Annotated in this window: 91 protein-coding genes and 5 tRNA genes; 36 read left to right on the top strand and 60 right to left on the bottom strand. The window is 68.1% G+C overall.

The annotated features are described in order from the left end of the window. A partial coding sequence (locus BLQ39_RS10580) for an HNH endonuclease (protein WP_092323844.1) occupies nt 1-988 on the top strand: 988 nt, incomplete at its 5' end. Between the two features lie 12 nt (nt 989-1000). Here the strand turns inward: BLQ39_RS10580 and BLQ39_RS10575 are convergent. The 12 genes from BLQ39_RS10575 to rplU all read right to left on the bottom strand — a co-directional run bounded on the left by BLQ39_RS10575 (nt 1001) and on the right by rplU (nt 9094). Further along, entirely contained in the window at nt 1001-1405 is a 405-nt protein-coding gene (locus BLQ39_RS10575) for a YchJ family protein (RefSeq protein ID WP_241986938.1), read from the bottom strand. A 135-nt stretch (nt 1406-1540) separates the two neighbouring features. Next, a tRNA-Ala gene (locus BLQ39_RS10570) sits at nt 1541-1613 on the bottom strand. A gap of 72 nt (nt 1614-1685) precedes the next feature. Next, the gene (gene rsfS, locus BLQ39_RS10565; RefSeq protein ID WP_092323841.1) at nt 1686-2063 is read right to left on the bottom strand and encodes a ribosome silencing factor; all 378 of its coding nucleotides are present in this window, start codon (nt 2061-2063) and stop codon (nt 1686-1688) included. A 40-nt stretch (nt 2064-2103) separates the two neighbouring features. Then, nucleotides 2104-3018: a hypothetical protein gene (locus tag BLQ39_RS10560; RefSeq protein ID WP_135109312.1), complete on the bottom strand. Its 915-nt coding sequence runs from the start codon at nt 3016-3018 to the stop codon at nt 2104-2106. After that, a complete protein-coding gene (gene nadD, locus BLQ39_RS10555; RefSeq protein WP_256332741.1) occupies nt 3015-3608 on the bottom strand; it encodes a nicotinate-nucleotide adenylyltransferase in 594 nt (197 codons plus the stop codon). Before nadD ends, BLQ39_RS10560 begins: the two co-directional genes overlap by 4 nt. Nucleotides 3609-3623: 15 nt before the next feature. Next, nucleotides 3624-3830, bottom strand: a complete 207-nt coding sequence (locus BLQ39_RS10550) for a hypothetical protein (RefSeq protein ID WP_092323856.1) — start codon at nt 3828-3830, stop codon at nt 3624-3626. Between the two features lie 61 nt (nt 3831-3891). Next, on the bottom strand, nt 3892-5160 hold the full coding sequence (locus BLQ39_RS10545) for a glutamate-5-semialdehyde dehydrogenase (protein ID WP_092323837.1): 1269 nt from the start codon (nt 5158-5160) through the stop codon (nt 3892-3894). 43 nt (nt 5161-5203) lie between these two features. After that, a complete protein-coding gene (gene proB / locus BLQ39_RS10540) occupies nt 5204-6010 on the bottom strand; it encodes a glutamate 5-kinase (protein ID WP_092323835.1) in 807 nt (268 codons plus the stop codon). A gap of 56 nt (nt 6011-6066) precedes the next feature. Next, complete coding sequence (proB, locus tag BLQ39_RS10535) at nt 6067-6873, bottom strand: glutamate 5-kinase (RefSeq protein ID WP_092323834.1); 807 nt, start codon at nt 6871-6873, stop codon at nt 6067-6069. After that, entirely contained in the window at nt 6870-8432 is a 1563-nt protein-coding gene (gene obgE / locus BLQ39_RS10530) for a GTPase ObgE (RefSeq protein ID WP_092323832.1), read from the bottom strand. The genes proB (BLQ39_RS10535) and obgE overlap by 4 nt, the downstream gene beginning before the upstream one ends. Nucleotides 8433-8508: 76 nt before the next feature. Further along, entirely contained in the window at nt 8509-8766 is a 258-nt protein-coding gene (rpmA, locus tag BLQ39_RS10525; protein WP_092323831.1) for a 50S ribosomal protein L27, read from the bottom strand. Nucleotides 8767-8785: 19 nt separating this feature from the next. Next, nucleotides 8786-9094: a 50S ribosomal protein L21 gene (gene rplU / locus BLQ39_RS10520; protein ID WP_092323829.1), complete on the bottom strand. Its 309-nt coding sequence runs from the start codon at nt 9092-9094 to the stop codon at nt 8786-8788. 214 nt (nt 9095-9308) lie between these two features. On the opposite strand from rplU, the gene BLQ39_RS10515 reads away from it, so the two are divergent. Further along, complete coding sequence (locus BLQ39_RS10515; RefSeq protein ID WP_092323827.1) at nt 9309-9608, top strand: DUF4031 domain-containing protein; 300 nt, start codon at nt 9309-9311, stop codon at nt 9606-9608. A 51-nt stretch (nt 9609-9659) separates the two neighbouring features. Here BLQ39_RS10515 and BLQ39_RS10510 read toward each other — a convergent pair whose 3' ends face one another. After that, the gene (locus BLQ39_RS10510; protein ID WP_092323826.1) at nt 9660-12353 is read right to left on the bottom strand and encodes an Rne/Rng family ribonuclease; all 2694 of its coding nucleotides are present in this window, start codon (nt 12351-12353) and stop codon (nt 9660-9662) included. Between the two features lie 279 nt (nt 12354-12632). Between BLQ39_RS10510 and BLQ39_RS10505 the strand changes: the two genes are divergently transcribed. Further along, nucleotides 12633-13232 carry a vitamin K epoxide reductase family protein gene (locus BLQ39_RS10505; RefSeq protein ID WP_092323824.1) on the top strand — a complete coding sequence of 200 codons (600 nt, stop codon included), beginning with the start codon at nt 12633-12635 and terminating at the stop codon, nt 13230-13232. A gap of 139 nt (nt 13233-13371) precedes the next feature. Here the strand turns inward: BLQ39_RS10505 and ndk are convergent, their stop codons facing one another. The 5 genes from ndk to BLQ39_RS10480 form a co-directional block, all read right to left on the bottom strand. Beyond that, complete coding sequence (gene ndk, locus BLQ39_RS10500) at nt 13372-13794, bottom strand: nucleoside-diphosphate kinase (RefSeq protein ID WP_092323823.1); 423 nt, start codon at nt 13792-13794, stop codon at nt 13372-13374. Continuing rightward, entirely contained in the window at nt 13791-14165 is a 375-nt protein-coding gene (locus BLQ39_RS10495; protein ID WP_241986939.1) for a DUF4233 domain-containing protein, read from the bottom strand. The genes ndk and BLQ39_RS10495 overlap by 4 nt, the downstream gene beginning before the upstream one ends. Beyond that, on the bottom strand, nt 14162-15550 hold the full coding sequence (locus BLQ39_RS10490) for a bifunctional folylpolyglutamate synthase/dihydrofolate synthase (RefSeq protein WP_092323819.1): 1389 nt from the start codon (nt 15548-15550) through the stop codon (nt 14162-14164). Before BLQ39_RS10490 ends, BLQ39_RS10495 begins: the two co-directional genes overlap by 4 nt. Then, nucleotides 15543-19022 (bottom strand): isoleucine--tRNA ligase, encoded by a 3480-nt coding sequence (gene ileS, locus BLQ39_RS10485; protein ID WP_092323818.1) that lies wholly within the window; start codon nt 19020-19022, stop codon nt 15543-15545. The genes BLQ39_RS10490 and ileS overlap by 8 nt, the downstream gene beginning before the upstream one ends. A 242-nt stretch (nt 19023-19264) precedes the next feature. After that, the gene (locus BLQ39_RS10480; protein ID WP_092323816.1) at nt 19265-19936 is read right to left on the bottom strand and encodes a TetR family transcriptional regulator; all 672 of its coding nucleotides are present in this window, start codon (nt 19934-19936) and stop codon (nt 19265-19267) included. 105 nt (nt 19937-20041) lie between these two features. On the opposite strand from BLQ39_RS10480, the gene BLQ39_RS10475 reads away from it, so the two are divergent. From BLQ39_RS10475 to BLQ39_RS10445, 7 genes are all read left to right on the top strand, one after another. After that, nucleotides 20042-21694, top strand: a complete 1653-nt coding sequence (locus BLQ39_RS10475) for an ABC transporter substrate-binding protein (protein ID WP_092323814.1) — start codon at nt 20042-20044, stop codon at nt 21692-21694. Beyond that, the gene (locus BLQ39_RS10470) at nt 21679-22632 is read left to right on the top strand and encodes an ABC transporter permease (RefSeq protein ID WP_092323813.1); all 954 of its coding nucleotides are present in this window, start codon (nt 21679-21681) and stop codon (nt 22630-22632) included. Before BLQ39_RS10475 ends, BLQ39_RS10470 begins: the two co-directional genes overlap by 16 nt. Next, nucleotides 22629-23498, top strand: coding sequence for an ABC transporter permease (locus tag BLQ39_RS10465; RefSeq protein ID WP_422386365.1), 870 nt, complete (start codon nt 22629-22631; stop codon nt 23496-23498). The genes BLQ39_RS10470 and BLQ39_RS10465 overlap by 4 nt, the downstream gene beginning before the upstream one ends. Further along, on the top strand, nt 23495-25273 hold the full coding sequence (locus BLQ39_RS10460; RefSeq protein WP_092323811.1) for a dipeptide ABC transporter ATP-binding protein: 1779 nt from the start codon (nt 23495-23497) through the stop codon (nt 25271-25273). Before BLQ39_RS10465 ends, BLQ39_RS10460 begins: the two co-directional genes overlap by 4 nt. Nucleotides 25274-25439: 166 nt before the next feature. Continuing rightward, nucleotides 25440-28022, top strand: a complete 2583-nt coding sequence (gene valS / locus BLQ39_RS10455) for a valine--tRNA ligase (protein ID WP_092323810.1) — start codon at nt 25440-25442, stop codon at nt 28020-28022. A 10-nt stretch (nt 28023-28032) separates the two neighbouring features. Beyond that, nucleotides 28033-28479: a GNAT family N-acetyltransferase gene (locus tag BLQ39_RS10450; RefSeq protein WP_092323808.1), complete on the top strand. Its 447-nt coding sequence runs from the start codon at nt 28033-28035 to the stop codon at nt 28477-28479. A gap of 8 nt (nt 28480-28487) precedes the next feature. Continuing rightward, nucleotides 28488-28754 carry a hypothetical protein gene (locus BLQ39_RS10445; protein ID WP_092323807.1) on the top strand — a complete coding sequence of 89 codons (267 nt, stop codon included), beginning with the start codon at nt 28488-28490 and terminating at the stop codon, nt 28752-28754. 113 nt (nt 28755-28867) lie between these two features. On the opposite strand, the gene BLQ39_RS10440 is transcribed toward BLQ39_RS10445, so the two are convergent. From BLQ39_RS10440 to BLQ39_RS10430, 3 genes are read right to left on the bottom strand one after another with little or no spacing between them, the layout of a single operon-like run. Then, nucleotides 28868-30223, bottom strand: coding sequence for a thiolase family protein (locus tag BLQ39_RS10440; RefSeq protein WP_241986940.1), 1356 nt, complete (start codon nt 30221-30223; stop codon nt 28868-28870). Continuing rightward, a complete protein-coding gene (locus BLQ39_RS10435; protein WP_092323805.1) occupies nt 30204-31643 on the bottom strand; it encodes a class I adenylate-forming enzyme family protein in 1440 nt (479 codons plus the stop codon). Before BLQ39_RS10435 ends, BLQ39_RS10440 begins: the two co-directional genes overlap by 20 nt. A gap of 8 nt (nt 31644-31651) precedes the next feature. Beyond that, a complete protein-coding gene (locus BLQ39_RS10430) occupies nt 31652-32485 on the bottom strand; it encodes a class I SAM-dependent methyltransferase (RefSeq protein ID WP_092323804.1) in 834 nt (277 codons plus the stop codon). 42 nt (nt 32486-32527) lie between these two features. Here BLQ39_RS10430 and BLQ39_RS10425 point away from each other — a divergent pair, with 42 nt between their 5' ends. Continuing rightward, entirely contained in the window at nt 32528-34594 is a 2067-nt protein-coding gene (locus tag BLQ39_RS10425; protein ID WP_092323802.1) for a M3 family metallopeptidase, read from the top strand. Between the two features lie 23 nt (nt 34595-34617). Here the strand turns inward: BLQ39_RS10425 and BLQ39_RS10420 are convergent, their stop codons facing one another. From BLQ39_RS10420 to BLQ39_RS10395, 6 genes are all read right to left on the bottom strand, one after another. Next, on the bottom strand, nt 34618-35028 hold the full coding sequence (locus tag BLQ39_RS10420) for a glycoside hydrolase family 31 family protein (protein WP_338419114.1): 411 nt from the start codon (nt 35026-35028) through the stop codon (nt 34618-34620). A gap of 98 nt (nt 35029-35126) precedes the next feature. Further along, a complete protein-coding gene (gene clpX, locus BLQ39_RS10415; protein ID WP_092323799.1) occupies nt 35127-36407 on the bottom strand; it encodes an ATP-dependent Clp protease ATP-binding subunit ClpX in 1281 nt (426 codons plus the stop codon). Between the two features lie 134 nt (nt 36408-36541). Beyond that, complete coding sequence (locus BLQ39_RS10410) at nt 36542-37225, bottom strand: ATP-dependent Clp protease proteolytic subunit (RefSeq protein WP_277870630.1); 684 nt, start codon at nt 37223-37225, stop codon at nt 36542-36544. A gap of 27 nt (nt 37226-37252) precedes the next feature. Then, nucleotides 37253-37852 carry an ATP-dependent Clp protease proteolytic subunit gene (locus BLQ39_RS10405; RefSeq protein WP_092323798.1) on the bottom strand — a complete coding sequence of 200 codons (600 nt, stop codon included), beginning with the start codon at nt 37850-37852 and terminating at the stop codon, nt 37253-37255. A gap of 218 nt (nt 37853-38070) precedes the next feature. Further along, a complete protein-coding gene (gene tig, locus BLQ39_RS10400; protein WP_166784427.1) occupies nt 38071-39459 on the bottom strand; it encodes a trigger factor in 1389 nt (462 codons plus the stop codon). Nucleotides 39460-39505: 46 nt separating this feature from the next. Continuing rightward, nucleotides 39506-39582 (bottom strand) — tRNA-Pro (locus tag BLQ39_RS10395). A 173-nt stretch (nt 39583-39755) separates the two neighbouring features. Here BLQ39_RS10395 and BLQ39_RS10390 point away from each other — a divergent pair. Both BLQ39_RS10390 and BLQ39_RS10385 read left to right on the top strand, forming a co-directional pair. After that, a tRNA-Gly gene (locus BLQ39_RS10390) sits at nt 39756-39826 on the top strand. A 139-nt stretch (nt 39827-39965) separates the two neighbouring features. Continuing rightward, nucleotides 39966-40676, top strand: a complete 711-nt coding sequence (locus BLQ39_RS10385; protein WP_174775350.1) for a DUF2511 domain-containing protein — start codon at nt 39966-39968, stop codon at nt 40674-40676. A gap of 17 nt (nt 40677-40693) precedes the next feature. Here the strand turns inward: BLQ39_RS10385 and BLQ39_RS10380 are convergent, their stop codons facing one another. The 14 genes from BLQ39_RS10380 to BLQ39_RS15625 all read right to left on the bottom strand — a co-directional run bounded on the left by BLQ39_RS10380 (nt 40694) and on the right by BLQ39_RS15625 (nt 49697). Next, on the bottom strand, nt 40694-41839 hold the full coding sequence (locus BLQ39_RS10380) for a tyrosine-type recombinase/integrase (RefSeq protein WP_092323793.1): 1146 nt from the start codon (nt 41837-41839) through the stop codon (nt 40694-40696). Continuing rightward, nucleotides 41839-42123, bottom strand: a complete 285-nt coding sequence (locus tag BLQ39_RS10375; protein WP_092323792.1) for a hypothetical protein — start codon at nt 42121-42123, stop codon at nt 41839-41841. The genes BLQ39_RS10380 and BLQ39_RS10375 overlap by 1 nt, the downstream gene beginning before the upstream one ends. Next, nucleotides 42120-42785 (bottom strand): recombinase family protein, encoded by a 666-nt coding sequence (locus BLQ39_RS10370; RefSeq protein ID WP_092323790.1) that lies wholly within the window; start codon nt 42783-42785, stop codon nt 42120-42122. Before BLQ39_RS10370 ends, BLQ39_RS10375 begins: the two co-directional genes overlap by 4 nt. After that, on the bottom strand, nt 42785-43075 hold the full coding sequence (locus BLQ39_RS10365; protein WP_092323789.1) for a hypothetical protein: 291 nt from the start codon (nt 43073-43075) through the stop codon (nt 42785-42787). The genes BLQ39_RS10370 and BLQ39_RS10365 overlap by 1 nt, the downstream gene beginning before the upstream one ends. Beyond that, the gene (locus tag BLQ39_RS10360) at nt 43072-43326 is read right to left on the bottom strand and encodes a DUF4314 domain-containing protein (protein WP_092323787.1); all 255 of its coding nucleotides are present in this window, start codon (nt 43324-43326) and stop codon (nt 43072-43074) included. Before BLQ39_RS10360 ends, BLQ39_RS10365 begins: the two co-directional genes overlap by 4 nt. Further along, complete coding sequence (locus tag BLQ39_RS10355) at nt 43323-43727, bottom strand: hypothetical protein (RefSeq protein WP_092323786.1); 405 nt, start codon at nt 43725-43727, stop codon at nt 43323-43325. Before BLQ39_RS10355 ends, BLQ39_RS10360 begins: the two co-directional genes overlap by 4 nt. 343 nt (nt 43728-44070) lie before the next feature. Then, a complete protein-coding gene (locus tag BLQ39_RS10345; RefSeq protein WP_092323782.1) occupies nt 44071-44685 on the bottom strand; it encodes a hypothetical protein in 615 nt (204 codons plus the stop codon). A 253-nt stretch (nt 44686-44938) separates the two neighbouring features. Beyond that, entirely contained in the window at nt 44939-45283 is a 345-nt protein-coding gene (locus tag BLQ39_RS10340; RefSeq protein WP_092323781.1) for a hypothetical protein, read from the bottom strand. Between the two features lies 1 nt (nt 45284). After that, entirely contained in the window at nt 45285-47360 is a 2076-nt protein-coding gene (locus BLQ39_RS10335; RefSeq protein WP_135109314.1) for a bifunctional DNA primase/helicase, read from the bottom strand. 33 nt (nt 47361-47393) lie between these two features. Beyond that, on the bottom strand, nt 47394-47606 hold the full coding sequence (locus tag BLQ39_RS10330; protein ID WP_092323778.1) for a helix-turn-helix domain-containing protein: 213 nt from the start codon (nt 47604-47606) through the stop codon (nt 47394-47396). Nucleotides 47607-47993: 387 nt separating this feature from the next. Further along, on the bottom strand, nt 47994-48491 hold the full coding sequence (locus tag BLQ39_RS10325) for a hypothetical protein (RefSeq protein ID WP_135109316.1): 498 nt from the start codon (nt 48489-48491) through the stop codon (nt 47994-47996). Between the two features lie 89 nt (nt 48492-48580). Then, complete coding sequence (locus BLQ39_RS10320) at nt 48581-49129, bottom strand: hypothetical protein (RefSeq protein ID WP_092323775.1); 549 nt, start codon at nt 49127-49129, stop codon at nt 48581-48583. 16 nt (nt 49130-49145) lie between these two features. After that, entirely contained in the window at nt 49146-49424 is a 279-nt protein-coding gene (locus BLQ39_RS10315; protein ID WP_092323773.1) for a hypothetical protein, read from the bottom strand. Between the two features lie 36 nt (nt 49425-49460). After that, entirely contained in the window at nt 49461-49697 is a 237-nt protein-coding gene (locus BLQ39_RS15625; RefSeq protein ID WP_135109318.1) for a hypothetical protein, read from the bottom strand. A gap of 179 nt (nt 49698-49876) precedes the next feature. Here BLQ39_RS15625 and BLQ39_RS10310 point away from each other — a divergent pair, with 179 nt between their 5' ends. Together BLQ39_RS10310 and BLQ39_RS10305 are read left to right on the top strand one after the other, a co-directional pair. Continuing rightward, nucleotides 49877-50119: a hypothetical protein gene (locus BLQ39_RS10310; protein ID WP_092323772.1), complete on the top strand. Its 243-nt coding sequence runs from the start codon at nt 49877-49879 to the stop codon at nt 50117-50119. A gap of 1300 nt (nt 50120-51419) precedes the next feature. Further along, a complete protein-coding gene (locus BLQ39_RS10305; RefSeq protein ID WP_135109320.1) occupies nt 51420-52952 on the top strand; it encodes a hypothetical protein in 1533 nt (510 codons plus the stop codon). Nucleotides 52953-53105: 153 nt separating this feature from the next. Here the strand turns inward: BLQ39_RS10305 and BLQ39_RS10300 are convergent, their stop codons facing one another. The 5 genes from BLQ39_RS10300 to BLQ39_RS10280 are packed head-to-tail and all read right to left on the bottom strand — an operon-like array spanning nt 53106 to nt 57426. Further along, on the bottom strand, nt 53106-54584 hold the full coding sequence (locus tag BLQ39_RS10300; protein WP_092323769.1) for an amidohydrolase: 1479 nt from the start codon (nt 54582-54584) through the stop codon (nt 53106-53108). After that, nucleotides 54581-55216 (bottom strand): FMN-binding negative transcriptional regulator, encoded by a 636-nt coding sequence (locus tag BLQ39_RS10295; RefSeq protein WP_092323767.1) that lies wholly within the window; start codon nt 55214-55216, stop codon nt 54581-54583. The genes BLQ39_RS10300 and BLQ39_RS10295 overlap by 4 nt, the downstream gene beginning before the upstream one ends. Continuing rightward, on the bottom strand, nt 55213-56250 hold the full coding sequence (locus tag BLQ39_RS10290) for an Fpg/Nei family DNA glycosylase (RefSeq protein WP_092323766.1): 1038 nt from the start codon (nt 56248-56250) through the stop codon (nt 55213-55215). The genes BLQ39_RS10295 and BLQ39_RS10290 overlap by 4 nt, the downstream gene beginning before the upstream one ends. A 2-nt stretch (nt 56251-56252) precedes the next feature. Continuing rightward, a complete protein-coding gene (locus tag BLQ39_RS10285; RefSeq protein ID WP_092323765.1) occupies nt 56253-56741 on the bottom strand; it encodes a ribose-5-phosphate isomerase in 489 nt (162 codons plus the stop codon). A gap of 13 nt (nt 56742-56754) precedes the next feature. After that, on the bottom strand, nt 56755-57426 hold the full coding sequence (locus BLQ39_RS10280; protein ID WP_134575012.1) for a mycothiol-dependent nitroreductase Rv2466c family protein: 672 nt from the start codon (nt 57424-57426) through the stop codon (nt 56755-56757). A gap of 176 nt (nt 57427-57602) precedes the next feature. On the opposite strand from BLQ39_RS10280, the gene BLQ39_RS10275 reads away from it, so the two are divergent. Together BLQ39_RS10275 and BLQ39_RS10270 are read left to right on the top strand one after the other, a co-directional pair. Continuing rightward, nucleotides 57603-59183 carry an MFS transporter gene (locus BLQ39_RS10275; protein ID WP_241986941.1) on the top strand — a complete coding sequence of 527 codons (1581 nt, stop codon included), beginning with the start codon at nt 57603-57605 and terminating at the stop codon, nt 59181-59183. Nucleotides 59184-59333: 150 nt separating this feature from the next. Continuing rightward, a complete protein-coding gene (locus tag BLQ39_RS10270) occupies nt 59334-60893 on the top strand; it encodes an SDR family NAD(P)-dependent oxidoreductase (RefSeq protein WP_092323762.1) in 1560 nt (519 codons plus the stop codon). Between the two features lie 111 nt (nt 60894-61004). On the opposite strand, the gene BLQ39_RS10265 is transcribed toward BLQ39_RS10270, so the two are convergent. After that, the gene (locus tag BLQ39_RS10265; protein ID WP_092323760.1) at nt 61005-61331 is read right to left on the bottom strand and encodes a hypothetical protein; all 327 of its coding nucleotides are present in this window, start codon (nt 61329-61331) and stop codon (nt 61005-61007) included. Between the two features lie 95 nt (nt 61332-61426). Here BLQ39_RS10265 and BLQ39_RS10260 point away from each other — a divergent pair, with 95 nt between their 5' ends. Continuing rightward, nucleotides 61427-62248 carry a putative protein N(5)-glutamine methyltransferase gene (locus BLQ39_RS10260; RefSeq protein ID WP_092323759.1) on the top strand — a complete coding sequence of 274 codons (822 nt, stop codon included), beginning with the start codon at nt 61427-61429 and terminating at the stop codon, nt 62246-62248. Here the strand turns inward: BLQ39_RS10260 and BLQ39_RS10255 are convergent. Beyond that, complete coding sequence (locus BLQ39_RS10255) at nt 62181-63011, bottom strand: DUF4111 domain-containing protein (RefSeq protein WP_135109324.1); 831 nt, start codon at nt 63009-63011, stop codon at nt 62181-62183. The genes BLQ39_RS10260 and BLQ39_RS10255 overlap by 68 nt on opposite strands. Nucleotides 63012-63100: 89 nt before the next feature. Between BLQ39_RS10255 and BLQ39_RS10250 the strand changes: the two genes are divergently transcribed. The 3 genes from BLQ39_RS10250 (at nt 63101) to BLQ39_RS10240 (ending at nt 64684) form a co-directional block, all read left to right on the top strand. Beyond that, complete coding sequence (locus BLQ39_RS10250; protein WP_092323756.1) at nt 63101-63547, top strand: SRPBCC family protein; 447 nt, start codon at nt 63101-63103, stop codon at nt 63545-63547. 133 nt (nt 63548-63680) lie between these two features. Further along, nucleotides 63681-64199 (top strand): GNAT family N-acetyltransferase, encoded by a 519-nt coding sequence (locus BLQ39_RS10245; protein WP_241986942.1) that lies wholly within the window; start codon nt 63681-63683, stop codon nt 64197-64199. Continuing rightward, nucleotides 64196-64684 carry a GNAT family N-acetyltransferase gene (locus BLQ39_RS10240; RefSeq protein WP_092323754.1) on the top strand — a complete coding sequence of 163 codons (489 nt, stop codon included), beginning with the start codon at nt 64196-64198 and terminating at the stop codon, nt 64682-64684. Before BLQ39_RS10245 ends, BLQ39_RS10240 begins: the two co-directional genes overlap by 4 nt. A gap of 136 nt (nt 64685-64820) precedes the next feature. Here the strand turns inward: BLQ39_RS10240 and BLQ39_RS10235 are convergent, their stop codons facing one another. Beyond that, a complete protein-coding gene (locus BLQ39_RS10235; protein ID WP_092323753.1) occupies nt 64821-65816 on the bottom strand; it encodes a DUF2332 domain-containing protein in 996 nt (331 codons plus the stop codon). A 98-nt stretch (nt 65817-65914) separates the two neighbouring features. Between BLQ39_RS10235 and pepN the strand changes: the two genes are divergently transcribed. The 4 genes from pepN to BLQ39_RS10215 all read left to right on the top strand — a co-directional run bounded on the left by pepN (nt 65915) and on the right by BLQ39_RS10215 (nt 71840). After that, nucleotides 65915-68476, top strand: a complete 2562-nt coding sequence (gene pepN / locus BLQ39_RS10230) for an aminopeptidase N (RefSeq protein ID WP_092323849.1) — start codon at nt 65915-65917, stop codon at nt 68474-68476. A gap of 66 nt (nt 68477-68542) precedes the next feature. Beyond that, nucleotides 68543-69697 carry a mechanosensitive ion channel family protein gene (locus tag BLQ39_RS10225; RefSeq protein WP_092323751.1) on the top strand — a complete coding sequence of 385 codons (1155 nt, stop codon included), beginning with the start codon at nt 68543-68545 and terminating at the stop codon, nt 69695-69697. After that, on the top strand, nt 69687-70136 hold the full coding sequence (locus tag BLQ39_RS10220) for a globin (RefSeq protein ID WP_092323750.1): 450 nt from the start codon (nt 69687-69689) through the stop codon (nt 70134-70136). Before BLQ39_RS10225 ends, BLQ39_RS10220 begins: the two co-directional genes overlap by 11 nt. A gap of 42 nt (nt 70137-70178) precedes the next feature. Beyond that, nucleotides 70179-71840: an FAD-binding dehydrogenase gene (locus BLQ39_RS10215; RefSeq protein WP_092323748.1), complete on the top strand. Its 1662-nt coding sequence runs from the start codon at nt 70179-70181 to the stop codon at nt 71838-71840. 82 nt (nt 71841-71922) lie between these two features. Here the strand turns inward: BLQ39_RS10215 and BLQ39_RS10210 are convergent, their stop codons facing one another. Beyond that, nucleotides 71923-72600 (bottom strand): DUF8185 domain-containing protein, encoded by a 678-nt coding sequence (locus BLQ39_RS10210; protein WP_092323747.1) that lies wholly within the window; start codon nt 72598-72600, stop codon nt 71923-71925. Between the two features lie 103 nt (nt 72601-72703). Between BLQ39_RS10210 and BLQ39_RS10205 the strand changes: the two genes are divergently transcribed. After that, nucleotides 72704-73579, top strand: coding sequence for an acyl-CoA thioesterase (locus tag BLQ39_RS10205; RefSeq protein WP_241982856.1), 876 nt, complete (start codon nt 72704-72706; stop codon nt 73577-73579). A gap of 80 nt (nt 73580-73659) precedes the next feature. Next, nucleotides 73660-74079: a QcrA and Rieske domain-containing protein gene (locus BLQ39_RS10200; RefSeq protein ID WP_092323846.1), complete on the top strand. Its 420-nt coding sequence runs from the start codon at nt 73660-73662 to the stop codon at nt 74077-74079. Between the two features lie 35 nt (nt 74080-74114). On the opposite strand, the gene BLQ39_RS10195 is transcribed toward BLQ39_RS10200, so the two are convergent. The 5 genes from BLQ39_RS10195 to msrA all read right to left on the bottom strand — a co-directional run bounded on the left by BLQ39_RS10195 (nt 74115) and on the right by msrA (nt 78150). Further along, complete coding sequence (locus BLQ39_RS10195) at nt 74115-74591, bottom strand: acyl-CoA thioesterase (RefSeq protein ID WP_092323745.1); 477 nt, start codon at nt 74589-74591, stop codon at nt 74115-74117. Nucleotides 74592-74601: 10 nt separating this feature from the next. Next, complete coding sequence (gene ettA, locus BLQ39_RS10190; protein ID WP_092323744.1) at nt 74602-76284, bottom strand: energy-dependent translational throttle protein EttA; 1683 nt, start codon at nt 76282-76284, stop codon at nt 74602-74604. Between the two features lie 2 nt (nt 76285-76286). Beyond that, the gene (locus BLQ39_RS10185; RefSeq protein ID WP_092323743.1) at nt 76287-76820 is read right to left on the bottom strand and encodes a DUF6993 domain-containing protein; all 534 of its coding nucleotides are present in this window, start codon (nt 76818-76820) and stop codon (nt 76287-76289) included. A 34-nt stretch (nt 76821-76854) separates the two neighbouring features. Next, the gene (locus BLQ39_RS10180; protein ID WP_092323741.1) at nt 76855-77385 is read right to left on the bottom strand and encodes a single-stranded DNA-binding protein; all 531 of its coding nucleotides are present in this window, start codon (nt 77383-77385) and stop codon (nt 76855-76857) included. 240 nt (nt 77386-77625) lie between these two features. Continuing rightward, entirely contained in the window at nt 77626-78150 is a 525-nt protein-coding gene (gene msrA / locus BLQ39_RS10175; protein ID WP_092323740.1) for a peptide-methionine (S)-S-oxide reductase MsrA, read from the bottom strand. Nucleotides 78151-78167: 17 nt separating this feature from the next. Here msrA and mgrA point away from each other — a divergent pair, with 17 nt between their 5' ends. The 4 genes from mgrA to BLQ39_RS10155 all read left to right on the top strand — a co-directional run bounded on the left by mgrA (nt 78168) and on the right by BLQ39_RS10155 (nt 81474). Beyond that, a complete protein-coding gene (gene mgrA / locus BLQ39_RS10170) occupies nt 78168-79175 on the top strand; it encodes an L-glyceraldehyde 3-phosphate reductase (RefSeq protein WP_092323738.1) in 1008 nt (335 codons plus the stop codon). 4 nt (nt 79176-79179) lie between these two features. Next, on the top strand, nt 79180-80136 hold the full coding sequence (locus BLQ39_RS10165; protein WP_092323737.1) for a DMT family transporter: 957 nt from the start codon (nt 79180-79182) through the stop codon (nt 80134-80136). 75 nt (nt 80137-80211) lie between these two features. Next, the gene (locus BLQ39_RS10160) at nt 80212-80430 is read left to right on the top strand and encodes a hypothetical protein (RefSeq protein ID WP_092323735.1); all 219 of its coding nucleotides are present in this window, start codon (nt 80212-80214) and stop codon (nt 80428-80430) included. Between the two features lie 81 nt (nt 80431-80511). Beyond that, nucleotides 80512-81474, top strand: coding sequence for a hypothetical protein (locus BLQ39_RS10155; protein ID WP_092323734.1), 963 nt, complete (start codon nt 80512-80514; stop codon nt 81472-81474). Nucleotides 81475-81484: 10 nt separating this feature from the next. On the opposite strand, the gene nadE is transcribed toward BLQ39_RS10155, so the two are convergent. The 5 genes from nadE to BLQ39_RS10130 form a co-directional block, all read right to left on the bottom strand. After that, nucleotides 81485-82306, bottom strand: a complete 822-nt coding sequence (gene nadE, locus BLQ39_RS10150; protein ID WP_092323732.1) for an NAD(+) synthase — start codon at nt 82304-82306, stop codon at nt 81485-81487. Between the two features lie 53 nt (nt 82307-82359). After that, nucleotides 82360-82920, bottom strand: coding sequence for a GNAT family N-acetyltransferase (locus BLQ39_RS10145; RefSeq protein ID WP_092323731.1), 561 nt, complete (start codon nt 82918-82920; stop codon nt 82360-82362). Between the two features lie 28 nt (nt 82921-82948). After that, a tRNA-Arg gene (locus BLQ39_RS10140) sits at nt 82949-83024 on the bottom strand. A 95-nt stretch (nt 83025-83119) separates the two neighbouring features. Continuing rightward, nucleotides 83120-83380: a YbbN family protein gene (locus BLQ39_RS10135; protein ID WP_092323729.1), complete on the bottom strand. Its 261-nt coding sequence runs from the start codon at nt 83378-83380 to the stop codon at nt 83120-83122. 6 nt (nt 83381-83386) lie between these two features. Beyond that, nucleotides 83387-83605 carry an SCO4848 family membrane protein gene (locus tag BLQ39_RS10130; RefSeq protein ID WP_092323728.1) on the bottom strand — a complete coding sequence of 73 codons (219 nt, stop codon included), beginning with the start codon at nt 83603-83605 and terminating at the stop codon, nt 83387-83389. A 94-nt stretch (nt 83606-83699) separates the two neighbouring features. Here BLQ39_RS10130 and orn point away from each other — a divergent pair, with 94 nt between their 5' ends. From orn to BLQ39_RS10105, 5 genes are all read left to right on the top strand, one after another. Next, entirely contained in the window at nt 83700-84320 is a 621-nt protein-coding gene (gene orn / locus BLQ39_RS10125; RefSeq protein WP_092323726.1) for an oligoribonuclease, read from the top strand. A 46-nt stretch (nt 84321-84366) separates the two neighbouring features. Further along, nucleotides 84367-84442, top strand: a tRNA-His gene (locus tag BLQ39_RS10120). 70 nt (nt 84443-84512) lie between these two features. Further along, nucleotides 84513-85679: an RtcB family protein gene (locus BLQ39_RS10115; RefSeq protein ID WP_092323725.1), complete on the top strand. Its 1167-nt coding sequence runs from the start codon at nt 84513-84515 to the stop codon at nt 85677-85679. A 23-nt stretch (nt 85680-85702) separates the two neighbouring features. After that, on the top strand, nt 85703-86053 hold the full coding sequence (locus tag BLQ39_RS10110) for a metallopeptidase family protein (RefSeq protein WP_092323723.1): 351 nt from the start codon (nt 85703-85705) through the stop codon (nt 86051-86053). A gap of 24 nt (nt 86054-86077) precedes the next feature. Continuing rightward, nucleotides 86078-87355, top strand: a complete 1278-nt coding sequence (locus BLQ39_RS10105; RefSeq protein WP_092323722.1) for a D-alanyl-D-alanine carboxypeptidase family protein — start codon at nt 86078-86080, stop codon at nt 87353-87355. Nucleotides 87356-87400: the final 45 nt, after the last annotated feature.

Below are 87400 nucleotides of genomic sequence, written 5' to 3'. Positions count from 1 at the left end.
GGGCAGCGCGGAACGGCTCCTGGTCGAGAGCGAGTCCCTCGTGCACGACCTCGCGGCCACCCGCACGGCCCTGCAGCAGGGCGAGATCAGCTACCGGCACGCGAAAGCACTCATGGACCACGTCTGGTCCCTGCCCGAAGACGCCCGGGCCGGGTTCGAATCGGCTCTGCTGCCCGATGCCCGGAAACTCACCGTCGCGAAGTTCGACGGCACCGCCCGCAGAGCAAGGGAGAAGGCTCACCCCGACACGATCACCACCCGGCACGCGAAGTGCATCACCGACCGGCAGGTGCAGCTCGTGCCGGCCCGGGACGGCATGGCCTGGTTGAACGCGTACCTCTCCGCGGCCGACGCGAACTCGGTGTACGAGCGGATCAGCGGCGCCGCACAGAGCCTGCAGGGCGCCGACGAGCCGCGCACGCTGACCCAGTTGCGGGCGGACGCGTTCCTCGACCTCCTCATCGACGGGGTCGCACCCTCCGGGCTGGGCCGGGGCATCCGGGCCACCGTGAATGTCACGGTCCCGGTGATGACCCTCCTCGGCCACAGCGAGGAACCCGGCCACCTCGAGGGGTACGGGCCGATCGATCCGGACACGGCCCGGCGTCTCGCCGGCCACGCACCGAGTTTCACCCGCATCCTCGTCCACCCCGAGACCGGCGCGGTGCTCTCGGTCGGCCGGAACCGGTACAAGGTGCCCAAGGACCTCCGCCGGTGGCTGCGGGTGCGCGACGAAACCTGCCGGTTCCCCGGCTGCAACCGCAGCGTGGCCCGGTCCGACCTCGACCACGGCAAGGAATGGCACGAGGGCGGCCGAACCAAACACGACAACCTCGCCCACCTCTGCGGGCCACACCACAAACTGAAAACCGAGGCCGCCTGGGCCGTGACCCACGCCAGGGACGGCACGCTCACCTGGACCTCGCCCGCCGGCCGGGAGTACACGACCGAACCGGCCACCCGGATCGACCCGCCACCCCCGTTCTGACGCCCGCGCCGCTCAGCCCAGGGAGTCGAGGTAGAACCAGCGGCGGTCGACCTTCAGGAATCGGCTGGTCTCGTGCTGCTGGGCTCGCTGTCCGTCCAGCCGGTAGTGTGCCGCGAACTCCACCACCCCGTCGGTATCCAGCGGTCCGCCACGGACCGTCCTCGAGATGTCGAGCCGCACCCACTGCATGTCGGCATCGAGTTCGAGGGATTCGGGGCGAGTGGCGGGGTGCCAGGTCGCCAACAGGTACTCGGTGTCGCCCACGGCGAACGCCGAGTAGCGGGAGCGCATCAGGCGTTCGGCTGTCGGCGCGGATCCCTGCCCGGCATGGAGAGGTCCACAGCACTCGGCGTAGGTCAGCCCGCTCAGGCAGGGGCACCGCCGGGGCAGCGTGGAAGAAACCTGGGGCGAGGGCACAGGCCCAATTATCGACCGTCGACCCCGGGGAAAGAAACCGAAAGTAATCCGAAAAGAATGTGAACCGAAACCACAACGGATGCCGGTGGAACGAAAAAAGCCCCAACCAAAGTTGGGGCTTTTCGTTGTGCTCGGTGGATCCGAGGGGATTCGAACCCCTGACCCCCTGCATGCCATGCAGGTGCGCTACCAGCTGCGCCACGGACCCGGATTGTGTTTCGGACTGCTCCGAAACAACTTGTCTAGGCTACTACACGCGAGAGCCTCTCGCGAACCAGCGCTACTCGGCGGACTCGCGAGTGGGGAGCTCGATCGGGATGACCGGGCAGTCCTTCCACAGGCGTTCGAGGGAGTAGTACTGGCGTTCTTCCTCGTGGAAGACGTGCACCACGAGGTCGCCGAAGTCAACGAGGATCCACCGGCCCTCGGCGCGTCCTTCACGACGCAGCGGCTTGAAGCCGGCCTCGATGAGCTTGTCTTCGATCTCTCCGGCGATCGCAACGACGTTGCGCTCCGAACGACCGGTGACGATGAGGAAGATATCGGTCAGCGGCAGGGGGCTGGAGACGTCGATAGCGACGATGTCCTCCCCGGCCTTCGAGTCGGCGGCGGCTGCGGCCACCTTGAGGAGCTCGAGAGCGTGGGCAGAAGCGGTCATCGAATGAGTCCCTGGGTGTGTGAAGTCGACATGGTTGGCATTAGAAAATGTTGAAGACGTAGCCGAGCACGAAGAGCGCGAGCACGCCGACGGCCAGTACGGCCGCGGTGATCGCGAGCACGGTCGGGAGGGAGTTGCCGCTCTTCTGCGGCGGGGCCACGAGGCCGCGGTTCGACGCGTGCGTACTGACGGCCCTGCTGGCACTCACGGGCGCAACGGTGGAGTTGTAGCCGCCCGCGTCGTCGTGATCGTCGGACTGATCCATGTCCGAGGAATCGAAGTTGCCGGGGTGGTGACCGGTCGAGCCGAGGCTGCGGGGAAGGTCGTACGAACCGGTGATGAGGATCTCACCCGTGCTCGTGAGTGGCCCGGAACTCGAACCCTGCAACGGGATCGACGGCAGGATGAGCGCGCTCGTCGTGGTCGGGCTGCCGCTTCCGCCGGTTCCTCGGGACATGAACTGGTCGAATGTCTGGCCCTCGTCGACGGTGGGTGTGTGGTCGTCACCGCGGTCGAGCGACCAGTGGCCGACGGGCGGGTTGAGCCCTCCCGTCGTGTGGGTCTCCGCGTCGGGGGAAACGTCCTCGCCGTCCGTGGCTTCCGGCTCGCCGGACTCGGCGGCCTTGATGGCACGCAACTGGCGTCGGGTGAGGGTGCGCTCGGGAGCCTGGCGCTTGGTGGACGTCATCGCCTTCTCGGCGGGAACCTTTTCTGCGCCCCGGGGAGCGAAGGCCGACACGGGAACGGATTCCGCGACGACGTCCGGCTTGACGGCCGCGGGCTTGACGTCGGCAGCCTTGACGTCGGCAGGCTTGACGTCGGACTCGACGTCGGGAGCCGGGTCGCCGGCCGAAAGCCGAAGGTCGTCCTCGGTCGACAGCAACCCCTGCTGGCGCGCTAATTCGCGTTCCTGGCGGCGGGTCAGCGGAGGCTGGGGACTGTTACCCAACGTCATGCCACACTCCGATACAGATGATGCTTTGAGATGTACTGGACAACCCCGTCGGGGACCAGATACCAGACCGGGAAGCCCCGATTCACGCGTTCCCGGCAGTCAGTGGACGAGATGGCCAGAGCCGGAACCTCCAGCAAGCTTACGTCCTGGTCCGGCAATCCTGAAATGCTCAGTTCATGTCCCGGTCGACTCACAGCCACGAAGTGAGCCAGATTCCAGAGTTCCCGCACGTCTTTCCAGCCGAGGATCTGCTGGATCGCGTCGGCACCGGTGATGAAGAACAGTTCGGCATCCGGCCGTTCGGCGTGGATATCCCGCAGGGTGTCGATCGTGTAGGTGGGCCCCGAGCGGTCGATGTCGACGCGGCTCACGGTGAATCGAGGATTCGACGCCGTGGCGATCACCGTCATCAGGTACCGGTGCTCGGACTTGGACACGTCGTGCTTCTGCCACGGCTGGCCGGTGGGCACGAAAATGACTTCGTCGAGGTCGAAGCTCTGGGCGACCTCGCTGGCCGCGACCAGGTGCCCGTGGTGGATCGGGTCGAAGGTTCCGCCCATCACGCCGATGCGGGGGCGACGCGAAGCCACGGGGTGGTCGATGGGTCAGTGACCGTCGTGGCTGCGAGCTCCGCCGTGCGCGGCGGCATAGGCATCCGCCTTCGTCTGGTGGCGGTTGGCGACGTCGCGGTAGGTCCACACGAGGAAGCCGAGAGCGAAGAACACGACGAGGGCGATGGCGCCGTACATCAGGGTCGGCATGGGCAGGGCGACGTGCTCGATCTCGGCCAGCACTGCGGTCACAAACGACATGAGGTTCTCCATTCAAGGCACAACGGCGGGGCCCCCGCCGTCGCACTCATTCTAGTGGGGCCTACGCCCGCACCTGGCCTGTGCCGCGCACAATCCACTTCGTACTGGTGAGCTCCGGCAGTCCCATCGGACCGCGCGCGTGCAGCTTCTGGGTCGAGATGCCCACCTCGGCCCCGAAGCCGAATTCCCCGCCGTCGGTGAAGCGGGTGGATGTGTTGACCATCACCGCGGCGGAGTCGACCTCGTTCAGGAACCGCTCGGCGTTGACCACGTCGTTCGTGACGATCGATTCGGTGTGCCCCGTCGAGTAGCGGCGAATGTGGTCGATGGCCGCGTCGAGGGAGTCGACCACCTTCACCGCGATGTCGAGGCTCATGTACTCGGCCGACCAGTCGTCCTCCGTCGCAGGCACGGAATCCGGGTACAGCTCCCGCGTGCGGGCATCTCCGTGGATCGTCACACCGGATGCCGTCAGCCGGGCCAGCACGTCCGGCAGCAGCCGCTCGGCGGCGTTCTTGTGCACCAGGAGGGTCTCGAGGGCGTTGCACACGCTCGGGCGGTGGACCTTGGAATTGTGCACAATGTCGATCGCCCACTGCGCGTCGGCGCTCTCGTCCAGGAACACGTGCACGACGCCGGCTCCGGTCTCGATCACGGGCACCTTCGACTGGGTGACGACGGCGTTGATCAGGCTCGCGCTCCCCCGCGGGATGAGCACGTCCACGTAGCCGCGGGCCTGCATCAGTTCCGTGGCGCCGGCCCGGCCGAACGGGTCGATGGTCTGCACCGACTCGGCGGGCAGGCCGGCGGACGCAATCGCCGCCTGGATCAGCCCGACGAGCACCCGGTTGCTGTTCTCCGCCGCCGATCCACCGCGCAGGACGACCGCGTTGCCGCTCTTGATCGCCAGCGCGGCGAGATCAACGGTGACGTTGGGACGCGCTTCGTAGATGACTCCGACGACGCCGAACGGCACGCGTACCTGGCTGATCTTGATGCCGTTGGGCAGGCTGCTGCCGCGCACGACCTCGCCGACCGGGTCGGTCAGGCTGACGATCTGCAGCACGGCCTGGGCCAGGGTTTCGATCCGGGCGGCGTCGAGGGCGAGCCGGTCCAGCAGACCCGAGGTCAGTCCGTTGTCCGCACCGGCGGCCAGGTCACGTCGGTTGGCTGCGATGATCTCGTCAACGCTCCCCCGCAGCGCCGCGGCAATCGCACCGAGTGCGCGGTTCTTCACCTCGGACGGTGCGGATGCGAGCGCGAGCGACGCGCTCCGGGCCGCTTCAAGCGTGGGCGTGAGGGGTGCGACGGGCTGCTGCGACTGGGGCATCCCCCCAGTTTACGGGAGCGTGCGGCGTACGCGAGCGGGCCGTTTACGGGAGCGGGTGCCCGCTCGGAGAGGCCGCCGGCTCGAACCAGGTGCCGACATGGTCGCCGCGGAGCGCCTCGGCGACGAGCCCGGTCGCCGTCACGAGCACCGCCGTCCCGGCATCCGCCGCGATCCGGGCCGCCGACACCTTGGTGCTCGCGCCCCCTGTTCCGACCCCCGAACCCGTGGCCGTCCCGAATTCCATTCCCGCCAGCGCCTCGCCGGCGGCGATGTGGTCGATCCGCTCGGCTCCGGGCAGGTGCGGCGGTTTCGTGTACAGCGCGTCGACATCGCTGAGCAGCACGAGCAGGTCCGCCTGGATCAGCGTCGCCACCATCGCCGCAAGACGGTCGTTGTCGCCGAACCGGATCTCGTGGGTGGCGACCGTGTCGTTCTCGTTCACGATCGGCAGGATGCGCAGGGCGAGCAGGCGGTCCATGGCACGCCGCGCGTTGCTGCGGTGAGCGGGGTTTTCGAGGTCGCCCGCCGTCAGGAGTACCTGGCCGGCGACGATGTCGTACCGGTCGAGGCTGTCCTGGTAGCGGAAGATGAGCAGGTTCTGGCCGACGGATGCCGCCGCCTGCTGGGTGGCGAGGTCAGTGGGCCGCTCATCGAGGTGCAGGTAGGGCATCCCGATCGCGATGGCGCCGGAGGACACGAGCACGACCTCGGTGCCGCGGCCGTGCGCTTCCGCGATGGCGTCCACGAGCGGTGCGATCTGCCCGGCGTTTGCGCCACTGATCGACGACGAGCCGACCTTCACCACGATCCGTGCCGCGGATGAGATGTCGCCGCGCGCAAGCCTGTTCACGTGACCGAGCCTTCCCTGCGGGCCCACCGGGTGCGGTCCGCGTCGCCAAAACGAGCCTATAGGAGCGAGTAGCCGTGCGGCCTCACGGCAGCTTCGAACCAGGTTCCCACGGGCTCGCCGCGAAGTGCCTCCGCGGCCAGTTCGGTGGAGGTCACCAGGACGGCTGTTCCGGCCTTCGTCGCGATCCGCGCCGCCACCACCTTGGTGCTCGCGCCTCCCGTGCCGACCCCGCTGGGGCCGCCGGCTCCGAATTCGAAGCCGTCGAGCGGGTCATCCGCCGAGATGAAGACGAGCTTCTCCGCACCCGGAAGGTGCGGCGGCTTCGTGTAGAGCGCGTCGACGTCGCTCAGCATGATCAGCAGATCGGCATGGATCAGCGTCGCGACGAGGGCCGCGAGGCGATCGTTGCTCCCGAAGCGCAGGCCGTAGACGGCCACCGTGTCGTTTTCGTTGACGATGGGCAGGATGCGCAGGTCGAGCAGGCGGTCCAGGGCGCGACGGGTGTTGCTTTTGTGCGGCTCGGTGAGCACATCGCCCTCCGTCAGCAGCACCGTGCCGGCCGCGATCCCGTACCGGTCCAGGCTTTCCTGGAAGCGGTAGATGAGCACATTCTGGCCCACGGATGCCGCGGCCTGCTGGGTGGCCACATCCGCGGGCCGCTCCTCGAGCTCCAGGAACGGCATCCCCGCGGCGACCGCGCCGGAGGAGATGAGCACGACCTCGGTGCCGCGCCCGTGCGCCTCCGCCAGGGCGTCCACGAGCCGGTTGATCTGGTCGGCGTTGTCGCCGGTGATGGACGAGGAGCCGACCTTCAAGACGATGCGCTTGGCGACAGCGGCCTGGTCGCGCGATAAGACGGTCATTCAGTTTCCGTCTTCTGTTCGGCGGAAGCGGAATCCGAGGGACCGTTGAATTCCTCCTCGCCGGTGGACCACATGCCGGCTTCGCGTTCGCGGATGAGCTCGGCCCTGGCCGCGGCCTTGGCGTCCATGCGCCCGAAGTACTCTTCACGGCGCTCGTTGCTTGTGCGTCGCTTGCTGTCGTCGAGGCGCGTGTCCGTGCCACGCGGGGCGGTGATGAGCTCGGCGGTCGAGGTGAGCGTGGGCTCCCAGTCGAAGACGACACCGTTACCGGGGCCGATGATGACGGTCGACCCGGCGACGGCGCCGGCCTTAAACAGTTCGTTCTCGATGCCCAGCTTGGCCAGCCGGTCGGCGAGGAAGCCGATGGCCTCGTCGTTCTTGAAGTCGGTCTGCTGCACCCAACGCTCTGGCTTGGTGCCCAGGATGCGGTAGATATTGCCGAAGGATCCACCCTCGACGCGCACGACGAAGCCGCTGTCGTCCACGGTCTTCGGACGGATGACGATGCGCGGCTTTTTCGCCTCGATTGCGGCGCGTGCAACACGGCCGGCTTCGACCGTTTCGGCCAGGGCGTAGTTGAGCTGACGGAGGCCCTCGTGGGTGACCGTGGAGATCTCGAAGACGCGGTAGCCGCGGGCTTCCAGGTCGGCGCGCACGAACTCGGCCAGCTCGCGGGCCTCCGGCACGTCGATCTTGTTGAGGGCCACCAGCTGGGGACGGTCGAGCAGGGGCAGCTGGCCGTCGGGAACCGGGTAGGCCGCGAGTTCGCCGAGAATGATGTCGAGGTCGCTCAGCGGGTCGCGGCCCGGGTCGAGCGTGGCGCAGTCGAGCACGTGCAGCAGCGCGGTGCAACGCTCGACGTGGCGCAGGAACTCGAGGCCGAGGCCCTTTCCCTCGCTGGCGCCTTCGATCAGGCCGGGGACGTCGGCGACGGTGTAGCGCACCTCGCCGGCGTCGACGACGCCGAGGTTCGGGTGCAGGGTGGTGAAGGGGTAGTCGGCGATCTTGGGGCGCGCGGCCGAGATGGCCGCAATCAGGCTCGACTTGCCGGCCGACGGGTAGCCGACGAGCGCGACATCCGCCACGGTCTTGAGCACAAGCTGGACGTCGCCCTCCCAGCCGAGTGTGCCGAGGAGCGCGAAGCCGGGGGCCTTGCGCTTGGTGGAGGCGAGGGCAGCGTTGCCCAGCCCGCCCTGGCCGCCAGGGGCCACGACGAGACGCATCCCGGGTTCGGTCATGTCGGCGAGTTCGTTGCCCTCCATGTCCTTGACCACGGTGCCGAGCGGCACGGCGAGCTCGCGCAGCTCACCGGCGTGGCCGTTGCGGTGGTCGCCCATGCCGGGGCCACCGTTGTCAGACGAGCGGTGGGGCGAGCGGTGGTAGCCGAGCAGGGTCGTCACGTTCGGGTCGGCGACGAGCACGAGGTCGCCGCCGCTGCCGCCGTTGCCTCCGTCGGGCCCGGCGAGGGGCTTGAACTTCTCCCGCTTGACGGAAACACAGCCGTGTCCTCCGTGGCCAGCTCGCAAATGCAGCGTGACGTGGTCGACGAATGTAGCCATGGAAAACCTTTCAAGTGGGGCTGAAACACGTAAGGGCGAGCCGAAGCCCGCCCTCACGTTCAAAAATTGTGGATGCCTACTCGGCAGCCACCACGATGTTGACGACCTTGCGGCCACCCTTTGCCCCGAACTGGACGGAGCCGGCTTCGAGGGCGAAGAGAGTGTCGTCTCCGCCGCGGCCGACGTTGACGCCGGGGTGGAAGTGCGTGCCGCGCTGGCGAACGATGATCTCGCCCGCGCTGACAACCTGACCTCCGAAGCGCTTCACGCCGAGGCGCTGAGCGTTGGAATCGCGACCGTTGCGAGTGGAACTCGCACCCTTTTTATGTGCCATCTGTTCTTCTCCTCAGGCCTTAGGCGATGCCGGTGACCTGGACGCGCGTGAGCTCCTGACGGTGCCCCTGACGCTTCTTGTACCCGGTCTTGTTCTTGAACTTCTGGATGACGATCTTCGGGCCGCGGAGGTCGTTGAGGACCTCGGCAGTGACCTTGACCTTGGCCAGCGACGTCGAGTCAGAGGTGATCTTGTCGCCGTCGACGAGAAGCACGGCGGCCAGCTCGACGTTGCCGTCCTTGTCAGCCTTGATTCGGTCCATCGTGACGATGGTCCCGACCTCTACCTTCTCCTGCCGCCCTCCGGCGCGCACAACTGCGTAAACCACTTTACGTACCTATCTCTGGGGAGCCGTGAGGCCCAATTTCCTATGATGGAAAGTTACTGGGGGCGAACCGGCCAAATCGGCCGCTCACCACCAGAAAACCTTGGCAATCGCGCGGGCTCAGGCCCATCGCACACCAACGGTCAACTTTAGCTGATCCTCCACCCCCGGTCAAACCGGGATGGGGCCTGTTCACTCGGTTCCGTACACTTTGGGAATGACCGTGTTGATCGACCAGCCGGCGTGGCCGGCACACGGCATGCTCTGGTCCCACCTGGTGAGCGACAGCTCGCTGGCGGAACTGCATGCGTTCGCGGCCGCCAATGCCATCCCCCGCCGCGGATTCGACCTGGACCACTACGACGTCCCGGCCGCGCGCTACGACGACCTGGTGGCCGCCGGCGCCCTCCCGGTGGGCAATCGTGAGCTCGTCACCCGGCTCCACGCGAGCGGACTTCGGGTGAGCGGCCGCGACCGGGCGGCGAAGAAGGCGCGGCAGAAGCGGGCAGACGAATAGGCAGCGTGCCCGGCCGGGGCGCGCTGCCTATTCGCTTGGGTGTTGCCTGTGTTACTTGCCGGAGTCGGGAACGACTATCGGCTGCGCGGCCGACGTTGATCCCCCGGCGGTCGTCACCCGGCGGCTGCGCGAACGCCCCTGGCCGGGCTGCTTGGGCTCGGGAAGGGATTCGAGCACGGAGTCCAGCATCTGGTCGGTGACCTGCTTGCTCACCGTGCGCCGGGTGCGCGTCGTCTTCTTGACCGGGATGTCGAGAATGGCGACCGCTTCGCTGGCCTGTGGCTCCGCCTCGGCCGCTGCCGCTGTCGGGGCCGCTGTCGGGGCGGACGTTCCTCGGGACGAGGAGCGACGCGACCGGCGCGGCGCCGACTCGGCCGCAGGAACAGCCTCGGGCGCCTGGGCCTCGGGCAGAGCGGCGCCCTTCGGAGCAGCATCCGTCACGGCAGCAGTCGTCACAGCAGCATCCGTCGACGCCGCAGCCTCGGGCGTCTCGGTGATGACCGGGATGGACTCCGTGACCGGGCGGGCGATGGTGCGCGCGGCGATCAGGGCGAGGGCGTGCTTGGCGTCCTCGGTGATTCCGTGGGTGCCGTTGCCGGCCTTGGCCGTGTCGGACTGCTGTGAACCTCCGCCGTTGCCGCCACGGTTGTCGCGGTGGCTGTCGCGGCCGCCGTTGTCCCGGCCGCCATTGTCGCGGCCGCCCCCGTCGCCATTGCCGCCGGACTTGCTGCGCGGGCGGCGCTCCTGGGCGGGCTGCGCGGTCTGGCGGTGCTTCACGACGGGATCGTGGTGCACGATGATCCCGCGTCCGGCGCAGGCTTCACAGTTCTCGCTGAACGATTCCAGGAGGCCGAGGCCGAGCTTCTTGCGCGTCATCTGCACCAGGCCGAGCGAGGTGACCTCGGCGACCTGGTGCTTGGTGCGGTCGCGGCTGAGGCATTCGACCATGCGACGCAGCACGAGGTCGCGGTTGGTCTCGAGCACCATGTCGATGAAGTCGACGACGATGATGCCGCCGATGTCGCGCAGCCGGAGCTGGCGAACGATTTCTTCGGCCGCTTCGAGGTTGTTCTTGGTGACGGTCTCTTCGAGGTTTCCGCCCGAGCCGACGAACTTGCCGGTGTTGACGTCGACGACGGTCATGGCCTCGGTGCGGTCGATCACGAGCGAACCGCCGGACGGCAGCCAGACCTTGCGGTCGAGCGCCTTCTCGATCTGCTCCGAGATGCGGTATTCGTCGAACACATCGACGTCACCCTCGTACTTCTGCACGCGCTCGACCAGGTCGGGAGCAACCTGGCGGAGGTAGGCCTCGATGGTCTCGCGGGAGTCCTCGCCGGCGATGACCATCTTGTGGAAGTCCTCGTTGAAGACATCCCGGACGATCTTGATCAGCAGGTCCGGCTCGCTGTGCAGCAGGGCCGGGGCCTGGACCGAGTCGACCTGCTTGGCGATGGATGCCCACTGCGAGGTGAGCCGGTTGACGTCGAGCGTGAGCTGTTCGTCGGTGGCGCCCTCGGCCGCGGTGCGCACGATGACACCCACGTTGTCGGGGAGAACTTCCTTGAGGATCTTCTTCAGCCGGGCGCGCTCGGTGTCCGGCAGCTTGCGGCTGATCCCGTTCATCGAGCCGTTGGGCACGTAGACGAGGTAACGGCCCGGCAGCGAAACCTGGCTGGTCAGGCGTGCGCCCTTGTGGCCGATCGGGTCCTTGGTCACCTGCACGAGCACCTTGTCGCCGGGCTTGAGCGCGAGCTCGATCCGCCGCGCCTGGCCGCTGTTTCCGGAGTTCTCTGCGGCGGCTTCCCAGTCGACCTCACCGGAGTAGAGCACGGCGTTCCGGCCGCGTCCGATGTCGACGAAGGCGGCCTCCATGCTCGGAAGCACGTTCTGCACCTTGCCGAGGTACACGTTGCCGATCAGCGAGGCGTCCTGGTTCTTGGCGACGTAGTGCTCCACGAGCACGCCGTCTTCGAGCACGCCGATCTGGATCTTGTTGTGCTTGGCGCGCACGACCATGGCGCGGTCGACGGATTCGCGGCGCGCGAGGAACTCGGCCTCGGTGATCACGGGACGGCGGCGACCGGCATCCCGGCCGTCACGGCGGCGCTGCTTCTTCGCTTCCAGCCGGGTCGAGCCCTTGATGCGCTGCGGCTCGGTGATCAGCTCCGGCTCACGCGGGACGCGAACTTTGACGACGGTGTTCGCGGGGTCATTGGAACCGGAGCGACCTTCGTCGCCCGAACGACGGCGGGCGCGTCGGCGAACCGTCGAGGTCTCTTCGTCTTCGTCCTCATCCTGGCGCGTACCGGTGCGGTCGTCCTGGCGGGTGTCCTGTCGGGACGGCGTGCGGGCCGGCAGCGGCACGATCTCCGGCGCCTGGAACAGGAGCGAGAGCGACGGCCGACGCCCGATCGGCTCCACTGCGAGCATGGCCTTCTCGGCCGGGGCGGCCCCGGACGTTTCCTCGGCCGTGGGCGCTTCCGTTGCTGTTACCGGGGCCTGGCCGTCTTCGGCGGAGGTCGATGTCTTCGTCACTGGCTTTCGCTCCGTCACAGGCTTCTGCGTCGCGTCGGTGCGCGCTTCGTCGATCGGGGCGTCGGTAGGCGTTGCCACCGGTGCGTCCGTGGGGGTGCTCGGACCATCCGGCTGGGCGGCAGGAGTCACAGCCGACGAGGCCCTGCGGGACGTTTTGCGAGTGCCGAAGAGGCCCTTGCGCTTCTTGATTTCTTTGTCTTCCACCATTACTGGTGCGCTCCTTGACCGATCCGGGCGACCGCGCCACCCATCCGGTTTGCTCTCTCGGCGAGGGCTGCGCCTGCGCGAAACCCCCGCGAATCCTTGTTGTTCCGCAGCCGGCCCGTGGCTCTGGCTGCTAATACCTTTGGTCGTGGGACCAATGAATCTGGGCGTTTACCGCCCATTAAGCTTCTGTGCGTCTGTCCGAGCGCGGCTCGAGCGACTCGTTCGATTATCGCATGCATTCTTCAGATCGCGTGCAGAGCCACGTGACATAATCCGAGGATGCCCCGCCTCGAGTCTCCCGCCCGCCCCACGGGGCTCGCCGTCTTCCTTATTCTTGCCGGGGTGATCGGCCTCGCGGCGGCGTTCACCCTGACCCTGGACAAGCTCCATCTCCTGGCCGACCCGAACGCGCAGCTGAGCTGCAGCTTCAGCGTGCTGATCGGCTGCGCCACAAACCTCTCCTCGCCGCAGGGCAACATCTTCGGCTTCCCGAACTCGCTCATCGGGGTCATGGGCTGGAGCGTCGTGATCACGATTGGCGCAGCCATCCTCGCCGGCGCCCGCCTGGCCCGGTGGTTCTGGATCGGGCTGAACGTGGGGATGACCGGCGCGATCGCCCTGGTGATCTGGCTGATCGCGCAGAGCATCTTCGTGCTCGACATCCTGTGCCCGTGGTGCATGGTCACCTGGGCCGTCACCATCCCGGCGTTCCTCGCGGTGACGTTCTACAACCTGAAGACGGGGAGCATCCCGGCCCCGGAATCCGTGCGCCGGGTCGCATCCGTCGCCTACGCCTGGGTCCCCCTGATCACCCTCGGCTGCTTCATCGCGGTCGCCATCATCGCCCAGCTCCAGATGGACGTCCTCAACCGCCTCTAAGAGCGCCGGGACCCCGCCCTCGAACACGCCCACAAACTCCGCCGAACTGTGAGTTTGGCACCTTCCCGGGCTCCGGGAAGGTGCCAAACTCACAGTTCGGCGAGGGGGGTGAGGCGAAGATGTGCTCGTCGAAGTGCGGCTAGTCGAACCAGAGGGCCAGTTCGGCGGTGGCGGACTCGGGCGAGTCGGAACCGTGCACGAGGTTCTGCTGCACCTTGACTCCCCAGTCGCGGCCGAGGTCGCCGCGGATCGTCCCCGGCGCGGCGGTCGTGGGATCCGTCGTACCGGCCAGGGCGCGGAAGCCCTCGATCACCCGGTTGCCGGCGATGCGGAAGGCGACGATGGGGCCGCTCTCCATGAACTCGATCAGCGGCTCGTAGAACGGCTTGCCCTCGTGCTCGGCGTAGTGCTCGGCGAGCAGGCTGCGCTCGGCCTGCACCAGCTTCATGTCGACGAGCGAGTAGCCCTTCGCCTCGATCCGGCGCAGGATCTCGCCGGTGAGGTTGCGGGCAACGCCGTCCGGCTTGATCAATACGAGGGTTTCTTCGACCTGGGTGCTCATGCGATCTCCTTCTGGTGATCTAGTTTGGTGCCGATGATCATGCAGTAGGCCCACATGGCGGCGAACATTGCTCCGACAAAGAACATTGCCGGGTTGAGGAATCCGGTGGCGACGAGGCCGGCCTGGAGCACCCAGCCGAGCGGGTAGGCCCAGCTGTAACGCAGCAGGGCGATCAGGGCGACCATCGCGAGGCAGAGTGCCGCTCCCCCGCCCAGCGCGACGGCCGGCGGCAGCTGGCCCAGGCCGAACATGACGAGCGCGGCGAGGCCGACGACGAAAACTTCGAAACCCAGCACGATCGAGGCCAGGGTGCGCTTGACCGACCGGGGCCCGGCCTCTCGGGCCGAGCGGGCGGCGCGGGCCGCGCTCACTGTTTCATCCATTCCCGGGCGTCCGCGAGGGCGAGGGCCTCGCCGACGAGGGTGATCGAACCGGTCACGATGACGGCGCGGCGCGGCGCCTCCCCGGCCCACTCCCGGGCGCCGTCGAGCGCCGAGGTGAGGTCGTCGAACCGGAAGGTGACGTCGTCGCCCGCCCAGTCGGCGACCTTGTCGGCGAGGTCGTCCACGCCCACGGCGCGCTCCGAATGCGAGCGGGTCACGTGGAAGCGGGCCACCTGGGGGCGCAGGGCTTCGATGATGCCGTGCGCGTCCTTGTCGGCCAGGATGCCGACCACGGCAACAATCTCGTCGAAGTCGAAGTAGGCCTCGAGCGCAGCGGCGAGCGCCGTCGCGCCGTGCGGGTTGTGCGCCGCGTCGACCAGGACGGTGGGCTCGACGCCCGCCAGCTGCAGCCGGCCGGGCGACGTGGCCGTGGCCAGCCCCTCGGCCACGAGGTCGTTCACGAGCGGCCGCGTGCCCGCCCCGAGGAACGATTCGACGGCGGCGATGGCGACGGCGGCGTTCTGGGCCTGGTGGGTGCCGTACATCGGCAGGAAGAGGTCCGTGTAGGTGTCGGCCAGGCCGCGCACCGAGATAAGCTGCCCGCCGACGGCCACCTGGCTGCTGAGCAGCGCGAACTCCGCGCCCTCGCCGGCCAGCGTCGATTCGGTGAGTTCGACGGCCCGCTCGAGCTCGGCCTGCGCCTCGTCGCCCTGCTTCGCCGTGACGACGTTGGCAGCCGGCTTGATGATCCCGGACTTCGTGCGGGCGATCTCGGCGACGGTGCCGCCGAGGCGCGCGGTGTGGTCGAGCGCAATCGGCGTGAACACGGCCACCTGGCCGAAGGCGACGTTGGTGGAATCCCACTCGCCGCCCATTCCGACCTCGATCACCGCGACATCCACGGGCGCATCGGCGAAGCAGGCGAAGGCCAGCACGGTGAGCGCCTCGAAGAACGTCAGCGGCTCCTCGCCGTCGGTGACCAGTTCTGCGTCGACCATCTGCAGGTACGGCTGGATGTCGGCCCAGTTGGCGGCCAGGTCCTCGTCGCTGATCGGCTCGCCGTCGATCATGATGCGCTCGTTGAGCCGCACCAGGTGCGGGCTGGTGAGCAGGCCGGTGCGGAGTCCGTAGGCACGCAGGATGCTCTCGGCGATCCGGCTCGTGCTCGTCTTCCCGTTCGTGCCGGTGACGTGGATGATCGGATACGCGTTCTGCGGGTCGCCCAGCAACTCGACCGCGCGCCTGGTGGGCGCCAGTCTCGGCTGCGGGGCGGCTTCACCGACGCGTCCGAGCAGCGCCGTGAGCACGGCATCCCCGGCTTCGCGCCAGGCGCCGTCGGCGTCGTCGTTTCGGTCAGAGTTGCGGTCAGGCATGGGTGATTCCCTTCTCCCGGGCGACGGCCACGAGCACGAGGCCACGATTGGCGTAGCGCCCTGCGTCGAAGCGCGCATAGTGTTCGACCGGCGCCCCCGTGAGGCCTTCGAGCCACTCGGAGGGAAGGGTGCCGGCGTCGTCGGATGTTGCCCGGTGCGTCGCAAGCCGGGTGGCCAGGGTCTCCCCCGCCACGTCGACTCCCGAAGCCAGCCCAAAGGATGCGGCGTCGTGCTCGTCGGAGAACACGAGGTCGAGGCGGATGCGGTCGCTCACCTGGAACCCGGCGGACTTCCGGGTGTCCTGAACGGCCCGGATGATGTCGCGCGCGAATCCTTCCGCGTCGAGTTCGGGGGTCGTCGCCGTGTCGAGCAGCGCGAAGCCGCCGCCCGCGAGCAGGGCGAGGGCGGTGTCGCCGGAGCCTTCGCCCGACGCGCCGGCCGCCAGTGCCAGCTCGTATTCCCCGGCCACCAGTTCGATTCCGCCGGCCGTGACGGTGCCGTCGGTCTCACTCCAGTCGCCCGCGCGGGCGGCCTGGATGACCTGCTGCACGCGCTTGCCGAGGCGCGGTCCGGCCGCCCGGGAGTTGACGGTGAGCTTCGAGGTGATCCCGTAGGCGCCGGCGCTGTCGTCGGCGAGTTCGACCAGGCTGATCGACTTCACGTTCAGTTCGTCGCGCAGGATTCCCTCGTAGGCGGCCAGTGCGGCCGTGTTCGAGGTGACCACGGTCAGGTTCGCCAGCGGCAAGCGCACGCGCAGCCCCGCCTGCTTGCGCAGGGAGAGCACCGTGGAGCTGATCGCCCGCACCTGGTCCATCACGGCGACCAGTTCGTGGTCGGCCGGGAAGGATGCGGCATCCGGCCAGTCTTCGAGGTGGACGCTGCGCCCCCCGGTGAGCCCCTGCCAGATGCGCTCGGACACGAGCGGCAGCAGGGGTGCGGCGACGCGGGTGACCGTCTCGAGCACGGTGAAGAGCGTGTCGAACGCGTCGTTCGCGCTGGTCGTGGTGGTCGTGCCTGTCGAGACCGCCCCGCCCGGAACCGACGCGCCCGCCCAGAACCGGTCGCGCGAGCGCCGCACGTACCAGTTCGTCAGCACGTCGGTGAAGTCGCGCAGCGTGGCCGCGGCCTGCGTGCTGTCCAGCGCCTCGAGGTCGGCCGTGACCTGCTCGATCAGGTCGCGGGTCTTCGCCAGCAGGTACCGGTCGAGCACATCGGTGGAATCCGTGCGCCAGGTCGCCTCGTAGCCGTCCGGCCCCGACGCATTGGCGTAGAGGGAGAAGAAGTACCAGGTGTTCCACAGCGGCAGCATCACCTGGCGCACGCCCTCGCGGATGCCCTCCTCCGTGACGACGAGGTTGCCGCCGCGCAGAACCGACGAGCTCATCAGGAACCAGCGCATGGCATCCGAGCCGTCCCGGTCGAACACCTCGTTCACGTCGGGGTAGTTGCGCAGCGACTTGGACATTTTCTGCCCGTCATTGCCGAGCACGATGCCGTGGCTGACGACGTTCTTGAAGGCCGGGCGGTCGAACAGCGCGGTGGAGAGCACGTGCAGGGTGTAGAACCAGCCGCGGGTCTGCCCGATGTACTCGACGATGAAGTCGGCCGGGTTGTGGCTGTCGAACCAGTCCGCGTTCTCGAACGGATAGTGCACCTGGGCGAACGGCATCGAACCAGAGTCGAACCAGACGTCGAGCACGTCGGAGATGCGGCGCATGGTCGACTTCCCGGTCGGGTCGTCCGGGTTCGGCCGGGTCAGCGCGTCGATGTACGGACGGTGCAGGTCGGTCGGGCGCACGCCGAAGTCGGCCTCGAGCTCGTCGAGCGAGCCGTAGACGTCGATCCGCGGGTAGTCGGGGTTGTCGCTCTTCCAGACCGGGATGGGCGAACCCCAGTACCGGTTGCGGCTGATCGACCAGTCCCGGGCGTTGCCGATCCACTTGCCGAACTGGCCGTCCTTGACGTTCTCGGGCACCCAGTTGATGTCCTGGTTGAGCTCCTCCATCCGGCCCCGGAACTCGGTGACGCGCACGAACCAGCTCGACACCGCCTTGTAGATCAGCGGGTTGCGGCAGCGCCAGCAGTGCGGGTACGAGTGCTCGTAGCTGGCCTGGCGGATCAGTCGCCCCTCGGCCTTGAGCATCTGGGTCAGCGGCTTGTTGGCGTCGGACCAGAGCAACCCAGCCACCTCGGTGATGGCCGGCAGGAATTTTCCGCCGTCGTCGAGGGAGATGATCACCGGGATGCCGGCGGCCTCGCAGATCTTCTGGTCCTCCTCGCCGTAGGCGGGCGCCTGGTGCACGATGCCGGTGCCGTCGGAGGTGGTGACGTAGTCGGCGACGAGGATGCGCCAGGCGTTCCGGGTTCCCCAGGTCTCGGCATCCGCATAGTGGTCGAAGAGGCGGTCGTAGCTGACGCCCTCGAGGTCGCGGCCGAGCACGGTGCGGGAGATCGCGGCGGATGCCTCCTCCGCGGTGTCGTAGCCGAGGTCCTTCGCGTAGCTTCCGACAAGGTCGATCGCCAGCAGGTATTCGCCGCCGAGCACCTCGGTGGGCGTGGCGGCGTGCGGCGCGGAGGCGTCCTCGCGCACGACGGTGGCATCCGGGGTGCCGTTCGGGCCGGCCGGCACCACGGCGTAGGTGATCGTCGGGCCCACGGCGAGGGCGAGGTTGGTGGGCAGGGTCCACGGAGTCGTCGTCCAGGCCAGGGCGCGCACGGCCGTGAGGCCGAGGCTCTCCGCCTTCGCGCCGACCAGCGGGAAGGTCACCGTGACGGTCTGGTCCTGGCGCATCTTGTAGACGTCGTCGTCCATGCGCAGCTCGTGGTTGGACAACGGCGTCTGGTCGCGCCAGCAGTAGGGCAGCACGCGGTAGCCCTCATAGGCCAGGCCCTTGTCGTGCAGGCGCTTGAAGGCCCAGATGACCGACTCCATGAAGGTGATGTCGAGGGTCTTGTAGTCGTTCTCGAAGTCGACCCAGCGGGCCTGGCGGGTGACGTACTTCTGCCAGTCGCCGGTGTACTCGAGCACGGAGTCGCGGGCGACCTTGTTGAAGGCCGCGATGCCCATCTTGTCGATTTCGCTCTTGTCGGTGATGCCGAGCTTCCGCTCGGCCTCGAGCTCGGCGGGCAGGCCGTGCGTGTCCCAGCCGAAACGGCGGTGCACCTGCTTGCCGCGCATGGTCTGGAAGCGCGGGAAGAGGTCCTTGGCGTACCCGGTCAGCAGGTGGCCGTAGTGGGGCAGGCCGTTCGCGAAGGGCGGGCCGTCGTAGAAGACCCACTCGGGGGCATCCGCTCGGTTGTCGATCGACGCCTGGAAGGTGCCGTCGGCCTCCCAGAACGCGAGCACCTCGGTCTCGATCTGCGGGAAGCTCGGCGACGGGACGACGCCGGCCGCCTGCTCGCGGCGGTGGCCGCCCGGTTCGCTTCCGGGTGCGTTCCGGCCGCTGGTGTTCTGACCCTTGGGGTACGTCATGCTTCTCCTGGACGAGGCGAGGTTACGGAAAATATTGCCTGTTCCACGAGGACGCCGGACCCTGGACAGGTCCACCGCGGTACCACCTCGCTTGCCGCCCCGGGGTTCACCTGGGCGACCGCTTGTTCAGAGGCTGTGACGGGCCCGACCCGTTCGGTTCTACCCGGCCGCGCACCCGGGGGTGGCCGCCGCTCTTCCGAAGACTCACCGGTGATGGCCGGATCACAGTCGTTGGGACAATTCTACCCTGCGCCCAGCGCGTCACGGTATCCGGCGCAGGCGGGCGCGATGCCCGCGTCCACGTACGGGGCGAGGTTTCCCCGGGACACCCCGGCGGCCGCCCACACGCCCGCGGCGGCGACCGCGGCCGCCAGCACCGCCATCGCGTAGCACCGGCCGGCGAGGTCGCGGCCTGCCCCCGCGCCTGAGCCGGCGCGCTCGGCGACGAAGCGCGAGACGAGGTCGGCCTGCTTCATCATCCGGGAGAGACCGGATGCCTCCAGCACGCCGCGGGTGCCCATCAGGTCCGCCTGGGTGAGCGCCCACGGCACCCGGCCCGGCCCGAACCCGGCCGCCACCTGGTGCAGGGCGTGTCGCACGGCATCCGTTACGCCGAGCCCGTCCGGGCAGTCGGCCAGCGCCCGAGGCAGCTCGGCGAGGCCGGCGTCGACGTCGGCCCAGAGCAGGTCGCTCTTGGCCGGGAAGTAGTTGAAGAAGGTGTTGCGGCTCACTCCGGCGCGACGGGTGATGTCTTCGACGGTGGTTCCTGCGTACCCCTGCTCGAGGAACAGCTCGGCTGCGGCCTCTTCGAGCATGGCCCGGGACGACCCGCGGGGGCGCCCGGCCCTGCCCGGTGTCCCCTCGGTGCGCGTGCTCTCGGTGCGCGTGCTCTCGGTGCGCGTTCGATCCGGCATGCTGCTCCCGTGCTCTACGATTGGACTCGGTCCAACTCATTTGTGTACCGCGTCCAACAATTGCACACTCCGCCGCCAGCCGGCCGGGAAAAGAGAACAACGCACATGAACACCCCCGCGCCCACCCGCCGCGCACTGGTCGCCGTTGCCGCCCTGGCCGTCGCCGGCCTCGTGCTGACCGGCTGCACCGCCGAACCCGACGCCCCCGCGACCGGCAAGCCCGTCGTCGGCGGCACCCTCACCTACGCCTCCGGTGACGCGGAACCCGACTGCCTCGACCCCCACGTCGGCGGCAACTACCCGCAGGCGCTCACCGGCACCCAGTTCCTCGAGTCGCTGGTCTCCCGCGACACGACGGGCACCATCATCCCGTGGCTGGCCAGCGAATGGTCAGAGAGCGACGACGGCCTGGCCTGGGAGTTCACGCTCAGGGACGACGTCTATTTCAGCGACGGATCCCCCTTCGACGCGGCCGCTGTGCAGGCCAATATCGCCCACCTCCAGGACCCGGCGACCGGCTCGTCCACCGGCTACCTGGCCCTGCAGAAGGTCACCGGCACCGAGGCGGTCTCGGCGACCGTCGTGCGCCTGACCCTGGCCGAACCGGACAGCGCCCTGCTGGAATCGCTTTCCCAGCCGTGGCTGGCGATGGAGTCCCCCGAAGGCCTCGCCCGCGGCATGGAGGAGAACTGCGCCGCACCGGTCGGCACCGGCCCGTTCGTGATCAAGGACTGGGTGAAGCAGGACGCCATCACCTTCGTGCGTAACGACACCTACGACTCCCCGCCGGCCGACGCCGGGCACGAGGGTCCCGCCTACCTCGAGAAGATCGTCTGGCGGTTCATCCCCGAGTCGGCGTCCCGCTACGCGGCGCTCCAGGCCGGCGAGGTCGACGTGATCGACAACGCCCAGCCGGACACGATCGTGCAGGCCGACAAGGGCGACTCGATCCAGCACCTCGACGCACCCCGGCCCGGGGCAGCCAACCGGATCGAACTCAACTCCGGCACTGGACCGTTCACCGACCCGAAGGTCCGGGAGGCGTTCATCCGCTCGGCCAACGTCGACGACGGCGTCGCCAGCCTCTTCCAGGGCACGGCGAAGCGCTCCTCCTCGGCACTCTCCAGCGCCGAGGCCCTCGGCGTGTCGCGGCCGAAGCTCTTCGAGTACGACCCGAAGGCCGCGGGTAAGCTGCTCGACTCTGCCGGCTGGAGCGAGACGGATGCCGACGGCTACCGCACCAGAGACGGCAAGCGCCTGACCGTGCGCTTCCCGGTCAGCACGAACCAGTCCATCCCGGCCGAGCAGTCGCTCTTCGAGCAGATCCAGGCGACCGCGAAGGAGACCGGCTTCGACGTCAAGATCACCCCGATGGACCTGTCCAGCTGGTACGGCGCCCTGGGCAGCGGCGACTATGACGCCGTGAGCGCGCCCTACACGAAGGTCGGACCCGACGTGCTGCGGATCCTCTACCACTCGGACGGCATCACCCCGGCGCCCAGCGGCTACTTCGCCAACCACGCACAGGTCAACGACCCCACACTGGACGAACTGCTCACCGAGGCCGGCCGGGAGTCGGACGCCGGCAAGCGCAAGGCGCTCTACACCGAGGCGCAGGACCGCATCCTCGAGGGGTTCTACGTGCTGCCGCTCTACGACCAGCAGAACCACTACCTGCTGGGAGCCGACGTCGAGGGCGCCCGCGCGCTGCCGACCGTCTCCACTCCCACGTTCTACGACGCGTGGCTGAGCCGGTAAGGCGCACTCCCGCCCTCCGGCGCCTGGCCGCGCGGTTGGGCGGCGCCGTGTTCGTGCTCTGGGCCGTGGCGACGCTCACCTTCTTCGCCGTCCGGCTGATCCCCGGCGACCCCGCGGAAGCCATCCTCGGCGGCCCGGGGTCGCAGGCGTCGGCGGAGGCGCTGGCGAGCGTGCGCGCCGAATACGGCCTCGACCAGCCGATCCTCGTGCAGTACCTCGCGCAACTCGGGCGGCTGGCCGGCGGCGACCTCGGCCGTTCCTACGCGCTCAAGCTCGACGTCGGACCGCTCGTGCTCAGCCAGCTCGGCGGCACGCTCGTGCTGGCCGGGCTCGCCCTGGCCCTGGCCTGGCTCATCGCCCTCGCCCTGGCCACCTGGTCAACCCGCGGCGGCCGGATCGCCGCACGGGTGGGCTCCGGACTCGAAATCGTCGCGGCATCCCTGCCCCATTTCTGGCTCGCCACCGCCCTGATCGTGCTGTTCAGCATCTGGCTCGGCGTGCTGCCGCCGATCAGCACCCCCGGCCCGGCCGGGCTCGTGCTGCCCGTGCTCACCCTCGCGCTGCCGCTGGCCGGGTTCCTCGGCCAGATCATCCGCGAGCCCCTGCTCACCGCCCTCGAGTCGCCTTTCGTGCTCTCCGCCCTCGCCCGGGGCGAAAGCGCCCGGGGTGTGCGCTGGAACCACGCCATCCGGCACGCCGCGATTCCCGCGATCAGCCTGTCCGGCTGGGCGTTCGGCTCGCTGATCAGCGGCGCCGTGGTGGTGGAGACCGTCTTCGCCCGGCCCGGCCTCGGCCGCACCCTGCTGAACGCGGTGACCGTTCGCGACGTGCCGGTGGTCATCGGCGTGGTCATGGTCGTCGCGGTCGCCTACATCCTGATGACGCTCCTGACCGATGCGGCCACCCGCATCGCCGACCCGCGGACGAGGGCACGGTGAGCGACCTCGAGCTCCAGGCGGAGCTCGGCCTCGGCGCCCGGCGGCAGGGCGCGACCCGTCGCCCGCGCCGGATCGCCGTGGCGGAGGGCCTGGCCGGCGCGGTGGCCCTGTTCCTCGTGCTCTCCGCCGTCATGCCGCAGCTTGTCGCCCCCGGGGATCCGCTCGCCATCGACCCGCTCCAGGCGTTCCAGCCGCCGTCCCTGCCGCACTGGTTCGGCACCGACGAGTCCGGGCGCGACCTGTACACCCGGGTCGTGCACGGCACCGGCAATTCACTGCTGATCGGCGTGCTGGCCACGACGATCGGCCTCGGGCTCGGCGTGCTGCTCGGCACCCTCGCCGGCATGCTCGGCGGCTTCGTCGACTTCACGGTGAACCGTGTGCTCGAGGTTTTGTTTGCCTTTCCCGGGCTGCTGCTGGCGCTCCTGGTCATCCTGATCTACGGCCCGGGGGTGGCGACGGCCACCATCGCCGTCGGCCTCTCCACCGCGCCGGGCTATGCGCGCATCATCCGCGCCCAGCTCGTCCAGGTGCGCTCCTCCGCCTTCGTCGAGGCCGCCACCGTGCAGGGGCTCACGCCGCGGCGCATCCTGGCCCGGCACATCCTGCCCAACACCCTCGCCCCCCTGCTCGTGCTCGCCACCCTCGGCGTCGGCCAGGCGATCGTCTGGGCGACGGCGCTCAGCTACCTGGGGCTCGGCGCGCAGCCGCCGGCCGCGGAATGGGGCGCGATGCTCTCCGCGGGCCGCACCTACATCACCTCGGCCTGGTGGATGAGCTTCTTCCCCGGCCTGTTCATCGTGCTGACCGCCGTGACCGCGACCACGCTCGGCCGGGCCATCGAACGACGGATGCGGCACGCATGAGCGCGCACCCGGTGACGCCCGCTGCCGGCCCGGCCGGGCCGCCCGCCCTGCGCGTGCGGAACCTCAGCGTCGGCTTCGGCCGTTCCGGGGCGGACCCCGTCGTGTCCGGCATCTCTTTCGAGGTCGCGGCCGGCGAATGCCTGGCCATCGTCGGCGAATCGGGGTCGGGCAAGTCCGTCACGGCACGCACCCTGCTCGGCCTCGCCGGCGCCGACGCGCGGGTGCAGGCCGACGAAATGTCGATTGCCGGAGCGTCCGTGCTGGCGTTGTCGGAGGCGTCCTGGCGCCGCCGGCGCGGACGAGACGTCGGGCTGGTGCTGCAGGATGCCCTCTCCTCCCTCGACCCGCTGCGGCCGGTCGGCCGGGAAATCGCCGACTCGCTCCGCCTGCACACGACCCTCGCGCCGGCCGAGCGATCCAGCCGCGTGCTCGAACTGCTGGACTCCGTCGGCCTGCCGGACGGTGAGCTGCGAAGCCGGCAGCGGTCCGGCGAGCTCTCCGGCGGCCAGCGGCAGCGGGCGCTGATCGCCTCGGCCATCGCGCTCGACCCACCCCTGCTCATTGCCGACGAGCCCACGACCGCGCTCGACGTCACGGTGCAGGCGCAGATCCTCGAGCTGCTCGAGCGGATCAAACGCCGCGGCACCGCGCTCATCCTGATCAGCCACGACCTCGCCGTCGTCAGCCGGATCGCCGATCGGGTGGCGGTGATGAGCAACGGGCGCATCGTCGAGACCGGGCCGACCCACGAGGTTCTCGGCCGCCCACGCCACGCCGAGACCCGGGCGATGGTCGCCGCTGTTCCGGCCGGCAAGCCCCGCGGCACGCTGCTCGCGGCGCCGAGGGCGGCCGGGCCCGCGGCGCCTGCGACGGCTGCGGCAGCGGCAGCGGCAGCGGCTGCGAGTGCGGCGACGAGTGCGGCGACGGCGACGCCGCGACCGGCACGTGCCGCGGCTCCCGACATCGGCCCGGCCATCGTGCTCGAGGCGACCGGCCTGACGAAGGGGTTCCGCATGCCGGGCGGCACGCGGTTGCTCGCCGTCGACGACGTCTCGTTCCGGCTCGAGCGCGGCACGACGCTCGGCATCGTCGGAGAATCCGGCTCCGGCAAGACCACGACCGCGCGCCTCGTGCTGGCGCTCAGCGCCCCGGACCACGGCGAGGTGCGGGTGCTCGGCCGGCCCTGGAGCTCGGTGTCAGAGCAGGACAGGCGACCGCTCCGCACCTCGGTCGGCGCCATCTACCAGGATGCCCTCGGCTCCTTCGACCCACGGCTGAGCGTCCGCGACATCCTGCGCCACGCCGTCGCCCTCGACGGTCCGCGCCGGCCCGACACCGGCCGGCCCGCCCTTTTCGGCGCCCACAATGGGGAAGCCCAGGCACGGGTGGCCGAGTTGCTCGACCGGGTGCGGCTGTCCCCCGCACTGCTCGACCGCAGACCACTGGAGCTCTCCGGCGGCCAGCGTCAGCGGGTGGGAATCGCGCGCGCCCTCGCCTCCCGGCCGCAGATCCTGGTCTGCGACGAGCCGGTCTCCGCCCTCGATGTGGGCGTGCAGGCGCAGGTCCTCGACCTGCTCGACGAGCTCCAGCGCGAGCTGGCGCTCAGCCTGCTGTTCATCTCGCACGACCTCGGGGTGGTGCAGCACGTCAGCGACCGGGTCGCGGTGATGAACGAGGGCCGGATCGTGGAGCAGGCGGACGCGCCGAGCTTCTTCGCCTCCCCCACGCATCCGTATACCCGCCGCCTCCTCTCCGCCGTCCCCCGCCTCCCCTGACTTTCTTCCCGCGAAACCGCACTCGTGCGCGTTATTCGTGCCGTTTAGCGCGCACAACTGCGGTTTCGCGGGGGTGGGATGGGCTTAGATTGGAGGACTGGGAACGTCCCAGCTTTTGAGGCACTTCACCATCGACACGGTGCCGCACAGATCGAATCGGAGAACCATGCCCATCGCCAGCGTTCCGGACAAGCCGGCCCTCGAAGGGCTCGAAGCAAAATGGGGCGGCAGCTGGGAAGAGGCAGGCACCTACCGCTTCGACCGGTCGTCTTCGACCCGCGAGAACATCTACTCGATTGACACCCCGCCGCCGACCGCCTCCGGGTCGTTGCACATCGGCCACGTCTTCTCGTACACGCACACGGATGTCATCGCCCGGTTCCAGCGCATGCGCGGCAAGAGCGTCTTCTACCCGATGGGCTGGGACGACAACGGCCTGCCCACCGAACGGCGCGTGCAGAACTACTACGGCGTGCGCTGCGACCCCTCGCTGCACTACAGCCCCGACTTCGTCGCCCCCTTCGAGGGCGGCGACGGCAAGAGCACCAAGGCCGCCGACCAGCTGCCGATCAGCCGCCGTAACTTCATCGAGCTGTGCGAGCGACTCACGATCGAAGACGAGAAGCAGTTCGAGGCGCTCTGGCGCACCCTCGGCCTGAGCGTTGACTGGACCCAGACCTACCGAACGATCGGCCCGGACTCGCTGGTCACCTCGCAGTCGGCGTTCCTCGGCAACGTCGAGCGCGGCGAGGCCTACCAGGCTATGGCGCCCACGCTCTGGGATGTCACCTTCCGCACGGCCGTCGCCCAGGCCGAGCTCGAGGACAAGGAGGTGCCGGCCGCGTACCACCGGGTCTCCTTCCTGAAGCCGGATGGCTCCACCATCGAGATCGAGACCACGCGCCCCGAGCTCCTCCCGGCCTGCGTCGCCCTGGTGGCGCATCCGGATGACGAGCGCTACAAGCACTTGTTCGGCACGAGCGTGCGCACCCCGCTCTTCGACGTCGAGGTGCCCGTTCTCGCGCACCACCTCGCGCAGAAGGACAAGGGCAGCGGAATCGCGATGATCTGCACCTTCGGCGACGTCACCGACGTCGTCTGGTGGCGCGAACTCGACCTGCCCAACCGGGCCATCATGGGCTTCGACGGCCGGATCATCGCCGAGGTTCCCGAGGCCATCGTCTCCGAAGCGGGCCAGGCCGCGTACGCGCAGCTCGCCGGCAAGACCGTGTTCTCGGCCAAGCAGGCCGTCGTCGAGCTGCTCCGCGCGAGCGGCGACCTCATCGGCGAACCCAGGCCGATCGTGCACGCGGTCAAGTTCTTCGAGAAGGGCGACAAGCCCCTCGAGATCGTCTCCACCCGCCAGTGGTACATCCGCAACGGCGCCCGCGACGAGAAGCTCCGGGCACGCCTGCTCTCCCACGGCAACGACCTCGAATGGCACCCCGAATTCATGCGGGTGCGCTACGAAAACTGGGTCAACGGCCTCACCGGCGACTGGCTCATCTCCCGGCAGCGCTTCTTCGGCGTCCCCCTCCCCGTCTGGTACCCGCTGGATGCCGACGCGAACCCGGTCTTCGACGCCCCGATCCTCGCCACCCGCGAGATGCTCCCGGTCGACCCATCCTCCGAGGCCGCCCCCGGCTACGCGGCCGACCAGCGCGGCCAGGCCGGCGGTTTCGTCGGCGAGGTCGACGTGATGGATACCTGGGCCACCTCGTCGCTCACGCCGCAACTGGCCGGCGGCTGGGAGCGCGACCCCGAGCTGTTCGACCTGGTCTACCCGTTCTCACTGCGCCCGCAGGGCCAGGACATCATCCGCACCTGGCTCTTCTCCACCCTGCTGCGCTCCGAGCTCGAGCACGGGATGTCGCCGTGGAAGCACGCCGCGCTGTCCGGCTTCATCGTCGACCCCGACCGCAAGAAGATGTCCAAGTCCAAGGGCAACGTGGTCACCCCGGCCGGGATGCTCGAGCAGCACGGCTCGGACGCGGTGCGCTACTGGGCGGCATCCTCAAGGCTCGGTACCGATGCCGCGTTCGACCCGATGAACCCGACCCAGATCAAGATCGGCCGCCGCCTGGCGATCAAGATCCTGAACGCGTCCAAGTTCATTCTCAGCTTCGAGGGCGCGGCCGACGCTCCGGTGACCGAACCGATCGACCGGAGCATGCTCGCCGGCCTCGCCGCCGTCGTCACCCAGTCGAGCACCGCTTTCGACAACTACGACCACGCGCGGGCGCTGGAGACCAGCGAAAGCTTCTTCTGGACCTTCTGCGACGACTACCTCGAGCTGGTCAAGGAACGCGCCTACGGCGAGACGGGCCCGGCCCAGGCCTCGGCCGTCGCCGCCCTCCGCACGGCCCTGTCGACGCTGCTGCGACTGTTCGCCCCGTTTGTGCCCTTCGCCACCGAGGAGGCCTGGTCCTGGTCCAACGACGGCTCGGTTCACCGGGCATCCTGGCCGACCGCCGACGAGCTCGCCACGCCCGAGGCGGGCGACCCCGCCCTGCTCGATCTGGCCAGCCGAGCCCTCACCGGAATCCGGCGCGCAAAGACCGATGCGAAGGCTTCGCAGAAAACTGCCGTGTCATCTGCTGTAATTAGTGGAATCGCCTCGCACGTCGGGCTGCTCACGCAGGCCGCCGCTGATCTTCAGGCGGTGGGACGCATTGCGGAGTTGACGTTTGTGGAAGGCAGCGAACTGGCTGTCACTAGTATCGTGCTTGCCACGGTGTCAGAAAGTTAAGGAGAACCGGATGTCTGTTCAGGTACGACCGCTTGGCGACAAGGATTTCTTTTCCTGGCTGGGACTCTTCGAGGGGTACAGCGAGTTCTACAAGAGCGAACTGACTGACGAAAAGGCCCTGCGCGTGTGGAGCTGGATCATCGACAAGGGCCACGACCTGACGGGCGCCGTCGCCCTCAACGACGAGGGCGAGTTCATCGGTTTCGCCCACTACCGCGCCTACCCTCGCACGCTGACCGCAGACCGGGGCCTGTTCCTCGACGATCTCTTCGTCGTCTCCGGCAAGCGCGGAGCCGGCGTGGGCAAGGCCCTGATCGAATTCTCGAAGACCTACGCCGGCGAGCACCACCTCAAGCAGCTGCAGTGGCTCACCGCAGCGGACAACAAGTCCGCGCAGAAGCTCTACGACGATGTCGCCACCCGCACCAGCTGGGTCACCTACGAGATCGAGCTCTAGGCCGGCTCATGCAACTTGGAACACGCTGGTCCGTCGGCGCCCCGGTGCCCGCCGGCCTCCCCCACGTCGTGGAAATCGCCGTCAAGGCGGTCGAGGAGGAACTCGTCGCGGTCGGCGAGGAAACCGGGACCTGGCGCTGGACGCTGACCTGGCTGGAGAGCAAGCCCGTGATCGAGCTCGACGACGGCACGGTCATCCGGTACAACCCGGGGGAAGACAGCGCCACCATCACCCAGCCCGTCGGCCCCGTCGAAGACGACGAGGACTGGATCTAGCACTTTCGAATACCGGGACGCAGCCGTGGCACCCAGGGCGCCCATGAGGCCGATCAGCATGACCAGGCTGTCGATGAGTGTGCCCTTTCCCCGGCGACGTCCCTGCCAGCACGTTATCGCGCGGTGCCGTCCCACCGCCAGAGCGCCGCGACACCGAGTCCGCCGGCAATGCTCACGGCCGACAGCGACAGCTCGCCTGCCCGGCCGGATGCCCGACCCTGCGTGAGGAGCCTGAGCACGAGCAGGGCGCCGCTCGCGCCGAAGGGGTGCCCCACGGCCAGCGCGCCGCCCTGGAGATTGGCGCGCTCCTCCGGGATGCCGAGGATGTCCATCGAGGCGAGCACCTGGGCCGCGAATGCCTCGTTGAATTCGATCCGGGCCAGGTCCGCACTCGCGACATTCTGCCGGTCCAGGACGAGCCGGGCGGCTTCGGCGCCGGCGATGCCGAGGTGGTTCGGGTCCGTGCCGGTCACCGCCGAGTCGACAAAGCGAAGGTAGCCGGTCAGCCCGAGGCTGTCGGCGACCCTCCTGCTGGTGACCAGCACCACGACGGCGCCGTCGGCATCGGCGCAGGAATTGCCGGCGGTCACGGTGCCGCCCGGCCGGAATACGGGCGGGAATCGGCGCAGCAGCTCGGCCGTGAGCGAGCGCCGGGGACCCTCGTCGGCCGAGACCAGGCCGGCCTCCGCGTGCACCGGAACGATCTCGCCGGCCAGGGCGCCCGTGTCCTGGGCGACGCCGGCCAGCCGGTGGCTGCGCAGCGCGTACGCGTCCTGGCGCTCCCGGGTGATGCCGAACCGGTCGGCGACGTTCTCGGCGGCGACGCCCATGTCGGGGTCGCCCACCTCGTCGGGAGAAAAGCGCACCCGATCGAAGAAATCCGCATGCCCCGGCGTCGAGGTCAGCCGGTGCGCACGCAGCGGCGCCGTGCTGCAGCTCTCCACGCCGCCGGCCAGATAGGCACTGCCCGCGCCGGACGCCACGAGCCGGCAGGCCAGCACGATGGCCTCCAGTCCCGAGCCGCACTGCCGGTCGATGGTCATGCCGGGCACGCGGGACGGCAGCCCGGCCGCGAGGGCGGCCAGCCGGGCCACGTTGCCGCCGCCGCCCACCGCGTTGCCGATGATGACGTCGTCGATGTCGGCCGCCGGGATGCCGACAGCGGCGACCACGGCCGAGAGCACGGGGGAGAGCAGCTCGTCGGCGAGAATTCGCCCGAAGACGCCGTTCCGGCGTGCGAAAGCGGTGCGTCGGCCGAGCACGACCACCGGCTCCCGGTCCGCGCCGCTCGCGGCCGCGCCGGTGAGGGCCGCGCCGGTGAGGGCCGCGCCGGTGAGGTTTCCAGCTGCGCGGGCGGCGCGCCGTTGCGCGGGCGGCGCATCACCCGCGTTGCGGCGTACTGCCCGCGCGTCGGTGTCGTGCACGCCGGCGGGCGCGCCGTCGCCGCCGCTACCGGAGAGGCCGGACACGGTCGTCCCCTTCCGCGATCCAGTCGCTGAGCATGCGGCGGCTGATCTTGCCGGCGGCGGTGACCGGCGCTTCGGCGAGGGAGAACCAGGCGCGGGGGCGCTTGGGCGCGGCGAGCAGGGAGGCGGCGGCCGTCCGGAGGCCGGCAGCATCCGTCTCGTCGCCGCCAATCACCGCGGCCACCAGCTTGCTTCCCCTGTGCCGGTCGGGGATGCCGGTCACGATGATCGTGCGCACGCCGGGGACATCCTGCAGGGCCGCTTCGACCTCGTGCGGGTACACGTTGTGGCCGGAGGTGACGACCATGTCGGCGCGGCGGCCCAGGTGGTGCAGCACGGCGTCCGCGTCCAGGAACCCCTGGTCGCCGACGGTGCACCAGTCGCCGTCCCGCCGGAAGGCCTCCCCGTCATCTCCCCAGGCGTAACCGTCGCTGACCAGCGGGCTGCGCACGGAGATCGTGCCCGGTTCCCCCTCGGGCAGCTCGCGGCCCTCGTCATCGCGAATGCGGATGCCGACGCCGGGGAGGGCGCGACCGACGGCGGTGGCCGACGGATCGGGCTCGTCGCCGGGGAGGAGCGCCGAGGCGCTGACGAAGCTGAGCTCGGCGGCGCCGTAGTACTCGAAGACGGTCGCGTTCGGGGCCCAGCGTCGCACCAGGGCCAGTGTGGCGGCGTCCAGTTTCGCGCCGGCGCTGACGATACCGGTGAGTGTTGTTCCGTCTGCGCCGGCGGCGACGGCTCGCTCGCTGATCAGGCGCAGGGCGGCCGGCGCCGACACGATCCGGGTGATCCTTCGGGCGGTGACGCAGGCGACGGCGGCTCCGACGTCAAAGCTCGGCAGGGCGAAGAACGCGGCCCCGGTGTGCAGGGATTCGGCCAGGGCGAAGAGGGTGAGGCTGGACGAGAGCGGACCGGGAGCCAGCGTGCGGTCGGCACGGGTGAGGCCGAAGAACGCTGTGCCGTGTTCGAAGGAGCGCTGCCAGGAACGGCGGGAGCGGGTGAAGGCCTTGGGCAGGGAGGTCGTGCCGGAGGTGAAGCCGAGCAGGAAGACGGAGTCGGCGGGGCCGTCCGCGAGCTCGGTGCTGGAAGTACCGGCGTCGGCGGTACCGGTGTCGGCGGGCGGCGGCCCCGGGCGGAACTCACGCAGGCGCTCCTCGACGGCCGCGCGCTGGGCATCCGGCCAGCCGGGGTCCAGCACGGCGCAGACTCCGCTGCCGGCCACGGCGGCCGCGAAGCGCACGACGAACTCGGTCCCGTTGGGCAGGCAGAGTGCGGTGAGCGCCGGGTTCTCACCGGCGGCAGCGACGAGGGATGCCGCCCGGTCGCGCAGCTCGGCGAAGCTGAGGCGGTCACCGGCCACCTCTACGGCGGTGGCGTCGGGCTGCACCCGCGCCCAGTATTCGAGCCGATCGACGAAGGGCATGGTGTCCGTTACTTGCGCGCGATGATCTCGCCGTGCGGCATGCCGAACCAGCCGTCCGGGTCCGCCGCCCACTGGCGCCAGGCGGCCGCCATCGCCCGCAATTCGGTGAGGTCGGCCACGCCGGCCTCGATCGCGTGGGTCGCGAAGCTCGATTCGGTCGCCCGCACCGCCCAGGATTCGCCCCACCACTCGCGTTCGATCGCGTTGGCGAAACACCAGATCGAGGCGCTGCTCTCCACGGCGGAGAATCCGGCCAGGCGGGCCCATGCCTTCAGCGCGCGCCCGGCGTCCGGGTCGCCGCCGTTCCAGTAGTGCACGTCGCGGTAGACCGTCATCCACTCCGACAGCCCCTGCAGTTTGGGGTAGTACATCACTCCCCCGTAGTCGACGTCCCGGGCAGCGAAGACTCCGCCGGGCCGGAGCACCCGGCGTATCTCGCGCATGGCGGCGACCGGGTTCGCGACGTGCTGGATCACCTGGTGAGCGTGCACGATGTCGAAGGACTCATCGGGGAAGTCGAGCGAGTAGACGTCGCCGACCTGGAAACCCGCGTTGCGCACGCCCTTGTCGAAGGCGAGGCCGGCGGCATGCTCGATGATCTCCGCCGACGCGTCGACGCCGACGACCCGGCCGGGGGCCAGCCTGCGGGCCAGGTCGACCGTGATCGTGCCGGGGCCGCAGCCCACATCGAGCAGGGTCAGGCCGGATTCCAGGTGCGGGATGAGGTACGCAGCGGAATTCGCCACCGTGCGCCAGGTGTGCGAGCGCAGCACGCTCTCGTGGTGGCCATGAGTGTATTGGTCTCGCGGCGCCGTTTCCGGGCGTTCGGGCGAGTCGGTCATGACCCGAGCCTACTCAACTGGCGGCCCAACTAGGGTGGTCGCATGGCTGACTCCGTGAACTCCTCCGTGAACTCCTCCGTGAACCCCTTTCTTGCTCCGAGCACGCTCCCCTACCAGCTGCCGCCCTTTGCCGACATCCGCGACGAGCATTACCGCGAGGCGTTCGACCACGGCATCGCGGAGCAGCTCGCCGAGATCGCGCTGATCGTGTCCAACCCCGACGAGCCGACCTTTGAGAACACGCTGCTGCCGCTCGAGCGCAGCGGGCAGACGCTCCAGCGCGTCGCCGCGGTGTTCTTCAACAAGAGTTCCTCCGACTCCAACGACTTCACCAACGCGCTCGAGGAGGAACTCGCGCCCCTTCTCGCGGCGCACGAGGACGCCATCCGGCTCGACCCCGGGCTCTATGCCCGGATCGCGTCCGTGCACGCGCAGCGCGAAGAGCTGGGCCGGGACGCCGAATCGCTGTACCTGGTCGAGCGGTACCACACCGAGTTCACCCTCTCCGGGGCCGGCTTGTCCGACGAGGACAAGGCCGCGCTGCGCGACTTCAACAAGCGCCTCTCGACGCTGACGACGCGCTTCGAGAAGAACCTCCTGGCCGACACCAACGAACTCGCCGTGCTGATCGACGATGTCGCCCAGCTGGACGGCCTCGCGGCCGGGGAGATCTCGGCCGCCGCCGAGGCCGCGAAGGAGCGGCGGCTGAACGGCTACCTGATCAGCCTCGTGCTCCCGACCTCGCACCCGTACCTGGCGAGCCTGACCAACCGGGAGGTTCGGGAGCGGCTGCTGTCGGCCTCCGCGGCCCGCGGCATCCGTGGCGGCGCGCACGACAACCGCGAACTTGTCCTGGAGATCTCGCGCCTGCGCGCCGAGCGGGCGAGGTTGCTCGGCTTCGACAGCCACGCGGCCTTCGTCACGGCCGACGAGACCGCGAAGAATCCGGATGCCGTGGCCGAGATGCTCGGACGCCTCGCCCCGGCCGCGGCGCGGAACGCGCGGGCCGAACAGGCCGAGCTGCAGAAGATCATCGACGGCTCCGGCGAGGGGTTCGAGCTCGCCGCCTGGGACTGGGCGTTCTACACCGAGAAGGTGCGCCAGGCCACGTTCGACGTGGACACCGCCGCCATGCGCCCCTACTTCGAGCTCGAGCGGGTGCTGCAGGACGGCGTCTTCCACGCGGCCACCCGGCTCTACGGCGTGACCTTCACTCCGCGCCCCGACCTCGTCGCCTGGCACCCGGACGCCCGGGTCTTCGAGGTCTCCGACGAGGACGGCTCCCCCGTCGGCCTGTACATCGGCGACTTCTACACCCGCGATTCGAAGCGCGGCGGGGCCTGGATGAACCCGCTCATCTCCCAGTCGGCGCTGCTCGAAACGCCCACCGTCGTCTGCAACAACATGAACATCGCCAAGCCCACCGCCGGCGAGCCCACGCTGCTCAGCTTCGACGAGGTGAACACCCTCTTCCACGAATTCGGGCACGCGCTGCACGGGTTGTTCGCCCAGGTGACCTACCCGAAATTCTCCGGCACGAATGTGTACCGCGACTTCGTCGAGTTCCCGAGCCAGGTCAACGAGATGTGGATGCTCCAGCCGGAGGTGCTGGCGAACTACGCCCGCCACCACGAAACCGGTGAGCCGATGCCGCAGGACCTGGTCGACCGGATCCACGCCTCGTCCACGTTCAACGAGGGTTTCTCCACCAGTGAGTACCTCGCCGCGGCCCTGCTCGACCAGGCGTGGCACCGGATCGACGCGGACGCGGTGGTGACGGATGTTGCCGAGTTCGAGGCATCCGCCCTCGCCGCCGTCGGCCTCGACAACCCGCTCGTGCCCACCCGGTACGCCAGCACGTACTTCGCGCACACCTTCTCCGGCGGCTACGACGCCGGCTACTATTCGTACATCTGGAGCGAGGTGCTCGACGCGGACACGGTCGACTGGTTCACCGAGAACGGCGGCCTCACCCGGGAGAACGGCGACCGCTTCCGCGACCGCCTGCTCGGCGTGGGCGGCCGGATGGACCCCCTGGAGGCCTACCGCGACTTCCGCGGCCGCGACGCGATCATCCAGCCCCTGCTCGACCGCCGCGGCCTCAACTAACCGCGAAACCGCAGTTGTGCGCCTTATTCGGGCATTTTAGCGCGCACAACTGCGGTTTCGCGGGAGGGGAAGACGGCGCGCAGCGACGCCCACGACGCGGCGCGGCAGTACACCGGGATCTCGTCCAGCGGAACCGGGCGGCTGACCGTGCGCCCGCCGGCCAGGGCCTCCCCGGTCCAGGCATCCACCCAGTCGCCGGCCGGCAGGTACACCGTCCACTCGGTGGCGCCGGCCTCGAGCACGGGCGCGACGAGCAGGTCGTCGCCGAGCATCCACTGCAGCGGATGCGCCCACACGTTCTCGTCGTGCGGGTGGTCGAAGTAGAGGGCCCGCATCAGCGGCGCGCTCGTGGCGATCGTGCGGCGAGACTGCTCGGCGAGGTACGGCACGAGTCGCTCGCGCACCTCGATCAGGCGCTTGAACACCGGGATCACCCGGTCATCCGCGTTGCGCTCGGCGATGTTCCACGGCGTGCGGTCCCGGGACGGGGTGCCGTCAGGCCGGGCGGGCGGGTGAGCCCTCGGGTCGCGGGTTAGGCGGACTTCTCTTCGCGCCGGGCCTTGTGGTGAATGATCGTGGGCTCCGCATTGTCGAGCACTGCCTCGCGGGTGACGATGACGCGGGCCACCTCGGTGCTGGACGGCACCTCGAACATGATCGGCCCGAGGACCTCTTCCATGATCGCGCGCAGGCCGCGGGCACCCGTTTTACGGAGCACGGCCAGGTCGGCGATCGCTTCGAGGGCGGGCTGCTCGAATTCGAGCTCGACGCCGTCGAGTTCGAACATGCGCTGGTACTGGCGCACGAGCGCGTTCTTCGGCACGGTCAGGATCTGCATGAGAGCGACCTGGTCGAGTTGCGTGACCGTGGCGACGACGGGAAGACGCCCGATGAACTCGGGGATCAAGCCGAACTTGTGCAGGTCTTCCGGGAGCACCTCGCCGAAGAGGTTGACGTCGTCACCCTTGCTGTGCAGCGGGGCGCCGAAGCCGATGCCCTTCTTGCCGGCCCGCGAGGAGATGATGTCTTCGAGCCCGGCAAACGCGCCGGCCACGATGAACAGCACATTCGTGGTGTCGATCTGGATGAACTCCTGGTGCGGATGCTTGCGGCCGCCCTGCGGCGGAACCGACGCGATGGTGCCCTCGAGGATCTTCAGCAGGGCCTGCTGCACGCCCTCGCCGGACACGTCGCGGGTGATCGAGGGGTTCTCGGCCTTGCGGGCGATCTTGTCGATCTCGTCGATGTAGATGATGCCGGTCTCTGCGCGCTTGACGTCGTAGTCTGCCGCCTGGATCAGCTTGAGCAGGATGTTTTCGACGTCTTCGCCGACGTAGCCGGCCTCGGTCAGGGCCGTCGCATCCGCCACGGCGAAGGGCACGTTGAGGCGTTTGGCGAGCGTCTGGGCCAGGTACGTCTTGCCGCAGCCCGTGGGACCGATGAGAAGAATGTTGGACTTGGCGATCTCGACGTCGTCACGGATGGCGTCGGCCGCCGTGAGCGTCGCCCGTGAGCGCACCCGCTTGTAGTGGTTGTAGACCGCAACGGCGAGGGCGCGCTTGGCTGCCTCCTGGCCGATGACGTATTCCTCGAGAAAGCCGAAGATCTCCTTGGGCTTGGGGAGGTCGAAGTCGCCGCTGCCCTCTTCGGAGCCGGCCTCGGCCAGTCGTTCTTCGATGATTTCGTTGCACAACTCGACGCACTCGTCGCAGATGTAGACGCCCGGACCCGCAATGAGCTGCTGGACCTGCTTCTGGCTCTTTCCGCAGAAGGAGCACTTCAGCAGGTCGGCGCTTTCGCCTATTCGGGCCATCTGTAGCCTCCTCCATCGGTGTCGCTAGCAATGAGCCTAGCCTGTGCCTGTGACACCGCGTGCACGCCGTGCCCAAAGCGAAACGGCGCGCCCCCCTGAAGGCGGGCGCGCCGTTTCGGCACAGCGTGGCGCGTCTACTTGACCAGTGTCGGCAGGTTTTTGCGGCTGGTCAGGACCTGGTCGATCAGGCCGTACTCGAGGGCCTCGGCCGCGCCCAGGATCTTGTCGCGGTCGATGTCCTTGTTGACCTGTTCCACCGACTTGTTGGAGTGGTGCGAGAGGGTCTCCTCGAGCCACACGCGCATGCGCATGATCTCGGCGGCCTGGATTTCGATGTCCGAGGCCTGGCCGCTTCCGGAGCCGCCGACCGACGGCTGGTGGATGAGGATCCGCGCGTTCGGGAGGGCGAGGCGCTTGCCTGCCGTTCCGCCGGCAAGCAGCACCGCGGCCGCGGACGCCGCCTGGCCGAGGCAGACCGTCTGAATGTGCGGGCGGATGTACTGCATCGTGTCGTAAATCGCCGTCATGGCCGTGAACGAGCCACCGGGTGAGTTGATGTACATGACGATGTCGCGGTCGGGGTCCTGGCTCTCGAGCACGAGAAGCTGGGCCATGACGTCGTCGGCGGAAGCGTCATCCACCTGCACACCGAGGAAGATGATGCGGTCCTCGAAGAGCTTGGCGTAGGGGTCCTGGCGCTTGTAGCCGTAGGCCGTGCGCTCCTCGAACGTGGGCAGGATGTACCGGGAATCCGGCATCGAGGCGGCGGGGCCGCCCTGCGAGCTGGATGCGGTTCCACCGAATGTGGGGATGGTCATGGTTTTCTTCCTCTTCGGTTCGGTGGGCTACTTGGTGGTGTCCGCGGCCACGGTGCCGCCGCCGCCGGCGACGTCGGTGGCGGATTCGCGGACATGGTCGACGAAACCGTATTCGAGGGCTTCTTGGGCGCTGAACCAGCGGTCGCGGTCGCCGTCGGCGTTGATCTGCTCGACCGTCTTGCCGGTCTGGGCCGCGGTGATCTCGGCGAGGCGCTTCTTCATGTCGAGGATGAGCTGGGCCTGGGTCTGGATGTCGCTGGCCGTTCCGCCGAAGCCGCCGTGCGGCTGGTGCAGCAGCACACGGGTGTTCGGGGTGATGTAGCGCTTGCCCTTGGTGCCCGAGGTGAGGAGCAGCTGGCCCATCGAGGCGGCCATGCCGATGCCCACCGTGACGATGTCGTTCGGCACGAACTGCATCGTGTCGTAGATCGCCATGCCGGCGGTGATCGATCCGCCCGGGGAGTTGATGTACAGGTAGATGTCGAGCTTGGGGTCCTCGGCGGCCAGCAGCAGGATCTTGGCACAGATCTCGTTGGCGCTGTCGTCACGGACCTCTGAGCCGAGCCAGATGATTCGATCTTTCAGCAGTCGGTCAAATACGCCGGGTGTCGGTGTCATATCGGCCATGTCGCGCTCCGTTTCGCTTGTCGCTTCAGAATGAATCTATAGGAGCCCGGCCCGAAGAACGGCTCTGTTCGCCCTCGGCAGATTACGCGCGCCCACCGACCCGGCCGGCCATGCGACTCCGACGGTGCTTCAGACGCAGAACGGGCCGGATGTCCAGTGACATCCGGCCCGTAGGCGCTCGCTCGCTAGCGCGCGTGCGTGCGTGCGTGCGTGGCGTGCTACTTCTTGGCAGCGGCCTTCTTCTTCGGCTTGGCCTTGGCTTCGACCGGCTCCTCGGTGTTCTCGTCCTCGGCGTTCTCGTCCGCCGCGGCATCCGCTGCCGTGTCGTCGTCCTCGACCGCGCTGAATTCGGACAGGTCGACGGCCTTGCCGTTCGAGTCGACAACCGTCGCCTTGCCCAGCGCGATGGCCAGCGCCTTGTTGCGGGCGACCTCGGCCACCATCGACGGGATCTGGCCGTTGCTGCTCAGGGCCTGCACGAACTCACTCGGGTCCATGCCGTACTGGCTCGCGCCCTGGATCAGGTACTGGGTCAGCTCGTCCTGGCTGACCTGGACCTTTTCGGCCTCGGCGATCGTGTCGAGCAGGATCTGCTGGCGGAAGGTCTTCTCGCTCGACGCGGTGACCTCGGCGCGGTGCTCGTCGTCCTCGAGGCGGCTCTCGCCCTCGAGGTGACGGTTCACCTCGTCTTCGATGATCGCGGCGGGGATCGGGACCTCGACGGATTCGAGGAGCTGCTCGATGAGCTTCTCCCGGGCCTGGTTGCCCTGGCCGAAGGCCTTCGAGCGCTCGACCTGCACCTTGAGGCTCTCGGTCAGCTCGGCCACGGTGTCGAACTCGCTGGAGATCTGAGCGAAGTCGTCGTCGACGGGCGGAAGCTCGCGCTCCTTGACGGCCGAGACGGTGACGACGATCTCGGCGGTTTCGCCCTCGTGGTCGCCGCCCATGAGCTTCGAGTTGAACGTGGTGGTCTCGCCGGCGCTGAGCGAGTCGAGCGCCTCGTCGATGCCCTCGATCAGGTCGCCGGAGCCGACCTCATAGGAAATGCCGCTGGCGGTGTCGACCTCGACGCCGTTGATGGTTGCGACCAGGTCGATCTGGGCGAAGTCGCCGGTCTTGGCCGGACGCTCGACGGTGACGAGCGTGCCGAAGCGGCTGCGCAGCTTGTCGAGCTCCTCGGTGACCTCGTCGTCGGACACCTCGACGGCGTCGACGGTGAGCGTGAGCCCCTTATAGTCGGGAAGCTCGATCTCGGGGCGGACGTCAACCTCGATGGCCAGCAGCAGGTCTCCGGAGAAGTCCTTGTCGCTCGGCCATTCGACGATGTCGGCCTCCGGGCGGCCCAGGGGGCGCAGCTTGTGCTCTTCGACAACCTTGCGGTAGAAGCCGTCGAGGCTTTCGTTGACCGCGTGCTCAAGGACGCCGGACTTGCCGACGCGCTGGTCGATGATTGCCGGCGGAACCTTGCCCTTGCGGAATCCGGGGATGTTGATGCCCTCGGCAATATGACCGTAGGCGTGGGTGATGCTGGGCTTGAGCTCCTCCGGCGTCACCGTGATGGTGAGCTTGGCGCGCGTGGGGCTCAGCTTTTCGACCGTTGACTTCACGTGGGGACTCTCCTGTGTTTTGAACGATTGCGTGTGTGGGGGGTGATGGTCGGGGCGACAGGATTCGAACCTGCGACCTCTCGGTCCCAAACCGAGCGCTCTACCAAGCTGAGCTACGCCCCGGATCGCCATCTCAACCCGTTGGGGCCCTCCGGTTTGACGCAAGGAACATCCTCACGGCACGCCGATTGACCTCGGTAAGTCTAGTGCACAGCTCCGCACGTCCCGGCGCGGGGACGTGCAGCGAGCGCCCGTCAACGTGTACTACGCTATTTGAGTGCCCGGCGACGGGCCCTGGGGATGTAGCTCAATGGTAGAGCCTCAGTTTTCCAAACTGATGGCGCGGGTTCGATTCCCGTCATCCCCTCCCAGTAACCGCAAGGATCGCGAGGGCATCGCCCCTCCGCCCGAATCGGAAATCCCGTCCAAAACCCGGCGCATCTCCTGCCGACACGCGATAACCCTCATGCGAGCGTCCCACTTGCCGCTTTCGATACAGTCGCAGCATGCACACAATTAAGCCGCTCGCCGCGACGATAGTCGGAATCGCAGCATTGCTCCTCGCGGGATGCTCGGCAGCTTCGCCGGACAGCACGCCTAAGCCGGAACAGTCGACCTCCGCAAAGCCAGCTGTAACGATGACCGATGCTGAGCGCATCACGACGGCAGAGAGGATCGTGCTCGATGAACTCTCTGACGCTCCTGTCTGGGAAGGAGTGACCGCCTCGGGCGTCGCGGTAGATGACTCCGAGGTCTGCGTGGATAGAACCTATGGCCCAACGGGAGGGCTCGATGGCATTGGGGGAAACGCGGGTTATGTGGTCGTGACTTTTCCTAGCAAGGCCTTGGGCGAGCCGCAGGAAGGAGTCTGCGCGGACTATGCGCCGGTGGCACCAAGCGAAGTCGCCCCGGTCGAAGTACCCGATGCAGTGGCCGACGATCCCGGTCTACTCGTGAGCACCGACTATCGCGACAAGTGGCCGCTGACAGTTCCGTATGTAGTCGCCCAGTGCGAGAACATCACGGCAGGCGGCATGAATCTGCAAGTGCTCACTATCGACACTCCGGACGGGACCACCTACGCAGCAAACGGCACCGCGAAAGACCACACGGACTACCCGTCGCTCGATCCCGTCTGGGCCGACAACCCCGACGTTGACGGCCTCAAGATTGACATCAGCCCAATCATCGACGCGGGGCTCATGCTCTGCAGCTAACTCGACCAGCAGCTGGTTCAGCCCTCTGCGACGAACGCCTCGAACCGGGCGATCTGCTCGTTGTAGTCGCTCGGGTACAGATGGGCATAGATGCCGTCCGTCGTGGCGACCGACGCGTGCCCCATCCAGCGGCTGACCTCGTAGGGCTTGAACCCGGCTGCGAACATCAGGGATGCGCAAGTGTGGCGCAAATCGTGGAAGCGGATGCTCTTCGGGATGTCTGCCCGTTCGGCTGCGGGGCGCATGTAATACTTCAGCACTCCCCCGAGGTCGACGGGTCGCGTCCAGTCCAGGCGTCGCGAGCCGTTGGAGCGGCCCGGCCAGAACAGCGCGTCGGGGTCGCCGGAATTCGGATGACGGAGCAGGTGCAGCTTCAAGGCTGCGATGAGTTCGCGGTTCAACAGGGGAACGTTGCGCGTTGAACGCTTGGACTTCGGAGTGCCGACGGTCCACTCCCCTCCCAAGCGCTTCACGGTCTGACGAACCTCGACGTGCCCAGCCGTGAAGTTCACGTCACGCACGCGCAACCCCGTAATCTCTGCGGCGCGCAGGCCGGTGTACGCGGCAAACCGAATCAACGTGTCGAGCGGGGCGTAGTCCTCCAACTGTGCAGCGAGCGCGTCGGCCTGTTTCGCGGTCAGGAACACCGGGGCGAAGTCCGCGCTCGGGACGTTCTTGGGAAGCTCGACTCCGTCGCAAGGGTTGAACGAGATGAGCCGGTGCCGCATGGCGTAGCGGAACACCTTATTCAGCAGGACGTAGTGGTTGTGCACCGTGTTCGGCGCGAGGCCGTCCCGCGTGAGGTCTGCGACCCAACGCTCCACATCCTGCCCGGTGATGGTCGAGATACGCCGTGCTCCGAAGCGCGGGAGGATCTTCTTGTCGAACAGATTCTCGTACTGCACGAGCGTCCCAGCTTTCAGCCGCGAACGGCTCGCCTCGAAGGAGTCTGCTGCAACCTCGCGGAATGTCTTGAAGTTTTTAGCGAGCGGAGCCGTGATGTCGCCCGAGGCCTTCGTGTCCTCCACCTTCAGGGCGAAGCGCTCGGCCTCTCGCTTCACGGAGTAAGTGCGCTGCATCTTCCTATCGCCCTCACGCCAGTGCACCTCGAATGCGATGCCGTTTGGTGCCTTCTTTCGTTGCACTTCGCGTACGTGTGCCATCAGTATTCGCCGTCCTCGGCTGTAGGAATTCGGGTGTCAGGGTGGAAGTAGCCGAGTTCCCAGTCCGGCTCGGTGGCTGCGGACCAGATATACCGGGCGTAGATCCGGACGCAGCCGCTGCGGAGCAACGTAATGCGGACGATCACGGCAGGATGATCGTCGGACTCCACGACCACATGGCCGGGCCGTAGGTCACCAGCGCGCACGCCTACCGTGGAAGGTCGCAGGTTGTATGCCGTGCCGAGGGTCTGACGAGCGGTGTGCGGGTGCAGCTCGGCGCTCATGCTGCAACCTTCTCCGCAGAACGACGGACGACGCCGCCCACGACGGTGTGTGACCATTGGCCGACACCGCTCTGCGTGGGCACGCCTTCGATGTTGAGCTGCCGGGCGATGGCGGAAAGGCTCAGCCCTGCCGCGTGGTGCTGCAAGATGGCGGCTTGCACCTCGGGCGTGACCTGGGAGGGCTTGCCGAGTTGGACACCCTCAGCCTTCAGCGCTGCCAAGGCCGCTGACGTGCGCTCGCCGATCAGTTCGCGCTCGAACTGCGCCACCTGCATCAGCACCCCGGCGATGAAGCGGCCCGTTGCGTTGCCGGTGTCGAGATCGAAGTCCAGCACGGCGATGGCCCAACGCTGCCGGTGTGAGGTCGCGAGAAGGTCACTGAAGTCGATGACAGACCGAGACAGGCGGTCGAGCTTTGCTGCGACGAGGCCGGAAGCGTCGCACCGCTTCCGGCTGCGCAACACGGCGAGCGCGGCCTGCAGGCCAGGACGGTCGGTGTCCTTGCCGGATACGCCGTCGTCCACGTACCACCCGACGATCTCCCAACCCTTGACGGTCGCCGTCGATAGGATCGCTTCACGCTGCGCCTCGATGCCGAGGGAAGTATCGCGGCTCCTGTCGGCGCGGCTGATGCGCAGATAGCCGAGCATGCGCTTGGTCATTAGTGAATCCCTTCGAACAGGTCGCCTTCGACATACGTGAGTCGGGCTCCGGTGGTGTCGTGGTGCGCGTAGTACAGATATGTGGCCTCGCCGAACTCGATGCGCCACCCCGCGTCGTGCAGCGCGTCTGCGAGGGTGTCGTCTGCACCGTCCCCGAAGAATGCATCACCGCTGCTCGGCGGCTCGAATGTGTCGAGGATCGCCTTCAACGCAACGAATGTGTCCGGCTTCTCGGTGCGGATGCGGGTTAGCGTGGCGGCGTAGGCCTGCCAGTAGCCGAGGAGGTTCATCGGTCGTCCTCCTTGGCGTCGGGTGCGGGATAGGTCTGAACGAACGGCGCGTTCCACCAGCGCTCGTGCACCACCTCCCACACGTCCTCGCCCGGGACGAGGCCGAGCGTCGAGCCGTCCTCCCACCGCACGTGCACGGTGCCCGCGTCGTCTATGTGCTCGACTGCGCCTGCCTCGCCCGGGACGATCCGCGTGTGTGGGTCTGTGGTGCTGACGAGGCGGACGAACGCGCCGGGACGTAGGGCCGTCATGCCTGCGCCGCCTGGGCGGTCGTGGTCTTGGCCGGAGTGGCCTTGCGCGTGGCAGGCTTGGCGGCTGTGGCACGAACGGGAGTCTCCGTGGGAACGGCCTTCGCCTTGGGTTCCGGCTTGGGAGCGGTGGCCTTGGCGTAGGCAGCCTCGGCGGCGGCGAGCCTGCGTGCAGCCTTGGCCTTGACCTCCGCTTCAAGCTCGGCGGCTCGGGTCGCGATGCGTGCCTGGTTCCCCTCGGACTTCTGGAACGTGCCGCGCAGGGCCGAGCTGAGGTAGACGGACAGCGGGTCCACCTTGTAGCCGGTCTGCTCCTCCAGCCACGCGGCGTAGGCGGCGATGACCGGGGTTACTTCCTTGGCTGCGTAGTTGGCGAGAGCCGGGGTCTGCTTGGTGTTCGACATGATGGTTTCTCCTTGGTGGTTTCGGAGCGGTGATCCTCGTCACCGCTCGGAGGGAAGTTAAACCTGCTTCTGCTGCCTAAGGCAACAACTATCTTGCTGGCCATTTGGTGGCAGATAATCGGTCGGCTCATACCGGTCTCACGGAACGCCTAGTTCGTGTGGCCCGGGCCATCCTCGTGTGGCTCCGGGCCTGATGTGCCCTTGATCCGAGCTGCGCTTACTGCTCTCAGGGCGAGATTGTGGGCTTCTAGCCAGAGGTCCATGTCCTCCGCCTGGATGAGCACGTTCGCTACCGCGACGCCCCAGACCTGCGCGTCACGGATCTGGCGAGCGCGCTCGTCCATCAGCGGAAGTCCGCCTCAGAATTGCGCGGGGTGCGACGTCCGCCCTCGGCTGCGTCGGCGCGCCTGCCCAGACCCCGGCTGGAGAAGTTGGCCCCGCGCTCCCGCGCCAAGAGGTACTGCTCGCGGGTGAGCCGGGACGCTCGGGTCTCGGGTTCGGGCGGAGCCTGCTCGAACAGGTCCCGCTCCTGGACTGCGCGCTCCTCGTTGCTGACGGAAGGCCGCTTGCGCTTGGGGGCCACGTCCTCTCGCTCTGCAACCTCTGCGACGCGGCGGTCCCGGTCCTGCTCGTGCGCCTCGGAATCCTCCACGACCTGCGCGTCGATCACGTTGGGGTCTTCGTCGATGTCCTCAGCAACGTCCACGAGCACGCCTTCCAGCACGTCCTCGTAAGTCTTCTCTTTGGATACGGTCAGCTCGACTACCTGCTTGCCTGTGAAGCCTGCATGAACGAGCCCTTGCTTGATCGCCTCAAGCTGCACGGCGGGCGGCTTGCTGTCATCGAAGGCAATCTCGTGCAGCTTCGCCATGAATCGGTCGGCAGCCATCAGCCCCCGGGTGTGTGCGGCAGCGACGACAGCAGGGATGTTCCCACCGTGGCTGGCACAGCGCGTCATGTTGGGCAATGCATGCTTCCTGCACATCCAACCGTTCTTCGTCGGCGCTCCACAAAGGGGGCGTCCGCCGAAAGGATCAATTTCTCTCTTCGACATGGGTTGCAGCCTTTCTCTTGTAGTTTTCATTTCTTATCTGTTGAGGTATCTGTGTTGTCACTGGGTCATGTCCCGTGTGTGACCCGTGCGACCCCCGTAAACGGGTATCGCGGGTCACTACACCGGGTCACGATGACCCGCTCTCCGGGGTCACGGGTCACGGGTCACGGGTCACCGCCGGAAGCACCGTTTCTGCGAGCCGAAATCCCACATACAGGCTCACTGCAAGCACCCGTCCGTTCACCACTCCCCGCTCCACCCGTGCACGGCGAGGAACGACGACTTCGAGCCGAGTAGCCATGCGGATCAGGTTGGTGGCCGTCTTCTCTGCGAGGCCGGTATCGAGGATCGCGTCGTAGCACTCCTCCCGTGTGTGCTCCAGGCCGTCGCTCAGCAATGCGGCGAGCGCAGCCCAACCCGCTTGTAGACGCGGAGCGACGTTGCGCTCCGGGCGGAGGATGGCATTCTCATAGGCATCGCCGCCGTCGATGGGTCGGCCCATGTCAGCTCTCCTCTTCAGACGCAGCCGCTGCGGGCTGGACCAGGAAGTAGTGCGAGGCGGCGTTCCGAGCTGCGCCCTCTCGCTCAACGCGGAGCACACCGTCAGCCTCCAGAGCATCTACGCGGCTTTCGAGTACAGGCTTGCCGACGCCCTTGCCTTGGCAGGCGTTGACGAGCTTGCCCTTGCCGACGCCCGGATTGTCTCGTACGTGATCCAGCAGCATGCGGTCAGCCTGGGAATGCTTCACGACGGCGGAGGTCTGCGAGAGCTGCATCTTGTTGGTCGCGCGTTCTTGATAGTCCGCGTTGGACTTGTCGGCGTAGTACTCGCCTGCGGTGAGACTTGCGAGCCGAGACAGGACGAGCGACGACCCCACTGTGTTGGGCAGGAGCTGTAACGCGAGCCGCTGCCCGTTCTTCTGCTTCTCTTGCACGAGCCCGACGCGGTCGCCCTTCAAGGTCTCGACGCGCACGTGTGCTCCCGAACGCATGCGCAACTGGTCGCCACCGCGCGCCCGCTCCCCTGCTGCGTTCGTGTGTGCACCGACGACCACCGCGATATCGAGATACCGGGCGAGCGCTCGCAGGCCGCGCGTGACGAGTTCCATCCCCTCGCCGTTCTCCTCGCCGTTCATGTATTCCACGAGCGGGTCGAAGGCCACAACCACCACACGCTCGCCGTACTGCCGCTCGAAGTCGCGCACGGTGCGGACAACCCTCGCCACTCCGTGAGGCGTCGTCATATCGATAGGCGTGGACACCGATCCACCCGGCGACAACTCGGGGTTGGCGTGGTACTCGTCCCACGCGACGATGCGGCTCTGCAACTGCTCCAGACCCTCACCCTCGAACAGCAGTGTTGCTCCGCGAACCACCTCGTGCCCGTGCCACGCCTTACCTGCCCTGATGTGTCGCAGCATGTCCAGAATCGCGAAGGTCTTGCGAGAGCCCGGCTCGCCGAAGAAGTCCGAGAAGAACCCCACCGGCAACCAGCCATCGATGACGAACCGCGCGGGCTGCATGGCGAGAATGTCGTCATCTGACCGCACGTCCTCGATGAGCGTCGTTCGGGCGTCGTCTTCAGTCATGAACAACGCTTCGATGGCTGCGAGAACGTCATCCTTGGTTGCGCCCTCACCAGAGAGGCGAAGACGCTCCATCTCGGCGAGCAGCTTCGCCGGGGTGCCGCCGCGCTTGCGGAAGAAGTCCCCGAGGTCTTCGCCGCTGTCTGCGGGCAGTCCTAGCCGTGTCAGGTCGATTATGTAGGCCGTTGCCCCCACCTTGCGCGCAGCCGCAGCGAATTTCAGAGCACCAGATTTGCCCGTGTCGTCGCAGTCGTATGCGATGAAGAGTTCGCGGTTCGCCACCGGCGCCAGCTCCCGAGGGACATTGGACGCACCACCAGTGCCGGTGATGGCAACGGCACTGCCGGCCATCTCCTGAGTCGTCAGAAGTGCATCCCACTCACCCTCCGCAACGATCACTGGAAGTGAGTTGCCGCTGAGGGTCCCGCCGAAGGCGAGCATGTTGGTTCCATGCTCTGGAGTGTTCAGCATCTTGTACTTAGGTGCGCCCGGGAGGTAGCGCCGAACGTTCCGAACTCCACCCGACAGTCCGACCTGGATCGGAATTGTGTAGCGCTGACCGTCGTGTCCAATGTGGAATCGGTGCAGGGTTTCGAGCGTCAGTCCACGTTGATCGGTCAGGTATACGAGGCGCTTAGGCGAGAGCGCTAGCTGATCGGGCCAGTCCACAAGCGGCTTGTCCTGGTCTTGGAGCTTCGGCGGCAGCTTCGGACTTGCGTCGCGTGGTCGAGGAGGGACTCGCGTCGATTGCGGTGTTGGCCCTCCGAGAGTGCCATCCTTGCGAAGCTTCTGCACGAGGTCGTAAATTTCACCGCCGTGGTTCCCTTTGAGACAGTTCCACTTGCCCGCGATCGCGTTGATGGACGCTGAAGGCGAGCGGCTCGATCCCGGCTCCTCGCACAGCGGGCAGAAGGCGCGCTGCTCTCCGTCTGGAGTCACGTCGCCAGCGAACCACCGCGCGAAGAGACGCTCTGTAACGTCGGGATCCAGCAAGTGTCTGAGTCCAGTAGTTGGTGCCACGGTGGTCTACTTCGCGTCGGTCGTGGGCGCGACGGTGCAAGCGTCGATGTAAGCATCGAGCTGCTCCTGCGTGTGGCGCGCGAGGTTGCCGCCCAGCCGGGTGCAACCCAGCTTGCGCGATTGACGAGCGCGTATGACTTGGCGCTCGCTCATACCGAGATAGGCGGCGGCTTCAGCTGTGTTGAACCAGCGGACGGGTGTGGGGTTGGTCTTGGACATCGGAACTCCTCGGGATGAATCACCGAGTGGGCTCCATTAACGACGAATGCCGAACAATTGGAGCCCACCCGACAAATTGTCGAAAGTGGATTCCGTTGCTCGGCCAGATGTCCGCAGCTTGGTCTTAGAAGGCGTCTCCCGAGAGTGGATGTTCACTCGGGAGCCGATAGCCTCGGCCCTTTGACTGCTTCTTCACTGCCTTCGACGGATCGAAGGGCTGGCCGCTATTCGCCGTCGGATTTCATTCATCGATGATCCCGAACGGACAGCGGTTTACTGCTTTTGGTGCTGGTGGTGCTCGTGCTGATCGCGGCTTGCGCCGGTCACAATTACTACTTTACTTGATCAGCCTCGGTCGCCGCTGGGGAGCGTCGGTAAGGTCGTTGGTCAACGTTCGACAGTTGGTGCGAAGCGTTCCAGAGCGTCCTTCAGACGCACGATCCGGAAGCGGAACGGGTCGTCCTCGCGAGGCACGTCTACGTACCACTCCAGCCCTTCGCAGCCCAGCTCGTCCGTTGCGCGAATGAGGTCGAGGCCGAGCAGCGGGACGCGGGTGCTTCGGCTCAGCGCGCCTCGGAAGTACAACATTTGGAAGTTGCGAGCGACTTCCCACGCGGACAGCCGGGCGTTGTTGTCTTTCCACTTCGCTAGCCTCATGCTCGCCTCGGTGACTGTTCCCCGCGTCTGCGGGTGCATGCAGTCGGCCGGAGCAGCGCGATAGCGAAGTGTCGCCAGCGACACGGCGGGAAGCGCCAGCATGCGGGTCTTCGACGTGAGGCCAGGATCGGGCTCGTCCTCCACTTCCCAGAAGACGTCGTGATAATTCTCGAAAGGGCTCACGAGCGGCGCAAACACCGCAGACGGTAACGTTATTGATACGGACATGTGGTTTCCTCCTGATGGTTGTACTGTTCCGAGTGGTCGACCTCGGCAGACGCGCTCCAGACTAGGGCGCGGCTGCCGGGGTCTTTCTGTTACTGCCAGCGCGGCGCAGTGTCGATGGGGTTGAAGGAACTCCGCGGCATGATCGACAACGCCCTCTGGGTTGCCGCGAACGGGTCGGCGACCTTAGCCGCCAAGGACTCGGCGCTCTTGCCGTAGCTCTGTTGCAGGCTCCGCGTCCTCTCGACCTCGCGGCGCAGCTGTGTGTAGCGGCGGGTGAGTTCGACGATGTCCTTGCCGCGCCGAAGATCGTCTCTGACGGCCTCCAGCTCTTGCCGCAGGGCAAACGCTCCTTCGACGCTGGACTTGCCTCGGGCCACGTGGCTCTCTGCCTGCGCAGTAACCATCTGCTCCAAGGGCCGAACTCGGTCGAACACCTCCTCGTCCACAGCTGCGATGGTCCGGCGCTCGACTTCCGAGTTGGGATAGAACGCGTCGCGGGCTGCGAAGCGCGCTTGGTCGAGGGCGTCGTCCGCGACGTACGTCACGAAGTAACCGCTTTCCTGGGCTGCGGGTTGGTCCTGCTCGATGTCGTCGCCTTCGGCGCTGTCCACCTTGCGTACTACTGGAATATTGCTCATGCTGTTCGTCCTCTCCTTAGGCCCGGCGCTGCTTGCGCTCACGGTGCAGGCGCTCGATGTCGGGGTTGGCTGTGTTCTGGATGCGGGCGAGGGTCGCCCGGCGCTTGTCTTCGGCCTCGAAGGCCTCGGCGAACTCGTCGGCTACGGCGTCGAGCCGCTGCGCGAGGGTGTTGGTCGCGGTCTGGAATTCCGCCGCCGTCTCAGCGAGTGCCCTTTCTAGGAACTGGCTCCGACCGTCGCGCGTATATTCCGGCAAGCCCGTTCGCGGGTCGAGCTTGGGGTTCGCGTGGGGCATTGGGCTCAAGCTCCTCCGATGGGGTCCTGGCATTGTTCATTTCCTCTCTCTGTTGGTGAGTCCTGCTTGCTTGGTGGTGGCGAAGGCGGCGGCGACCTCGGGATACACGAGGCCGTACGGCTGCAGCCCTGCGAGCAGCGCCTGTCGGACGAAGGTCGCCTTACTTGTGCCGCCCGACATAGCCACGAGCGATTCGATCGCCGCGTTCACTTCACGCGGCACCATCGTCTCGATGCGTACCCCTTGGGTGATGCCCTGGGATGGTCTTGCCAATTGGTGCCTCCGCTGTTCTCTGGTTTTTAGTGACGGGAGTATTCCTACTCCATCGCGACATTCAAAGGCAAACGGGCTTCGAGAAACAATTACCTGATGAGGTGCACTTTTGATCTCCACATCGGCAAGCGGGGAGAGGTCGCGGCGAGGGAGACTTGAAGGCAAACAAGGAGGAAACCATGCCCAACTACGAAGCCCTCAGCTCCGACCGCAGCGAGTTCCAAGGCGAGGCCGGACCGCAGTACCTCACGCCCAGTGGCAGACCGCGCCGATTGTCAGTGGGCGAGCGCGCCGCGTTGCTGCGTCGAGAAGGGATGCGCCCCGGCTCGCCGTTCGGTCCGTCGCAGCGCACTATCCACGACTACGCGACCAACCCGGACCCCGGCTCGATTCAACTCACGCGCGGCTTCCGCCAGAACTGAGCCAGCGCGTGGCGAGGATGGTCACTCCCACACGAACCAGACGAGATGGGCCGAGCGCCCGTCCTGGTGCGGTTCGTGCGGCTCTGGCCATCCTCGCGTCGCTCTAGGCGATCCGCACGAGGCCGTCGTTCTGCGGTGGGCGACGGCCTCAGCGCAGCGAGCGGCCTTCTGCAACCCGGCATGGAAACTGATGTAGCTGACATTCATCCCGGCGTCTCCCGGCGGAAAACCCGTCCGACCGCGCTTCGCCGGGGCAATCCGAGGCGAACCGCCCCGAGCCGCCATATCGCCCCAAGTCGCCCGGAATCACGGGTGAAGGCGGCTCAGGTCGGTTCACTCCGGCGAGCCCCGGTTTGCCTGTGAGGCCTGTCCGGACCGTTTTCCAAACTGATGGCGCGGGTTCGATTCCCGTCATCCCCTCCAGATGTGCCGGCCTTTCCGTCGACCTCCTCGCGGAGCAGATTGGCGCGCATGGGCAGGGACTCCGCACTGACGCTCACTTGCGGACAAAGTACCTTCATGGGCCGCGGGAAGGTACTTTCCCCGCAACTCAACGGACGACGCGGGCGCGCTTTCGCCCAACCTCTGCGGACAGGACGAGCTGCGCTTCTCCCCTCGGGCAAGGAGTGCTTGTTCGCCACAGCACAGTACGGCGCTCTGCTTCCTCAACAAGGCAACCAGAGTGATCCTCACCCCCCCAGTTCGAGGGATCAGCCCAGTTCGAGGGATCAGCGCGTCCCGCTCGCTCGCTCGCGCACCCCGTCACGGGTCGTTCCCAAACGTGAGTGTCCCTCACTTTGGGGGGCCTTGATGCCTTGTCGTCCGGTGACGCGGACTGCTTTGCTATGCGCGTGACCTAACTCTTACCCGAAAGGAGAGTCACGCCATGATCCAATCCTCCAAGGTCGGCCGGCATCGGCCCGTGCCCCCTGCGCCGGCACGTCCAGGCGCGGACTCCGCTCTGCGACCACAGGGCCGCGCCCTGACCGGCGGCGCCCGGTAAGACAGTTCCGTTCGTGGTGCCCACCACGAACACGATCGCCGTTGCGCGGGATCTGCGCGGTCCGCCAGGCGCGAGCCAGAGCGCTCCGCCCTTCGCGGACAGTAATCCACGCAATCGACAGCTCCGCAGTCCCCACCCAATCGGGAGCCTGCCGGGGTTATCTCGGCGCGGGTCGGACCAGTCCGCCGGAAGCACGATCCGGTGGCCGGGCCGGTTTGTCGCGCCCTGACCCCACCCTGTCGCTCGCTCTGCCGCTGCATCACGCCACACCCGAGTTCCTTGCGAGGTCAGAATCCAATGAAGAGACTATTCGCGGCCTGTACGGCCGCACTGATGGCCGTGGGCCTGGCAATAGCCGGGGCAGCGGCCCCGGCGAGCGCGGTGGGCCTCCAGGCCGTCCTGTGCCACGCCACCCCTCCCAGCACGGCCGCCAACGGCTGGCAGGCAATGCCGCCGCTGGACATGCACGCGATCATCACGCAGGGCCACGATCTGCACGAAGCCGACATCATTCCGGCGTTCGGCTCCTACCCCGGCAAGAATCTCACCGCACTGTTCGGCTGGGGAGCCACCGGAGCCCAGGTCCTGGCCAACGGATGCGTGCTCCCCGTGCAGCCCCCGCCCGCCCCGATCGTCGTCACGCCGCCCGGCGCCTCCATGGTCGACGAATGCGGAACCGAGAACGACCTGATCGTCATTCCCGCCGACGGCACCGGATACAGCTTTTCCGGGAGCGGCGGGGATGTCTACCTGACGGCTGCCGCGAACTATGCCTTCCCGGCCGGCACGGAAACGGAGTGGCACTTCGGCCTCACCGACGTTCCGTGCGTGGTCTCCCCGGGTGTGCTCACGCCGCCGCCGCCGCACTTCACCGACGCGGTGTGCGATGCGCCGGCCGTTCTGACCCTGACCGGCTTCGACCACGGTTCCTGGGCCTGGGGAGACCAATCCGGAGATTCCTTCTCCGGCGAGCCCGCGGGCCTGGAGTTCGGCGTTCCCTACGCCGTGACTGCCGTGGCAGATCAGGGATGGGTCATCCCGCGCACCTCGGCCTGGTCCTTCACCCCGGTGGAGCCCGCCGACTGTGGCGGGGACGGACCAGGCGGCGGCGAAGAACCGAACCCGGTCATGGTTGTGCCGCTGCCGCCGACGGCAACGGATGCCTGCGGTCCCGACAACGACACCGTGGACCTTCCCGAGCCCCAGGACGGCGTCATCTACAGCCAGGAGCGCTCCGGGGACGGTACGGGCACAACAGTGGTCGTCGTCACGGCAACGGCCCTGCCCGGCTTCACACTGGGCTACGAGGGCGAGGAATGGGCCACGGTGAACTGGGACTTCCCGGTGAACAACGAGCCCTGCCCCCTCACCGATCCGGATCCGGTGATCGACCCTGATCCCGTCACCGACCCTGATCCGGTGATCGACCCAGATCCCGTCACCGACCCTGGTCCCGGGACCGACCCGGATCCCGTCACCGACCCTGATCCCGCCACCGACCCGCCGACGGTCGTGGACATCCCGGTGACCGACCCACCCACGGGCGTGCTGCCGCAAGCCGCGCCCGCAGCGAAACCGGCCGTCACGCCAACGCTCGTGCTCGCCTCGGCGGGTGTCGAGGCAGAGAATATGGGACTCTTCGCCCTGCTGTTCTTCCTCGCGGGCGCTGCCGTCCTGGTCGCGGTCAGGAGGCGAGGGGCGAAACCGGCCCCGATGAGCGCGACTCGGCCGTCACACCGTCACGCGGAGCACCGGCGCCTGACCCCCGGTGAGGTCTGGGCCCACCGACGCCATCTCGGCGCCCGGACCGGCACAGGGCATCGCCACTAGGCACTTGCACACCTGACTCCCGCCCCGGCCTCGATTTCGAGGTCGGGGCGCTTCCGTTCACCCACCCACCTCCCCGCGAAACCGCAGTTGTGCGCGCTAAAAGACCCGGATAACGCGCACAACTGCGGTTTCGCGGGGAGTGTGTGGGGGGATTTAGAGGGTGGTGTGGGTGACGCGGCCGGCGAGCAGCGTGGCGGCGACGGGCATCCGCCGCAGATCGGCGACGGATGCCGTGAACGGGTCGACCTCGCAGACCGCCAGGTCGGCGACGTCCCCCACCGCGACCTGGTGCCGCCCGCGCGCGGACGCTGCCAGCGCCGCCTGCCGGGAGATCGCCTGCTCGGGGTGCCACGGCTCGCGACCCTCCGTGGCGCGCCCAACGGCGGCCGCCATGCTCACCCAGGGGTCGAGGGGCGCCACCGGGGCGTCGGAGCCGAGCGCCAGCTCGACGCCGGCCTCCAGCAGGCTCGCCAGCACGAAGGCCCGGCCGGTGCGGCCGGCCCAGTAGCGGTCCGCAACATCGCGGTCGTCCAGGGCATGCTCCGGTTGCACGCTGGCGACCACGCCCAACCGGGCGAAGCGCTCGATGTCGGCGGTAGCCAGCAGCTGCGCGTGTTCGATGCTGCCCGCGCAGCCGAGTTGCTCGAACGCGTCCAGGGCCATGCTGTTGGCGTGGTCGCCGATGGCATGCACGGCCGGGCGGATGCCTGCCTCCGTCGCGGTCCGCATGAACCGGACGAGCTCCTCGGGCGGCACCGTGAGCAGCCCGTGCGCATCCGGGGTGCCTTCGAGGCCGGGATACTCGTCGAGGCAGTACGCCGTGCGGGTGTTGAGCGACCCGTCGGTGATCACCTTGTACGGGCCCACGGTGAGCAGTCCCCCGGTTCCGTCGATCGGAGCGCCGGAACGCAGGCCGAGTTCCACCGCCCGCGGCAGGTCCTGGCTGTAGATGCCGAACTCGACCCGAAGCGAATCCGTGCCCGCGGCGATCCGGCGCCGCCAGGTGTCGAGGTTCCAGGTCATCTCGAGGTCGACGATGCCGACGACGCCGCGGGATGCCGCGACCCGGGCCGCCTCATCGGCCCAGCCGTCCATCACCTCGTCCGCGACCGCGCCGAGCGCGTTGACGACGGCGAAGCAGTCCTCTTCCCGGAGCAGCCCCGTGGGGTGGCCGGCGAATCCGTGCCGCGCGAGCGCCGCAGAGTTCAGCCAGCAGCTGTGCAGGTCGCCGCTGACCAGCACGACCGGGACGGCCCCGGATACGGCGTCGAGCACCTCGAGGCCGGGCGCGGCCGGCCACAGCCCGTCGCGGAATCCGAACCCGACGAGGGTGTCCCCGGCCGGCACCGAGGGGATGCGCCCGGCGACCGAGACGGCCGCCTCGGCGCCGGATGCCGCGGCCGAGACATCGAGGCGCCGCGCCGTCTGCGCCCACTGGCTGAAGTGCACGTGGTTGTCCCACAGACCCGGGATGACCCACCGCTCGCCCAGGTCGACCGTGTGCGTCGACGCGTGGCCCGGGTCGGTGTAGCCGATCCGCCGGATCACGCCGTCGACGATTTCGATGTCGACGACGTCGTCGCTGCCCGGGAGGCGGCCGTTCCGCAGCAGGAGCGTCGTGGAAACCGTCACCTGCCGAGCCGATCGTGCACGCGCCGCATTTCGGTGGCCAGGGCCGCGCTCGCGTACGGCCCATCGCCCTCGAGCTCCGCGATCACGCGTTCAACGGTCTCGGCCGGCTTGTTCTGGCTCATCTTGTTCTTGGCCACCAGCCGGGTGACCCTCAGGCGGAAACCCATCGTTCCCGCCGAGATGCGCGCCGCATACGCGGCGTCGACCGGCGTGCCGTTCATCCGGCGCGGCTCAGGCATCCGCTCCTCGAAGTGGTCGACCAGTTCCTCGAGCACACGCAGGTTCTCCTCGGCGCCGAGCAGCTCAGGCGTGCCGTACAGGTGCGCCGTGATGAAGTTCCAGGTGGGGACGGCCCCGGACGCGTCGTACCAGCCGGGCGAGATGTAACCGTGCGGGCCCTGGATGACCACGAGCAGCTCATGAGAACCGAGCTCGTGCAGCTGCTCGTCCGGGCGGCCCACATGCCCGAGCAACACGATGTCCTCGGCGGACTCCTCGAGGATGACCGGGTAGTGCGAGGCCACGAGTTCGCCGGCCGAGGTATGGCTAATGATCGTGGCCCACGGGTTATCCCTGATCAATCTCTTGATCTCGGCGGTTTCGCCGAGCACGAAGCTGGGGTTCTGTCTCATCGCATTCCGCTTTCCAGGTCGATCGCTGCGGCCGAGGGCCGCTGGCAGGACGGGCACCAGTACAGTTTTCGGGCCCCCATCTCTTCGAGGGAGATGTGCGTGCCGCACACGCGGCAGGGCAGCCCTTCGCGCTTGTAGACCCAGTGCCGGTCCGCCCGGTTCCTCATGGCCAGGACGTACTCGTCGCCGCCGAGGTCGTCCATCGTCATCATCTGGCCGGTCTTGACGCCGATGGCGAGCAGGTGCGCCCAGTCCCGCCAGAGGGCGCGGACCGTGTCGTCGCTGAGGGTTTTCCCGGGCGCGTGCGGGTCGATCCGGGCCCGGAACAACAGCTCGGCCCGGTACACGTTGCCGATGCCGGCCACGACGCTCTGGTCCATCAGGAGCTGGCCGATCGGGGTGGGCTTGCGGCGAACGGTGGTCGTGAACCGGTCTTCGGCGGCCTGGCCGTCGTCGAGCTGCGGATCGGGCCCGAGCTTCGCGATCACGGCGTCCACCTGGCCGGGGTCGAGAACCTCGCACGCGGTCGGCCCGCGGAGGTCGGCCGACACGGTGTCGGTGAGCAGGCGCACGCGCACCTGGCCGACGGGCTCCGGCGGGAAGGTGTCGACGGCGCCGAGTTCCTTCTCCTGCTCCGCCATCCGCACCCGGGTGCGGCGGGGAGCACCGATGCTGTGCATGGAGTTCTCCCCGGCCGAATCGAGCACGGCGCCGTGGCCTGCATCCAGCTCGGTGCCGCGCTGGTTGGTCTGCCCCATCCGGCCGTTGGCCGACGCGATGGTCGCATCCATCAGGATGTCCCCGGCGAAGTCCCACGCGCCGTACATGCCCAGGTGGATGCGCAGCCAGAGCCCGTTGTCGAACTCGAGGAACATCTGCTTGCCGACGGCTTTGGCATCCGTCATGACATGGCCGTCGAGCCGCTCCGCCCCCGCCACGAACCTGCCCTGCGGTGAAGAAACGCGCACGGGCTTGCCGACGAAGTTACGCGCGAACTGGCGCGTGATCCGGTGGACGGAATGACCCTCGGGCACGGTCAGGCCACGATGTCTTTGCCGGCGATCCGCCCGGTCGTTTCGTACTCCCCGAGCTGGGCGATCCGCCGCGCGTGCCGCTCGTCCCCGGAGAACGGCTCGGCGATGAACGCGTCGATGAAATCCGTCGCGTCTTCGACGGTGTGCTGCCTGGCCCCGATGGAGATGACGTTGGCGTCGTTGTGCTCACGCGCGAGCCGGGCGGTGCTGAGATTCCAGGCGAGGGCCGCGCGAGCGCCCCGCACCTTGTTGGCGGCCATCTGCTCGCCGTTGCCCGATCCACCGAACACGACGCCCAGGGCTGCAACGCCGCCGGCCCGGTCGTTCACCACGGCCTGCGCGGCATTGATGCAGAACGCCGGGTAGTCGTCGAGTGCGTCGTAGCTCTGCGGCCCGTGGTCGATGACCTCGTGGCCGGCGGCGGTCAGGTGCTTCATGAGGTGCCGGCTGAAGTCCAGGCCCGCGTGGTCGGTGGCGATGTGGATGCGCATAGGGGAATTCTATTTAGTTGGAAGCGGGTTGGTTGGCAGCGGGTGGGTAGGCAGCGGGCTGGACGGCGGGGCGGGGTGGCAGCGGGGCGAAGATCGGCTCATGGGTCCGACTCCGTTTGAGTTCGAAGAACCCGTCGAAGGCGGCGGCCACCACCACCGCGTCCCAGAGCGCGAGCGCCTGCGCGCCGGTCGGCGCCGGCGACATCACGGGCCCGAAGAAGGCCACGTCACCCACGGCGATGATGGGCGTCCCGACCTCGTGGCCCACCCGCCTGATGCCCTCAAAGTGGCTGAGGCGCATGGCCACATCGAATTCGTCGCTGTCGGCGTAGGCCGCGAAGGCGGCCGGCAGCCCCACCTCGGCGAGCGCCGCCGGGATGACCTCGTCGGGGTCGGTCTGGCCACCCGGATGAATCAGGGCACCGAGGGCGGCGTAGAGCGCCCTGACGCTCTCCTGTCCGTGCAGTTCCTGGGCGGCCTGGACCAGCCGGGTGTATTTCAGCGCCCGCGGGAAGAACGCCTGGTATTCGTCGCTGACGTCCTTGTCTTCGTTGAGCACCGCGAGGCTCATGACGCTCCAGGTGACGTCGAGTTGTCGCGCCTCGGCAACCTCGTCCATCCACCGTGAAGTCACCCATGCCCAGGGGCAGGAAGGGTCGAACCAGAACTCTATCGAATCAGCCATATGTCCAGACTAGGCGGCGCTTATGGGTGCCCGAACCCCGTCAAATCCGTATCCGGAATATCGTTTTGGCCGATCATCGGCTAAAATTGAAAGCTTGCCCGAAAATGAGTCGAAATTTTCCCGACCACGGGTCGCTACAGGTCTCACGCAAATGGCCTCCACGAGAGAAGAACATATTGCCTATTGACCGAAGTACAAACACGTCTCTGAGCGGTGCCACAAGCGCCGCCGCAAAAACCAGAAAGCCGCTCCTGCGGCGCCGGCTCAAGGTGTCCGACGTCAACGTTGTTGACCACCCCAGGCTGAAGAAGGCCCTCGGCGGAACGATCGTCGGAAACACCATGGAGTGGTACGACGTCGGTGTCTTCGGCTACCTGATCACCACGATGGGCCCGGTCTTCCTGCCCGAGGCCGACAAGACCGTGCAGACGCTCTTCCTGCTCGGAACCTTCGCGGCCACGTTCATCGCCCGCCCCCTCGGTGGCGTCTTCTTCGGCTGGCTCGGCGACAGAATCGGCCGCCAGAAGGTGCTGTCCATGACGCTCATGCTCATGGCCGTCTCCACCTTCGCCGTCGGCCTGCTGCCCGGGTACGCCCAGGTCGGCATGTTGGCCGCCGCCCTGCTGGTGTTCACCAAGGTCATCCAGGGATTCTCCACCGGCGGCGAGTACGCCGGCGCCACCACCTTCGTCAGCGAGCACGCTCCTGACAAGCACAGGGGCTTCTTCGCCAGCCTGCTCGACATGGGCAGCTACCTCGGCTTCGCCATCGGTGCGGCCCTCGTCTCCGTGTTGCAGGTCACCCTGGGACAGGACGTCATGGAGGACTGGGGCTGGCGCATCCCGTTCCTGATCGCCGGACCTCTCGGCCTCATCGCCATCTACTTCCGGATGAAGATCGAGGAATCGCCCACCTTCCAGGCCACCCTGGACGCCAAGGACATCGCGGCGAACGACCCGCTGGTCGCCGATGCCCCGGCCGCCAAGGGCCCGCTCGCGATCTTCAAGGCGTACTGGCGCGGAATCGTGCTGGCCATGGTCCTCGTGGCCTCCGCCAACACGCTCGGCTACGCGCTCACCTCCTACATGCCGACCTACCTCACGGCGAACAAGGGCTACGACGAGCTGCACGGAACGCTGCTGACCATTCCGATCCTGGTCATCATGTCGCTCTGCATCCCGCTGGCCGGTCGCCTGTCCGACAAGATCGGACGCCGCCCGGTGCTCTGGATCGGCGCCATCAGCGCGGTCTTCCTCTCCATCCCGGCGTTCCTGCTGATTGACATCGGCGGAATCTGGACCACGCTGCTCGGCCTCGCCCTGATCGCCTTCCCGGTGACGTTCTACGTGGCCAACCTGGCGTCGGCGCTGCCGGCACTGTTCCCCACCGAGAGCCGCTACGGAGCAATGGGCATCGCCTACAACTTCTCCGTCGCCATCTTCGGAGGAACGACCCCGTTCATCATCGCGGCCCTCATTGCGGCCTCCGGCGACGACATGGCGCCGGCGTACTACCTGATGGGGACATCCGTCATCGGAGCAATCACCATCTACTTCATGAAGGAAACGGCCCAGCGCCCCCTGCTCGGCTCCATGCCCAGCGTGACGTCTGACGCCGAGGCCCGCGAACTCGTCGCAGGCCAGGACGAGAACCCGATGCTCGACATGGACGACATGCCGTTCGACCACACCTACGAAGCGGCCACCAGCGCCGTTGACGTGGTCGACGTGCAGGATGCCGAGCCCGCGAAGGTCTAACGACCGGGTCTGCTCACTGAGTGGCGCTCGAACGGGCATGTGTCGCCGGTACGCCGGCGACACATGTCCGTTTCGGCATGCCGGGGCCTGGCTGCGGCCGGAGGGTACAGCCCGGCGGGGCCTCACAGGCTGCCGCCGTAGAATTGACGGATGACCACTGTGCCTGCCACCGACACCGTGCCTTCGGCCGGGCCCGTTCAGTCGACGGCGCCGACCCCCGGCACTCCCAGCACTCCCGACGCCCCCGGCACTACGCCCGGCATCGACCCGGCCGACCTCGAGGTCGCCCTGCGGGTGCTCGCGCAGCTCACCACGATCGACCCGGAAGACCCGGACTTCGTCACCGTGCGCCAGGCCACCGCGAAGATGTTCAAGTCCGTCAAGGTCGCGCGCCGCTCCGAGAAACGCCAGGCCATCGCGCATGCCGACCGTGACGTGATCGCGGCCACGGCGACCGGCGCCCCCACCCGCATCGACGACGAGACCGTCGGCGCCCAGCTGCGCCTCGGCACCAGCAAGCCGTCGGCCGGCGAGCTGCGCGTCGCCCGCCCCTGCTACATCTGCAAGCAGCGGTACACCCTCGTCGATGCCTTCTATCACCAGCTCTGCCCAAGCTGCGCGGCGATGAGCCACGACAAGCGCGACGCCCGAACCGACCTCACCGGCAAGCGCGCGCTGCTCACCGGCGGCCGCGCGAAGATCGGCATGTACATCGCCCTGCGCCTGCTCCGGGACGGCGCGCACACAACGATCACCACGCGGTTCCCGCGCGACGCCGTGCGCCGCTTCAGCGCCATGCCCGACGCGTCCGACTGGCTGCACCGCCTGCGCATCGTCGGGATCGACCTGCGCGACCCGGCCCAGGTGATCGGCCTGGCCGATTCCGTCGCGGCACAGGGGCCGCTCGACATCCTGATCAACAATGCGGCGCAGACCGTGCGCCGCTCCCCCGGGTCGTACTCGCCGCTGGTCGAGGCTGAGTCGTCGCCGCTGCCGGAGGGGACCATCCCCGAGATCGTGAGCTTCGGGCACACCAACGACGCGCATCCGTCTGCCCTGGCCGCCTCGGTCAGCAGCCACCCCATCCTCGCCGCGGCCGCCGCCGGGGCCGGCGCGCTCACCGCGGACGACCTCACCGCCCTCGCCCTCGCCCCGGGCTCCTCGTCTCTCGAGCGCCTCGCGGCCGGCACGGCGATCGACGCCGGCGGCCTGGTGCCCGACCTGCACGACGTGAACAGCTGGACCGCCAACATTGAGGATGTCGACCCGCTCGAGATGCTGGAGGTGCAGCTGTGCAACACCACCGCGCCGTTCCTGCTGGTCAGCCGCCTGCGCGCCTCGATGGCGTCATCCCCCGCCAGGCGCACCTACATCGTCAACGTCTCCGCGATGGAGGGCGTCTTCGGCCGCGGCTACAAGGGGCCGGGACACCCGCACACGAACATGGCCAAGGCCGCGCTGAACATGCTCACCCGCACGAGCGCCAAGGAGATGCTCTCCGACGGCATCCTGATGACCAGCGTCGACACGGGCTGGATCACCGACGAGCGCCCGCACCCGACCAAGATCCGCCTCGCCGAGGAGGGCTTCCACGCCCCCCTCGACCTCGTCGACGGCGCGGCCCGGGTCTACGACCCGATCGTTCGCGGCGAGGCCGGCGAGGACCTCTGCGGGGTGTTCCTCAAGGACTACAAGCCCGGCACCTGGTAGCCCCGCGTCCCCCTGGCACCCTCACCCGCCCGCGCGCGCTCAGCTGCCCGCCCGGGTTGAGTTGCGGAAAAAGTACCTTCATTTCGCTCGGGAAGGTACTTTCTCCGCAACTCAACTCCCGATCGCCCCGGGCATGAGCAGGTACACGCCGAATCCGAGGAGGACAAGCGCGCTGACGACGACGCCGATCATGGCGAGCGTCGGCCTCGCGCCCGCCTTCCGGTACCCGGCGAGCGCCACGATGCTCACGATCAGTCCGATCAGCGACAGCGCCGGGATCACGCCCAGGACGATCCCGGTGATGGCCGCCACCCGGGTATTCGCCGCGACGGTCGCAACACCCGCGGCATCCCGATGGTCGGGCACGATCCCGCCGGGATGCGTCTGCCCGGCCGGAAGCCGCGTCGCTGAGCCCGTGTATTCGCCGCCGTTCGACATGAATGCCCCCCCAAGTTGCGCCCAGTCTAGGGACGGCGGCATCCGCGCGACAAGGAGCAAAGGCCTCGACCGCCTGTGGAGTACAGTCCCCTGCAATGACACCCCCCTCTGCCATCGCTGCCCGGCTCCGGGCGGCGGGCTGCGTTTTCGCCGAAGACGAGGCCCGCCTGCTCAGCTCCGCGGCACGCACACCGCACGAACTCGCCGCGATGGTGGACCGGCGCGTCCGGGGGCTGCCGCTGGAGCACATCCTGGGCTGGGCGGAGTTCTACGGGCTGCGGGTGCAGGTCGATCCCGGTGTCTTCGTACCGCGACGGCGCACCGAGTACCTCGTGAGCCAGGCCCTCGCTGTGTGCCGTCCCGGGGCCGTCGTCGTCGACCTGTGCTGCGGTTCCGGCGCCGTGGGCGCGGCGCTCGTCTCGGCGGCGCCCCAGGTCGCGCTGTACGCCACCGACATCGACCCCGCCGCGGTGGCGTGCGCCAGGCGCAACCTCTCCGCTCATCCCGGCCGAGTGTTCGAGGGCGACCTCCTCGACGCCCTTCCCGCGGCCCTGCGCGGCCGGATCGACGTGCTGGTCGCCAACGCCCCGTACGTCCCCACCGGGGCAATCGAGCGGATGCCGCCGGAGGCCCGCCTGCACGAGGCCCGAGTGGCCCTCGACGGCGGGGCCGACGGCCTCGACGTGCAGCGCCGCCTGGCCGCGGCGGCGCCTGCCTGGCTGGCGCCGGGCGGGCACCTGCTCGTCGAGACAAGCCGGGCGCAGGCAGGGCACACCATGGCCGTCTTTGCCCACAACGGGCTGACGCCGCGGGTGGCGCATTGCGACGGCCTCGATGCCACCGTCGTCATCAGCAGTCGGCGAGCGCCACGCAGTCGAGAACGAGAGCTGCCGCAAGGCGCGCATCGCGGACGGTGAAGGGCCGCGCGGCACCTTGCTGCGCCTCTCCGCGACGGGATGCCAGCACCCGCGTCAGAAGCTCCGAGTACTCCGGCCACCTCCGGGCCGCGAACTCCGCTGCTGCCGATTTCGAGACAACCCGGCCGGTTTCGATGGTGACGACCAACCGTTGGGCCCCGAGCGCGAGCCATTCGACGGCCTCCGCGGGCACAGTGTCGTCATCCGACCGGGCGGTCAGCCTCGCCGCAGTGTCGGACGCATACGGCATCCAGTACGAGCGGAGGTTGTCTCGGCTGGCCGCACTGGCCAGTTCAGAGACGGCTGAAGCCGTGTCGACGTCCCGCTCCTCCTTCGACCACGAGCCCAGACGACCAGCGTTCACTCGCGCCGCGGGCCCGTGCAGCATCTCCAGCCAGGTCACCCAGGTAAGTTGCCCGTCGGGCCGGGCCATCCCAAAATCGCCCGACACAACCTGCGGAGCCGACGGGATGCCATCCGGGCCCGAGGCGACCTGCCCGGCGGTGAGATAGATGCCGTCGACGCAATGGCCCGCAGCCGCCGTCGCTGCGTGCAGTCCCACCAGCACCTTTGCGTCGACGACTGTGACGAAGCGGCTCGTTTCGAATACGAGGTCGATGTCGCTGTCGTGCTGCCAATCGCCGGATGCCCCGGAGCCGGTGAGGTGCACGGCGACCAGGAGCCCCGGGATCAGCGCGTCCACGTCCGCAACGAATCCGCGCGCACGGTCGGTCAGTTCCACGGGCGGTCCGGGTTCAGTCACGACGCGACGCTAACACCGAAGCGGGCCGGCGTCCGTGAAGTCACGACCATAGGTCCGCTCCCACGATTGACGGGGGTACACTCCCCGGCATGGAAAAGCTGAACTTCACGGTTGAGGTGAACGCTCCCGTGCACACCGTCTGGACCACGATGCTCGACGACGCCACGTACCGACAGTGGACGAGCCCGTTCAACGCAGCGGGTTCCTGGTACGAAGGAAGCTGGGTCCTCGGCAGCGAGATCCGCTTCATCGGGCCCGACACAGACGGTTCCCTCGGCGGGATGATCGCCACGGTCATCGAGAACAAGTCGGACGAACGCGTCACCCTGGAATACCTCGGCGAGATCCTCCGGGGCGTCGAGTACCGGGATGAACGGTCGAAGTTCTTCGGCGGGCGGGAGACTTACTCCTACAGCGAGTCCGGCGGCGTCACCACCGTGCGGGTGGACCTCGATTCCGAGGAGGACTTCTCGGCGATGTTCCGGGAAATGTGGCCGTTGGCCCTGGACAGGCTCAAGGCGATCGCCGAGTCGTAGTCGCAGTACGAGCCGCACTGTCAGGACCGCCCGTGAAACCGACCGTGCGACACAGCGTCAGGGCTTGCCGAAGCCGAGGCCCTGCGCCTCCGCCGGCTGCTTCGCCCCTGGGCGGCCCGATAGGCTCACGACGGTGAATACCCTGGCATTTTCCATCCGACGCACGATCGCCGCCGACTGGCGTGAGATCCGTGACCTGCGCCTCGAGATGATCCGCGACACACCGTCCGCGTACAACGAGACGCTTGAAGGCGCGCTGGGCAACGATGAAGCCGAGTGGCGGATGCGCGGCGAGCGCGGCACGGCCGACCACGGCATCGCGGTTGCCGCGATCGACAACGCCGGGCGCTGGGTGGGCGCGATGGCCGGATTCGTGTCCGAACAGGTCGCCGGCCCGCTCCTTGTCGGCGTCTACGTCGCCCCTGGCTATCGGGGCGGCGAGGTGGGCGTGACGGATGCCCTGCTGTCGGCAGTCGAATCCTGGGCCCGCACCGAGAGCGGCCGGTTGTTCCTGCACGTGCACGAAGACAACGCTCGCGCACGCACGGCCTACGAGCGCCGGGGCTTCACCGCCACGGGCGAGGCCCTCCCCTACAACCTCGATCCGGGCAGGAACGAACTGGAGATGGTCAAGGAGCTCGAACACGTATGACCCTGGCCGCATTCGACCTCCCTGCCGGCGCCTTCACGCTGCGCAGAGCCACGGCCTCCGACGTCGGCGCGATCGTCTCGCTGCTCGCCGACGACGAGCTCCGGGCATCCGTCGAATCGACCGTCCGGGAGGCGCGCGCTCCATACGATCGGGCCTTCGAGGCAATCAACGCAGACCCGGCACAGCTGCTGGTCGTTGCCGTCTCGCCCGCGGGAGAAGTCGTCGCGACGATGCAGCTGACATCCATCCCCGGCCTGGCCCGCGCGGGTGCGCTGAGAATGCAGATTGAAGCGGTGCGCGTGCACTCGAACCTGCGCGGCAACGGCCTGGGCGGCGCCATGATCACCTGGGCGATCGCGGAGGGACGTCGACGCGGAGCACGGCTGGTTCAGCTCACGTCGGACCACAGCAGGCAGTCGGCACATCGGTTCTACGAACGCCTGGGCTTCGAGGCCTCGCACGTGGGCTTCAAGCTCACCCTGTAGATCGCCCTCCGCCCGAGCGCCTCGCCCGCACCACTCCCCGCAACCCTCCCCTCGACCACCCGCCGAACTGTGAGTTCGGACCCTTCGCGGGGCGCGGGAAGGGTCCGAACTCACAGTTCGGCGGAGAGTGGGTCACTCAGGCGAGCCAGTGCAGGGCGCGGCCGTGGGGCTGGGTGAACGCGATCGGTTCTGTGCCCCGCGCCAGCACGAAGTCGGTGGATGCCGTGGGGACCGCTCGCAGGTTCTCCGCGACCGCGGGCACAACACTCTGGCCCTCGTTCGACAGCCAGCGCACGGGGAGCCTGGCCATCGTGGCGGCGAACCGCCGCGTGGCCTCCTCGTCGAGATAGGCCAGCACGGCCGTGTGGAACACGACGACGGTCGCCCCCGTCGGCGCGCGGGCGACCAGGGCCTCGACCTGCTCGTTGAGGTCACCACTCACGATCTCCACCGGCTCCGCCCGGGCGACCTCCACGGCGGCCCGCAGGCTCGCCCGGCGGTCGGCGTGCTCCGGCCAGATCAGCGCGTCCAGCCAGGCCACGTCGGCCTCGTCGTTCACGTCGAGCGGATTGAGGTCGATCCCGGCCCGCCAGACGACATCCGGGAGCCGGTCGGGGATCGGCACCGGGCCGGTCGTGGCGCAGTCGAGAACGACCGGGCTCGGCCCAGCGGCGGGATGGAGCATCCGCACCGTGCCGTCGGCGGCGGTGTACCGGTAGCTGTACCGGTCGGGGTGCAGGCAGAGCCCGGCGGATGCCCCGACCTCGATCAGGGCCAGCGGACCGGGAATCGCGGCGAGCGCCGGGAGCAGCACGGCACACCGGCCGGGTTCGTTCGTCTGCGTGGCATGGGTGAGGCAGGTGGCTTCGACGTCGGCCCAGTGCGCGGCCAGCCAGACGGAGAAGGCGGCGTAGTCCGAGACCGGGGCGCCGTGGAACCGCGAGGCGCTGAAGACCAAGTTGGGCTGGCGCTTCGGCCCGGGCAGCCGGTCGATCAGCGCCGCCGTCACCGGGTCATCCGCCACGCCGCGCGCCCACTCCTCGTAGCAGGCGCTCATGCCTCGCGCCTCGACCTCGGCGAACTGGCGATACCGGTCGGCGGTGGCTGCCTGTGGATCGGTGCTGGCTCTCATGCAGACACCCTAATCATGGCTAGGCTTGGGGATCGTGCGATGGCGCCACGAGTGTCGCGCGCATTTTTCGAACACCGCGACCCCAGATGGAGAAACCGTTGCCTGGAGTAAACCTCACCCGCATCGAAGCCCAGGAGCGTAAAGCGCTCCTCAGCGTGCAGAGCTACGACGTCACTCTCGACCTGACGACCGGGCCCGAAACATTCGGCAGCACGACAACGGTCAGGTTCACGGCAACGCCCGGCGCCTCCACCTTCATCGACGCGATCACCCGCACGGTGCACTCCGTCACCCTCAACGGCGTGACGCTCGACCCGGCATCCGTCAGCGACAACGTGCGCATCCAGCTCGACGATCTCGCCGCCGAGAACGAGCTGACCGTTGTCGCCGACGGCATGTACACGAACACCGGCGAGGGCCTGCACCGCTTCGTCGACCCGGTCGACAACGAGGTCTACCTCTACAGCCAGTTCGAGGTTCCGGACTCCCGCCGCGTCTTCGCGGTGTTCGAGCAGCCCGACCTCAAGGCTACGTTCCGCTTCACGGTGACCGCGCCGGGCGCCTGGGAGGTCATCTCCAATTCCATCACGCCCGAACCCACGGATGCCGCGGGCGGAGCGAAGACCTGGGCGTTCGAGCCCACCCACACCATGTCCAGCTACATCACGGCCCTCGTGGCCGGCCCGTACGCCGTCGTGCGCAGCGAGCTGACCTCGACCGACGGACGCGTCATCCCCCTCGGCCTGTTCAGCCGCAAGAGCCTCTTCCAGTACCTCGACGCCGACTACCTCTTCGAGAAGACCCGCCAGGGCTTCACGTACTTCGAGGAGAAGTTCAACTACCCGTACCCGTTCGACAAGTACGACCAGATGTTCGTGCCGGAGTTCAACGCGGGCGCGATGGAGAATGCCGGCGCGGTCACCTTCACCGAGTCCTACGTCTTCCGTTCCAAGGTCACCGACGCCATCAAGGAGCGTCGCGTGGTCACCGTGCTGCACGAGCTCGCGCACATGTGGTTCGGCGACCTCGTCACCATGAAGTGGTGGAACGACCTGTGGCTGAACGAGTCGTTCGCCGAGTGGGCGTCGACGATCGCCACGGCCGAGGCCACCGAATGGCACGAAGCCTGGACCACCTTCGCGGTAATGGAGAAGAGCTGGGCGTACAAGCAGGACCAGCTTCCCTCGACCCACCCGGTGGTCGCAACGATCAACGACCTCGAAGACGTGCAGGTGAACTTCGACGGCATCACCTACGCCAAGGGCGGGTCGGTGCTCAAGCAGCTCGTCGCCTGGGTGGGCCGCGACGAGTTCTTCGCCGGCGTCGCCTCGTACTTCGCCAAGCACGAGTGGGGCAACACCGAGCTGAACGACCTGATGGTCGAACTCGAGGCCTCCAGCGGCCGCGACCTCACCGAGTGGACCAAGCTCTGGCTCGAGACGGCCGGAGTGAACACGCTCCGCCCCGAGATCACGGTCGACGACGCCGGAAACATCACCGGGTTCGCCGTGCTGCAGTCCGCCGCCGCCGACTACCCCACCATCCGCCCGCACCGCCTCGCGATCGGGCTGTACAGCTTCGACACCGAAAATTCCCCGCAGGACGGACGGCTCGTGCGCACGCACCGAGTCGAACTCGACGTCGACGGCGAGCGTACGGATGTCGCCGAGCTCGTCGGCCGCTCCCGCCCCGACCTGGTCCTGCTCAACGACGACGACCTCGCCTACGCGAAGATCCGCCTCGACGCCGCGTCGCAGGATGTCGCCCTCGAGTACTTGTCGGCGATCGAGAGCCCTCTGGCCCGGGCGATCGTCTGGGGTTCCGTCTGGGACTCGACCCGCGACGCCGAGACCGCGCCGCGCGACTTCATCACCCTCGTGCTCGGCAACGTCGCCACCGAAACCGAGTCGACCACGCTCCGCACGGTACTCGGCCAGGTCGTGCTCGCGGCAACGTTCTACGTTGCCGAGGAACACCGCGCGGGCACGGTCAAGGAGGTCGGGGACTCGCTCTGGTCCCTCGCTCGTCACGCCGAGGCCGGCAGCGACGCTCAGTTCCAGTTCGTGAAGTTCTTCGCGTCGATCGCGACCACCGAGGCCCAGCTCGAGTCCATCTCCGCCCTGCTGGACGGCACCTCGCCGCTCGACGGTCTCGTCATCGACACCGACCTGGCCTGGGAGCTCCTCATCGCCCTGGTCGCCGGCGGCCAGGCCGGCACCGCGGAGATCGACGCGGCCCTCGCCGGGGACAACACCGCGACGGGCGCCCAGTCGGCCGCCCAGGCCCGGGCCGCCATTCCGACTCTCGAAGGCAAGCAGGCCGCCTGGTCGTCTCTGATCGACGTCGACACCGCGCCGAACACCATCGTGCGGGTGACGGGCGCCGGGTTCCTTCGGGCGAACGACACCACCCTGCTCGAACCGTTCGTCGACAAGTACTTCTCCATGCTGCAGACGGTCTGGGCATCACGCAGCTTCGCGATCGCCGAGAAGATCGTCGTCGGCCTGTACCCGGCGCCCCTGGCCAACAAGGCGCTGGTCGATGCGACGCGCGCCTGGCTCGACGCCAACCCGGAGCCGGTGGCACTGCGCAGGCTCGTCATCGAGAACATGGCCGGCGTGGAGCGCGCCCTCGCCGCCCAGGCCCGCGACGCCGAGTAACCGTTTCACCCTGAGCCCGGGCGACATGCCCGGGCTCAGTCGTGCGCTCGGTAGACTGGGTCGAATATGAACTGGGACTCCATCTGGGCCGAATTGACCGACTTCTTCACCGTCTACCTGTGGCTGAAGATCTTCCACATCACCGCGATCATCATCATCGCGCTGCTCCTTCGCTGGGTGCTTCACTTCGTCATCCAGCGCGTCGTCCAGCAGATCGTCTCCGGCGTGAAGAGGACGCAGAAGGTCGACGACACGCAGGCCCTGAACGTGTCGCCGCTGGCCGCCGTGCGCGTGGTGCAACGCACCCGCACCCTCGGTTCGGTGCTCACGAACATCCTCAACGTGACCCTGCTGATCGTGACGGTGCTGCTCATCGTCAACGTCGTCAACACGGACATCCTCGGCTCATTCGCCCTGCTGACGGCGGCCCTCGGCGCCGGCCTCGGTTTCGGCGCGCAGAACATCGTCAAGGACATTCTGAACGGCCTGTTCATGGTTGTGGAGGACCAGATCGGCGTCGGCGACATCGTCGACGTGGGCTTCGCCTCCGGCGTCGTCGAGAACGTCGGCATCCGCATCACCCAGGTGCGCGACGTCGACGGCACCCTCTGGTTCGTGCGCAACGGCGAGATCCTGCGGGTGGGCAACATGTCGCAGGGCTGGGCCCGGGTCATCATCGACCTCGCCATCCCCTACAGCTCCAACGTCGAGGCCGTGCAGGCCGAACTGCTGCGCGTCGCCACCGCGCTCGCCTCCAGCCGCAAGTGGCGCGGCATCATCCTGGAGAAGCCCGAAATCTGGGGCCTCGAGTCGATCACCGCGGAGGCCCTTGTGACCCGCCTGGCCGTCAAGACACGCGTATCCGCCAAGTGGGACTTCGCCCGCGACCTCCGCCTGCACATGAAGAAGGCGCTCGATGGGATGGGCGTCTCGCTCACCCCGCTGAACAGCGTCGTGATGACCGGGGCGGATGGCGCGGCCGACGGCTCCGGCATCACTCCCTCGCTCGACGCCGCGGAAGAAGCCGCGGCTCAGGTCCCCGACGTGCTCACGGATGGCGGCGAGCCGCCCGCCCCGGCCAGGAAGTCCCGGGCGCCCAGGGCCCCCCGCAAGCCCAAGGCCGGGTCACAGCCCGCGTCAGAGCCCGTGCCGCCGACCGTGCCCCAGGCCGTGCCCCAGGTGCAGACAACCCCAGATCCGGAGATTCGCGATGACGCTTGACCCCACCCCGGTAACCCCGGCCGCAGTCCACCTTCGCGACGGTGAGAACGGCGCCGCGATTGGCCCGTCGTTCTACGAACAGGTCGGCGGACGCCCGTTCTTCGAAAAACTCGTCACCGAGTTCTACCGAGGGGTGGCCGGTGACCCCGTGCTGAAGCCGATGTACCCCGAGGAAGACCTCAGCGGCGCAATCGAACGCCTCACCATGTTCCTCGAGCAGTACTGGGGCGGCCCCGGCACCTACAGCGAACAGCGCGGGCACCCGCGCCTTCGCCAGCGGCACCAGCCGTTCAAGGTCAATCCGGATGCCCGCGACCGCTGGCTGCTGCACATGCGCGAAGCCGTCGACTCCGTCGGCCTGCCGCCCCTGCAGCGCGAAACACTGTGGGACTATTTGGATCGTGCGGCGCACGCCATGGTCAACACCTTCGAGGACTAACCCGGGCGCGCGGATCCGCCGCACCCTGACAGGGGAGTCACGATGAGCGCACCCGCGACCGAAGCCGATGTCATCGTCGTGGGAGCCGGGATCGCCGGCCTCGTCGCGACGGCCGAACTGGCCCAGGCCGGCAAGAAGGTCCTCCTCGTGGAGCAGGAACCGGCCGCCTCCCTCGGCGGCCAGGCCTGGTGGTCATTCGGCGGGCTGTTCCTGGTCGACACGCCCGAACAGCGCCGCATGGGAGTGAAGGACTCCCTCGAGCTCGCCCGGCAGGACTGGTTCGGCAGCGCCGGGTTCGACCGGGAGGAAGACCACTGGCCGAGGCGTTGGGCCGAGGCGTATCTGAACTTCGCCGCCGGCGAGAAGCGGGCCTGGCTCCGCGAGAAGGGCATCGGGTTCTTTCCGGTGGTCGGCTGGGCCGAACGGGGCGGTTACACGGCGCTCGAACACGGCAACTCGGTGCCCCGGTTCCACATCGTCTGGGGTACCGGTCCCGGCATCCTCGAACCCTTCATCCGGGCCGTGCGCGCCGGGGTCCAGGCCGGGCTCGTGAGCGCCCTGCACCGCCACCGCGTCGACGCGCTGATCGTCCGGGCCGGCTCGGTGGTCGGCGTGCGGGGCACCCGCCTGGCGGCCAGCTCCGCGGCACGCGGGGTGGCCAGCTCACGGGATGCCGTCGGCGACTTCGACCTGCGCGCCTCGGCCGTGATCGTCACCAGCGGAGGCATCGGCGGCAACCACGACCTCGTGCGCGCGCAGTGGCCGGAGCGCATGGGCGAACCACCCGAGCACCTGTTGTCCGGCGTCCCTGCGCATGTCGACGGGCGGATGCTCGGCATCGCCGAACAGGGCGGGGCCCGGCTGATCAACGGCGACCGGATGTGGCACTATCCGGAGGGGATCACCAATTGGGATCCCGTGTGGGCCGCCCACGGCATCCGTATTCTGCCGGGGCCGTCGTCGCTCTGGCTCGACGCGACCGGCGCCCGGCTGCCGGCGCCGCTGTTTCCCGGGTTCGACACGCTGGGCACCCTGGAGCACATCCTGAAGACCGGCTACGAGCACAGCTGGTTCGTGCTCACCCAGAAGATCATCGAGAAGGAATTCGCCCTCTCGGGCAGCGAGCAGAATCCCGACCTGACCGGCAAAGACCTCAGGCTGCTCGCGCAGAGGGTGAGCCCGGGTGCGCCCGGGCCGGTCGAGGCGTTCAAGCAGAAGGGCGTCGACTTCGTCGTCGCCGACACGCTCTTCGAGCTCATGGCCGGAATGCAGAAGCTCTCCCCCGACATCCCGCTGGACTTCGCCCGGATCGAACAGGAGATCGTCGCCCGGGACCGACAACTCGACAACGACTTCGCCAAGGATGCCCAGATCAACGCGATCCGGCAGGCCCGCCACTATCGCGGCGACAAGCTCATCCGGGTGGCGACGCCGCACAAGCTGCTCGACCCGCAAAACGGGCCGCTGATCGCGGTCAAGCTGCACATCCTCACCCGCAAGAGCCTGGGCGGTATTGAGACCGACCTGTCCGCGCGCGCGCTCGGCTGGAACGGGCGCCCGGTTCCCGGCCTCTATGCCGCGGGCGAGGCCAGCGGCTTCGGCGGCGGCGGGATGCACGGTTACCGGTCGCTCGAGGGCACGTTCCTCGGCGGCTGCCTGTTCTCCGCACGCACCGCCGGCCGCGCGGTCGCCGCCGCCCTCTGACCCCGCCCTAACATTCCCCGCGAAACCGCAGTTGTGCGCGCTAAACGGGCGTTTTAAGGCGCACAACTGCGGTTTCGCGGGACTAGGCCTTGAGGGTCCAGGGCTTGCGGCGCACGAGGATGTGGCCGCGGCTTGTGCTCAGCCGGGTCCAGGGGCCGGTCTCGAACAGCGCGACCGGCTCGTCCGGAGCGAGAAAGCCGAGGCTGTAGGCGGCGAATGCGGCGCCGCTGGGCACGAATTCGAGTCCCTCGACCGGGCGGCCCCAGACCTCGGAGCGCACGCGCTGCACGATCTGTTCGCCGGTTCCGGTCGGGATGGACGCCGCGACCTCGTCGATTCCGGCACGAGCGGCGTTCTCCAGGAGGGCGGCATCCGCCTCGCCCTGCGACTGCCAGCCGCCGCGGGGCGGCGAGATCCCGGCCCAGGTGACCGTGCTCACCTCCAGCGGCACCGTGACGGCGACCGGGGCGCCCGGGTCGACGACGGCCCCGGTGAGGCGGGCGACCCGGTCCAGCAACGACCGCACCGGGACGACGGCGTCGAGTTCGACCGGTTCCGTCAGGGCGAAGGTGCGCAGGCCCAGCACGGTGGGGCTCGAGTCAAGCAGGCCGCGCGGATAGAGGATCGCGGTGTACACGGCGAGCACGCCGGCGGCGGAAATCAGGCGGACTGCTCCGTCCTCCACGCGACCGGCGCGGGAGAGGTAGACCTGGAGGTCGGCGAGGGACAGGGAGTCTGTGAGGGAAAATGACTGGCTCATCTGCTTCTAAACTACCAAGATACGACGGGGCTCACGCCGGGTTCCTGGGCAGCACCGAAACCAGCACGCAAGCCAGCACGCAAGCAAGCACCGAGGAGAAGCCATGAACACGCCGATGGAAGGTCTCCTGGCCGCCCTGGATCTCACCGACACGGGTGCCCGCACCAGCGAGGACATCTTCACGGGCGTCTCCCAGTGGATGCCGCACGGACGCGTTTTCGGCGGACAGGTGCTCGCCCAGTCCCTCGTCGCGGCCATGCGCACCGTGCCGGACGACCGCCACGTGCATTCCATGCACGGGTACTTCCTGCGGCCGGGGGACGTGGCCCAGCCGATCACCTTCTCGGTCGAGCGGATCCACGACGGCCGCTCGTTCTCGACCCGGCGCACGCAGTGCTACCAGGACGGACTGCCGATCCTGTCGATGATCGCTTCTTTCCAGGACGCGGACGACGGTCTCGAGCACCAGATCGAGATGCCGACGGACATCCCGGCCCCCGAGTCCCTGCCGTCGGCCGAGGAGACCCTGGGCCACCTCGACCACTCGGTGGCCAGGTACTGGGCCAATGAGCGCCCCTTCGACATGCGCCACATTCCCTCGCCGATCTACCTCACGGTGGATGGCGCGCGCACCGGGCGGCAGGGCGTGTGGATGAAGTCCCTCGGCCCGATGCCGGACGACCCTGACCTGCACCGCGCCGCCCTCGCCTATGCCAGCGACTACTCGATCATGGAGCCCGTGCTGCGCCGCCACGGCCTGCCCTGGGCCACCCCCGGCCTCAAGGTGGCGAGCCTGGACCACGCGATGTGGTGGCACCGGTTCGGCCGCGTCGACGAATGGCTGCTCTACCTGCAGGATTCCCCGACCGCGCAGGGCGGCCGGGGCCTGTCCACGGGCAGCATCTACAGCCGGGACGGCATCCTCCTGGCGACCGTCGCCCAGGAGGGGATGGTCCGCCTGCCGAAGAAGGTTGACTGACGGCCCCGGCCGGCGAGCGTAGCGCCGCGGCGCGCAGACGTGCCAGTCTGGTCGTGGTCGAAATCCCGGAAGGAACCAGCATGCCGCACGCACCGGATGTCTCACGCCGCACCGTCATCCTGATCGGAGGCGCCGGCACGGCTGCTGTCGCCCTGGCCGGATGCGCGCAGCCCGGGTCCCCCGACACGTCATCGAAGGGAACCGGAACGCCGGTCGAGATCGCCAAACTGGCGGACATCCCGGTGGGCGGCTCGATCGCGGTCACCCTGGACAAGAAACCGATCCTCCTCACCCAGCCGACCGCAGGCGAGGTCGTCGCCTTCAGCGCCGTCTGCACGCACCAGGGCTGCATAGTCGCCCCGAAGGCCGACGAGTTCGATTGCCCCTGCCACGGATCACGGTTCGACGCCACGACCGGCGAGGTGCTGGGCGGCCCTGCGCCCCGGCCGCTCGACAAAGTCACCGTCACGATCGACGGGGATTCGGTGCTGGCCGGCTAGCCGGCCGACACCCCCGGGGGAAAGCCGCTACCTCGTCAACGCCGCGTGAACGCGATGGCCTCGTCGAGGTACGGCGTCCAGGCCGCCCGTTCGACGTCGTTGATCTTGCGCGGGCGCTCGCTCACGGCATCCACCAGCACGATCGTGGTGCTCGCCCGCGTGTACAGGAGCGCGGGTTCGAGGCCGGCCGGGCTCCACACCTCGTAGCAGACCTCGAGGCTCGCCCCGCCGAGCTTGCCCAGCCAGAGACGCACGTCCAGCGGCTGCCTCATGTACGGCACCGGCGCGAGATACTCGATCTCCTGCCGGGCGATGAGGGTGAGCGTCGCCGCCCCCGGCTTGCCGTCGAGCACCGCGGTGCTCGCCCCGAGCATCGAGCCGCCCGTCTCGTCGGTCACCCAGAACGCCTGGATGCGCGCCTCTTCGAGCAGGCGCAGCATCTCCGCGTTGTTGACGTGGCCGTACGCGTCAAGGTCGGACCAGCGCAGCGAGATCGGGACGTGCAGCTTCATCCGGATGCTCCTAGTCGCGGGTGAGCTTGCGGTAGGCGGACCGGTGCGGCTTCGCGGCATCCGGGCCGAGTCGCTCGATCTTGTTCTGCTCGTACGACTCGAAGTTGCCCTCGAACCAGTACCAGTTCGCCGGGTCCTCGTCGGTGCCCTCGTAGGACAGGATGTGCGTGGCAATGCGGTCGAGGAACCACCGGTCGTGAGTGATGACCACGGCGCAGCCGGGGAACTCGAGCAGCGCGTTCTCGAGCGAGCCGAGGGTTTCGACGTCCAGGTCGTTGGTGGGCTCGTCGAGCAGCAGCAGGTTGCCGCCCTGCTTGAGGGTGAGGGCGAGGTTGAGGCGGTTGCGCTCACCACCGGAGAGCACGCCGGCTTTCTTCTGCTGGTCGGGTCCCTTGAACCCGAACGTGGAGACGTAGGCACGCGACGGGATCTCGGTCTTGCCGACCTGGATGTAATCCTGGCCGTCGGAGACGACCTCCCAGAGCGTCTTGTTCGGGTCGATACCGGTGCGGCTCTGGTCGACGTAGGACATGGTGACCGTCTCGCCGATCTTGAGTTCTCCTTCGTCGAGCGGCTCGAGTCCGACGATCGTCTTGAACAGGGTGGTCTTACCCACACCGTTGGGGCCGATGATGCCGACGATGCCGTTGCGCGGCAGGGTGAAGGAGAGGTCCTCGATGAGGACGCGGTCGCCGAAGCCCTTCTTGATCTTCTTCGCGTCGATGACCTGGGCGCCGAGGCGCGGTCCGACCGGGATCTGAATCTCTTCGAAGTCGAGCTTGCGGGTGCTCTCGGCGGCGGCGGCCATCTCCTCGTAGCGCGCCAGGCGCGCCTTCGATTTGGCCTGGCGGCCCTTGGCGTTGGAGCGCACCCAGTCGAGCTCGTCGGCGAGACGCTTGGCCATCTTGGCGTCCTTCTTGCCGGCGATGAGCAGACGTTCCTGCTTCTTCTCGAGGTAGGTCGAGTAGTTGCCCTCGTACGGGTACAGGTGGCCGCGGTCGACTTCGGCGATCCACTCGGCGACGTGGTCGAGGAAGTACCGGTCGTGGGTGACGGCGAGCACGGCGCCGGCGTACTGGGCCAGGTGCTGCTCGAGCCAGAGCACGCTCTCGGCGTCGAGGTGGTTAGTGGGTTCGTCGAGGAGCAGCAGGTCCGGCTTCTGGAGGAGGAGTTTGGTCAGCGCCACCCGGCGCTTCTCTCCACCGGAGAGATCCACAACGGACAGGTCGCCCGGCGGCGTGCGCAGGGCGTCCATGGCCTGTTCGAGTTGGGAGTCGAGGTCCCAGGCGTCGGCGGCGTCGATCGCCTCCTGGAGCGTCCCCATCTCGGCGAGCAGGGAATCGAAATCGGCGTCGGGTTCGGCCAGCGCGAGGCTGATCTCGTTGAAACGGTCGACCTTGGCCTTGATCGGGCCGACGCCCTCCTGCACGTTCTCGAGGACCGTCTTGGTCTCGTCGAGTTCGGGCTCCTGCATCAGGATGCCCACGGTGTAGCCGGGGCTGAGCTTGGCCTCGCCGTTGCTCGGGGTGTCGAGCCCGGCCATGATCTTGAGGATCGTTGACTTACCCGCGCCGTTCGGCCCCACGATGCCGATTTTGGCGCCGGGGAAGAACGACATCGTGACGTCGTCGAGAATGAGCTTGTCGCCAACCGCTTTGCGCGCTCGGACCATCGTGTAAATAAATTCGGCCATATCTACCAGTCTATTTGCCGCGTGCCGCCCACGAGACACGTGCCTGAGCCGAGCACGTCCGCGACCATGCTGTGGTAGCCCCCGGTCGCCGGCCCGTTCTGCCCGATCAGGCACTCGTCGTTGACCCGCACGGAGAACTGGACGGAGTCCGCGGCGAGGTCGGCCTGGGTGCGGTCGAAGGTGACTTCCATCGTCTTCTTGTCGAAGCCGCCGGCGACGAGGCCGTCGATGAAGGCCCTTCCGCCGGCCGCCGGATCGGTCCGGAGCACCCCGGCGGCGATGAAGTCGAAGTAGTCGAGGTTCTCGGATGCGCTCAGCCGGGGTGCCAGGGTCGGATCCGGGACCGGCTCGGCCGCGGGGGGCGGGGCTGTGCCTGGAGCGGCACTCGGGCCGGCCCAGCTCGTCCGGGTGGGTGGCGGCGAATCTGCCGAGCACGCCGCGAGGCCGAGGGCCATCAGCGCTGCGGTCAGTGCTGCGGCGCCGATGGTGGAGTGGCGACCACCGCTCGTCGGATTCGTTCCTGCTGTACCCGGCACGCGTCGCCCTCCTGCGGCCGCGACGCGGCCAACCCTACGAGTCTAGGGTCGCGAGGCTCGGCGCCCCGCGGGGAGCAAAGGAGCCGGGCTCTGCCTGCTCCGCGGCGCCCTGGTCCGAGCCCCCCTGCTCCGAACCCCCCTGCTCCGAGGCGTCCAGCTCCGGGTCCTCCTGTTCCATCGCAGGCCGCGGCGCCGGCGCGGCCGCAGGCGCACTGCGCACGTACGCCGTCGTGCACCAGGTGAGGTCATGGCCGATCGCGTCCGCCTCGAGCTCGACCGATGTTCCGTTTCGATCCGCATTCTCCCAGTCGCGCACGCGCAGCCTGCCGGTCACCACCACATGTTGACCTTTCCTGACCGACGCCACGACATTGTGCGCCAGCTGCCGGAAGGACGAAACGGTGTACCAATTCGGGTCGGCATCCACCCAGGCGTTGCGTTTGCGGTCGAACCGGCGCTGCCCGGACGCCAGACGGAAAGACGTGATGGCCAAACCGGAACTCGTGACCAGGTGCCGCGGCGTCGTCGCCACGATTCCCGTCAGGGTCATGGTGTCGCTCGTCATGATGTGCCTCCCTGCACGACCAGCTGCGCGAGCAGCTGCACGAACGCCTGCGCAGGGCGGACGCCCCGTGCGCGCGACCCGGGAACAACCACTCGTGCCAGTTTTGTCACACCCGGGCCGCGTACGACGAGTGTGCTCGCCTCGAGGGCGCGCGGGAGCGACCGCCCGGCATCCGGGCAATTCCACCGAACCGGCAGGCTGTGGAGAACCAGCCGGCCCAGGACGACGAGCCGCGGATCGCTACGCGACGATGTACTGCGAGTACGACTTGCGGATCTTGTTCACCTTCGGCAGGGCAACGGCCATGCAGTAGCCCTGGCCCGGGTTCTTCGCAAAGAAGTCCTGGTGGTAGTCCTCGGCGACGAAATACTCGCCGAGCGGCTCGATCGTGGTGACGATGCCGCCGTCCCACCAGCCGTTGGCTCGCTCGCGCGCCGTATCGAAGAGCTGCTTCTGCTCGTCGTCCGCGTAGAACATCGCCGACCGGTACTGGGTGCCGACGTCGGCGCCCTGCCGGTTCAGCTGGGTCGGGTCGTGGAGGGTGAAGAACACGTCCAGGATCACCTCGGCCGGGATGACCTCGGGGTCGAACGTCACCGCGATGGCCTCGGCATGCCCGGTGCGGCCGGTGCACACCGACTCGTAACTCGGGTTCGGGACCTCACCGCCGGTGTACCCGGAGACGACGTCACTCACCCCACGCAAAACCCGATACACGGCGTCGAGACACCAGAAACATCCACCTGCTACTACGAAAGTTTGCACGCCTCTAGAGTAACTCCATGACCTTTGTTGCCGCTGATGACCGCTACGCCGCCATGGACTACCGTCACACCGGTCGGAGCGGCCTCAAGCTCCCCGCCGTGTCCCTCGGCCTCTGGCACAACTTCGGCCACGAGCGCCCGATCGACACCCAGCGGGCCATCCTGCGCCGCGCCTTCGACCTCGGAGTCACCCACTTCGACCTGGCCAACAACTACGGTCCGCCCCCCGGCGCCGCCGAGACCAACTTCGGCCGGATCTTCGCCGAGGACTTCCGGCCCTACCGGGACGAAATGATCATCTCCAGCAAGGCCGGGTACGACATGTGGCCGGGCCCGTACGGCGAATGGGGCTCCCGCAAGTACATGCTCTCGTCCCTCGACGCGAGCCTCGGCCGGATGGGTCTGGACTACGTCGACATCTTCTACTCGCACCGGCCGGATCCGAACACCCCGATCGAGGAGACGATGGGCGCCCTGGCCACCGCCGTGCAGCAGGGGAAGGCCCTGTACGCGGGGATCTCGAGCTACGACCCCGAGCAGACCCGCGCGGCCGCGGCCGCCCTGGCCGAGCACAACGTGCCGTTGCTCATCCACCAGCCGCGCTACTCCATGTTCGACCGTCACATCGAGGACGGGCTGTTCCCGGTCCTCGACGAACTCGGCGTCGGCAGCATCGTCTTCTCCCCGCTGGCGCAGGGGCTCCTGACCGACCGGTACCTCGACGGCCGGGTGCCGGCGGGTTCCCGCATCGCCAACAGCGGATTCCTGTCGGAGTCGGCCCTGTCCGACACGTACCTCGGCCGGGTGCGTGCGCTCAACGGAATTGCCGCCGCACGCCACCAGACCCTCGCGCAGCTGGCCCTGACCTGGATCCTGCGGCAGCCGTCCGTGACCTCGGTACTCATCGGCGCGAGCAGCGTTGCGCAGCTGGAGCAGAACGTCGCCGCATTGGAGGCCCCGGCGCTGAGCGAAGACGAGATCGCAGCCATCGAACCACACGCCGTGCACGGCACATCCGTCGGTTAGCGGGGTGGGCTACCTCTTCGCGCTGGTCGCATCGCTCCTCTTCGGGCTGAACGGAAGCACCACCAAGGTCATCGTCGAGGCCGGGCTCTCCCCCGCGCAGCTCACCTTCGCCCGGGTCACCATCATCGCGCTGCTCGCCGGCGTACTGCTGCTCGCCACGAACCGCGCGGCGTTCCGCATCGACCGCAGCCAGTTGGCCGTGATGGCTCTCCTCGGTGTCGCGGGCGTCGCCCTGATCCAGTGGTTCTACGCCGTGGCGATCAGCCTGCTGCCCGTGGGGATCGCACTCATGCTCGAGTACTCCGGGGTGCTGCTCATCGCCCTCGTGGTTCGTTTCGTCTTCAAGGAGAAGGTGAAATCGCGGATCTGGGTGGCCATCGTCTTCGTGCTGATCGGAATGGCCATCGTCGCCGAGGTGTGGGCGAGCAGGCTGTCGGCACCCGGCGTCGTGGCGGGGATACTGGCGGCGATCTGCCTGGCCGTGTACTTCCTGGTCGGCGAGCGCCAGGTCGCCACGACCTCCCCACTGGCGGTGGCGTTCTGGTCGATGCTGTTCGCCAGCGCCTTCTGGCTCCTGTTCAGCGCCTGGTGGCAGATCGACCCGGCGATCCTCACCCAGCAGACGTCCCTCGGCGGCAACATGGGTTCGGTGTCCTTCCCGCTCTGGGGCATTCTGCTCTGGAACGGCGTGTTCGGATCCTTCGCGCCGTATCTGCTCTCCTATATGGCACTCGGCAGGCTGAACGCCACCGCCGCAGGCGTGGTCTCGGCATCCGAGGTCATTTTTGCGTTCGCGTTCGCCTTCCTGTGGCTGGGTGAGTCGCTCACCGGCGTGCAGGCGGCGGGAGCCGTGCTCGTGCTGATCGGCATCGTCGTCGCGCAAACGGCGCGGTCCAACAAGGCAGTGGACCTGGACCTGGCGAGCCAGGATCTCGCGCTCGCGAAGGGCCCGCCCGACTGAAGCGCGGACGAATGTCGGTGGCCGAGCCTAACCTGAGGAAAACCCCAGCGGCCGGCTGAAAGTTCGGAGGATTCCATGATCACGACAACCGCAACCCGCGGCCCCAGCCTCGTCCCGGTCAAAGACGGGCTGTGGCGGGTGACCGGCCGGTCGGGCGCCGTCCTCGGCCACATCGAACGCCGAGCGGATGCCCGCGGGGAACGTTTCGCCGCGCGCCGCATCGTGCAGGCAGCCCGCAGCATCCACCTGGGGGAGTTCTGGCGGATCGACGACGCGGCGGACTGCTTCCGTTGATCCCGCATTCGCCTGGCACCAGTTCGGGGCACGCCGCCGCCCTTCCCGCAGAACGCCACGCGGGCCCGGTACATTCGGCTCATGGAATGGTGGAATAACTTCGTATCCTGGCTCACGGCCATCAGCAACCAGCCCGTCATCTTCGGTGCTGTCGTGCTCGTCGTTGCCCTCATCGTCGCCAGCGTGCTGGCGGCATGGATCTCCCGTGGAGCGGTCAGGGGCCTGCTCGACCAGCGCGATCGCGAACTCAAAGCCGCGGTCATCAGCACGCTCGTCGATGCGGCCGCCGATGCCTCCGTCTGGAACTCGCTGACCGCGCAGGAGCAGGTCATGTCCGACCGCGCCGTCGGACACGCGGACATCCAGCTGCGTCTGCTGCCGATCCGCGGAGCCGGCATCGCCGCGAATTGGGCCGCCCACCAGCTGGCCGACCTCAAGCGGACCTCGGCCACGTTCGGCTACCAGCTCGAGCCCGCCGTCGCAGAGTTCCGCGACCGCCTGGTCGACTGGCAGAACAAGCCGTCACGGGCCCGGAAGATCTTCCAGGGCGACCTCGATCGCTGGAAGCTCCAGGACACGAGCTCAGAGAAGAGCCTCCTCGCCGAACGAGACGCCTGGGTTGCCCAGCAGCACCATGACGACTTCACCCGGCTGGAAACCGAATCCGCGTCGACGCCCCGGCAGTTCGAACCGGCCACGACGCAGGCCGATTCGACCGTCAACGCACGACCGGTCAGCCAGGACTACGAGGACGACGCGGTGTACGCGAACGCGGCGGGGCGCAGTGCTGCGCAGGGAGACGTCCGGCAGATGGAGGCCGCGCAGTCCGCCGATGGCCAGGCCGGCACTTCCCAGACCGGCACTGCCCCGGCCGGCACTTCCCAGGTCAGCCGCGCACCGATCAGCTACGCGCCGCTCGGCTACACGCCGGCGACACCGTCGACGGAGACCCAGCAGCTGCTCGACGACGTCGAGGCGCTTGACGTCCGTTCGGCGGATCCTTACGTTCCCACCGGGCCCGTCTCGACTCCCCCCCAGCCGTAGAACCGCCGGCTCAGCGCCACCACGCGTCGAACGGCGAGGCGGGAACGTTCCGTTTGTGTTCGGTGCTGAGGAACCTCGTCTCCAGGGCGTCCGCGACGCCCTGGTCGACGGATTTCCCCTCGAGGTAGTCGTCGATGTCTTCGTACCGCAGGCCCAGGTTGGCTTCGTCGGTCTGGCCGGGCTGGTCGTCGAGCAGGTCTGCCGTCGGCGGCTTCAGGTAGAGCCGCTCCGGCGCCCCGAGGGCGACGAGGAGCGAACGCCCCTGCCGCTTGGTCAGGCCGGCCAGTGGCAGGATGTCCGTTCCGCCGTCTCCGTACTTCGTGAAGAACCCGGTGACGGCCTCCGCCGCGTGGTCGGTCCCCACGACCAGGAGGCCCCGCGCCCCGGCGAGGGCGTACTGGGCGATCATCCGTGCACGCGCCTTGACGTTTCCCTTGTTGAAGTCGGTCAGGTCCTCGCCGGTGCTGTGGTGGAACTCCGCTTCGAAACCGTCGACCGCGCGTTCGATGTTGAAGGTGAGCACCGTCTGCGGGCGGATGAAGTCCAGCGCCAACCGGGCATCAGCCTCGTCCCGCTGCACCGCGTAGGGCAGGCGCACGGCCGTGAACGACGCCGGATGACCTTCGGCGCCGAGTTCGTCGACCGCCAACTGGCAGAGGCGTCCGGCCAGGGATGAATCCTGGCCGCCGCTGATGCCCAGCACCAGCCCCTTCGCCCCCGTGCGCAGCAGGTAGTCCTTGAGGAATCCGATCCGGCGGCTGACTTCGGCGGCCGGGTCGATGGTGGGGGTCACGTGCAGTTCGGCGATGATTCGCGCCTGAAGTTCTCGCATGAACCGAATCTATCAAGGCGGACGCGGCGCCCGGGTCCAGCACCTTCGCGCCCTCAGCCGCGCGCGGCTCCCCGCGGCCACTCCCGCCCGAGAAGCGCGTACGTGTCGAGCGTCGTCCACTCCCCCTTGAACCAGTCGGCCTCGACCTGCCTGGACTCCTGCTGCAGGCCGGCCTTCCGCAGCACGGCGGCCACCGCACCGTTTCGGGCATCGCAGTGCGCGAGCACCCGGTGCGCGCCGTGCACGTCGAAGAGAAAGCCGAGCAGGGCCAGCATGGATTCGGTCGCGTAACCCCGGCCCTGGTGCTCGCCCGCAAAGGTCACCCCCAGCTCGAACGTGTCGGGCTGCTCGGAGAGGCGGTGCACGGCAACATCGCCGAGCAGCCGCCCGCCGTTCCGGAAGTGCACGCCGAGTTGGAGCCACTGCCCGGGGCCCGGCAGATCGCCCGCCGGCTGACCGGCGACGATGCTCAGGGCGGCGGCCTCGGAGAAATCGGCCGACCAGGACTGGTACAGGGCAACGCCCGGTTCCTGCCGGTACCGGGCGAAGGCCGCGGCGTCGGCGCCGGCCAGGGGCGCGATGCTGAGCCGTTCGGTGATCAGCGGATATGCCATGACCGACCCTCCCACAGGTCTTGCTGGATGGTGCCCCCGGTAGGAATCGAACCTACGACAAGCGGATTAGAAGGCCGCTGCTCTATCCACTGAGCTACGGGGGCGGGAAACGCGGTTCAACGATACCGCAGGCGGAGACTCGGCCCGTCCCGCGCCACGACGGGCCGGCGGAAGGTGACAGGGCGGAAGATGAGAAAGGTCAGAGCGCCTTCGCGGCGGCGACGAGCACCTGGGCGAGCGTCGGCACGCCGACGGCGCGGAACACCTCGGTTCCGGCGGCGTTCTTCACGATCACGGTCGGCGTGGTGCGGATGCCCTCTGCCTCGGCCTCGGCGACGTCCCTGGCCACATCCAGTTCCCGCACGGTCGCCAGGGGAACCAGCCGGGCCGCCTCGGCCAGCACCGCCCGGGTCTGCATGCACGGCTCACAGAATGCGGAGGAGAAGAAGATCAGTTCCATGGTCGGTCAGCCCGTGATCAGGAAGATCGTCGCGACGACGACGGAGACGACCGCCAGCAGCAGGGAGATGCCTATCAGCACGGCGTGGACGACCAGGAATCTGGTCGGCCTGCCGGCCGCGTCGCGGGCGCGTTCGTCGCGCCGCACCCGTCGGAAGAACTGCGGCCAGACGATGAAGGCCCAGGCCGCATTGATGATCAGGAGAACCGCAAGTGTCGTTGGCATCGCACCCAGTCTACGGAGGCGGGCACGCGCGACCTCCCGCACCCGCCCCGGCGCCCGCGCGGGGCCTGTCGGCGCCCACCGGTAGACTCATCCCATGACAATTAGCGGTGACCGGTTGGTATGGATTGACTGTGAAATGACTGGTCTCGACCTCGACAACGACGAGCTGGTGGAAATCGCGGTCGTGATCACGGACTTCGACCTGAACCTCATCGGCCCGGGCCTCGACATCGTGATCAAGCCGGATGCGTCGGCCCTGGCGAACATGGGCGACTTCGTCCGCGACATGCACACGTCGTCGGGCCTGATCAACGAGATCCCGAACGGGGTCAGCGTCGCCGAGGCCGAGTTCCAGGTGCTCGAATACATCCTCCAGTTCATTCCCGCAGAGCAGAAGGCACCGCTCGCCGGCAACTCGATCGGCACCGACCGCGCCTTCCTCACGAGGTACATGCCGCGCCTCGACAAGCAGCTGCACTACCGCAACGTCGACGTATCGTCGATCAAGGAACTGGCCCGCCGCTGGTACCCGCGCGCCTACTTCAACGCGCCCGCGAAAGACGGCGGCCACCGCGCCCTCGCCGACATCCTCGAATCCATTCGGGAACTCGCCTATTACCGCCAGAGCGTCTTCGTGGCCGACCCCGGGCCCACGAGCGTCGAGGCGAAAGTGCATTCCGCGCAGGCCGTGTCCAACTTTGGTCCGAAGGTGTAATAGAATTCTTGAGTTGCCTACGTCGTTTGCGATGTGAGCACACATGGTGGGTATAGCTCAGCTGGTAGAGCGCCTGGTTGTGGTCCAGGAGGTCGCGGGTTCAAGCCCCGTTACTCACCCCAATAGATTGCTCGTCCACCGGGCATCCCCGTCGTGGGAGGCGTATGCTGCCTCCGGACGAGAGATGCCGGCATGGAAGAAATCAACCCGAAGCTGCTGAATTGGGCGTCGATCCTTGACCCGGTCACGCGCGAGCAGGCGATCACGACGGCCTCGCTTTCGTTCATCTTTCCCCATCTCGCCCTGATGCCCGACGCGCATCCGGGCAAGGGCGCGACCGTCGGATCGGTCATCCCCACGATCGGCGCCATCATCCCGGCCGCTGTGGGCGTGGACATCGGCTGCGGGATGATTGCGGTCCGCACGCAGCTCGGCGCTGGTGACCTCCCCGCTGACCGCCGCCCCCTGCGCGAGGCCATCGAACGTGCGATCCCCCTCTCGGCCGGCCACTACAACGATGTCCTGACCCCGTCTGCCGCGGCCAGGTGCCGCACACTCGAACGAGCGGCGACCGAGGCGCATTTCGATCCGGCGGCCTACTCACCGAACTGGCGGCTTCAATTGGGCACCCTCGGCAGCGGGAATCACTTCATCGAAGTCAGCCTCGACGAGCACGACCGCGTCTGGCTGTTCCTGCACTCCGGTTCGCGTGGTGTGGGCAACAAGCTGGCACTGCACCACATTGAGATCGCCCGGCGCTACGCATCCGCGCATTCGATCAGGCTTCCCCACCCGGACCTCGCGTACCTGGTCGAGGGCACGCCGGAGTTCGACCGGTACATCGCCGAGATGCGCTGGGCGCAGCACTTCGCGCTGTTGAACCGAGAGGAGATGATGGATCGCGTCGTCCTGCAGTTCGAGAGGTGGACCGGCGTGCCGTCCCTCGAGCAGGAGCGCATCAATTGCCACCACAACTTCACCGAGCGGGAACATCACTTCGGCAAGGACGTGTGGCTGACTCGGAAGGGCGCGATCGACGCGAGCCCGGGCAAGCCGGGGCTGATTCCGGGTTCGATGGGGACCGCCTCGTACGTTGTCGTCGGCAAAGGCAACCCGCTCTCGCTGAATTCGTCACCGCACGGGGCCGGCCGGGAGTACTCCCGCACCGCCGCTCGCAAGACGTTCACGTTCAGCCAACTGCGTGAGGCGATGGCCGGCATCGAGTTCCGCGACACGGCGGAATTCATCGACGAGATCCCCCAGGCCTACAAGCCGATTGATCGAGTGATGCAGGACTCCGCCGACCTGGTGGAGGTTCGGCACACGCTCCGCCAGCTCATCAACGTGAAGGGCGACTGACCGCGCTGTGGGATGCTGAACGGATGCCGCAGCTCACCCCGGAGGAATTCGAGCGTCTCGTCATCGACGAGCTCGACCTGCTGCCCGACGACATGCTCGACGGGCTCGAGAATGTCGTCTTCGTGGTCGAAGACCGCCCGGAGAACGGCACGCTGGACACGCTGGGACTGTACGACGGAGTGTCGCTGACCGAACGTGGGCAGTACGGCTTCGGCGAAATGCCCGACCGGATCGTCATCTACCGCGAACCGCTGCTCGACCTCTGCGCCGACCTCGACGAACTGCGCGACCAGGTGCACGTGACCCTCGTGCACGAGATCGCGCACTTCTTCGGGATAGATGACGACAGGCTGCACGAGCTCGGCTGGGGTTGACTTCCCCCGGGTTAGCCTGAGCGCATGAGTAGATTCCGGCCCGGCCGCTTCATTGGTGTCACAGCCGGCACGCTGGTGATCCTGGCCGTCGGCGTCTACGGACCGGCGACCCTGCTGGGGCCGCTTCCCGCGGTCAAGGCGACCCTGTCGACACCCGCGGCGGCGGCAGAGCCCGCACCTCCGCGGCTGCCGGCCGCCGGTGCGAGCGCGGTCACGGCCATCGGCACGGCGGCCGCGGGCTCGGAGGTCGTCGATTCCACGCCCGCCAGGGAACCCATCGGGTTCGGCGGCAAGACGGACGCGCTCCCGATGGCCTCGGTGGCCAAAATCGTCACCGCGCTCGTCGTGCTCGACGCCAAACCGCTGGGCGCGGGAGATGCCGGACCGAAGCTGACCATCTCCGCCGCGGACTACCAGGACTACATCGACTACAGCGCGTCCTATGCCAGGACCGTCGCCGTCTTTCCCGGTGAGAGCTGGACCGAGCGGGAGCTGCTGCAGTCGCTGGTCCTGGGCTCCAGCAACAATCACGCCGACACCCTGGCCCGGTGGGCGTACGGCTCGGTGCCGGAATACCTGGACGCCGCGAACGCCTGGCTGACGAAGAACGGCCTGGGCGCCACGCACATGGCCGACGCGACCGGCCTGGACTCCGCCACCGCCGGGACCGCCACCGACCTGGCCCGCCTGGCCGCGATCGCCGCGGCCGATCCGATCATCGCTGAGATCATCGCCGCCCCGGCGTCATCGCTCGCCGGCCGGCGCGGGGTGGACAACACGACGGCGTATCTGCCCGAGCTGGGCATCACCGGCATTTCGCGCAGCTACACGGATGCCGCCGGCGTCTGCTTCCTGTTCACCGCCCAGGTCGAAGCGGGCGATTCCAGCTTCACGTTCGCCGGTGCGTTCGTCGGCGAACCCGACTACGACACGCTGACGAGCGACCTGACCGCCCTGATGGAGAGCGCACAGGCCGGGATCGGCGAGCTGCCCCTCCTGGCCAAGGGCGACGCCTACGTCCGCTTCGAATCGATCTGGGGCGACACGGCATCCGGAGTGGTGCGCACCGCGAAGACCCAGGTCACCTGGCAGAGCGCGAGTTCAGACGGCGCGGCCGTGAAGCTCGACGCGTTCTCCACCGGGCGCGCCGGCAAGGTCGTCGGGCGCGTCTCCACCGACGCCGCGGGAAAACCGGTCTCGTCGCCGCTCGTGCTCGACCGCGCGATCAGCGATCCCGGCCTCGGCTGGCGCCTGCTCCACCCGGTACCGGTGATCGCGGCGCTGATCGCGTCACGGGACTAGGGCGTGTCTCCTAATCGAATCGTGATTCGTTTGGGAGGGTGGAGG

This window comes from Cryobacterium psychrotolerans (assembly GCF_900101115.1).
GTDB lineage: Bacteria > Actinomycetota > Actinomycetes > Actinomycetales > Microbacteriaceae > Cryobacterium > Cryobacterium psychrotolerans.
This window is presented reverse-complemented; position numbering and strand designations above follow the sequence as displayed.

Bases quoted from the DNA above. Each gene is read 5' to 3' on its own strand.
- rsfS (WP_092323841.1), bottom strand. From the start codon at position 2,063: ATGACCGCTTCTGCCCACGCTCTCGAGCTCCTCAAGGTGGCCGCAGCC.
- BLQ39_RS10560 (WP_135109312.1), bottom strand. From the start codon at position 3,018: ATGACGTTGGGTAACAGTCCCCAGCCTCCGCTGACCCGCCGCCAGGAA.
- BLQ39_RS10550 (WP_092323856.1), bottom strand. From the start codon at position 3,830: ATGTCGTTTGTGACCGCAGTGCTGGCCGAGATCGAGCACGTCGCCCTG.
- BLQ39_RS10545 (WP_092323837.1), bottom strand. From the start codon at position 5,160: ATGCCCCAGTCGCAGCAGCCCGTCGCACCCCTCACGCCCACGCTTGAA.
- proB (WP_092323834.1), bottom strand. From the start codon at position 6,873: ATGACCGTCTTATCGCGCGACCAGGCCGCTGTCGCCAAGCGCATCGTC.
- obgE (WP_092323832.1), bottom strand. From the start codon at position 8,432: ATGGCTACATTCGTCGACCACGTCACGCTGCATTTGCGAGCTGGCCAC.
- rpmA (WP_092323831.1), bottom strand. From the start codon at position 8,766: ATGGCACATAAAAAGGGTGCGAGTTCCACTCGCAACGGTCGCGATTCC.
- BLQ39_RS10515 (WP_092323827.1), top strand. From the start codon at position 9,309: ATGACCGTGTTGATCGACCAGCCGGCGTGGCCGGCACACGGCATGCTC.
- BLQ39_RS10510 (WP_092323826.1), bottom strand. From the start codon at position 12,353: ATGGTGGAAGACAAAGAAATCAAGAAGCGCAAGGGCCTCTTCGGCACT.
- BLQ39_RS10505 (WP_092323824.1), top strand. From the start codon at position 12,633: ATGCCCCGCCTCGAGTCTCCCGCCCGCCCCACGGGGCTCGCCGTCTTC.
- ndk (WP_092323823.1), bottom strand. From the start codon at position 13,794: ATGAGCACCCAGGTCGAAGAAACCCTCGTATTGATCAAGCCGGACGGC.
- BLQ39_RS10490 (WP_092323819.1), bottom strand. From the start codon at position 15,550: ATGCCTGACCGCAACTCTGACCGAAACGACGACGCCGACGGCGCCTGG.
- ileS (WP_092323818.1), bottom strand. From the start codon at position 19,022: ATGACGTACCCCAAGGGTCAGAACACCAGCGGCCGGAACGCACCCGGA.
- BLQ39_RS10480 (WP_092323816.1), bottom strand. From the start codon at position 19,936: ATGCCGGATCGAACGCGCACCGAGAGCACGCGCACCGAGAGCACGCGC.
- BLQ39_RS10475 (WP_092323814.1), top strand. From the start codon at position 20,042: ATGAACACCCCCGCGCCCACCCGCCGCGCACTGGTCGCCGTTGCCGCC.
- BLQ39_RS10460 (WP_092323811.1), top strand. From the start codon at position 23,495: ATGAGCGCGCACCCGGTGACGCCCGCTGCCGGCCCGGCCGGGCCGCCC.
- valS (WP_092323810.1), top strand. From the start codon at position 25,440: ATGCCCATCGCCAGCGTTCCGGACAAGCCGGCCCTCGAAGGGCTCGAA.
- BLQ39_RS10450 (WP_092323808.1), top strand. From the start codon at position 28,033: ATGTCTGTTCAGGTACGACCGCTTGGCGACAAGGATTTCTTTTCCTGG.
- BLQ39_RS10445 (WP_092323807.1), top strand. From the start codon at position 28,488: ATGCAACTTGGAACACGCTGGTCCGTCGGCGCCCCGGTGCCCGCCGGC.
- BLQ39_RS10435 (WP_092323805.1), bottom strand. From the start codon at position 31,643: ATGCCCTTCGTCGATCGGCTCGAATACTGGGCGCGGGTGCAGCCCGAC.
- BLQ39_RS10430 (WP_092323804.1), bottom strand. From the start codon at position 32,485: ATGACCGACTCGCCCGAACGCCCGGAAACGGCGCCGCGAGACCAATAC.
- BLQ39_RS10425 (WP_092323802.1), top strand. From the start codon at position 32,528: ATGGCTGACTCCGTGAACTCCTCCGTGAACTCCTCCGTGAACCCCTTT.
- clpX (WP_092323799.1), bottom strand. From the start codon at position 36,407: ATGGCCCGAATAGGCGAAAGCGCCGACCTGCTGAAGTGCTCCTTCTGC.
- BLQ39_RS10410 (WP_277870630.1), bottom strand. From the start codon at position 37,225: ATGACCATCCCCACATTCGGTGGAACCGCATCCAGCTCGCAGGGCGGC.
- BLQ39_RS10405 (WP_092323798.1), bottom strand. From the start codon at position 37,852: ATGGCCGATATGACACCGACACCCGGCGTATTTGACCGACTGCTGAAA.
- BLQ39_RS10385 (WP_174775350.1), top strand. From the start codon at position 39,966: ATGCACACAATTAAGCCGCTCGCCGCGACGATAGTCGGAATCGCAGCA.
- BLQ39_RS10380 (WP_092323793.1), bottom strand. From the start codon at position 41,839: ATGGCACACGTACGCGAAGTGCAACGAAAGAAGGCACCAAACGGCATC.
- BLQ39_RS10375 (WP_092323792.1), bottom strand. From the start codon at position 42,123: ATGAGCGCCGAGCTGCACCCGCACACCGCTCGTCAGACCCTCGGCACG.
- BLQ39_RS10370 (WP_092323790.1), bottom strand. From the start codon at position 42,785: ATGACCAAGCGCATGCTCGGCTATCTGCGCATCAGCCGCGCCGACAGG.
- BLQ39_RS10365 (WP_092323789.1), bottom strand. From the start codon at position 43,075: ATGAACCTCCTCGGCTACTGGCAGGCCTACGCCGCCACGCTAACCCGC.
- BLQ39_RS10360 (WP_092323787.1), bottom strand. From the start codon at position 43,326: ATGACGGCCCTACGTCCCGGCGCGTTCGTCCGCCTCGTCAGCACCACA.
- BLQ39_RS10355 (WP_092323786.1), bottom strand. From the start codon at position 43,727: ATGTCGAACACCAAGCAGACCCCGGCTCTCGCCAACTACGCAGCCAAG.
- BLQ39_RS10345 (WP_092323782.1), bottom strand. From the start codon at position 44,685: ATGACGCGCTGTGCCAGCCACGGTGGGAACATCCCTGCTGTCGTCGCT.
- BLQ39_RS10340 (WP_092323781.1), bottom strand. From the start codon at position 45,283: ATGGGCCGACCCATCGACGGCGGCGATGCCTATGAGAATGCCATCCTC.
- BLQ39_RS10330 (WP_092323778.1), bottom strand. From the start codon at position 47,606: ATGTCCAAGACCAACCCCACACCCGTCCGCTGGTTCAACACAGCTGAA.
- BLQ39_RS10325 (WP_135109316.1), bottom strand. From the start codon at position 48,491: ATGTCCGTATCAATAACGTTACCGTCTGCGGTGTTTGCGCCGCTCGTG.
- BLQ39_RS10320 (WP_092323775.1), bottom strand. From the start codon at position 49,129: ATGAGCAATATTCCAGTAGTACGCAAGGTGGACAGCGCCGAAGGCGAC.
- BLQ39_RS10315 (WP_092323773.1), bottom strand. From the start codon at position 49,424: ATGCCCCACGCGAACCCCAAGCTCGACCCGCGAACGGGCTTGCCGGAA.
- BLQ39_RS10310 (WP_092323772.1), top strand. From the start codon at position 49,877: ATGCCCAACTACGAAGCCCTCAGCTCCGACCGCAGCGAGTTCCAAGGC.
- BLQ39_RS10305 (WP_135109320.1), top strand. From the start codon at position 51,420: ATGAAGAGACTATTCGCGGCCTGTACGGCCGCACTGATGGCCGTGGGC.
- BLQ39_RS10295 (WP_092323767.1), bottom strand. From the start codon at position 55,216: ATGAGACAGAACCCCAGCTTCGTGCTCGGCGAAACCGCCGAGATCAAG.
- BLQ39_RS10285 (WP_092323765.1), bottom strand. From the start codon at position 56,741: ATGCGCATCCACATCGCCACCGACCACGCGGGCCTGGACTTCAGCCGG.
- BLQ39_RS10280 (WP_134575012.1), bottom strand. From the start codon at position 57,426: ATGGCTGATTCGATAGAGTTCTGGTTCGACCCTTCCTGCCCCTGGGCA.
- BLQ39_RS10270 (WP_092323762.1), top strand. From the start codon at position 59,334: ATGACCACTGTGCCTGCCACCGACACCGTGCCTTCGGCCGGGCCCGTT.
- BLQ39_RS10265 (WP_092323760.1), bottom strand. From the start codon at position 61,331: ATGTCGAACGGCGGCGAATACACGGGCTCAGCGACGCGGCTTCCGGCC.
- BLQ39_RS10260 (WP_092323759.1), top strand. From the start codon at position 61,427: ATGACACCCCCCTCTGCCATCGCTGCCCGGCTCCGGGCGGCGGGCTGC.
- BLQ39_RS10250 (WP_092323756.1), top strand. From the start codon at position 63,101: ATGGAAAAGCTGAACTTCACGGTTGAGGTGAACGCTCCCGTGCACACC.
- BLQ39_RS10240 (WP_092323754.1), top strand. From the start codon at position 64,196: ATGACCCTGGCCGCATTCGACCTCCCTGCCGGCGCCTTCACGCTGCGC.
- BLQ39_RS10235 (WP_092323753.1), bottom strand. From the start codon at position 65,816: ATGAGAGCCAGCACCGATCCACAGGCAGCCACCGCCGACCGGTATCGC.
- BLQ39_RS10225 (WP_092323751.1), top strand. From the start codon at position 68,543: ATGAACTGGGACTCCATCTGGGCCGAATTGACCGACTTCTTCACCGTC.
- BLQ39_RS10220 (WP_092323750.1), top strand. From the start codon at position 69,687: ATGACGCTTGACCCCACCCCGGTAACCCCGGCCGCAGTCCACCTTCGC.
- BLQ39_RS10215 (WP_092323748.1), top strand. From the start codon at position 70,179: ATGAGCGCACCCGCGACCGAAGCCGATGTCATCGTCGTGGGAGCCGGG.
- BLQ39_RS10210 (WP_092323747.1), bottom strand. From the start codon at position 72,600: ATGAGCCAGTCATTTTCCCTCACAGACTCCCTGTCCCTCGCCGACCTC.
- BLQ39_RS10205 (WP_241982856.1), top strand. From the start codon at position 72,704: ATGAACACGCCGATGGAAGGTCTCCTGGCCGCCCTGGATCTCACCGAC.
- BLQ39_RS10200 (WP_092323846.1), top strand. From the start codon at position 73,660: ATGCCGCACGCACCGGATGTCTCACGCCGCACCGTCATCCTGATCGGA.
- BLQ39_RS10195 (WP_092323745.1), bottom strand. From the start codon at position 74,591: ATGAAGCTGCACGTCCCGATCTCGCTGCGCTGGTCCGACCTTGACGCG.
- ettA (WP_092323744.1), bottom strand. From the start codon at position 76,284: ATGGCCGAATTTATTTACACGATGGTCCGAGCGCGCAAAGCGGTTGGC.
- BLQ39_RS10180 (WP_092323741.1), bottom strand. From the start codon at position 77,385: ATGACGAGCGACACCATGACCCTGACGGGAATCGTGGCGACGACGCCG.
- mgrA (WP_092323738.1), top strand. From the start codon at position 78,168: ATGACCTTTGTTGCCGCTGATGACCGCTACGCCGCCATGGACTACCGT.
- BLQ39_RS10160 (WP_092323735.1), top strand. From the start codon at position 80,212: ATGATCACGACAACCGCAACCCGCGGCCCCAGCCTCGTCCCGGTCAAA.
- BLQ39_RS10155 (WP_092323734.1), top strand. From the start codon at position 80,512: ATGGAATGGTGGAATAACTTCGTATCCTGGCTCACGGCCATCAGCAAC.
- nadE (WP_092323732.1), bottom strand. From the start codon at position 82,306: ATGCGAGAACTTCAGGCGCGAATCATCGCCGAACTGCACGTGACCCCC.
- BLQ39_RS10145 (WP_092323731.1), bottom strand. From the start codon at position 82,920: ATGGCATATCCGCTGATCACCGAACGGCTCAGCATCGCGCCCCTGGCC.
- BLQ39_RS10135 (WP_092323729.1), bottom strand. From the start codon at position 83,380: ATGGAACTGATCTTCTTCTCCTCCGCATTCTGTGAGCCGTGCATGCAG.
- BLQ39_RS10130 (WP_092323728.1), bottom strand. From the start codon at position 83,605: ATGCCAACGACACTTGCGGTTCTCCTGATCATCAATGCGGCCTGGGCC.
- orn (WP_092323726.1), top strand. From the start codon at position 83,700: ATGACAATTAGCGGTGACCGGTTGGTATGGATTGACTGTGAAATGACT.
- BLQ39_RS10115 (WP_092323725.1), top strand. From the start codon at position 84,513: ATGGAAGAAATCAACCCGAAGCTGCTGAATTGGGCGTCGATCCTTGAC.
- BLQ39_RS10110 (WP_092323723.1), top strand. From the start codon at position 85,703: ATGCCGCAGCTCACCCCGGAGGAATTCGAGCGTCTCGTCATCGACGAG.
- BLQ39_RS10105 (WP_092323722.1), top strand. From the start codon at position 86,078: ATGAGTAGATTCCGGCCCGGCCGCTTCATTGGTGTCACAGCCGGCACG.